The sequence below is a fragment of the Ectothiorhodospira shaposhnikovii genome (genome assembly GCF_022227765.1).
Classification (GTDB): Bacteria; Pseudomonadota; Gammaproteobacteria; order Ectothiorhodospirales; family Ectothiorhodospiraceae; genus Ectothiorhodospira.
The window spans coordinates 1-94771 of the sequence record NZ_JAJMLZ010000011.1 but is presented as its reverse complement, the minus strand read 5'-3'; the positions used below and the strand labels follow the sequence as shown (position 1 = coordinate 94771).

86 protein-coding genes and 1 pseudogene are annotated in these 94771 nt (G+C 64.0%); 25 read left to right on the top strand and 62 right to left on the bottom strand.

All coding sequences use genetic code 11. The annotated features are described in order from the left end of the window. The 18 genes from LQD11_RS14470 to nifH all read right to left on the bottom strand — a co-directional run. A partial coding sequence (locus LQD11_RS14470; RefSeq protein WP_238618179.1) for a PAS domain S-box protein occupies positions 1–2987 on the bottom strand: 2987 nt, incomplete at its 3' end. A 3-nt stretch (positions 2988–2990) separates the two neighbouring features. Then, positions 2991–4202, bottom strand: coding sequence for an ABC transporter substrate-binding protein (locus LQD11_RS14465; RefSeq protein WP_238618178.1), 1212 nt, complete (start codon positions 4200–4202; stop codon positions 2991–2993). Positions 4203–4407: 205 nt separating this feature from the next. Beyond that, positions 4408–5166, bottom strand: a complete 759-nt coding sequence (bluB, locus tag LQD11_RS14460) for a 5,6-dimethylbenzimidazole synthase (protein ID WP_238618177.1) — start codon at positions 5164–5166, stop codon at positions 4408–4410. 182 nt (positions 5167–5348) lie between these two features. Further along, positions 5349–5522, bottom strand: a complete 174-nt coding sequence (pufA, locus tag LQD11_RS14455) for a light-harvesting antenna LH1, alpha subunit (protein ID WP_238618176.1) — start codon at positions 5520–5522, stop codon at positions 5349–5351. A gap of 91 nt (positions 5523–5613) precedes the next feature. Beyond that, positions 5614–5883 (bottom strand): light-harvesting antenna LH1, beta subunit, encoded by a 270-nt coding sequence (pufB, locus tag LQD11_RS15730; protein WP_338081498.1) that lies wholly within the window; start codon positions 5881–5883, stop codon positions 5614–5616. A gap of 70 nt (positions 5884–5953) precedes the next feature. After that, a complete protein-coding gene (locus LQD11_RS14445; protein WP_238618175.1) occupies positions 5954–7513 on the bottom strand; it encodes a glutamate synthase-related protein in 1560 nt (519 codons plus the stop codon). Positions 7514–7655: 142 nt separating this feature from the next. Beyond that, the gene (gene nifS / locus LQD11_RS14440; protein WP_238618174.1) at positions 7656–8864 is read right to left on the bottom strand and encodes a cysteine desulfurase NifS; all 1209 of its coding nucleotides are present in this window, start codon (positions 8862–8864) and stop codon (positions 7656–7658) included. Between the two features lie 2 nt (positions 8865–8866). Then, entirely contained in the window at positions 8867–9550 is a 684-nt protein-coding gene (gene nifU, locus LQD11_RS14435; RefSeq protein ID WP_238618173.1) for a Fe-S cluster assembly protein NifU, read from the bottom strand. Positions 9551–9577: 27 nt separating this feature from the next. Next, positions 9578–9868: a ferredoxin III, nif-specific gene (gene fdxB, locus LQD11_RS14430; RefSeq protein ID WP_238618172.1), complete on the bottom strand. Its 291-nt coding sequence runs from the start codon at positions 9866–9868 to the stop codon at positions 9578–9580. Positions 9869–9949: 81 nt separating this feature from the next. After that, positions 9950–10408, bottom strand: a complete 459-nt coding sequence (locus tag LQD11_RS14425; RefSeq protein WP_238618171.1) for a NifX-associated nitrogen fixation protein — start codon at positions 10406–10408, stop codon at positions 9950–9952. Positions 10409–10442: 34 nt separating this feature from the next. Further along, a complete protein-coding gene (locus tag LQD11_RS14420; RefSeq protein ID WP_008932815.1) occupies positions 10443–10886 on the bottom strand; it encodes a NifB/NifX family molybdenum-iron cluster-binding protein in 444 nt (147 codons plus the stop codon). A gap of 10 nt (positions 10887–10896) precedes the next feature. After that, on the bottom strand, positions 10897–12327 hold the full coding sequence (nifN, locus tag LQD11_RS14415; RefSeq protein ID WP_238618170.1) for a nitrogenase iron-molybdenum cofactor biosynthesis protein NifN: 1431 nt from the start codon (positions 12325–12327) through the stop codon (positions 10897–10899). A gap of 1 nt (position 12328) precedes the next feature. Continuing rightward, the gene (nifE, locus tag LQD11_RS14410; protein ID WP_238618169.1) at positions 12329–13741 is read right to left on the bottom strand and encodes a nitrogenase iron-molybdenum cofactor biosynthesis protein NifE; all 1413 of its coding nucleotides are present in this window, start codon (positions 13739–13741) and stop codon (positions 12329–12331) included. Positions 13742–13968: 227 nt separating this feature from the next. Next, on the bottom strand, positions 13969–14688 hold the full coding sequence (gene nifX / locus LQD11_RS14405) for a nitrogen fixation protein NifX (protein WP_238618168.1): 720 nt from the start codon (positions 14686–14688) through the stop codon (positions 13969–13971). Between the two features lie 53 nt (positions 14689–14741). Further along, positions 14742–14954, bottom strand: coding sequence for a putative nitrogen fixation protein NifT (gene nifT / locus LQD11_RS14400; protein WP_090203323.1), 213 nt, complete (start codon positions 14952–14954; stop codon positions 14742–14744). A gap of 74 nt (positions 14955–15028) precedes the next feature. Further along, the gene (nifK, locus tag LQD11_RS14395; RefSeq protein WP_238618167.1) at positions 15029–16600 is read right to left on the bottom strand and encodes a nitrogenase molybdenum-iron protein subunit beta; all 1572 of its coding nucleotides are present in this window, start codon (positions 16598–16600) and stop codon (positions 15029–15031) included. A 99-nt stretch (positions 16601–16699) separates the two neighbouring features. Next, a complete protein-coding gene (gene nifD / locus LQD11_RS14390; protein WP_238618166.1) occupies positions 16700–18169 on the bottom strand; it encodes a nitrogenase molybdenum-iron protein alpha chain in 1470 nt (489 codons plus the stop codon). Between the two features lie 133 nt (positions 18170–18302). Further along, complete coding sequence (gene nifH, locus LQD11_RS14385) at positions 18303–19184, bottom strand: nitrogenase iron protein (protein ID WP_090203314.1); 882 nt, start codon at positions 19182–19184, stop codon at positions 18303–18305. Positions 19185–19357: 173 nt separating this feature from the next. On the opposite strand from nifH, the gene LQD11_RS14380 reads away from it, so the two are divergent. After that, positions 19358–20191 (top strand): NAD(+)--dinitrogen-reductase ADP-D-ribosyltransferase, encoded by an 834-nt coding sequence (locus LQD11_RS14380; protein WP_238618165.1) that lies wholly within the window; start codon positions 19358–19360, stop codon positions 20189–20191. Between the two features lie 6 nt (positions 20192–20197). Here LQD11_RS14380 and LQD11_RS14375 read toward each other — a convergent pair whose 3' ends face one another. Both LQD11_RS14375 and purL read right to left on the bottom strand, forming a co-directional pair. Further along, the gene (locus tag LQD11_RS14375; RefSeq protein ID WP_238618164.1) at positions 20198–20938 is read right to left on the bottom strand and encodes a glycosyltransferase; all 741 of its coding nucleotides are present in this window, start codon (positions 20936–20938) and stop codon (positions 20198–20200) included. Then, a complete protein-coding gene (purL, locus tag LQD11_RS14370) occupies positions 20938–24828 on the bottom strand; it encodes a phosphoribosylformylglycinamidine synthase (protein ID WP_238618163.1) in 3891 nt (1296 codons plus the stop codon). The genes LQD11_RS14375 and purL overlap by 1 nt, the downstream gene beginning before the upstream one ends. Positions 24829–24999: 171 nt before the next feature. Here purL and LQD11_RS14365 point away from each other — a divergent pair, with 171 nt between their 5' ends. Beyond that, positions 25000–26181, top strand: a complete 1182-nt coding sequence (locus tag LQD11_RS14365) for a pyridoxal-phosphate-dependent aminotransferase family protein (RefSeq protein WP_238618162.1) — start codon at positions 25000–25002, stop codon at positions 26179–26181. On the opposite strand, the gene draG is transcribed toward LQD11_RS14365, so the two are convergent. From draG to leuC, 10 genes are all read right to left on the bottom strand, one after another. After that, a complete protein-coding gene (draG, locus tag LQD11_RS14360; RefSeq protein WP_238618161.1) occupies positions 26178–27071 on the bottom strand; it encodes an ADP-ribosyl-[dinitrogen reductase] hydrolase in 894 nt (297 codons plus the stop codon). The genes LQD11_RS14365 and draG overlap by 4 nt on opposite strands. After that, complete coding sequence (locus LQD11_RS14355) at positions 27072–27776, bottom strand: nitrogen fixation protein NifQ (protein WP_238618160.1); 705 nt, start codon at positions 27774–27776, stop codon at positions 27072–27074. Between the two features lie 52 nt (positions 27777–27828). Then, a complete protein-coding gene (gene nifB / locus LQD11_RS14350) occupies positions 27829–29346 on the bottom strand; it encodes a nitrogenase cofactor biosynthesis protein NifB (protein ID WP_238618159.1) in 1518 nt (505 codons plus the stop codon). Positions 29347–29526: 180 nt separating this feature from the next. Further along, positions 29527–30327 (bottom strand): tRNA pseudouridine(38-40) synthase TruA, encoded by an 801-nt coding sequence (gene truA, locus LQD11_RS14345; RefSeq protein WP_238618158.1) that lies wholly within the window; start codon positions 30325–30327, stop codon positions 29527–29529. A 49-nt stretch (positions 30328–30376) separates the two neighbouring features. Next, the gene (locus LQD11_RS14340) at positions 30377–31060 is read right to left on the bottom strand and encodes a CbiQ family ECF transporter T component (protein ID WP_238618157.1); all 684 of its coding nucleotides are present in this window, start codon (positions 31058–31060) and stop codon (positions 30377–30379) included. Between the two features lie 34 nt (positions 31061–31094). Beyond that, the gene (locus LQD11_RS14335; RefSeq protein ID WP_238618156.1) at positions 31095–33851 is read right to left on the bottom strand and encodes a FimV/HubP family polar landmark protein; all 2757 of its coding nucleotides are present in this window, start codon (positions 33849–33851) and stop codon (positions 31095–31097) included. Between the two features lie 117 nt (positions 33852–33968). Beyond that, positions 33969–34991, bottom strand: coding sequence for an aspartate-semialdehyde dehydrogenase (locus tag LQD11_RS14330; RefSeq protein WP_238618155.1), 1023 nt, complete (start codon positions 34989–34991; stop codon positions 33969–33971). A gap of 118 nt (positions 34992–35109) precedes the next feature. Next, complete coding sequence (gene leuB, locus LQD11_RS14325; RefSeq protein WP_238618154.1) at positions 35110–36189, bottom strand: 3-isopropylmalate dehydrogenase; 1080 nt, start codon at positions 36187–36189, stop codon at positions 35110–35112. A gap of 101 nt (positions 36190–36290) precedes the next feature. Then, complete coding sequence (gene leuD / locus LQD11_RS14320; protein WP_008932795.1) at positions 36291–36926, bottom strand: 3-isopropylmalate dehydratase small subunit; 636 nt, start codon at positions 36924–36926, stop codon at positions 36291–36293. 17 nt (positions 36927–36943) lie between these two features. Beyond that, positions 36944–38350, bottom strand: a complete 1407-nt coding sequence (leuC, locus tag LQD11_RS14315) for a 3-isopropylmalate dehydratase large subunit (RefSeq protein WP_008932794.1) — start codon at positions 38348–38350, stop codon at positions 36944–36946. A gap of 192 nt (positions 38351–38542) precedes the next feature. Between leuC and LQD11_RS14310 the strand changes: the two genes are divergently transcribed. Further along, positions 38543–39445: a LysR family transcriptional regulator gene (locus LQD11_RS14310; RefSeq protein WP_238618153.1), complete on the top strand. Its 903-nt coding sequence runs from the start codon at positions 38543–38545 to the stop codon at positions 39443–39445. 228 nt (positions 39446–39673) lie between these two features. Then, positions 39674–41281, top strand: a complete 1608-nt coding sequence (locus LQD11_RS14305) for an alpha/beta hydrolase (RefSeq protein ID WP_238618152.1) — start codon at positions 39674–39676, stop codon at positions 41279–41281. Between the two features lie 60 nt (positions 41282–41341). On the opposite strand, the gene LQD11_RS14300 is transcribed toward LQD11_RS14305, so the two are convergent. The 3 genes from LQD11_RS14300 to LQD11_RS14290 form a co-directional block, all read right to left on the bottom strand. Next, complete coding sequence (locus tag LQD11_RS14300; RefSeq protein WP_238618151.1) at positions 41342–42787, bottom strand: GntP family permease; 1446 nt, start codon at positions 42785–42787, stop codon at positions 41342–41344. Continuing rightward, positions 42784–43878, bottom strand: coding sequence for a patatin-like phospholipase family protein (locus LQD11_RS14295; RefSeq protein WP_238618150.1), 1095 nt, complete (start codon positions 43876–43878; stop codon positions 42784–42786). The genes LQD11_RS14300 and LQD11_RS14295 overlap by 4 nt, the downstream gene beginning before the upstream one ends. A 169-nt stretch (positions 43879–44047) precedes the next feature. Beyond that, the gene (locus LQD11_RS14290; protein WP_238618149.1) at positions 44048–46111 is read right to left on the bottom strand and encodes an alpha/beta fold hydrolase; all 2064 of its coding nucleotides are present in this window, start codon (positions 46109–46111) and stop codon (positions 44048–44050) included. A 239-nt stretch (positions 46112–46350) separates the two neighbouring features. Between LQD11_RS14290 and LQD11_RS14285 the strand changes: the two genes are divergently transcribed. From LQD11_RS14285 to LQD11_RS14255, 7 genes are read left to right on the top strand one after another with little or no spacing between them, the layout of a single operon-like run. Further along, positions 46351–47316, top strand: coding sequence for an efflux RND transporter periplasmic adaptor subunit (locus LQD11_RS14285; protein ID WP_238618148.1), 966 nt, complete (start codon positions 46351–46353; stop codon positions 47314–47316). Beyond that, on the top strand, positions 47316–50396 hold the full coding sequence (locus LQD11_RS14280; protein ID WP_238618147.1) for an efflux RND transporter permease subunit: 3081 nt from the start codon (positions 47316–47318) through the stop codon (positions 50394–50396). The genes LQD11_RS14285 and LQD11_RS14280 overlap by 1 nt, the downstream gene beginning before the upstream one ends. Positions 50397–50406: 10 nt before the next feature. Beyond that, positions 50407–51480: an efflux RND transporter periplasmic adaptor subunit gene (locus LQD11_RS14275; RefSeq protein WP_238618146.1), complete on the top strand. Its 1074-nt coding sequence runs from the start codon at positions 50407–50409 to the stop codon at positions 51478–51480. Positions 51481–51487: 7 nt separating this feature from the next. Next, complete coding sequence (locus LQD11_RS14270) at positions 51488–51922, top strand: hydrogenase subunit MbhD domain-containing protein (RefSeq protein WP_238618145.1); 435 nt, start codon at positions 51488–51490, stop codon at positions 51920–51922. Beyond that, complete coding sequence (locus LQD11_RS14265; RefSeq protein WP_238618144.1) at positions 51919–52266, top strand: NADH-quinone oxidoreductase subunit K; 348 nt, start codon at positions 51919–51921, stop codon at positions 52264–52266. Before LQD11_RS14270 ends, LQD11_RS14265 begins: the two co-directional genes overlap by 4 nt. Next, on the top strand, positions 52263–53747 hold the full coding sequence (locus LQD11_RS14260; protein ID WP_238618143.1) for a complex I subunit 5 family protein: 1485 nt from the start codon (positions 52263–52265) through the stop codon (positions 53745–53747). The genes LQD11_RS14265 and LQD11_RS14260 overlap by 4 nt, the downstream gene beginning before the upstream one ends. Next, positions 53744–55384, top strand: coding sequence for a complex I subunit 5 family protein (locus LQD11_RS14255; RefSeq protein WP_238618142.1), 1641 nt, complete (start codon positions 53744–53746; stop codon positions 55382–55384). The genes LQD11_RS14260 and LQD11_RS14255 overlap by 4 nt, the downstream gene beginning before the upstream one ends. A 144-nt stretch (positions 55385–55528) precedes the next feature. On the opposite strand, the gene LQD11_RS14250 is transcribed toward LQD11_RS14255, so the two are convergent. The 4 genes from LQD11_RS14250 to prmB all read right to left on the bottom strand — a co-directional run bounded on the left by LQD11_RS14250 (position 55529) and on the right by prmB (position 60274). Continuing rightward, the gene (locus LQD11_RS14250) at positions 55529–56707 is read right to left on the bottom strand and encodes an MFS transporter (RefSeq protein ID WP_238618141.1); all 1179 of its coding nucleotides are present in this window, start codon (positions 56705–56707) and stop codon (positions 55529–55531) included. Between the two features lie 34 nt (positions 56708–56741). Further along, positions 56742–57842 carry a chorismate synthase gene (gene aroC / locus LQD11_RS14245; RefSeq protein ID WP_238618140.1) on the bottom strand — a complete coding sequence of 367 codons (1101 nt, stop codon included), beginning with the start codon at positions 57840–57842 and terminating at the stop codon, positions 56742–56744. A 2-nt stretch (positions 57843–57844) separates the two neighbouring features. Beyond that, positions 57845–59233, bottom strand: coding sequence for an oxygen-independent coproporphyrinogen III oxidase (hemN, locus tag LQD11_RS14240; protein ID WP_238618139.1), 1389 nt, complete (start codon positions 59231–59233; stop codon positions 57845–57847). A gap of 135 nt (positions 59234–59368) precedes the next feature. After that, entirely contained in the window at positions 59369–60274 is a 906-nt protein-coding gene (gene prmB / locus LQD11_RS14235) for a 50S ribosomal protein L3 N(5)-glutamine methyltransferase (RefSeq protein ID WP_238618138.1), read from the bottom strand. Positions 60275–60316: 42 nt separating this feature from the next. Between prmB and asd the strand changes: the two genes are divergently transcribed. The 7 genes from asd (at position 60317) to LQD11_RS14200 (ending at position 65441) form a co-directional block, all read left to right on the top strand. Continuing rightward, entirely contained in the window at positions 60317–61183 is an 867-nt protein-coding gene (asd, locus tag LQD11_RS14230) for an archaetidylserine decarboxylase (RefSeq protein ID WP_008932788.1), read from the top strand. Between the two features lie 174 nt (positions 61184–61357). After that, entirely contained in the window at positions 61358–61534 is a 177-nt protein-coding gene (locus tag LQD11_RS14225; protein ID WP_083838836.1) for a succinate dehydrogenase assembly factor 4, read from the top strand. Positions 61535–61695: 161 nt separating this feature from the next. After that, positions 61696–62073, top strand: coding sequence for a succinate dehydrogenase, cytochrome b556 subunit (gene sdhC / locus LQD11_RS14220; RefSeq protein WP_008932787.1), 378 nt, complete (start codon positions 61696–61698; stop codon positions 62071–62073). Positions 62074–62086: 13 nt separating this feature from the next. After that, positions 62087–62467 (top strand): succinate dehydrogenase, hydrophobic membrane anchor protein, encoded by a 381-nt coding sequence (gene sdhD / locus LQD11_RS14215; protein WP_008932786.1) that lies wholly within the window; start codon positions 62087–62089, stop codon positions 62465–62467. 3 nt (positions 62468–62470) lie between these two features. After that, a complete protein-coding gene (gene sdhA / locus LQD11_RS14210) occupies positions 62471–64261 on the top strand; it encodes a succinate dehydrogenase flavoprotein subunit (protein ID WP_008932785.1) in 1791 nt (596 codons plus the stop codon). A gap of 26 nt (positions 64262–64287) precedes the next feature. Beyond that, positions 64288–65064: a succinate dehydrogenase iron-sulfur subunit gene (locus tag LQD11_RS14205; protein ID WP_238618137.1), complete on the top strand. Its 777-nt coding sequence runs from the start codon at positions 64288–64290 to the stop codon at positions 65062–65064. A 128-nt stretch (positions 65065–65192) separates the two neighbouring features. Next, the gene (locus LQD11_RS14200; protein ID WP_008932783.1) at positions 65193–65441 is read left to right on the top strand and encodes an FAD assembly factor SdhE; all 249 of its coding nucleotides are present in this window, start codon (positions 65193–65195) and stop codon (positions 65439–65441) included. 21 nt (positions 65442–65462) lie between these two features. On the opposite strand, the pseudogene LQD11_RS15785 reads toward LQD11_RS14200, so the two are convergent. Further along, a pseudogene (locus LQD11_RS15785) lies at positions 65463–66268 on the bottom strand (NifU family protein). Positions 66269–66723: 455 nt separating this feature from the next. Between LQD11_RS15785 and LQD11_RS14185 the strand changes: the two are divergent. The 3 genes from LQD11_RS14185 to LQD11_RS14175 all read left to right on the top strand — a co-directional run bounded on the left by LQD11_RS14185 (position 66724) and on the right by LQD11_RS14175 (position 68865). Continuing rightward, the gene (locus LQD11_RS14185; protein ID WP_238618133.1) at positions 66724–67437 is read left to right on the top strand and encodes a Z-ring associated ZapG family protein; all 714 of its coding nucleotides are present in this window, start codon (positions 66724–66726) and stop codon (positions 67435–67437) included. A gap of 180 nt (positions 67438–67617) precedes the next feature. Next, a complete protein-coding gene (ygfZ, locus tag LQD11_RS14180) occupies positions 67618–68676 on the top strand; it encodes a CAF17-like 4Fe-4S cluster assembly/insertion protein YgfZ (RefSeq protein WP_238618132.1) in 1059 nt (352 codons plus the stop codon). Positions 68677–68709: 33 nt separating this feature from the next. After that, on the top strand, positions 68710–68865 hold the full coding sequence (locus tag LQD11_RS14175; protein WP_008932778.1) for a hypothetical protein: 156 nt from the start codon (positions 68710–68712) through the stop codon (positions 68863–68865). 13 nt (positions 68866–68878) lie between these two features. Here the strand turns inward: LQD11_RS14175 and der are convergent, their stop codons facing one another. From der to trmJ, 18 genes are all read right to left on the bottom strand, one after another. Continuing rightward, positions 68879–70279 (bottom strand): ribosome biogenesis GTPase Der, encoded by a 1401-nt coding sequence (gene der, locus LQD11_RS14170; RefSeq protein ID WP_238618130.1) that lies wholly within the window; start codon positions 70277–70279, stop codon positions 68879–68881. 25 nt (positions 70280–70304) lie between these two features. After that, a complete protein-coding gene (gene bamB, locus LQD11_RS14165; protein ID WP_238618183.1) occupies positions 70305–71459 on the bottom strand; it encodes an outer membrane protein assembly factor BamB in 1155 nt (384 codons plus the stop codon). Continuing rightward, positions 71459–72094 carry a YfgM family protein gene (locus LQD11_RS14160; RefSeq protein ID WP_238618129.1) on the bottom strand — a complete coding sequence of 212 codons (636 nt, stop codon included), beginning with the start codon at positions 72092–72094 and terminating at the stop codon, positions 71459–71461. The genes bamB and LQD11_RS14160 overlap by 1 nt, the downstream gene beginning before the upstream one ends. 28 nt (positions 72095–72122) lie before the next feature. Next, the gene (hisS, locus tag LQD11_RS14155; protein ID WP_238618127.1) at positions 72123–73418 is read right to left on the bottom strand and encodes a histidine--tRNA ligase; all 1296 of its coding nucleotides are present in this window, start codon (positions 73416–73418) and stop codon (positions 72123–72125) included. A 66-nt stretch (positions 73419–73484) separates the two neighbouring features. After that, the gene (locus tag LQD11_RS14150) at positions 73485–74447 is read right to left on the bottom strand and encodes a helix-turn-helix domain-containing protein (protein WP_238618126.1); all 963 of its coding nucleotides are present in this window, start codon (positions 74445–74447) and stop codon (positions 73485–73487) included. Between the two features lies 1 nt (position 74448). Next, the gene (gene pilW / locus LQD11_RS14145) at positions 74449–75216 is read right to left on the bottom strand and encodes a type IV pilus biogenesis/stability protein PilW (protein ID WP_238618125.1); all 768 of its coding nucleotides are present in this window, start codon (positions 75214–75216) and stop codon (positions 74449–74451) included. Next, positions 75213–76334 carry a dual-specificity RNA methyltransferase RlmN gene (rlmN, locus tag LQD11_RS14140; protein ID WP_238618124.1) on the bottom strand — a complete coding sequence of 374 codons (1122 nt, stop codon included), beginning with the start codon at positions 76332–76334 and terminating at the stop codon, positions 75213–75215. The genes pilW and rlmN overlap by 4 nt, the downstream gene beginning before the upstream one ends. Positions 76335–76427: 93 nt before the next feature. After that, the gene (ndk, locus tag LQD11_RS14135; RefSeq protein ID WP_008933117.1) at positions 76428–76859 is read right to left on the bottom strand and encodes a nucleoside-diphosphate kinase; all 432 of its coding nucleotides are present in this window, start codon (positions 76857–76859) and stop codon (positions 76428–76430) included. A gap of 204 nt (positions 76860–77063) precedes the next feature. Then, positions 77064–77261: a Fe-S cluster assembly protein IscX gene (iscX, locus tag LQD11_RS14130; RefSeq protein ID WP_238618182.1), complete on the bottom strand. Its 198-nt coding sequence runs from the start codon at positions 77259–77261 to the stop codon at positions 77064–77066. Positions 77262–77278: 17 nt separating this feature from the next. Continuing rightward, positions 77279–77617 carry an ISC system 2Fe-2S type ferredoxin gene (gene fdx, locus LQD11_RS14125; RefSeq protein ID WP_040405983.1) on the bottom strand — a complete coding sequence of 113 codons (339 nt, stop codon included), beginning with the start codon at positions 77615–77617 and terminating at the stop codon, positions 77279–77281. A 24-nt stretch (positions 77618–77641) separates the two neighbouring features. Further along, a complete protein-coding gene (gene hscA / locus LQD11_RS14120; RefSeq protein WP_238618122.1) occupies positions 77642–79513 on the bottom strand; it encodes a Fe-S protein assembly chaperone HscA in 1872 nt (623 codons plus the stop codon). A gap of 44 nt (positions 79514–79557) precedes the next feature. Beyond that, on the bottom strand, positions 79558–80127 hold the full coding sequence (hscB, locus tag LQD11_RS14115; RefSeq protein ID WP_008933113.1) for a Fe-S protein assembly co-chaperone HscB: 570 nt from the start codon (positions 80125–80127) through the stop codon (positions 79558–79560). Then, positions 80120–80443, bottom strand: coding sequence for an iron-sulfur cluster assembly protein IscA (iscA, locus tag LQD11_RS14110; protein ID WP_008933112.1), 324 nt, complete (start codon positions 80441–80443; stop codon positions 80120–80122). Before iscA ends, hscB begins: the two co-directional genes overlap by 8 nt. A 17-nt stretch (positions 80444–80460) precedes the next feature. Continuing rightward, positions 80461–80865 (bottom strand): Fe-S cluster assembly scaffold IscU, encoded by a 405-nt coding sequence (gene iscU / locus LQD11_RS14105; RefSeq protein WP_008933111.1) that lies wholly within the window; start codon positions 80863–80865, stop codon positions 80461–80463. 60 nt (positions 80866–80925) lie between these two features. Next, positions 80926–82173 carry an IscS subfamily cysteine desulfurase gene (locus LQD11_RS14100; protein ID WP_210386930.1) on the bottom strand — a complete coding sequence of 416 codons (1248 nt, stop codon included), beginning with the start codon at positions 82171–82173 and terminating at the stop codon, positions 80926–80928. Beyond that, positions 82170–82673, bottom strand: coding sequence for an Rrf2 family transcriptional regulator (locus tag LQD11_RS14095; RefSeq protein ID WP_238618121.1), 504 nt, complete (start codon positions 82671–82673; stop codon positions 82170–82172). The genes LQD11_RS14100 and LQD11_RS14095 overlap by 4 nt, the downstream gene beginning before the upstream one ends. Before the next feature lie 55 nt (positions 82674–82728). After that, the gene (cysE, locus tag LQD11_RS14090) at positions 82729–83532 is read right to left on the bottom strand and encodes a serine O-acetyltransferase (protein WP_238618120.1); all 804 of its coding nucleotides are present in this window, start codon (positions 83530–83532) and stop codon (positions 82729–82731) included. Between the two features lie 72 nt (positions 83533–83604). Continuing rightward, a complete protein-coding gene (gene trmJ, locus LQD11_RS14085) occupies positions 83605–84354 on the bottom strand; it encodes a tRNA (cytosine(32)/uridine(32)-2'-O)-methyltransferase TrmJ (protein WP_238618119.1) in 750 nt (249 codons plus the stop codon). A 96-nt stretch (positions 84355–84450) separates the two neighbouring features. On the opposite strand from trmJ, the gene LQD11_RS14080 reads away from it, so the two are divergent. Beyond that, on the top strand, positions 84451–85242 hold the full coding sequence (locus tag LQD11_RS14080) for an inositol monophosphatase family protein (RefSeq protein ID WP_238618118.1): 792 nt from the start codon (positions 84451–84453) through the stop codon (positions 85240–85242). A 247-nt stretch (positions 85243–85489) separates the two neighbouring features. Here the strand turns inward: LQD11_RS14080 and LQD11_RS14075 are convergent, their stop codons facing one another. Next, a complete protein-coding gene (locus LQD11_RS14075) occupies positions 85490–86764 on the bottom strand; it encodes an RNA-guided endonuclease InsQ/TnpB family protein (protein WP_238618117.1) in 1275 nt (424 codons plus the stop codon). Between LQD11_RS14075 and tnpA the strand changes: the two genes are divergently transcribed. Together tnpA and vapC are read left to right on the top strand one after the other, a co-directional pair. Next, a complete protein-coding gene (gene tnpA, locus LQD11_RS14070) occupies positions 86763–87203 on the top strand; it encodes an IS200/IS605 family transposase (RefSeq protein ID WP_338081496.1) in 441 nt (146 codons plus the stop codon). The genes LQD11_RS14075 and tnpA overlap by 2 nt on opposite strands. Positions 87204–87493: 290 nt before the next feature. Beyond that, a complete protein-coding gene (gene vapC, locus LQD11_RS14065) occupies positions 87494–87793 on the top strand; it encodes a type II toxin-antitoxin system VapC family toxin (protein ID WP_238618116.1) in 300 nt (99 codons plus the stop codon). A gap of 244 nt (positions 87794–88037) precedes the next feature. Here the strand turns inward: vapC and LQD11_RS14060 are convergent, their stop codons facing one another. The 3 genes from LQD11_RS14060 to LQD11_RS14050 form a co-directional block, all read right to left on the bottom strand. Next, the gene (locus LQD11_RS14060) at positions 88038–88967 is read right to left on the bottom strand and encodes an Rpn family recombination-promoting nuclease/putative transposase (protein ID WP_238618115.1); all 930 of its coding nucleotides are present in this window, start codon (positions 88965–88967) and stop codon (positions 88038–88040) included. A 294-nt stretch (positions 88968–89261) separates the two neighbouring features. Beyond that, the gene (locus LQD11_RS14055) at positions 89262–89558 is read right to left on the bottom strand and encodes a type II toxin-antitoxin system RelE/ParE family toxin (protein ID WP_238618114.1); all 297 of its coding nucleotides are present in this window, start codon (positions 89556–89558) and stop codon (positions 89262–89264) included. Continuing rightward, positions 89558–89779 carry an addiction module protein gene (locus LQD11_RS14050; RefSeq protein WP_238618113.1) on the bottom strand — a complete coding sequence of 74 codons (222 nt, stop codon included), beginning with the start codon at positions 89777–89779 and terminating at the stop codon, positions 89558–89560. The genes LQD11_RS14055 and LQD11_RS14050 overlap by 1 nt, the downstream gene beginning before the upstream one ends. An 804-nt stretch (positions 89780–90583) precedes the next feature. On the opposite strand from LQD11_RS14050, the gene ltrA reads away from it, so the two are divergent. Next, positions 90584–91768: a group II intron reverse transcriptase/maturase gene (ltrA, locus tag LQD11_RS14045; RefSeq protein ID WP_238618180.1), complete on the top strand. Its 1185-nt coding sequence runs from the start codon at positions 90584–90586 to the stop codon at positions 91766–91768. 112 nt (positions 91769–91880) lie between these two features. Here ltrA and LQD11_RS14040 read toward each other — a convergent pair whose 3' ends face one another. Together LQD11_RS14040 and LQD11_RS14035 are read right to left on the bottom strand one after the other, a co-directional pair. After that, positions 91881–93428, bottom strand: coding sequence for a TIR domain-containing protein (locus tag LQD11_RS14040; RefSeq protein WP_238618112.1), 1548 nt, complete (start codon positions 93426–93428; stop codon positions 91881–91883). Positions 93429–93538: 110 nt separating this feature from the next. Further along, positions 93539–94771 (bottom strand): hypothetical protein (locus tag LQD11_RS14035; protein ID WP_238618111.1); only part of this gene is annotated, 1233 nt, incomplete at its 5' end.

The window sequence follows — 94771 nt, the reverse complement described above, 5'->3', positions numbered from 1 at the left end:
AAGTCGGATTGGGTTAGCTGCAGCGCATCCACATTGACGCTGACCGCCAGGGAATGTCCCCGCTCACGCCATTGACTGATCTGCGCCAGCGCCGCATCGATCACCCAGTCGCCCAGGCCCACCATCAACGGGTGGCCCGCCAGCTGCGGCAGGAACTCGCCGGGCGGTAGCAGGCCCCGCTCCGGGTGCTGCCAGCGGATCAGGGCCTCGGCACCCATCAAAACGCCACTCTCCATGGCCACCTTGGGCTGATAGAAGAGCACGAACTCATTGTTATCCAATCCCTGGCGAATCGCTTCCAGCGCCTCGTGCCGATCGCGTTGGTAGCGATCATGTTCCAGATCGAACAGGTGGTAACGATTCCCGCCGGCGAGCTTGGCCTGGTACATGGCCTGATCCGCCTGGCGCAGTAGCTGGTCGGCATCAATCGGTTCGGTCTGGGGATAGAGACTGACCCCCAGGCTGGCACAGACCTGCAGGCTGTGTTCCCCATCACTCACCGGGCAGGAGGCGGCGTCGAGCAAGCGTCGCAGCAGCGGGGTTGCGGACTCGACATCGGGCAGATCCAGCAATACGGCAACGAACTCGCCCCCCCCCAAACGGGCCAGAGTATCTCCATCACGCAGGGAAGCCTTCAGCTTTGCGGCCAAGGCGACGAGCAAACGATCCCCCACATCATGGCCGTAGTCATCATTGACCCTCTTGAAGCGGTCCAGGTCGATATAGACCAGCGCCAGCTGCTGTCGACGCCGTGCCATCAGAGCCATCCCCTGCTGCAGACGGTCCGCCAGCAAGACCCGGTTGGGTAGACCGGTGAGCGCGTCGAAGTGAGCCATGTACTCCAGTTGCCGCTGCTGCTCCTTGAGCTGCGTGATGTCGGAAAACAGCCCGACGTAGCGCTGTATGGTGCCGTCGGCATCGCGCACCGCGCTGATGGTCAGCATCTCGGCATAGGAGTCGCCGTCTTTGTGACGGTTCCAGATCTCGCCGGTCCAACTGCCCTCGTCCTGCAGGGCCCGCCACATCTCGGCGTAGAAGGCTCTACCTTGCTTGCCGGACTTGAGCAAGCGTGGATTCTGTCCCAACACTTCATGCCGCCCGTAACCGGTGATGCGGGTGAAGGCGGCATTGACGTCGATGATGTCGCCCTGTGGGGTCGTGATCAGGATCCCCTCGTTAGCGTAATGGAATACGTTGGCGGCCTGCCTCAACTGTTTCTCCGCCGCGGTACGCTGGATCTCGGAGGCCACACGATCGACGAATAACCCCAGCAAGGGCAGAGCCAGGCCGCGCACTTGCTCCGTCAGCGGCTGCCGGCCCAACGTGAGCAGGACCCCCAGGGTTCGATCCTGCTTGTCGATCAGTTTGTGGCCGACGCACGCCTCGACGCCGATCTCCTTGAGCAGAGGGTCATCGGGGAACAGGGACAGGCTGTCTTCCGGATAGCAGACGGCCCCTTCTTCGATGATATTCGCACAGAGCGTCCCCGCCAGGTCGTCGTGGAAGGGCGTGAGCAAATGGCCATCGCTCCAGCCGGCAAACGCCTCCAACCGGTGCTGTTCCGCCTCCAGTAGGCCCACAAAGGCGATGTCGGTGCCCAGCGCCTCGCACAGCAGGCGGCAGGCGTGGCCGAAAAACTCGTCTCCCCCCAGCCGGGCCAGGTCGCGATTGAGAGTGGAGAGAACCTGTTCGAACTGCTTGCGCCTGGTGATGTCACGCATCACCCCCACTGCGTGCCACCGGCCATCGATCTGTAGCGCCGACGTGGACAGTTCCATCTGCACTTCGTGCCCGTCACCATGCAAGGGCTCAAGCTCCGTGAGGGTCCTGAACATGGGACTGGAATCTGCCAGGACACATGCTGCATCGCCGCGAGCGATTGCTTCACGGTGACGCTCGGGCGCGATGACCTCGTGAACGGTCCGCCCGATCAAGGCCTCCGGCGAGAGCCCAAGAGTGGTTTTGAACGCCGGGTTGCAGTACACCAGCTTGCCTCTGTCGTCGGACATGAAGATAGGGTCCGGCGAGGCTTCGGTGACCGCGCGCAGCATGGCCTCAGACTCCTGTAGTCGTTGCTCCGCCTGGCGCCGTTGCGTCACTTCCTGAAAGGCGCCCGCCACACGGACAATGCACCCATTATCATCATGTATCGGCTGCGCTACCGTACGCACCCAGACGCGCTTCCCGGAGGCGCTCAGGATCTCAAGCTCCTCGTCATATGGCATCCCGTTCCGGGCGCACGCCTCAAACAGTTCGGCAATGCGCTCACGGTACTCGGGGGCGTAATACCTGATGCCTTCCCTGACCGAAACCGTCGAACCGAGCGGCATATCGTGGATACGGCAAACCTCATTCGACCAGTACACCCTATCGGTTTCCAGATCAACCACCCAGCCACCGACTTTCGCAACCGACGCGGCGATGCTCAGAAGTCGCGTATTGTCCTCAAGCTGGCGTTTGATCGAGGCCAGGTAAAAGGCGCGCTTGGTGAGCCACCACACGCATACCGCCATCACCAGGAGAATCAAGAGATTGAACCCGGCCGTACGACTCAGATTTTCCAATACCTGTGCCCGCAGGTGGTGAAGGTCGGAATAGACCGTCAGTTTTCCAATATGACGCTGATCCCCTTCATGGTCATACAACAACACGAAATCAAACGACTCGAGATCGCCAGGGTCTTCCGTCGTCCTCAGAAGCGGCTGGTACTCCCCCAGGACATATTCGTAGACGGATACCGCATCGATGTACGGCAGCCGGACCAATCCCCCGGCAATCAGGTTCAACTGCTGCTGTTCGAAGAAAAAAACTGCGGCGGCCGTGGGGTCGAGATAGCCTTTCTCTACCGACTGCAAGGCCTGATCACGATCCTTTACTCCCTGCTGATAGAAAACGTAGGCCTGAAACAGCAGGATGAGCAATGTTACAACGATGCTCACCAGGACGATGAACCCAAGGTGCCTCGTTCTTGTCCAGGCCGTTGGCATGATCTAACCATCTCCCTTGGTCTCACAAAGGCGGGGTACATCTTTGCCGTGATGGAAACGGGAATATCGACGAAAGTCGATCGAACCGAAACTGCGTATCCAGGCGCGAATGTCCTCCGCCGTGGCGCGGACGGCAACCATCGGCTCAGATAGCAGCGCAGAGCTTGAGTCGCTGACAGGATCAAGCCCCCGCAGGTGGTCGTGCAAATCGATCATCACCTGAGCCCACAGCAAGCTGGTGCAGGCGACGGTTGCCACCAGTTCGCCCTTCAGCACGGCATCAATGCCAGCATGTGATAGATCCAGTCCGCCGGTCAGCACAACCGGACCGTCATCGGCCGGATGATGATCGATTGCTTCAGCAGCACCGATCGCCAACTGGTCACTGGCTGCCCACAGCACAGAAATCTCGGGATAGCGGCGCAGGATCCGGCTGGCCATCCTGCGTCCCTCCTCCGGAGACCATTGGGTGTAGACCATCTGCACCAACCGGACATCCGGATGTTCGTCCACTGCTCGGCGCAGCCCGGCTTCACGCTGAATGGATCCGTACCAGGACCTGGACCCATTGATGCCCGCCACCTGAATCGTGTCAGCCTTCCCTGCATTTGCCTCCCGGGCGGCGGCGATCAGTTCCTGCGCCAGGAGATAGCCTTTCCGCTCTTCGTCTTCATGGAAATAACCAGCCCAGTACGTATAGTCCCGGCCAGGCCTTTTCCCTATTTCTGCCAGTTCTTCAGGAAAAAGCGGGCCGTTCAGGAAAAAGGGGATTCCCATTTTCTCGGCTGCCCTCATCAACCGGCTCGCCTGTCCAAACTCAACCGAGAAGATGGCCGCATCCGGCAGAGGCTCTGTCGTCAGCCGCCTCACTCCAGCCGACACTGTCGCAAAGCGATCCAGAACACTAAACTCATGAATCTCAAGGTCGATCTCAAGATCAGCGGCGACGGCGTGTAGCACCGCATGGATCTCTGGCCAATAGGTATTATCCGCCGTGGTTGGGGTAAAGACCGCAATACGGAGTCTCGAAGACTCAGGGGCATTATTGCCGACGATAACGGCAACCGGGGGAGTCTCCACGCGCGGTGGATCTGCATGACTTGCCAGAACGTACCCCAAGGCAGCATTAAAAATAAAACCGAAAATCAATAAGCACGCTACCGCAAATACAGTGCGCCTGAATGCGAGTCTCTGCAATGCCAGCAGACAAGACATGAGGATGAATCCTCTTTGATGCCGGGTTATGGCACACATTGCGGGTTCCGGAGAAACGCTGGCAACGCGCCAGTGCCGGACTTCACCCGCGCCATCGACCAGACCCCAGGAGCATCACTATAACTTTTTCGCTTTATCCCCTTCTACAAGGATCGTAAATCGAGCACACGAGAATCCCATTATCGAGATGGGTCAGTGTCTCTGCTCAAAGAGGAAGATCCGATTGAGCGGCCTTGCTCTGGCAGGCCTGGACAGCCTTCACCAGTGGGTCGTCATCGGCGGGCGCGTGGCCCCAGCTATTCATGTGGATCAGTTGCTCCAGCGGTAGTCTGGGACGCCAGCCGGCGGTTTCCAGTTCCGGTCGGTCGTGGAACTGATTGACGCGACCAATGCAGAGATAGGCCACGGGGACGATATCCTCGGGTAGATTAAGCACCCGATTGATGTCCTCGGGCCGGAAAATGCTCACCCAGCCCACGCCCAACCCTTCACTGCGAGCGGCCAGCCACAGGTTCTGTACTGCACAGACGACGCTGTAGAGATCCATGCGATGATCGTGGGTACGGCCGATCACGACGGGGCCGGCGCGATCCCGGTCGCAGGTGATGCACAGGTTGACGGGGGCGTCCAGGATGCCTTCCAGTCGCAGGCTGCGGTAGATTTGCCGACGTTCGCCCTCGAACATCTCCGCTGCTTCTTCGTTGGCGAGGCTGAAGGCCTCGTGGACCCTGCGCTTCACGTCCGGATCCTTGACCACCACGAAACTCCAGGGCTGCATGAAACCCACCGAAGGGGCGAAGTGGGCGGCGGTGAGGATGCGTGCCAACATGTCGTCGGGTATCGGGGTGGAGAGGAACTGCCCCCGCACGTCCCTTCGACAGAGGATATTGCGATAGATGGCTATGCGCTCCGCCTCGCTGAAGCGGTGAGTATCGGGTATTGGTGGATCATTCTCGGTCATCATCTAGCCGCTCGACTTTATTCTTTATTTTTTCCGGAACGCAAAAAAAAGCCTTTACCACCGAGTGGTAAAAGCTTTTTTATCGCCGGACGGGCCCTGATGCCGGGCGGGACGCAGATTAACTGCCATCCCGCCCGGGATGCGTGGGCATCAGACGCTTTCAAGCCAAGGCTTGATTTGCCGGCTTACGCCTGCGCCACGACCTGCTCGGTCTTGTCAACCAGAGAGGCGCTGTGCATCCAGTTGAAGCGCTCGGTGCTCAGCAGGATGAAGTGAATCAGAAGAGCCAGCACGGCCAGGAAAGTGAACAGGGCAACCAACGCTCTGCGAGGATCGAACAGCAGCCAAGTACGCCACATATTGAAATCTCCTATATCGGAAAGAAACTGCTACTACTGCTTCACTTAAGGCACGGCTTGAGACTTGATTCGCCCTTGCAGGCGACAAGTCTTACCAAGCCACACCCCAGGGACGCCACATCCAGGCCAGAACGTGGGCAACGGCGGCAACCGCCAGAAAACCCATCATGCTGGTCATGAAGACACCATGAAACTCCATGGCTTCATCTTCGCTGAGCCCCGAGAGCGAACCTTTCGTTTCATCAACCATTTGAATTTCCTCTAAATAAGTCTTACTGGAAATAGCGCGCTGACTCAACGCGGTCACGTATGACGCTGCAAACGTTACACTACGACAAGTGCCGAGTTCCTGATCCAGCACAGGTAAATTCCTAAAAACGGGTTCCGCGGCGCTTTTCACGGAACTTCATCCAACGGGCGCGAGACGCGACTCACCCGTAATCGGGCCCTCCGGCGTAGGGCAAGTTGGCCATCTCTACCAGATCACGATTGAAGGTGGTCAGGTCGTCCTGCCCAAGATCCGCCAAGCGTGCCCTGCCGGCCGCACGCGCCAGCACCTGCATCAGCTGCACGGAGGCCAGCAGGAAGCGGGCAAGCCCGACGCCCCCCTGTTCCGGGTCCAGTCGCTGACGCAACTCCGGATCCTGGGTTGCGATGCCCGTCGGGCATCGGTTGGTGTGGCAGATGCGCGCGCCGACACAGCCCACCGCCTGAATCGCACTGTTGCCCAATGCAATGCCATCGGCACCCAACGCCAGGGCCTTGACGAAGTCCGCCGGCGTGCGCAGCCCTCCAGTGATGATCAGTGTGACTCGTCCGCTCGCACCGCGCGTGTTCAGGTAACGCCGCGCCCGTGCCAGCGCCGGAATGGTCGGCACGCCGATATGATCCCTGAGCAGGGCCGGCGCGGCGCCGGTTCCACCACCACGACCATCCAGGATCACGTAATCGGCACCCGCCTCCAGGGCAAAACCCAGATCCCGCTCGATGTGGTTTGCGGAAAGCTTGAAGCCGACCGGAATTCCGCCGGTTCGCTCGCGGATCGAATCCGCAAAGCGCCTGAAATCGGCGGGTGTTTCAAGGTCCGGGATCACCGGAGGAGATAACGAATCCCGACCAACCTCAATACCTCGCACCTCGGCGATCTCTTTCGAGACCTTGGCACCGGGAAGCACGCCGCCGACACCGGTTTTCGCACCCTGACCACCCTTGAAATGGAACGCCTGCACCTTTTCCAACAATGCCTCGGAGTAGCCGTAGCGGGCCGGTCCCAGTTCAAAGAGGTAGCGCGAGTTCTCGGCCTGCTCTTCCGGCAGCATCCCGCCTTCCCCGGAACAGATGCCGGTGCCGGCCCGTTCGGCGCCCCGCGCCAGCGCGATCTTGGCCTCCCGGGACAACGAACCAAAGCTCATGTCCGTGACCAGCAGGGGCATCTCCAGACGCAGGGGACGACGGGCCTCCGGGCCGATCACCAGTTCGCTGGCCACATCCACGTCGCCGGTCAGCGGCCGACGCGCGAACTGCGCGGTGAGGATCTGGATATCGTCCCAGGATGGTATACGATCGCGCGGCACGCCCATTGCAACCGTGGGACCCATGGCCCCAACCTCTTCCAGTCCACCTCGGGCGAGAGCATGGATGAATTCCACATGGGGTTCGGTCTTGGTGTTGCGCGGCGCGGGAGCAGCGTCATCTTCGGTATCTTCCACCTCACCGCCCACGCCGTCGAATTCCTGTCCAATCGCGCTTTCCGGCACCTTCCCATGGCTGCCGTCGCAGTAGGGAAGATCACCCGACTGCTTGCACATGCACAGCCAATTCTCACCATCATCACGGGGCTGGAACGAGATCGGCTCGATACCGGTACCCTGGTGCGACCCATCGCAGAAGGGTTGATCCCTGGAACGCCCGCAACGACAAAAGTCATACCTCTTGCCCTTTTCAAGGGTGATGCCCACCGGTTCCACGGCCGCCACAATAGGTTTCGTCATCATTTCCCCCTCAAAGTTGCTTCGCGCCAAGCGCGTACTTTTTTCCAATCAGCAACCCGAGTATAGGAAACGAGATGACGACGGCCGCCACCCTCTCCCACGGGGGAGAGGGGCTTTCCGGAGGATGTCAACTCATTCCGGTTCAAGCATACGCGGGGGCAAAGGCCTTTTCCGGATCCGTGACCGGGCCGTCCACGCCCCAGTACGGGGACATCTTGCGCAGTCTGGCCACGATGTCCGGCATGACGTCGATCACCCGGTCGATCTCGGCCCGGGTGTTGTAGCGGGAAAGGGAAAACCGCACCGAACCATGGGCCGCGGTGTAGGGAATCCCCATGGCCCGCATGACGTGGGAGGGTTCCAGGGAACCGGAGGTGCAGGCGGAGCCGCTGGACGCGGCGATCCCCGCCTGATTCAGCAGCAACAGGATGGACTCCCCTTCAATGTACTCAAAGGCCATGTTCAAGGTGTTGGGCAGCCGATTGTCCTGGTCCCCCATCACCAGGGCATGGGGAATGCGTGCCGCCAGGCCCGCCTGCAGATGGTCCCGCAGGGCGCGGACTTCAGTGTTTTCATGCTCCATGTGGGTCATGGCCAGCTCGGCGGCCTTGCCCAGGGCAACGATGCCGGCGCTGTTTTCGGTGCCGGCCCGCCGTCCCCGTTCCTGATGGCCGCCCCTGAGCAAAGGCCGAAAGCGCAGGCCCCGGCGCAGGTAGAGCACGCCGATGCCCTTGGGGGCGTGGAGCTTGTGACCGGACAGGGAAAGCATGTCGATGGCGGAGGACTTCAGGTCGATGGGCAGCTTGCCCACCACCTGCACCGCGTCGGTGTGAAACATTACACCCGCTTCCCGTGCCATCCGGGCCATGGTCTCCACCGGGAACAGGGTGCCGGTCTCGTTGTTGGCCCACATCACCGTCACCAGGGCCACCTGATCCGACAGCAGGGCGGCGTAGTGGTCCAGGTCCAGTCGTCCCCTGCCATCCACCGGCAACCGATGGATGGTGTAACCCTCCTTCTCCAGCTGTTCGCACACGGTGAGGATGGCCGGGTGTTCCACCACGGTGGTGATGATCTCCCGGCGCTGGGGCTGGGCCTTCACCGCCGAGAGGATGGCGGTGGAGTCGGACTCGGTGCCGCAGGAGGTGAACACGATCTCCGAATCGTGCGCCGCCCCCAGCAGGGTCTGCACCTGGCCCCGGGCCTGCTTGATGGCGTGCCCCACCCGGTTGCCGAAGCTGTGGATGGAAGACGGGTTGCCGAACTGCTCGGTGAAGAAGGGCAGCATGGCCTCCACCACCGCAGGGTCCACCCGGGTGGTGGCGTTGTTGTCCAGATAGATGGGTTCCATGATCATTCCTCCATCGCCATGACCCGCACCGACATCCTGGGCATGATGCGAACCGTGTTGCCGCGGCGGGCCTCGGGCTGGGCGGTGACATGGTTTTCCGGGTCGAAAGCCTCGCCCCGTTCTGCCAGCACCCGCACCAGGATCTCCTCAATGCCTTCGTGGCAGGCACTGCAACCGCCGCCGGCCTTGGTGTAGAAGGTCACGTCCTGGACCGTGCGCAGGCCGTTCTCGCGGATGGTCTGCTCCACCTTGACGGCATCCACGGCAAAGCACTTGCAGACCAGGGCACCTTCTTCGTGGTCATCCTTCCAGACCTCGCCGCGATAGTTGGCAACGGCCGCTTCCAGGGCCTCCCGTCCCATGACGGAGCAGTGCATCTTCTCCGGCGGCAGGCCGTCCAGGAAGTCGGCGATGTCCTCGTTGGTCACTTCCAGGGCCTCGTCCAGGGTCATGCCCTTGATGAGTTCGGTCAGGGCGGAGCTGGAGGCGATGGCGGAACCGCAGCCGAAGGTCTGGAAACCGGCATCCAGGATCACCTGGGTCTCAGGGTCCACCTTCAGGGTGAGGCGAAGGGCATCCCCGCAGGACAGGGAACCCACCTCGCCGATGGCATTGGCCCCTTCGACCGCGCCGGCGTTGCGGGGGTTGAAGAAGTGCTCTTTGACCTTTTCGGAATAGTCCCACATGGCTTCTGTCCTCCGGGATTCTAGGGTTCAGCTCGCCAGGGCGGCGGGGGCATGGGTATGGCAGTTCTTGGGACAGACCTTGGCGCAGGCCTGGCAGCCGATGCAGTCCATGGCGTCCAGCAGGCGCATGACCATGGAGGCATCGTCATCGAAATCGTCGTCGTCATCGTCGATTTCCCGTTCCACCAGTTCAAAGCAGTTGCGGGTACAGACCTTGTAGCAGCGGCCGCAGCCGATGCAGTTTTCTTCCTTGAGTTCGGTGATGAAGGCCGGTATCCAGGGGGTCCCGCCCCGGGTGAGGCCGGTGATGTGGGTCATGGGTGTCGCCTCTTCTCTATGTATGTTTTTTGTCTCCCTTCTCCCTCAGGGGGAGAAGGGCCGGGGATGAGGGCTTGCTTGTTACATCCCCGCCACGTCCGGGTGATCGCCGACGATGTTCAGGGCCACCGACAGGAGCTTGTCCGCCTCGGTCTTCATCTTCGACAGGCTGTCGAAACCGAAGCGATGGACGTCACGCAGGGTCTTGTCCACCACCAGCAGCTTGCCCACGGAGATGATCACGCGGCCAAAACCCTCCCCGTTCAGGCTGAGCATGACCGTGGCCATGCGGCCGCATTCCTTCTCAATCAGCACCGCGACGGCGTTGTAGAACGCATTCACCCGTGCCAGGGTGGCCCGGTCCATGTCGGCGACCAGGGGGATCTCCTTGCGCTTTTCCGGGGTGATGACGAATTGGGACAGCAGCGCTTCGTCGGATTGCCCATCCCGGGTTCCGAAGGTGTCCAGGGCCCGCATCTGGCGAACCATCTCCTTCATGAAATCAGTTTCCAGAATGGGATCAGCGGTGGTGTTGCTCATGGATGTCTTCCCCAAATGTCCACAGGTTGATGGATCAGGCTTCTTCTTCCCATGGCTCGGCGGCCATGGCGTCAAACCGGTCCGGGTCCGAACGTCCCTGCTGCATGGCCTTGGCCAGCCAGGGCGGCGGACAACCGTCCCGAATCACGTCCTGAAGCTCGCCCAGCAGCGGACCGATGCGGGTCCCGTGGGCCACCTTCAGGGGTTGTACCCCCAGGGCCAGGAGCTGCTTCACCGCCGAGGCGCCCGCCGCTTCGCAGTACACGGCGGCACAGCCTTGCAAGGCATCGAACTTGGCCATCAGCTTGTCCTCATGGCCGTCCCGGGCCTGCATGCCGAACTGCACGGCCTCCACCAGTGCACTGCCCTCGCTTTCCAGGCGGTAGATGGCCAGGCACTGGGCGGACCCGAAATGCTGGTCCACCCGCTTGAGGTCCGTACTGGCAAAGGCAATCAGAACCGGGGCTGGCGATGACATGACGGCGGTCTCAGTGACAGGCGGCGTAACCACCTGCAGGCGACGCTGAAGTCCCATGGCGAGGACCCTCCGGAAGGTCGGTGTCGGGGGAACGGTCGTAGATGGAGCGGTAGGGGGTCACGCCGTGGTGGGACGCCACCCGCAGGTTGGCCAGATCAAACAGGGCCTGCTGGGCACCCCCATAACCGATCCAGGTCCGCTGGAAGCCGCCCAGCCAGTCGTACTGGGGGAACCCGGCCCGCAGCAGGGGGATGCCCAGCCGCTGGGCCGAGGCCACCCCATGGGCATTGGCAATGAGCAGTTCCGCTCCCTGCTCCCGGGCCATGGCCTCCAGGTCTTCCAGGTCGCCGATCTTGATGGTGCGTACTGAAAGGCGATCCAGTACCGGCGCCTTGACGGGCACGGCGGCGGCCACCACCTCGCTGCCCACTTCCCGCAGCAGGGCCGAAAACCCCGCCAGCAGGTCCGCTTCGCCGGCCACGGCAATGCGTGCCAGCCCCATCATGAAATGGGTGTCGAGCATGGCGTCCTGCAGACGGGCGCGCTGGCGGCGCAGCCGGGCCGGCACCGGCCGGCCACTGAGCCGGGACAGGGTCAGCAGCAGTTCATCCGTGGCATCCATGCCCATCAGGCCGTCAAAACGCAGATCCGGCACGCCGGTACGGGCCTTGAGCAGGTCCGCCGCCGTCGCCATGGAGGCACCCACCACCAGGGTGGCCTGGGCATTCCCCAGCGTAGCCAGTGCGGACAGGGGCGTGCCGCCGGTGGTCAGGGCGGACAGACGGGCCTCGTCCAGATGACCATCCAGGGAGGCGGACAGATCCGGCAGGACCACCGGTTCCAGGTCGAACGCCTCGATGATCTCCTTGAGATGGTCCACGTCGCCCGGGGTCAGGCTTGACCCGACCAGCACGTTGAGCTGCCGGGGCCGACTGCCGGGGACCGTCCCGGCCGCCTTCGCCTCGGGCACCAGGGTATCGATGAGGGCGGTCACCGCCAGGGCAAAGCCGGTCTCCGCCGAGCCGCAATAATCCGGAGTGTTCACCGGCACCACCGCCACCTGGGCAAACTCGGGATGCTGCATCCGGAACTCCCGCACCACCCGATGGATGTCGGCCCCTTCCGTTTCCGACAGTCCGGTGGTGACGATGCCGATCAGGGCCGGCGCGGACTTGTTGCAAATGGTGGCCAGGCCTTCCACCAGGGCCTCGTCGGCGCCCATGACCGCGCTCACCTGATCCATGGCGGTGGTCTGCAGGGGGATGGGTTCCCGGAAGTGGCGCACCAGAAACACCTTGGCAAAGGCGGTACAGCCCTGGGCGCCATGGAACATGGGCATGGTCCGATCCATGCCCAGGAACGCCAGGGCACCCCCCAGGGGCTGGCTGGCCTTGAGGGGGCTGACGGACAGGGCCTTGTTGCGCTTGAGGATTTCGGGCATGTCAGCGGACCTCCGAGGTGGCGGGCATGCCGTCGGCATCCCAGGGGGCGGGTTCGCGGACCCGGGGCCAGATGGGGCTTTCCAGGGTGATGGCCAGCTGACGGGCCAGTTCCAGCATCCCCTCGTAACCGGCGTAGGCGTGTTCCCGTTCCTGGTTGATGTCCAGGAAGGGCATGCGGGCCTTGAGGGCGGTATAGAGGTTGCGGCCGCCGGCGATGAGCATGTCGGCCCGGGTTTCTTCATAGATGCGCAGCAGGTTGGCGGGACTGCCGTCCTCGATCATGACCGCGTCCTCCCCCATCAGCTGGCGGATGCGGGCCTTGTCGGCATCCGTGGACTTGCGGGTGCCGGTGGCCACCACGGTCATGCCCAGATCCTGCAGGGCGGATACCACCGACCAGGACTTGACGCCACCGGTGTAGAGCAGCACCCGCTTGCCCCGCAGGCGGTCCCGCCAGGGTTCCAGGGCGGCATGAATGCGGGATTCTTCTCGGGCGATGAGGTCCTCGGTGCGCCGGGTCAGATCCGGATCATCGATCAGGCAGGCAAAATCCCGCAGGGCCTGGGACATGTCCTGCACGCCGTAGAAGCTGCCCTCGAACCAGGGGGTGCCGTAGCGCTCTTCCAGCTTTCTGGCCACGTTGATCATGGCCTTGGAGCAGACCAGCATGTTGGCCTGGCTGCGGTGCATGGACTGGATCTGGTGGAAGCGGGCGTCCCCGGACAGGGTGCAGAGGATGCGCAGGCCCAGCTCGTCGAACAGGGGCAGCACGTGCCAGAACTCACCGGCGATGTTGTATTCGGCGATGAGGTTGACCTGATGGACCCGGATGCCGGGGCGTGTCGCGGACGCCGGGATGGGGTCCGGCTCCCGGGTACCCACCACCTTCTTCACCATGGTCTCGCCGGCGATGCGATTGCCCAGGTTCTTGGAGCCGTAGAAACCGGCGGCATCCACGTGCACCACCGGTACCCCGAAGCGCTCCTGGGCGGCCTTGCAGACGGCATCCACGTCATCGCCGATGAGGGCGGTGACGCAGGTGTTGTAGACGAACACCGCCGGAGGTTGGTGGGCCTCCACCGCTTGGCGGATGGCGTGGAACAGGCGCTTTTCGGAGCGGCCCATGATCACGTCCTGTTCGGTAAGGTCGGTGGTCATGCCCAGACGGAACAGGTCCGGCCCGCCGGAGGAGCGGGTACCCCGGTTGTCCCAGGTGTTGCCGGCGCAGGCGATGGGGCCGTGGACGATATGGGCCACGTCGGCCACCGGCAGCAGGGCGATCTGGGCGCCGTCGAAGGCGCAGCCGCCGGCGGTGGCGCCGGGCTTGGGCCGGGTGCAGCCGCCCTTGGGCTTGTGGGTGTTGTGGGCACAGGCCGGTTCGTCCAGCAGTGCCTTGATGTCCTGTGCCTTCATGCCTTGCCTCCGCGTTTGGCGCGTTGTTGATGTGATGAAATGCAAGGAGCGGGCCAGGCTGAATAATGGCGTCAAGCCATTGTTTATTTAAGACTTTCAGGAACGGAGGGATTGTTGCGAATGTGACAATGGTGGGAGGATTGGAGCAAGGGTGTCATTGCGGAGGATGGGTCGCCCCTCATCCCCGGCCCTTCTCCCCCGGGGGGAGAAGGGCGTCATCAAATCTTTCAGGCTTCCACCCCGGCACGGAATTTCTCCAGCGTCGGCGGTTGGCGCCCCATGGATTTGGCCAGCCAGGGCGGGGGCGCGCCCTTGAGGACACCCTGCAACTGGGTGATGACCTCCGAGGCCACGCTGCCCCGGGGAAACTTCACCGGATGGACACCGGCGCGGATCACCTTGGCGGCGGCGGGACCACCGATGCCCTGGACATACAGCACCTGGCAGTCATTCACCATGGCGGCGCGGGCGGCGTTGCGGTCGTCGGTCAGGTCGGCGGTTTCCGTCTCGCGGATGTCCACCAGGCGGGATTCAGTGGCGGATACCTGATAGACCAGGAATCGCAGACAGGAGCCGAAATGCCCGTCCAGCTTTTCCCCGGTATTGGAGGCCATGGCGATGCGCACGGAATCCGGCATGTCACCGGGCACGTAGTCCTTGATGGCGGGCAATCCGGGCTCCACGTCCCGTTCCCCACCGAGATAGCGGACGGCCATTTCCAGGGCCTCGTCGCCGGGTCCGCCCTCCTCCCCCGATTCCGACTTGGGACGCTTGAGGGCCTGGCGCAGATCCGCCACGGTGAGCCTGGCCAGGCCGTCCTCCCGGATGGGGGCATCCACCTTCTCGATGATGGCCTCGATCAGGCGCGGTAACTGCACCCCGGGCAGGACCCGGCTCGCCAGAGCGATGCGCAGGGCGCATTCACGGTTGAGGATGTCGGGTGACATGAGGATCTCCTGATGGTGTCGGTATCTGGCGCATTCATTGGCCCGGTTCACCATCACAGGCGCTTGACGCGCAGGGTGATGGGCAGCCGGGGCGCCGCGTCCATGGGCTCCAGGTAGTAGCGGGAACCATCCGCCAGGGTCAGTTCCCCGCCCCAGCGGTCGGGGCCTTCGTGTTCCATGGAGACGATCATCTCCTCCAGATCCTTCTTGGGAACATAGAGGGTCAGGCCCCCGGCTTCGGTCTTGTTGATCATGACGCTGGGCATGATGGTGTACTCTCCGGCGAAGTGAGCCCCTCTCCCCCAGGGGGGAGAGGGGTTGGAGTGGGGGCGCGGGTGGATCAGCGAACCAGATCGTAGTTGTAGTCCGTCTCGCCCATGATGCGGGTCTCTTCGTCCAGACGCTCCAGCACCGCGTTCACCAGGGTGGTGAGGATGTACATACCGCCCTCATAGCCCAGGGTGGTCATGCGGTGCAGGTGGTGGCGGTCGAAGATGGGGAAACCGATCCGCACCAGCGGTACCTCAAACTCCTTGCCCTTGGCCAGCGTGTCGCGCTGGATGAACTTGCCGTAGGAGTTGCCGATCAAAAAGTCCGGCTTGTCGGTGAACACCAGGGAACGCAGGTGCCACAGGTCCCGGTTGATGTGCACTTCGCTGCGGGCGCCGTAGGGGCTCTCGGAGAGGATCTTCTCCATCGCCTTCTTCCAGCGCTTGTTGGCATGGTGCACCAGGATGTGCCTGGGCTCGGCGCCCAGTTCCATCAGGAACTTGGCCATGCCCATGACGAAGTCCGCATCCCCGTACAGGGCGTAGGTCTTGCCGTGCAGCCAGGTGTGGGAGTCGGTGATCATGTCCACCAGACGGCCCCGTTCCTTTTCCAGGGAGGCGGGGATCGGCTGGCCGGTGATCTCCGAAACCTTCATCAGGAACTCGTCGGTCCACTCCACACCCATGGGGATGTTCAGCTTGGGCACTTCATGGTTCCAGGTGCCCTGCACGAACTTCTTGGTCTTTTCCAGTTGCCAGGGCTGCAGCAGGATGGTGTCCCGGGCGTTGGGGGCATCCTTGAGCTCTTCCTGGGTGGTGCCGCCGGCATACATGCGGTACTCACCGTCGGCCGGGGTATCCAGCACCTCTTCCGGGTCGCACAGCAGGGTGGCGTCCACGCCCATTTCCTTCATCATGCGCTTCATCACCCGGTAGTTGCCCAGGTAAGTCTCGAAACCCGGCACCAGGTTGAGCTTGCCGTTCTTGCCGGGCTCCTTGCCTTCCATGTCGTTGACGGTGAAGTAGCGGATGGTGCCCTCGAACATGTTGTCCCAGCCGGTGGTATGGCTGCCCACGAAGGACGGTGTGTGGGCATAGGGCGTGGGGAAGTCCTCGGGGATGTAGCCTTCCTTGCGGGCGTTGCCGATGAAGGCATTGAGGTCGTCACCGATGACCTCGGCCATGCAGGTGGTGGAGATGGAGATCATGGCCGGCTTGTACAGGGCCTTGGCGTTCTGCAGGCCTTCCATGATGTTCTTCTGTCCGCCGAACACGGCGGCATCTTCGGTCATGGAGTCGGAGACGCAGGCGATGGGCTCGCGGAAATGACGGTTGAAGTAGGTGCGGAAATAGGCCACGCAACCCTGGGAACCGTGCACGTAAGGCAGGGTGTTCTCAAAACCCAGGGAGCACAGCACCGAACCCAGGGGCTGGCAGGCCTTGGCCGGGTCCACGGTCAGGGCCTCGCGCTGGAAGTTCAGTTCCTTGTACTCTTCCGTGGTGGTCCACTGAAAGACTTCCTGCACCTTTTCGGGGCTGTGGGCCTCCTCGGCGACGGCCCGCTTGCGGGCCAGGACTTCCTGATACTCCTCGCTCTGGAACAGGGGGTAGCAGGGCTTGATGTTGTCTGCGTTCTGGCTCATGGTGATTTCTCCTGCCGCGCCACCAATCTGTGGACGAACGGTCTGGAATGACATCTGTCGGTGGCCGTGACGCCGGTTGCGGCGGCGCCACGGTCAGTTTCAGGCGGCCTTGGCAGCCGCTGCGGCCTTCTTCCACGGGGCCTGAAGCTTGTCCCAGCAGGGATTGTTCAGGGTCATGTCCATGTCCCGGGCGAAGATGGCAAAGCCGTCATAGCCGTGGTAGGGACCGGAGTAATCCCAGGAGTGCATCTGCCGGAAGGGAATGCCCATCTTCTGGAAGATGTATTTCTCCTTGATCCCGGAACCCACCAGGTCGGGCCGTACCCGCTTGACGAATTCCTCCAGCTCGTAGCCGGTGACGTCGTCGTACAGCAGGGTGCCCTCACCCAGGTCCTTGATGGTGCGGTCGTAGTCGTCGTTGTGGGCGAACTCGTAACCGGCACCCACCACTTCCATGCCCAGGTCCTCGTAGGCGCCCACCACGTGACGGGGGCGCAGGCCACCCACGTAGAGCATCACCTTCTTGCCTTCCAGGCGCGGACGGTACTTCTCGATGATGGCGTTCATCTCGGGGGTGTACTTGGCAATCACCCGCTCCGCCCCTTCCTGGATCTTCTCGTCGAACAGCGCGGCAATCTTGCGCAGGCTCTCGGCGATCTTGGTGGGACCGAAGAAGTTGTATTCCATCCACGGGATCCCGTACTTCTCTTCCATGTGGCGGGCCAGGTAGTTCATGGAGCGATAGCAGTGCAGCAGGTTCACCTTGGCCTTGGGGGCCAGTTCCAGCTCGGAAATGGTGCCGTCGCCGGACCACTGGGCCACCACCCGCAGACCCATTTCCTCCAGCAGGATGCGGGAGGCCCAGGCGTCGCCGCCGATGTTGTAGTCGCCGGTCAGGGCCACGTCGTAGGGGGTGGATTCGAAGCTGGCATCGTCATCGCGGTTGGGCAGCACCCAGTCGCGGATGGCATCGTTGGCGATGTGGTGACCCAGGGACTGGGACACGCCACGGAAACCCTCGCAGCGCAGCGGCACCACCGGCTTGTCCAGTTCCTTGGCCTTCTTCTTGGAGACGGACTCGATGTCGTCACCGATCAGGCCCACCGGACACTCGGACTGGATGCTGATGCCCTTGTGCAGGGGAAACAGGGTCTGGATCTCGTCGATGAGCTTTTCCAACTTCTTGTCGCCGCCGAAGACGATGTCCTTCTCCTGGAAGTCCGAGGTGAAGTTCATGGTGCCGAAGGCGTTGATGCCGGTGTGGCCGGTGTAGTAGTTGCGGCGACCGGCGCGGGAATACTGGCCGCAGCCGACGGGGCCGTGGGAGATATGGACCATGTCCTTGATGGGGCCCCAGACCACGCCCTTGGAACCGGCGTAGGCACAACCGCGGATGGTCATCACCCCGGGCACCGACTTACGGTTGGAGACGATGCACTTCTTGGCCTGTTCGACATTGGGGTCACTGACGGCCAGGTGCTTGGCACGGTCCTTCCGGGCCTTCTCCGGATAGACCTCGAGGACTTCCTGGATCAGGGCCTCGGCTTCTTCGCGTTTCATTGCGCACATTGCGATTTGCTCCTCTTGCGCCGCCACTTATCCGTGGACACGCGCCAGGTGGAATGCTCATGAACACGCCGCGTTGCGGCGCGCCTGCCAGCGGAAGGCCCCCCTCGGGGCACCTCCCTTCCGGCCCAGCCCCTTATGCGGTGGCTTCTTCTTCCGCGGTCTTGCCGACGATGCTCTCGTCTTCCGCGTCGAGGATGCCGAACTCCATCAACAGGTCTTCCAGTTCATCCATGGTGCAGGGGGTGGGGACCACGAACAGCTTGTTGTCGATGACCTTGCGGGCCAGGGCCCGGTATTCGTCGGCCTGCTTGGCCTTGGGGTCGTACTCGATCACGGTCATGCGGCGGATTTCGGCCCGCTGCACCACGTTGTCGCGGGGCACGAAGTGGATCATCTGGGTGCCCAGCTTTTCGGCCAGGGCGATGATCAGCTCGTCTTCGCGGTCGGTGTTGCGGCTGTTGCAGATCAGGCCGGCCAGACGGACGCTGCCGGAGCTGGCATACTTCACGATGCCCTTGGCGATGTTGTTGGCCGCGAACATGGCCATCATCTCGCCGGAGACCACGATGTAGATCTCCTGGGCCTTGTTTTCGCGGATGGGCATGGCGAAACCACCGCAGACCACGTCGCCGAGCACGTCGTAGAAGACGAAATCCAGGTCTTCTTCATAGGCGCCTTCCTCTTCCAGGAAGTTGATGGCGGTGATGACGCCGCGACCGGCGCAACCCACGCCCGGCTCGGGACCGCCGGACTCGACGCACTTGATGCCGGCATAACCGGTCTTGAGCACGTCTTCCAGTTCCAGGTCTTCCACGCTGCCGGCATCGGCGGCCATCTGCATGATGGTTTCCTGGGCCTTGGCGTGCAGGATCAGACGGGTGGAGTCGGCCTTGGGGTCGCAGCCGACGATCATGATCTTCTTGCCGGCCTCGGCCAGGGCCGCGACCAGGTTCTGGGTGGTGGTGGACTTGCCGATACCACCTTTACCGTAGATTGCACATTGACGAAGGGCCATGGCTTTGTTCTCCTCTGCCTGACTGTTGCGATTGGGTGTGCGTGCAACCTGTATTCAGCAATCCCCGTGCCAGACCGAAAATAAATACATAAACCACTGTTTAATAAAATAAAAATAATCATCAGACCGTCCAACACCGGACGTGAGATACACGACAAAGACCCCGGTTCTGTATGGATAACGACACCCCGCCCCCCCCTTCCCTGCCCGCCGCGGCCCGCCTGCCCATCAATCGCTGCAATCTGCCCGCGGTGATCCTGGGCAGTCTCACCTTTCAGGACCACCCCGCCCCGCTGGAGCTGGACGGGGTCCGGGCACTGCACGGGGATTTGTGGCGTCATCTGGACGGGCTGGACGAGCCGGCGGTCCGCATCCATGACTTCATGGCCTACATGCGGGGTCATTTCTGCCTGGATGATCCGGCGGCCTGCGGGCTGGCGGAGGGGGAAGCCGGCGGACGGGGACGGGCGGACTACCTGCGCACCCTCCGGGGCTGGTGGTTCAACCCGGACGGCCGGGAGGCGGCGGTCCTCAAGGGCTGGGCGGAATCCCGTTTCGGACTGATCACCCGTTTTCACCGCGAACCCCTGCCGGATGCGGAGTCACTGGCCTATGGGCGGTTCATGCAGGAACGGGCGGGCGGGGTCTACAACACCAACGCCCTGGAATCACAGCTGGACCTGCTGTACTCCTATACCCAGTACGAGCTGCGACGGCGGGCACCCGAGCGCACCCATCTCACCCTGTACCGGGGCGTGAACCGGCTGGCGGACCACGAGGTGCTGGCCCATCTGCCCGGTGGCGAAGCCCTGGTGCTGTTGAATAACGTGAATGCCTTCAGCGCGGTGCGGGAACGGGCGGACGAGTTCGGGGACTACATCCTGACGGTGAAGGTGCCGACGGCCAAGGTCTGCTGCTTCCAGGACCTGTTGCCGGGGGTACTGCAGGGCGAGGGAGAGCACCTGGTGATCGGCGGGGTGTATCGGGTGAAGGTGAGCCTGATATAAAGCCCCTCAGGGCTTTTGTGTCGGCCTGCGGTACCAGAACCAGGTGAGGCGGCGGGAGCGTAGGGCAAAGGGCACCAGCAGCACCGTCGCCGTCACCAGAAAGTGCTGCCAGGGAGAAAACCACTGGGCCTTGCGCCCCGAGGTCCGCACCGTCGGTTCCGGCAGCACGCGAAACCGCTGCCCGCGGCGGCGCCCCCAGCGCTTGAGGCGGCGGGACAGGAACACCTCCTCCCCCGCATAGACCTTTTCACTGAAGCCGCCCACGGCCTGGAAGGCCTCCCGGGTGCAGAAGACATAGCACCCGGCCACCAGCCCCAGTCTCAGGGACAGCCAGTTCCAGAACCGGCTCCCCAGACGATAGAACCCGTACTCCAGGTGGTCGAACTCCAGCCGGGCGCCCCCGGCGCAGACCTCCCCCGAGGCCAGGGCGTCCAGGCTGGCCCGCAGCAGCGCCCGGGGCGGCCAGGTATCGGCATCCACGAAGATCAGCCAATGCCCCCGCGCCACTTTGGCCCCCGCATTGCGGGCGCGGGCGATACGACGCACCGGCTCATGCACCACGACGGCACCTGCCGCCCGGGCGATGTCGGGGGTGTCGTCGTCGGAATCGTTGTCGACGACGATGATTTCATACGACTCCGGCAGGCCGTCACAGGCCTGCCGGAGGTTGTCCAGGGTGCGCCCCAGCAGCTCGGCCTCGTTCCAGGCGGGAATGACGAGGGAGACCTGGGGGGCGGCCTTCGGCATCAGCCCACCCAGACCCGGGCATTTCTGAACATCCGCAACCACGGGCCGTCCTCGGCCCAGTCACGGGGATGCCAGGAATACTGCACGGTGCGGAACACCCGCTCCGGGTGGGGCATCATGATGGTCACCCGGCCATCCTCCGTGGTCAGCCCGGTGATGCCCAGGGGCGAACCGTTGGGGTTGGCCGGATAGCGCCGGGCCGGCTCGCCCCGATTGTCCACATAGCGCAGGGACACCAGCCCCGAGTCCATCACCCCTTCGGCCGAGTCGCCGCCGAAGTCCGCCCTGCCCTCGCCGTGGGCCACGGCGATGGGCAACCGGGAGCCTTCCATGCCCCTGAGCAGCACCGAGGGGCTGGGCATCACTTCCACCAGGGACAGGCGGGCCTCGAACTGCTCCGAGCGGTTGCGCTCGAAACGGGGCCAGTGTCCGGCACCGGGAATCAGGTCCTTGAGCTGGGACAGCATCTGGCAGCCGTTGCACACCCCCAGGGAGAAGGTGTCCGGCCGGTGGAAGAAGGTCTGGAAGGCCTCCCGCAGGCGGGGGTTGAACAGGATGGAACGGGCCCAGCCGCCACCGGCGCCCAGCACGTCGCCGTAAGAGAAACCGCCGCAGGCCACCAGGCCGCGGAAGTCCGCCAGATCCACCCGACCCTCGATGAGGTCGGTCATGTGCACGTCCACGGCGGCAAAGCCGGACAGGTGGAAGGCCGCGGCCATCTCCACCTGACCGTTCACCCCCTGCTCCCGCAGGATCGCCACCCGGGGACGGGTACCGGTCTGGATGAACGGCAGGGCCGGGTCCTCGGACGGGTCAAAGCCCAGCACCGGGGACAGGCCGGGGTCGCCGTCGTCGGCCAGCGCCTCGAAGGCCTCCCGGGCGCAGTCGGGATCATCCCGCAGGGCCTGCATGCGGTAACTGGTTTCGGCCCAGCACTGGTACAGCTTGCCGCGGGGGGCCTGGAACAGGATGTCGTGGCCCCGACGCAGGACGATGGCCTGGTCGTCGTTGAGGGTGCCGATGACGTGGCTATGATGGCCCAGACCGGCGCCATGGAGTACCGCCAGCACGTCTTCCACGGCGTCATGATGCACCTGCACCACCGCACCCAGCTCCTCGCAGAACAGGGCGGCGTGGTCGTCCTCGCCCAGGTCATCCAGATGGACGGTGACGCCGGTGCGGCCGGCAAAGGCCATCTCGCACAGGGTAGCCAGCAGCCCGCCGTCGGAACGGTCGTGATAGGCCAGCAGGTAGCCCTCCCGATTGAGTTCCTGAATCGCGGCGAAGAAGCGCTTGAGCATGTCCGGATCATCCAGATCCGGGGCATGATGCCCCACCTGGCCGAACACCTGGGCCAGGGCGGAACCGGCCAGACGGCGCTGGCCCTTGCCCAGGTCGATGAGGATCAGGTCGGTATCGCCCTGGTCGGTGACCAGCGCCGGCGTGAGGGTGTTGCGCACGTCGCTCACCGGGGCAAAGGCGGAGATGATCAGGGACAGGGGCGCGGTCATCACCCGCTCCTCGCCGTCCTGTTGCCAGACCGTGCGCATGGACAGGGAGTCCTTGCCCACCGGAATGGCAATGCCCAGGCGGGGGCACAGTTCCTCTCCCACGGCCCTGACGGTGTCGAACAGGGCCGCGTCCTCCCCCGGATGACCCGCCGCGGCCATCCAGTTGGCGGAGAGGCGGATCAGGGACAGGTCGTCCACCGCCGCCGCGGCCATGTTGGTGATGGCCTCGCCGATGGCCATGCGGCCGGAAGCGGCGGGATGCACCAGGGCGATGGGGGTCCGTTCCCCCATGGCCATGGCTTCGCCGGTGTAAGACCAGTAATCGCTGGCGGTGACCGCCACGTCCGCCACCGGTACCTGCCAGGGGCCGACCATCTGATCCCGGGTCACGAGCCCGGTCACGGTGCGGTCGCCAATGGTGATGAGGAAGGACTTGGAGGCCACGGCGGGCAGACGCAGTACTCGGCGCACGGCCTCGCCCAGATCCATGACCGAGGTATCCACCTCCGGTTTCTGGAAACTGCGATGATGCACGTCCCGAAGCATCTTCGGGGGCTTGCCCAGTAGCACTTCCATGGGCAGGTCCACGGGGTGATTGGCGAACAGGGCATCGCCCACCAATAGACGCTGTTCGGCGGTGGCCGTGCCCACCACGGCAAAGGGCGCCCGCTCCCGTTCGCACAGGGCGGTGAAGGCCTCCAGGCGGCGGGCGTCGATGGCCAGGACGTAACGTTCCTGGGCCTCGTTGCACCAGATCTCCATGGGGGACAGGCCCGGCTCGTCGGAGGGCACGGTGCGCAGCTCGATGCTGCCACCGCGGCCGGCGTCATTGAGGATCTCGGGGATGGCATTGGACAGGCCACCGGCCCCCACGTCATGGATGGAGAGGATGGGGTTATCCGCGCCCAGGGCGGTACAGCGGTCGATGACCTCCTGGCAGCGGCGCTCGATCTCCGGATTGCCCCGCTGCACGGAGGCGAAATCCAGTTCCAGGGCGCTCTCGCCACTGGCCATGGAGGAGGCGGCGCCGCCGCCCAGGCCGATGAGCATGGCCGGGCCGCCCAGCACCACCACGGGGGTGCCTTCCGGCAGGGCCAGCTTCTCCACGTGCTCGGCGCGAATGCTGCCGACGCCGCCGGCGATCATGATGGGCTTGTGATAGCCCTTGAGTTCCGGTTCTCCCGCGCCGGGCACCAGGGCCTCGTAGGTGCGGAAATAGCCCGCCAGGGCGGGACGGCCGAATTCATTGTTGAAGGCGGCGGCGCCGATGGGGCCGTCCAGCATGATCTGGCGAGCGGATTCGATGCGCTCGGGCTTGCCGAAGTCCTGTTCCCAGGGCTGCTCGAAACCGGGGATGCGCAGGTTGGACACCGAGAACCCGGTGAGTCCCGCCTTGGGCTTGGACCCCCGGCCGGTAGCGCCCTCGTCGCGGATCTCGCCGCCGGAACCGGTGGCGGCACCGGGGAACGGGGAGATGGCGGTGGGGTGGTTGTGGGTCTCCACCTTCATGATGATGGGCAGGTCCAGCGGTTGATCCCGGTATTCACCGCTCACAGGGTCCGGGGTCAGGCGTCGGGCCTTGTGGCCCTGGATCACCGAAGCGTTGTCCCGGTAGGCGGAGAGGATGCCTTCAGGGGCATGGGCATGGGTGTTGCGGATCATGGCAAACAGGGATTTTTCCTGGGGCTTGCCGTCGATCACCCAGTCCGCGTTGAAGATCTTGTGGCGGCAGTGCTCCGAATTGGCCTGGGCAAACATCATCAGTTCCACGTCGGAGGGATCCCGGCCCAGGGCCTCGTAGGCATCGGCCAGGTAGTCGATCTCGTCCTGGGTCAGGGCCAGGCCCAGTTCCCCGTTCACCCGGGCCAGGACGCCATGGGGGTCGTCCCCCAGGGGGATCGTCCGCAGCGGTGCCGGCGCCGCGTTGGAGAACAGGGCCACCGCCTCGTCCCGTTCATGGAGGACGGTTTCGGTCATGCGGTCATGCAACAGGGGCAGGATGCGTGCCAGGGCATCGGCGTCCAAGGGGGTGTCGCTGTCGATCCACCAGGCGGTGCCCCGCTCGATGCGCCTGACCACGCCGTCCAGGCCGCAGTTGCGGGCGATGTCGGTGGCCTTGCTGGACCAGGGGGAGATGGTGCCGATGCGGGGGACCACCAGGATCAGTCGGCCCCGTCCTGCGTCGGCGGTGCCGCCGCCGTAGGTCAGCAGCTGTTCCAGCACCTGACGATCACGGGCACTCGGTTCCCGCTCCGTCTGCACGAAGTGCTCGAAACGGGCGCTGACGGCGGTAATGGACGGCACCGCTTGGCGCAGGGCCTCCAACAGGCGTTGACGGCGGAAGGTGGAGAGGGAAGGACTACCCGGCAGACACAGCATCGATGACCCCGAACTTACGGTGCGTAAAAGGGGCAATGATACTGCAAAGCGGCAAGGGACGGGGACGGAGTTGCGCCGACTTGCCGCCCTTGGCGCGGGCTTCGTATACTCCGGGCCATTTGCAAAATTCCTACCATAATACACAACCAATTCTGACAGGACGTGCCGACCATGACCATCCAGTCCTTCCACCCCCCCGTTCGCACCCTGATGGGTCCCGGCCCCTCCGATATCAACCCGCGGGTGCTGGCCGCCATGAGCCGCCCCATCATCGGCCACCTGGACCCTGCCTTCGTCGGCATGATGGATCAGATGAAGGGCCTGCTGCAGTATGCCTTCCAGACGCAGAATGCCCTCACCCTGCCCGTCTCCGCCCCCGGTTCCGCCGGCATGGAAACTTGCTTCGTCAACCTGGTGGAACCCGGCGATACCGTGGTGGTGTGCATCAACGGCGTGTTCGGCATGCGCATGAAGGAGAACGTGGAACGCTGCGGCGGCACCCCGGTGGTGGTGGAATGCGAGTGGGGTCGTCCGGTGGACCCCCAGCAGCTGGAAGACACCCTCAAGGCCCACCCCGAAGCCCGTCTGGTGGCCTTTGTCCACGCCGAGACCTCCACCGGGGCCTGCTCCGATGTGAAGACCCTCACCCAGGTGGCCCATGCCCATGACTGTCTGGTGATCGTGGACACCGTCACCGGCCTGGGCGGCTGTGAACTGCGGGTGGACGACTGGGGCGTGGACGCCATCTACTCCGGTACCCAGAAGTGTCTGTCCTGCACCCCGGGCCTGGCACCGGTGAGCTTCAGCGAGGCCGCGGTGGCCCGCATCAAGGGGCGCAAGCATCCGGTGCAGAGCTGGTTCATGGACCTGAACCTGGTCATGGGCTACTGGGGTCCCAATGCCAAGCGGGCCTATCACCACACCGCCCCCATCAATGCCCTCTATGCCCTCCACGAGGCCCTGGTGCTGCTGCGGGAAGAAGGTCTGGAGAATGCCTGGGCACGGCACCGGCATCATCACGAGGCCCTGAAGGCGGGCCTGGAGGCCATGGGTCTGAACCTGCTGGTGGACGAGGCCCACCGCCTGCCCCAACTCAATGCGGTGAAGGTGCCCGACGGCGTGGACGAAGCCCGGGTGCGCGGTCTGCTGCTGGAGCGCTACGGCCTGGAAATCGGCGCCGGACTGGGGCCGCTGGCGGGCAAGATCTGGCGCATCGGCCTGATGGGCTTTGGCTGCAACCGCAAGAACGTGCAACTCTGCCTGCATGCCCTGGAAGCGGTGCTGCTGGAAATGAACGCCCCCATCGAGCGCGGCCACGCCATGCCTGCCGCATTGCGGGTATACGCCGGCTAAGCGGGGAGAAAGGTACCCGCCATCAATGCCCGGGCCTGGGTGGCGACGGCGTCCGCCACCCGGCCATCCAGGGCACTTCGCCACGGGTGAGGAATGGAGGCCTCACCGTACAGGGCACCGGCGATCATCCCGGCGATGGCCCCGGTGGTGTCCGCATCCCCGCCCCGGTTGACCACGTCCACCAGGCAGTCTTCCAGGTTGTCCGTGTCGAACAGGGCCTGGAACACCGCCCGCAGGGTGTGGACGATGAATCCACTGGGATTCTCCTCCCGTTTGCCCCGAAAGCGGAACTCCGGATGGGCCGTCACCAGCGCCTCCACCGGCCCCTGGATCAGATCCGCGGGGCCGTGGCCCTGGACGGCCATCCGCACCATGGTGGCCACACAGGCCGTCCCCGCGTCGGACAGAGAGTGATGGTGGGTGATCCGCCCCTGCAGGCGGCAAGCGGCAAGGAGCGTATCGAGGGGCTGGTCCAGGGTCGCCAGCACCACGGGCAGGACCCGCATGCAGGCACCATTGCCCGCGTCATTGTCGTTGAGCGGCGTCTCGATCTCACCGGTGCGCCGATACCGGATGATGCCGCGACGCACGGTATGGCCGATATCCACCGGACGATCCCGCATCCACTGACTGAAGGCCTCGGCCATGGCCACCCCGTCCAGGTCGCCGGATGCCAGGATCGCCCGGCCCAGGGCCAGGCTCATGGTGGTGTCGTCGGTGACGGCGCCGGCCTTGAGGTTCAGCCAGCCGCCGCCGATGATGCGCCGATGCACCCCATGAACGGCCTGTATCTCCCGAGGCGTCATGAACTCCACCGTGGCCCCCAGGGCATCCCCCACGGCCAGCCCCAGATAGGCCCCCAGTCCCCGTTGCAGTGGTGCTTTCGACAATCAGACCTCCGGCCCGAAACACACCGCATAGTCCTGACAGACCTCACAGGACGGTGACCGGCAGATCAGGATGTCTTCGGCCAGGCAGAGCTGGCGGTAGAGGAATTTCTTCCATTTCATGTCCTGGGCATTGAGTGCCACCAGCCCCGGGAAATTGTCCCGCATCAGCCGGGTGAGCTGATCACGACTGCGCAGCCCCAGATCCTGCCAGAGATGATCCGGCCCCATGCAGGCGGCGGCCACGATGGCGGCCAGCCAGACCTCGGAGGGATCCCGTCCCCGGCGATGGGACAGCAGCAACTGCTGTAGATCCCGCCGTTCGTCCAGGCGCTGCACCTCCACCGGCTCCAGGGCAGGCGGGTTGAGGGTCAGCCCCGGAAAGTGACGACCGAGCATCTGCCGGTAGTCACTGCCGGACAGCCCCAGATGCGCCGGCAGGACGCCGCGACCGCCGATCCAGGCGGACAACAGACACGCCAGCAGATCATCGTTGGGCAACCCCCCGGCATGGGCAAGCAGTCGGTCGTGGAGGCTGTCCATCCTGCCCTCGCCGGCCTCGGCAACCTCATCACAACCACCGACCCGGGGCGGATGGCCGGCGCGGTGCCGGCCATGGGGGCTTTTTTTCCAATGCACGGTACCCGCCGGCACCGGCGTGACGGCGTGTGAGGCTGCCATGTTCGACGCTGACGGATTCAGTGGCATGGGTATGTCCTCATGTTGCCTGTCGTCGACCGCCTGGGGTTTGCAGGCTGCGTCACGCGCACTGCGTAGCCTCTTCCGCGGCCATGTCCAGGCGCCCGGCGGCCATCATCTCTCGGTACACGGCCATCACCGCATCCTCGATGGGGGCCATGGCGTGCTCGCCGTTGGGCATGATCCCGGCCGCCTCAAGTACCGACCAGGGTTCAATGCCGATACGGGCACAGAGCAGCACCTCGCAGTCCTCCAGGGCCCGCACCGTGCTGGCCAGCACCTGGGCCCGGTCATTGCAGGCCTCCGGTCCGGCGCAGTACAGATCCGCCCGCCGGTGCCCCTCGAACCGAACCCCTTCCGGCGTGGCCTTGTAAATCAAAAACTCCCGGGCATAGCCGAAATGCTGATTGACCAGGCCGCCGCCCTTGGTGGCCACCGCCATCAGCACCGGGCGGGCGGGCGGTTGTGCGGCGGATCCGGCCGAAGGTATTGAAGTCACAGTGCCTCCCTGGCGCTTGCGCGCCGCCATGCGTTCCCTGATCGCCGCCTGGACCTGATCCCGACGTTCACGGACCGCGTCGTAGTCCGGCAGGTCCTGATCAATGCGCGCCAGGCTAAATGCCTCGCCCCGATCCTCGCCCAGCATGCCCACTGCGTCGGCACGGCACTGGCGGCAATGGCGCATCATGTTCATGTCGCCCTCGCACGCATCCCGCAGGGCGGACAGTTCCGCCTCGGTGGGTCCGCGCTGACCGTTGAGGCCGAAATAGGTGCCGTGGGCCGGGTCGGAGATCAGGGGCATGACGTTGTGCAGGAAGGCGCCCTTCTCCTTGACCCTGCGGGAGACATCCTTGAGATGGTGATCGTTGATACCCGGAATCATCACCGAGTTGACCTTCACCAGAACGCCCCGCTCCACCAGCATTTCCAGGCCTTTCTGCTGCTGGCTGATCAGAATCCGCGCCCCTTCTCGGCCGAACACCCGGCGACGCTCCCACAGCACCCAGGGATGGATGCGGGCGCCGATCTCCGGGTCGATGCTGTTGATGGTGATGGTGACATGATCCACGCCCAGCGCGACCAGCTCATCCACATGCTGGGGCAGTGCCAGGCCGTTGGTGGACAGGCAAAGCTTGATGCCGGGGTCCTGCTCCCGGATGCCCCGGAAGGTGGCAAAGGTGCGGGTTGGGTTGGCCAGGGCGTCACCGGGTCCGGCGATGCCCACCACGGTCATCTCGGGGATGGAAGCCGCGACGGTCAGGGCCTTGTGGATGGCCTGAGCCGGCTTGAGGACCTCGGACACCACGCCGGGACGGGACTCGTTGGAGCAGTCGTACTTGCGGTTGCAGTAATGACACTGGATGTTGCAGGCCGGAGCCACCGCCAGATGCATGCGGGCAAAGTGGTGATGGGCCTCTTCCGAGTAGCAGGGGTGATCCTGGATCTTGGCCTGGATGTGGGCGGGCAGTCCGGGTTTCCGACCGTGGCTGTCGCCGCAACCGGAACTGGGCTTGGTGCTGGCGCACCCGCCCTGGACGGTGACGGGGATTTGAATGATTCTGTCGGGCTTTGGGTCCATCACAATCCTCCCAGGGTGCCCGCCGCAGCGGGATTGACTTGGTTTTCCTGGAGGCATGCAAGACCTGTGCCCGGCCTTTAATGGGTGGTATTTGTCTGTTTTTAATGGATAAAAAAAAGATCACCCAGGGAGAATGTGGGGCTTGCCACAGGGAAATGTCGGGAAAGTCACAGCCACCGGCTAAACGAAGCCGTAGCGGGGAATGACCGCCTCCGGGCGCAGGTCGAACTGCGCGTCATACCCCACCTGAACCAGATACAGGCCGTCCGGCGGCGCCGTCACCCCGCCCTGGCTGCGATCCCGGGCTTCCCGCAGTTCCGCCAACCAGTCACTGGGCCGCTCGCCTCGACCCACGCACATGAGGGCGCCGGCGATATTGCGCACCATGTGATGCAAAAAGGCATTGGCCCGAATATCCAGATAGATGAAATCCCCATCGCGGGTCACCGACACCGACTGCACCTCCCGGATGGGATGACGGGCCTGACAACCCAGGGCACGGAAACTGCTGAAATCATGTTCGCCCAGCAGATGCTGGGCCGCCTCGTGCATGGGCTCCGCCGCCAGGGGACGGTGATACCAGGTCACCCGCCCACGCAGGACGGCGGGACGGGCCAAACGGTTCAGGAAGACATAGCGATAAAGGCGCCAGCGAGCGGAGAACCGGGCATGGAAATCCGGTGCCACGGGCCTGACCCACTGCAGACTGATCTCCGGCGTGAGATTGCTGTTGCCGCCCAGCAGCCAGGCATGGGGCGGACGGTCGGCGGTGGTATCGAAATGCACGATCTGACAGGTGGCATGCACCCCGGCATCGGTACGGCCGGCACAGGTCACCTGCACGGGATGATCCGCCACCTTGGCCAGCGCCCGTTCCACCAGGGGCTGGATGGTGCGGCCATCCTTCTGCTGCTGCCAGCCCCGGAATCCGGAGCCGTCGTATTCAAGTCCGATCGCCAGTCGACGGGGGGTGTCGTTCATTGGATTCGTGGGGCATGAATGGGAGGCGGGATGATACCAGTTCCCGGCATCAGTGCAGGGCGGCCAGCAGCAGCGGTAGCAGGATCAGGCACAGCAACAGCCACTGACCCGGTCCCGGTGGCGGCACGGGATCCAGGCGAATGGGCTCCAGCGGCGCCTTCTCCGCCTGCTCCAGCACCTCCCGAAACAGACCGGTGGCCCGCTGCCCCAGCCCCTGAAGCCGCGCCTTGGGACCTTGCGGCGCGGTATCCGGACGGCCGGCGGCGGCCAGTATCCGGACTTGGGGCAGTGCCTCCAGGGTCAGCACCAGCCGCACGGCGAAACGTTCCCGGGGCAGGCCCAGCGGCGCCAGGGGACGGGTGAGCCACAACAGCCCCTTGACCAGGGATTCCCGCGAGGTGACATGCAGTAACCAGACCACGGCGGCCACCGCCAGTACCAGCACCAGGGTCCGCTGCAGGCCCATCACCAGACCTTCCCGCCCCGGAGACCAGGCCCCCATCCATTCCAGCAACGGCGTACCGGGGGTGAACCAGCCAAAGATCAGGATGATGGAAAGAAAGAACCACTTGAGGCGGCGGGACATCGCCAGGAACCGCCCCACGCCCTCGGCGCCGGTGGCCGCCAGCGCGACGGCGGCCAGTAGACCGCCCACCGCCAGCACGGCCCAGCCGGCCTGGGCCACGCACAGGATGAACAGGACGACACCCAGAATCTTCAGGGCCGGGTGCATCCGCTCAGACACTCAACATCACGCCGGAGCAGGGTCAGCGGATCTGATCCAGCAGTTCCCGAGCCTCCTGCTGCTGCAGGGCATCACCTTCCGCCAGGACTTCTTCCAGGGTGGCGCGGGCACCTTCCGCGTCGCCCATGTCGATGTAGGCGCGGGCCAGGTCCAGCTTGGTGCTGACTTCATCGCCGAGGCCGAAGGCATCTTCCAGACTCTGGGTGTCGTCCTCCAGATTTCTCAGATCATCTTCGGTAAAGGAGTCCTCCAACAGACGTACCGTATCGTCCGCATCGTCCTTCCTGGAGGACTCGGACACCTTGAGGGTGGCGTCTTCATCCGCCCAGTCCAGATCCTTGAGATCGATTTCCAGCGTTGCCTCGTCCTCAGGGGACGGCGGTTCCGCCGGCCGATCAGGCGTCGAGGCGGGGTGCCGCTCAGGCCGGTCGAGATTGACCGTCTCATCCCCCTGATCCGCCGGCGCCGGAGGTTTGGCGGACTCCGACTCCAACGCGTCAATGTCGAAATCCAGGTCCCCCAGGCTGAACTGGAGGGTGTCCTCCTCCTCGTCCCGAACCCTCCCGGCATCCCGGGTTGGCTCGGTCGGCGCCGCGGCATCCTGCATACGGGTCGGCGCTTCTTCTTCACTCCCTGGCTGCAGTGCCGTCGGTGCTTCCTCATCAATACCGGAGGCATCGGAACGGTCCTTCACCAGGGTATCCAGGTCATCGTGGATATCAAAATCCACATCGCCCAGGGATACATCCAGATCCTGCGTACTCAGGAGATCGCTGTCGTCGCTGCCCGCCGAAGACACTGGGGAAGATGCCTTGCCCATGCCCTGATAGAGGCTGTTACCCGGGCTCAGTTCCTGTCCCATGGTCACCAGTCGATCCCACAGGGCGGAAGCACGGTCTCCCTTGAGTTCGGACATCCGTGCCGCCGTCTCGTCGAAGGCGCCCTGGTTGCCGGTGGCAAAGTAGGTTTCCGCCAGCTTGAACTGGTAATCGGGACGCTCGGGCTCACGGACCAGGGCCTCCTTGAGCAAATCCTCGGCCTGCTGGTAGAGGCCGTAGGCCAGATAGACATCGGCTTCGGCGATGGTGTCGTCATTGATCACTTCATCCCAGCTGCCCGCCTCGGAAGGTGTACCGTCAGCAGCGGACACGGAGATCTGGGGCAATGGGGTCTCCACGGTATCCATCATGGCCGTGGAAGTCAGGTCAACCTGCGCGGTTTCACTGCCCGTCATGGTCCCGGACGAAGCGGGTCTGGTCGCCGTCGCGGCCAGACCGGCACCCGCCGCCGCGGCCCCGGTGGTCAGGGTGGCGGTACCGGTACCGACTGCGGAAGCCGGCGTCTCCTGCTCACGGAACGAACGCATCGGCGGGGCGGTCGCCTCCCCGGCCTCATCGGACTGACCACGCAGACGCCGCAGGGTCAGCAGGATCAGGGCAAGGATGAGAAGGATACCGAAGCCCCCGCCGATCAGCAGGGACGGGCTGCGCAACAGCTCGGCCAGGAAGCCGGTCGTCTGGGGCTGAGGTGCCGGTACGGTGACGGGAGGCTGGGGAGCGGCAGGCGCAGCCGGTGCCGGGGCCTCCGGTGGGACCTCAGGCACCGCGGGCGGCAGGGGTTCGGGGATCATCGGTGCCGAGGGCGGCACCGGCGCGGGCATGGCATCCATGTCCTCGCCCTGGGCAAGGGCCAGTTGCCGTTGCAACTGTGCCAGTTGCTGATTGTTCAGTGCCAGCAGGCGACCCTGACGTTCCAGCAGGTCTTCCAGTTCGCGGATGCGGTCCCGCAGTTCGAGACTTTCCTGGCGCCGAGTTTCACTGGTCTCCCGCAGCAGGGTCAGTTCCTGTTCCAGGCGTGCCGCCCGATCGGCCGTCCGGGCATCGGGTTCGGCCACGATCTCCAGGCGTCCCTCCTCCGCCGTCCTCGGCGCCGGATCCGGCAGTGCCACGGCGGGGGGCGCGGGCGGTGCATCCGGCGCGGCCGGAACCTGGGGCCTGGGCGGCTGTTCGGCGGCACGGGCCCGATACTCCCGCCACAGACGGTGCTGAGCGGCCACCTCGCGACGGGCCTCCGCCGCGCTCAGGGCCATGATCTCGTCACGCCCGGGCACCCGCAGCACGCTACCGCTGCGGACATTGTTGATGTTGTCGTCGGGGAACGCCTCGGGATTGGCGCGCAACAGGGCCATCATCATCTGTTCGACCGAGATACCGGCATCCGGACGCAGTCGCGTGCCCAGGTCCCACATGGTGTCCCCTCCCCTGACCCGGTAGGTGGACGGGGGGGGGGTCGCGGCATCCGGGCGGGGCGTACCAGGCGGCGGCGGACGGCGGTCGACCGGAGCGGGAGCGGTCACGGCGGGGGCCGGCGGCTGTGCCCGTTCGAACATGGTGGGCGGATCCAGGAGCACGGTGTACTCACGGACCAGTCGACCACCGGGCCAGCTGGCTTCAATCAGGAAATTCAGGAAGGGTTCGCGGATGGGGTTACGGGAGGTGACCCGAATCACATGACGTCCATCCGACGTGGTGACCGGCTCGAACTGAAGATCGGAGAGCAGGTGGGCGCGATCAATGCCCAGACGCTGAAACAGGGCATCGGGGGCCAGCCTGACCACCAGGTCTTCCATCTCCCCGGGGCGCACGGACAAGAGGTGGATCTCCGCCCGCAGGGGCTGATTCAGTGCCGAACGGGTATCGATCTCCCCCAAGCCAAGGGCCACGGACGCCCCCGGCGCCATGAGTGCCCACAAGGCGGTTCCCAAAGCCAGTCTGCGCACGGCATGTCCCCTTTCTGAAACGGTCCGGCCAAGTCCCCTGCCGATGTGACGCGCCCTGCATCCGGACCGGCGGAACTGCATTGCCGGTCAGGTGCAGGGACAGGTCAGGACCTATGCTTAAAGAAAATCTTTTATCAAAACTTCCGCGATTTGAATACTGTTCAAGGCCGCGCCCTTGCGGACATTGTCCGCCACCACCCACAGGTTCAGGCCGCGGGGATGGGAGATGTCTTCCCGGATGCGCCCGACAAACACCGGATCCTGGGAGGCACTTTCCGTAACCGCCGTGGGATAACCGCCGTCACGGCGTTCGTCCATGACCACCACGCCGGGCGCCCTGGACAGCAGTTCACGGGCCTGTTCGGCGGTGAGCTTGTCGCGGGTCTCGATGTGCACCGCTTCGGAATGACCGTAGAACACGGGCACGCGCACCGTGGTGGGGTTCACCTGGATCCGGTCATCCTCCATGATCTTACGGGTCTCCCAGACCATCTTCATTTCTTCCTTGGTGTAGCCATTCTCCATGAAGACGTCGATGTGCGGCAGTACGTTGAAGGCGATCTGCTTGGGATAGACCTTGCATTCCACCGGCTTGCCGTTGAGCAACTGAGCGGTCTGGGTAGCCAGTTCCTCGATGGCCTCCTTGCCGGTGCCGGACACGGCCTGGTAGGTGGCCACGTTGATGCGCTCGATGCCGGCGGCATCGTGCAGGGGCTTGAGGGCCACCAGCATCTGAATGGTGGAGCAGTTGGGGTTGGCGATGATGCCGCGGTTCTTGTACCCGGCCACCGCATGGGGGTTGACCTCCGGTACCACCAGCGGGATGTCGTCGTCGTAACGGAACTGGGAGGTGTTGTCGATCACCACGCAACCGGCGGCAGCGGCCTTGGGTGCATACTCCTTGGACACGGAGGCACCGGGTGAAAACAGGCCGATCTGCACCTTGGAGAAATCGAAGGTGGCCAGGTCTTCCACCACCAGTTGCTTGTTACCGAAGGCCACCCGGCTGCCGGCGGAGCGGCTGCTGGCCACGGCATGGACATTGCCTACCGGGAACTTGCGTTCCGCCAGGATGGACAACATGGTCTCGCCCACGGCGCCGGTGGCGCCGACCACGGCCACATCATAGGTTTTGCTCATCGCTCAATAATTCCTTGGATTCGGTATCTGTCGTTCGAACTGCGTTGTGTATCAGTCTAACAGGTACGCCGGTATCCGCACGAAAATCCCGGATACCGGCCATCGTCTGCCTTGCCCGTCAGTCCGCCAGCGCGGCCACCACGGCCTCGCCCATCTCTCGGGTTCCCACCTTGCGGCAGCCTTCGGTCCAGATGTCGGCGGTGCGCAGCCCCTGATCCAGCACCCGGCCCACCGCGGCTTCCACGCGGGCGGCCTGGGCCTCTTCGTTCAGGGTGTAGCGCAGCATCATGGCCACCGACAGCAAGGTGGCCAGCGGATTGGCCACGCCCTGGCCGGCGATGTCCGGGGCGGAGCCGTGAATGGGCTCGTACATGCCCTTGCCTCCGGCGTCCAGGGAGGCGGAAGGCAGCATACCGATGGAACCGGTGAGCATGGCGGCGGCATCGGAGAGGATATCGCCGAACATGTTTTCCGTCACGATCACGTCGAACTGCTTGGGTGCCCGCACCAGCTGCATGGCCGCATTGTCCACGTACATGTGGGACAGGGCCACCTCCGGGTACTCCTTGGCCACCCGCTCGGCCACCTCGCGCCAGAGCTGGGAGACTTCCAGCACATTGGCCTTGTCCACCGAACACAGGCGGCGATCACGTTTCATGGCGATCTCGAAACCACTGCGTACGATGCGTTCGATTTCCGGCTCGGAATAGATGATGGTGTTGAAGCCTTCCCGCACCCCGTCCTCGCGGGTCTGGATGCCGCGGGGCTTGCCGAAGTAGGCACCGCCGGTCAGCTCGCGCAGGATCATGATGTCCAGGCCGCCAACGATCTCCGGCTTCAGGGCCGAGGCGGATGCCAGCTGCGGATAGAGGATGGCCGGGCGCAGGTTGGAGAACAGGGCCAGCTCGGAGCGGATGGCCAGCAGCCCCCGTTCGGGGCGCAGTTCCCAGGCCAGCTGGTCATAGCGGGGGCCGCCCACAGCACCCAGCAGGATCGCATCGGCAGCCCGGGCCAGGGCTAGGGTCTCGTCGGGCAGCGGCTTGCCGGCGGCATCATAGCCCGCGCCGCCGATGGGGGCCTCTTCCAGTTCCACGGCCAGGCCGAAACGGTCCTTGAGCGCGTTGAGAAGACGAGTGGCCTCGGCAACGATTTCCGGGCCGATGCCGTCACCGGGCAGGATGAGAATGTTCTGGGTCATGAATGTCGATTCTCCGCGATGAATGGAATTGGAGAGAGGGGCTTTGCATGGGGCTCCCTTCTCCCCCTTGGGGGAGAAGGGCCGGGGATGAGGGGAAAGGCTCAGAACAGCCAGGGCGCCTCGGTCCGACGACGGGCCTCGTAGGCCCGGATATCCTCCCCGTGCTGCAAGGTCAGGCCGATGTCATCCAGACCATTGAGCAGGCAGTGGCGGCGGAAGGGGTCCACCTGGAACGGGAAGGATGCCCCGGATGGCGTCACCACGGTCTGGGCCTGAAGGTCCACGGTCAGCCTGTAGCCCGGCGAGGCCTCGGCCTCGCGGAACAGTTGATCGACAATGGCCTCGTCCAGAATCAGGGGCAGCAGGCCGTTCTTGAAGCTGTTGTTGAAGAAGATGTCCGCAAAGCTCGGCGCGATGACCACGCGAAAACCGTAGTTGGTCAGGGCCCATACCGCGTGTTCGCGAGAGGAACCGCAACCGAAGTTCTTGCGCGCCAGCAGGATCCGCGCCCCCTCGTAGCGAGGCTGGTTGAGTACGAAGTCGGGGTTCACCCGACGCCGGCTGTGGTCCATGCCCGGCTCACCCGGGTCCAGGTAGCGCCAGTCATCGAACAGGTTGGGGCCGAAACCGGTGCGTTTCACGGACTTGAGGTACTGCTTGGGGATGATGGCGTCCGTATCCACGTTGGAGCGGTCCAGCGGACAGACCAGGGCGTTGAGTGTCTCGAATTTTTCCATCACTGCGGTACCTTTTGTCAGTTGAGCTCACGCACGTCCACGAATCGGCCCGTCACCGCCGCCGCCGCGGCCATGGCCGGACTCACCAGATGGGTGCGGCCACCCAAGCCCTGACGACTCTCGAAATTACGGTTGGAGGTGGAGGCGCAACGCTCGCCGGGCTCAAGCCGGTCCGCATTCATGGCCAGGCACATGGAACAGCCCGGTTCACGCCATTCGAACCCGGCATCCAGGAAGATGCGATCCAGCCCCTCCTGTTCCGCCTGCTGCTTCACCAACCCGGAACCGGGCACCACCAGGGCCAGCTTCACGTTCCCGGCCACGCGACGTCCCTTGACCACCTCGGCGGCGGCGCGGATATCCTCCAGGCGGGCATTGGTACAGGAACCGATGAAAATCTTGTCCACGGTGATGTCGGACACCGGCATGCCGGCGGTCAGGCCCATGTACTCCAGAGCCCGGCGCATGCCGTTGGCCTTCACCTCGTCGGCCACCGCGTCCGGGTTGGGGACCTTGCCGGAGACCGGCAACACCATTTCGGGAGAGGTGCCCCAGGTCACCTGGGGTTCGATGCCGGCGGCGTCGATATGCACCACCCGGTCGAACCGGGCATCGGGATCGGAATGGAGTTCGCGCCAGGCCGCCACCGCCTGGTGCCAGTAGGCCCCCTTGGGTGCAAAGGGACGACCCTTGACGTAATCGATGGTGGTGTCGTCCACCGCCACCATGCCGGCACGGGCACCGGCCTCGATGGCCATGTTGCAGACGGTCATGCGTCCTTCCATGGACAGGGCGCGGATAGCGTCTCCCCCGAACTCAATGGCATAGCCGGTACCACCGGCGGTGCCGATCTCGCCGATGATGGCCAGCACGATGTCCTTGGCGGTGACACCGGGACCCACCTGCCCGTCCACGGAGATGAGCATGCTCTTCATTTTCTTCTGCAACAGGCACTGGGTGGCCAGCACATGCTCCACCTCGGAGGTGCCGATGCCCATGGCCAGGGCACCGAAGGCGCCGTGGGTGGAGGTGTGGGAATCGCCACAGACCACGGTCATGCCCGGCAGGGTGGCCCCCTGCTCCGGTCCAATCACATGGACGATGCCCTGGCGGATGTCCCCCATGGGGAAAAAGGTGAGCCCGAAATGCCGCACGTTCTGCTGCAGGGTCTCCACCTGGGTGCGGGAGACCGGATCGGCGATGCCCTGATCCCGATCACGGGTGGGTACGTTGTGGTCGGGGACCGCCACCACGGAGTGGCTGCGCCAGGGCTTGCGGCCAGCCAGTCGCAGGCCCTCGAAGGCCTGGGGCGAGGTCACCTCGTGGACCAGATGCCGGTCGATATACAGGAGCGCGGTGCCGTCCTCTTCGGTACGGACCACGTGGGCATCCCAGAGCTTGTCGTAAAGGGTCTTTGCAGTCATCACGCTTACCTCGGTGTACGCTGGGAATGAGGATAGGCCGATCTGTTTGATAACACAAATTCATGTTATTCATGAATGAGATTCCCATAAAGAATGCATATCCCGATCATGAGGCCCTTCATCCCCGGCCCTTCTCCCAGGCGGGGAGAAGGATCAAGATCAGTCTCAGCCACTCTGCCATGATGATTCTCCATGCTGATCGATAACCTGAAAGCCTTCACCGCCGTTGCCACCGCCGGCTCCTTTTCCCGGGCCGCGGAAATGCTGCACCTGACCCAACCAGCGGTGAGCAAGCGGGTGGCCGCCCTGGAGGAAGAACTGGGACGCCGGCTGTTCGACCGCATCGGCCGCCAGGTCAGCCTGACCGAGGCGGGTCGCGTATTGCTGCCCCAGGCCCGGCGCATCCTGCTGGACCTGGAAGAGACCCGTCGGCTCCTGGACAGTCTGTCGGACCGGGTGGAAGGCCCCCTGGTGCTGGCCACCTCCCATCACATCGGCCTGCGGCGTCTGCCGCCGGTGCTCAAGGCCTTCGCCCGGCAATATCCCGCCGTGGAGCTGGACATCCGCTTCATGGATTCCGAGGATGCCTGCCGGTTTGCGGAACAGGGGCTGGTGGATCTGGCGGTGGTGACGCTGCCGGAGAGGCCCTCTCCCCTGCTGAGCTGCCGGGTGATCTGGGATGACCCGCTGGTGCCCATGGCCGCGCCGGATCATGATCTGACCCGGGGGGATGTCACCCCGCAACGGCTCAATGCCCATGCCGCCATCCTGCCGCCGGCGGGTACCTTCACCCGGGGTCTGGTGGAGCGGGCCTTCCTGCCCCTGGGTATCGCCCCCGCCCGGATTCTTGAGACCAATTATCTGGAGACCATTCAGATGATGGTCGGGATCGGGCTGGGCTGGGGGGTATTACCCCTGTCCATGGGGGAATCCCTGCAACGGCTGGCGCTGGAGGGGTTGACCATGGGACGGTCACTGGGCTGGGTCACCCACCGGGAACGCACCCGTTCCAACGCCGCCACCGCCCTGATCCGACTGCTGGAAGCTCAGCGGGCAATGTCCGGCAGACTGTCGGAGTTTCCGCCCATGGGATGAGAGCATTCCCGCAATGCAATGTTCCTGTACCGACCATGAGCCACTTTCGCCCGATTGATCGTCATACTGCTTGCATCATCGAGCATGCTGTAAAGCAGCGCCCCCCAGACCCGCCATTGAGTAGGTTGAGTGCCATGGAGTCGGCGTTGGCTTGCCTGCGTTCCGACAGCATACTACCGCTGTCGAAGCAGCTTGCCCCCTTTCCCTGCCTATTCAGCGAGACCGCAAATGTACCTAAGCGTCGTGGGTCTACTCGTCGGAACCGTCTTCTTTGCCTTTTCGCTGACGCCCTCCCTGCTACCACGCCCGTTCCTGATCCAGGGCGTGATCTCCGGACTTTCTTTCGCCGCGGGTTATGGTCTGGGTGTCGCCGGCGTATGGTTCTGGAAGTACCTGGAATTGCCAACCCCGAGCAAGCGGACGGTCCGATTCACCCAGGTCGTTGCGGGCCTGCTCTGCGTGCTGATCACGTTCAGCTTCATTTGGCAGGCATCGGAATGGCAGAACTCCCTCCGCGCACTGATGGGAATCGAAGAACTCGCGGGTGTTCAGCCGGTGCTGTTGGGCGTCATCGCCGCGCTGGTGTTTGTACTGATGCTTTCTTTGGCTCGTCTGTTCAAGTGGGTCTTTCGTACACTGTCCATCAGGCTCCACCGGTACGTCCCGCGCCGCATATCCCAGATCTTCAGCATCACCGCCGCCGTGTTTCTGTTCTGGACGGTGATCAACGGCGTGCTGGTCAGTTCAACGCTGCGTGTCTTGGATCGTTCCTTCCAGCAACTGGATGCACTGATCGACGCCGACCTGCCACATCCCGTGCATGCCTGGCAGACGGGCAGTCAAGAGTCGCTGATCAACTGGAAGGATCTGGGCCGACAGGGGCGCAGTTTTGTTGCCGGCGGCCCCACCGCCGAGGAACTCAGCGATTTCTTCGACACACCGGTACCGCCCCCGATTCGGGTTTACGTGGGCCTCAATTCAGCGGATACCCCGGAGCAACGGGCCCGCCTGGCACTGGAAGAACTGAAACGGGCGGGGGGCTTCGATCGCTCCATACTGTTGCTGGTGACACCCACCGGCACGGGCTGGGTGGATCCCTCATCACAGAACACGGTGGAGTACCTGCACCGAGGGGATATCGCCACGGTCGTGGCACAGTACTCCTATTTAAACAGCCCGCTCACCTTGCTGACCGACCAGGGTTATGGGGCGGAGAATGCCCGTGCCCTGTTTACGGAGATCTATCATCACTGGCGCACCCTGCCCCCGGAATCCCGGCCGCGGCTGTTCCTGCGTGGCCTGAGCCTGGGTTCGCTCAACTCCGATCTCTCCTTCGACCTCTTCGACATCATCAATGATCCCTTCGACGGTGCCCTGTGGAGCGGACCACCGTTTCGCAACGAGACATGGCGCAGGGTAACGGCTGAGCGCGATCCAGGCTCCCCGGCCTGGCTGCCCGAGTTCCGAGGCGGGTCGGTCGTCCGGTTCATGAATCAGGAACAGAGGCTCAATCACGGCAAAGAAGAATGGGGAACATTCCGAATCGTCTTTCTGCAGTATGCCAGCGATCCGATCACCTTCTTCAGCCCCGAGTCCGCCTGGAAGGAGCCGGAGTGGATGCGCGAGCCACGCGGCCCGGATGTCTCCCCGGATCTGCGCTGGTTTCCCATCGTGACCATGCTGCAACTGGCCGCCGACATGATGGTGGGCACCGCACCCAAGGGATTCGGGCACGAGTACGCCCCGACCGACTACATCCACGCCTGGCTGGCGCTAACCGAACCCGAGGGCTGGAGCGAGTCCGAACTGCAACGCCTGCTCGCACTGTTTGACTAAAAGACAGTCTCCGGAAGCCTGTGACAGGCTTCCGGAGACTGGGAGAGAGGTCTTTGGGGTTCAGAAACTCCCGAACAACGTCCCCAAGGTGATCAGCACAATCAGCGAGAGGAAGGGCGCCACCATCGCGGCCATCGCCAGATCGAAATAGGCCTGGCGGTGTGTGAGGCCGCAGATGGCCAGCAGGGTGATGACCGCGCCGTTGTGCGGTAGCGTATCCAGTCCACCCGTAGCCACTGCAGTAACGCGGTGCAGCAATTCCGGACTGATCCCTTGGGCGTAAGCCATCTCCAGATAGGTATCACCGAGGGTCGAGAGCGCGATACTCATCCCGCCCGAGGCCGAGCCGGTCATTCCCGCCAGCACGTTCACGGCGATCGCGAGCGAGATCAGCGGGTTATCGCCCCCAAGGCCGACGACCGCATCACGAATCAGCACGAAGGCACCCAGCGAGGCGATCACGGCCCCAAAGCCCACCAGACTGGCGGTGTTAAAGATCGGCAGGAGTGAGGCGTTGGCACCATTGTCGACGGACTGCGTGAGCTTGGGCAGCCGCTTCCAGTTCAGGGCGATCACCGCCAACAGGGAAAGCACCAGGGCCGCGGTCACCGACCAGATCCCGCGCACCTCATCAATGCTGGTCTCGCCGTACAGCGGCAGGGCCAGGAAGTCCGTGTCCATGTTCGGGATGATCACAAAAGTGAACAACAGGTTGATCGCGATCACCAGCACCAGCGGCAGAACGGCGACGAATACCGGTGGCCGACTCACAGGACGCTCCTCCACCGGAAGTTCCATCAGGTCGAAACCCTCACCCGCCGCGCGCTCCCGCAACGCCTTGTTCGGGACGAATTCCGCGTCCGGGTGGTTGCCGTAGCCTTCCGCGGCCAGCTTGCGCGCGCGGTAATTGAGCCAGAGCATGCCGAGGCTGAACATCACCAGCGCCGTGATGATTCCAAGCCCCGGTGCCGCGAAGGGAGAGGTCCCGAAGAACGGCATCGGGATGGCGTTCTGGATGGCGGGCGTACCCGGCAGCGCCGTCATGGTAAAGGTGAAGGCGCCCAGGGCGATGGTTGCGGGAATCAATCGCTTGGGGATATCGGCCTGCCGGAACAGGGCCGCCGCAATCGGGTAGACCGCAAAGGCCACCACGAACAGGGACACCCCGCCGTAGGTCATGACGGCACAGGACAGGACCACGGCCAGGATCGCCTGGCCGCTGCCCAGTTTGGCGATGATGGCGTCGGCAAGCACCCGGGCGCTGCCGGAATCCTCCATCAACTTGCCGAACACGGCGCCGAGCAGGAATACGGGGAAATACAGTGTGATGAAGCCGCCCGCCGAGCCCATGAAAATCTGCGTGTAACTCGCAAGCACCGGGCCATCCATCGTTGCCACCACCGCGAAGGTGGCCAGCGCCGGCGCAAGGATCAGGAGGCTGACGCCTCGATAGGCCAAATACATCAGCAGGCCCAGTGCGATGACGATAACCAGGATCCCCATCATGGCTTCGGCTCCGTTGGCTGGTCGGATGAGGTGGATGTGTCGAGGCTCGGTGGCCTGAAGCTGTCGGTAAAAAGGCTCTTCAGATCGAAGGTGGAACGCTTGCCCAGATCATCGAAATGACGTTCCAGGAAGCTCCCGGCCCAGGCCTGGCCGCGTTCCTTGAGATGGGTCAGATAGCCCCATTCGGCGTTCATCTTGCTTGAGGCATCCAGATTCTTGAGTTCTTCGTGGGCATGGATCAGATGCACGTAGATGTCGCGGTAACGCTCGGATTCGAGTTGCTCGACCTCGATCAACTGGTGCAGGAGTTCGATGGAGCGAAGTTCCTTGATGAGGCTGGCGTTGAAGGTAATCTCGTTGAGTCGATTGATGATCTCGCGGCCGGTGCGCGGTAGTTCTTCCCTTACCAGTGGATTGATCTGAACCACGATCAGATCGCGCGTGGCGCGATCCTCGACCAGCGGGTAGAGCGCGGGGTTCCCGATATAGCCGCCGTCCCAATACGCCTCACCGTCGATCTCCACGGCCTGATACATGAAGGGCAGGCAGGCGGAAGCCATCACCGAGTCCACCGTGAGATCCGGCTGGGTGAAGGTGCGGCCGCGGCCGGTGCGCACATTGGTGGCGGTCACGAAGACCTTGAGATCCTTGCAGTGGTTGACCCGTTCGAAATCCACCCGCGAAGCGACGAGGTCACGCAACGGATTGATGTTCAGGGGATTCAGTTCGTAGGGCGAGAACTGCCGGGTGAGATGTTCGAAAAAGAGGTAACCGGGCGAGTGATCCAGGCTGTAGCGGTTGGTCATTCGGTCCCAAAGCGACCGCTGTATCGGGGAGAGCCGCGCCGCGTCGCTGACCGCCTTCCAGAATCCGGCAAGCGCTTCCCTCGCTCCCTCGCGCCCCCCCTGATCCAGGCCATCGGCCATGACCACCGCGTTCATGGCACCCGCGCTGGTGCCGCTGATGGTGGCGATCTCGATTCGCTCATCCGTCAAGAGCCGGTCCAGCACCCCCCAGGTGAGTGCGCCGTGAGCGCCGCCCCCCTGCAAGGCGAGATCCACCGTTTTTATATCCTTCCCGGCCCTTCTCATCCGAAGTCTCCCTTGACCCCCGAAGCTCTGGCTAATACCGCAACATGGGCACCGTGTCCAGCGTCGGATACAGAAAACCGGACCGGATCGACACTTGCCTCTGGTGAATGCCCCGGAAGCATTGCGGAGCGATTCCCGCCCGGGGGCGAGAGAACGGCTTCGCAAGGAGTTATCGCACCGGGATACCGGTATCCGGATCCCGTGTCGGCCGTGGGCCCCGTTCCGGTCCCTCCAGGTGGAGATGTCGTACTTCCGGGGGCTTGATGAGACCGTGCTCCACAAGATGGAGATGGAGAATGCGGCGGATCTCGACGATGGCCTCGGGGGTCTGCTGCACACTGTGCCCCGCATTCACGAGCAGCGTGCTGGCCGCGCCGGGAAGATAGGCGCTGGCGAACGGGACCACGCCGTCGCTGGAATTCTCGGGCGGGTCCGAGGGATCGTTGCGGGCGATGATGGAGTGGTAGTCGATGCCGGGGGCGATGCCGAGCCGTGACGTCGCTTGCAGGAAGGGATTTGCGGCATCGAGTTGATGGATCGAGGTTGGCGTGCCCCTCAACCTCTCGGCGCTCTCCGGCAGATCCTGTGCAATCGCCTCCGCAACCGCCGCGATACGGAGGATCACATCGGCCGGCAGGCGCACCAGCCTGGTGACGAATCGGCTGAGCCAATTGCCGGCGAACGGCGTGCCGGCATGCGGGCTGGCGAGGAAGACGGAACGGCTGACGCCTTCCAGCGGCTCGAAGCGAATGTAGGGTTCCAGGGGCGCCAGCGCCGCGCGCCTGTCGGAATCCTCGGGGACCCCCAGCGTCTCCATCCAGATATCCTCGCTGCCCTCCAGGATCAATAAACGCGCAATCACCCCACCCATGCTGTGTCCGATCAGGATCATGTCCCGACCGGCCCTGGCCTGCCCCCGGGCATCGACCGCCGCCAGGGTCCGTTCCAGGGCGTACCGGATCTCGAGATGGTTGATCGCGATGGGCAGATTGGTCGGGTAATGCACCTGCCAGATCTGGAAATGGTCGCGCAGGGTCGCGTCACCAAGCACTTCGTTCGCAAGATTGGCCCAGGCCTCCGGACTGCTCGCCAACCCATGCAGCATGATCACGGTAAACCGATCGGGGTCATAGGGCTGCATGAGATGGATACGCGGGTGCATCAGAGACGTATCGCGACCGAGCGTGCTGAGCAGGCCCTGGCGACGGAAACCCGCACGGGACAGCCACAGGGCATAAGAGGCGCTGAAATTCGCGGCCACCGGCACATGCTGACCACGGACCCACGTGGTCCTGCTCCGGTTGGGGTCCAGGATGAGAAGTCGTGCCTCCCGTCGGGACAGCACCTGATCCAGTCCTTCGCCCTCGAACTCCAGCAGGACCGTGGCGGGAGAAAAGCCGATATCCCTCATCGGGAGATCATGCTGGCCGGAGATGTCCGGGGTCCACACGGCGACCAGTTCGCCGCCCAGGCCATCTCTCCGGTAGGTGTTCTGGAGGCCGCGGATCTGCAGGCGCGTGGGCGAGACGATGGATGCGAGACGTTCCGTGCCTCTCTGCAACCGCGGCTCGACCCGCCCGATCGTGAGGCTCCACTGACCGATATCCCGGACCGTACCCTCCACCGGCATCACGGGTGCATCCGCCCTTCGCGTGCGCTGAAATACCAATGTAGCGACACGTTCGACGCTGAAATTATAGTAGTCACGCACCCGCGTCTGGCGGTTTTCCAGCGCGCGCTCCTCCGGTGGACGGGCGTCGAGAAACAGGAAGGCGTACGCGAAACGTGCTGCATCCAGGTAGTCCGCGATGACCTCGTCGGAATCTGCGCCCCTGGCCGCCTGTTCGGTCCGCAGGGCCTTCGCGAGGGACAACTCGGACAGCACCGCCAGAATGCTCTCCGTGTCCTGGTCACCCACCTGGTAGAGCAGTGAGATGCAATCGGACGGCGAGCGCTCGCAGCGTGGTGCTTCGCTCCCCAACAAGAACAGGACGCTGCGCGTTTCCACACTGAAGACGCCGGTCGTCAGGTAGTCGCCGCGCCGCTCCGCGAAGGCGGCCCGCGGATCGGCGTCATCGATGCGGACCGTGGCGCATCCCGCCAATGCGAACAGCGTTATGTACACGACCATCAGCCGGATCAGAGTCACGTCGGTCTCGCGCCGGAACGGGATGTGGGCTGGACGGATTTCACGTTCAAATGCCCGCCCTTTTCTGAAGCGGGAGACTATCATTGCGGCATCGGTTGTGCGACATTCCGGGAAGGGGAAAACCGCTCGGCGGGCCGAGGGAGGGTGCTGTGCGCTTGCGTTCAGTATGGTGGCGGATCGTCAGGTTCACTCCGACCCTTGGTCAGGTACCGGAGTCTTCCGCAAGGATCGGATGGGCTCTGGTTCCGGCGCTTGCGGCACTGGTCCTGCTTACCGCCTGCGGAGGTCCCCCCGAGGACCTGACGGGGGCGCCTCCGCGATTGGTGGATTCGGTACTGCTGGGGCCTCCCGAACTGCCGGCGCGCCGACAGTTTCCCGGTGAGGTGCGCGCGGATCAGCGTGCCGAACTCGCCTTCATCGTCTCCGGACCGCTGATCGATCTCCCCATCCAGGAGGGACAGTTCGTCGAGGCGGGAACGCTGCTGGCCCGGATCGACCCCCGCGATTTCGTGAACGAGCGCGACGGGCGACGGGCGGACCGGAACGAGGCCCGATCCCGGTTGGACCGCATCGAAAGAGCCTTCGTATCCGGGGTAGTGACGGCGGCGGAGCGGGACCAGGCCCGCGCGCGCTTCCAGGTGGCCGACGCCGAACTGGCGCTGGCGCAAAAGCGCCTGGAGGATACCGAACTCCTGGCCCCGTTCCCGGGCCGCGTCGCCCGCCGCCTCATCGACAATTTTCAGACCGTGCAAGCCGGCGAACCCATCCTGCTGCTCGAAGACATCAGCCGGCTTGAGGTTCGCATCCAGCTACCCGAACTCGACGTGGTGCGGTTGCCGCCGGCCGGCCGATCCCTGCTCGGCACCGAGGTCGGAACGGTCAGCTTCGAAGTACTGCCGGGGAGACAGTTCCCGGTCTCGGTGAAAGAGCTGGAAACGCGCGCGGATCCCCGCACCAACACCTACCGCGTGGTCCTCGGCCTGCCCGCTCCGGAAGGGGCCAACATCCTCCCCGGCATGAGTGCGAGCTTCGTGCCCCATGACGAGATCGTGGATATCCGTTCCATGCACTTTCTCCCGGTGGAGGCACTCCAGGCCACATCCGATCGCAGATCCTTCGTCTGGCTGCTGGACCCTGAGCAGTCCACGGTGCAGCGAAGGTTCGTGCGGATCGGGAGCCTGAGCGGCCGTACCGTTCAGGTGCTGGAGGGCCTGTCGGAGGGTGATCGGGTGGTCACCGCCGGTGCCGCCTATCTCGCCGACGGCGAACGAGTCCGGACGAGGGACTGATGATGAACATCGCCGAGTTGTCGATTCACAAGAAAGTCATCGTCCTGTTCATCACCTTCCTGACCATCGGCGGCGGCATCTTCGCCTACGAGAACATGGGGCGGCTGGAGGACCCCGAGTTCACGATCAAGGTGGCCAAGGTCGTGACCCATTATCCGGGTGCCAGCGCCGAGGAGGTCCAACGCGAGGTGACGGACGTGCTGGAGACCGCAATCCAGCAGATGCCGCAGCTATGGCGGATTACCTCCCAGTCCACGGACGGGCTGTCCATCATCACACCGGAGATCCAGCAGGCCTATACGGCCGCGGAAATGCCGCAGATCTGGGACGAACTCCGACGCCAGGTCGGCGACGCTCAATCCCGCCTGCCACCCGGGGTGCTCCCCTCCGTCGTGAACGACAATTTCGGGGATGTCTTTGGTGTGTACCTGGCCATCACCGGAGAGGGCTTCACGTACTCGGCGCTGAAGGATTACGCCGACCTGTTGCGCCGCGAACTCCTGCAAGTCCCCGGTGTTGCGAGCGTCGCGCTGAACGGCGTTCAGCGCGAGCACATCTTCCTGGAGGTTTCACGCGCCCGAATGGCCCAACTGGGCATCCCGCTGGAACTCGTGTACCGGACCATCGGCGAACAGAACACGGTGACCGATGCCGGACGGGTCAGCGTCGGGGGTAGCCGGATCGTCGTGCGGCCCACCGGCGAGTTCGATTCCGTGGAGGCCATCTCCAATGTACTGATTCCGGATCCCACCGGCCAGGGGCGGCTGATCCGGGTACGTGACCTGGCGACCGTCACCCGCGGCTACCAGGACCCGCCCACGGCCCTGATGCGCTTCAACGGCAAGCCGGCGATCGGACTGGGCATCTCCACCGTCTCGGGCGGGAACGTGGTGGTGATGGGTGAACTGGTGGAACAGCGACTGGCGGAGCTTGCGCCGCTCACACCCGTCGGCATGGAGATCGACGTGATCGCCTTCCAGGCCCGCGCGGTGACCGAGGCCATCAACAACTTCATCGTCAGCCTCGCCCAGGCCGTGGCCATCGTCATCGTCGTGTTGCTGGTATTCATGGGGCTGCGCTCCGGCCTCATCATCGGCGTCGTGCTCCTGGTGACCATCCTTGGCACGCTGATCGTGATGTATGCGCTGGACATCACCCTGCAACGCATCTCGCTGGGTGCACTGATCATCGCGCTGGGCATGCTGGTGGACAATGCCATCGTCGTCACGGACGGGATCCTGGTGCGCATTACCCGGGGCATGGACCGGATCAAGGCCGCAAAGGAGATCGTCGCGCAGACGGCCATGCCCCTGCTCGGCGCGACCGGCATCGCGGTGCTCGCCTTCGTCCCCATCGGCTTCTCCGCCGACAACACCGGTGAGTACACCCGTTCCCTGTTCGTGGTGATGCTGGTTTCGCTGCTGCTGAGCTGGATCACGGCCCTGACCCTGACCCCGCTGCTCTGCCACCTGTTCCTGAAGCCGGAAAAGGCGTCCTCCGGCGGTGAAAGCCGGTTCTACCAAACCTATCGCAGATTCCTGGTGCTCTGCATCCGGGTCCGTTACCTGACCCTGGCCGCGACGGTCGGCCTCCTCGTCCTGGCCATCATCGGCTTCGGCATGCTTCGGGAAGGGTTCTTCCCGCCATCGACCCAGCCCCAGTTCATGGTCAACTACTACCTGCCGCAGGGGGCCGACATCCACGCCACCTCGGCGGACATGAAGGTCATCGAGGACTACCTGCTCTCCCGGGAAGAGGTGGTCGCCGTCTCCAGCTTCGTCGGCAGCGGCGCCCAGCGCTTCCAGCTGACCTACACCCCGGAAGACCCCAACCGCAGCTACGGTCAGCTGATTGTCGAGGTGGATGACCGGCGCAGGATCGGTGACCTCACACTCGATGTCTACGACTTCATCCGGGACACGCTTCCAAACGGCGAGCCGGTCGTGAACCTGTTCCAGCTGGGACCCGGCGGCACATTCAAGGTCCGCGCGCGGTTCAGTGGTCCGGACCCGGAGGTCTTGCGTGACCTGGCGGCGCAGGCCGAACGGATCATCGCTGATTCCGGACTGGCACAGATCGCAACCACGGACTGGCGTCAGCAGACGATGGTGCTCGCGCCGCAGTTCTCCGAGGCGCAGGCACGGCTTACCGGCATCGATCGGCCCCAGCTGGCGCGTGCCCTGCAGCGCGCGACCGAGGGCAACATGATCGGTCTCTATCGCGAGGGTGACGACCTGATTCCCATCATCTCCCGGGCGCCGGAGGATGAACGTCGAGACGTCGCCAGTCTCGGCGACGTGCAGATCTGGAGTCCGGCAGCCGAACAGGCGATCCCGCTACGGCAGGTCGTCAGTGGTTTCGAGGTGGAGTGGGACAACCCGATCATCATGCGGCGCGATCGCGTGCGCACCATTGAAGTGCGAGCCGACGCCTTTCCCGGCGAGTTGGCCAGTACCCTGCTGGCCGCGGTCAAGCCCCGGATCGACGCGCTGGAACTTCCGCCGGACTACCGCCTGGAGTGGGGCGGCGAGTTCGAGGACTCGGCCCGTGCCCAACGTTACATTGCCGCCGGCATCCCGGTGCCGCTACTGCTGATGGTCCTGATCCTGGTGCTGCTGTTCAATAACCTGCGCCAGCCGCTGGCGATCATGCTCACGGTGCCGCTCGCCGTGATCGGTGTCACCGTCGGGCTTCTCCTGGCCAACGAGCCGTTCGGCTTCATGGCGCTGCTGGGCTTCCTCGCACTGTCCGGCATGTTGATCAAGAACGCCATCGTGTTGATGGATGAGATCAACCTGGAACTGCGCGAAGGAAGGATGCCCCTGGATGCGGTGCTCAACGCCGGTGTCAGCCGTATCCGACCGGTGGTGATGGCCGCGGGTACCACGGTGCTGGGCATGCTGCCCCTGTTCCAGGATCCCTTCTTCGTCGGCATGGCCGTGACCATCATCGGCGGACTCAGCTTTGCCACGGTACTCACGCTGGTCGTGGTGCCGGTGCTGTACGCAACCCTGTACCGGGTGCCGTCGCGATCCAAGGACGAGCCCGTCGACCCCGGTCCCGCGGTGCCGGCGTCCTGAGGAGAGGAACATGAGAATGATCCTGCTGGTGTTGGTATTGCTGCACGCCGGGGCGGCCCAGGCGCAGACCGCCGCCCGGACCCTCCTGGATGAGACCGGGCGGGCGCCCCTGGTGCAGACGCTTGTGGTAGGGGTTGACGCGGAAATCCTGGAACTGCCGGGACGGGTACAGGCGACCCGGCGTTCGGCGCTGGCCTTCCCCGTGTCCGGGCTGCTGAGCGAACGGCCGGTAGTCGCCGGGCAACGGGTCGCCACCGGCGAACTGCTGGCTCAGCTCGATCCGCGCGACCTGCAAAACCGCGTTGCCCTGGAGGAAGCCCGGCTGGCGCTTGCGGAAGCGGATTTCCTGCGCTTCTCCAGACTGGCCGGCTCGCCCGTGTCGCCGGTGACCCCGGCCGAAGTGGACCGGAAGCGGGCCGAATTCGAGATCGCGACGCTGCGCACCGCGCAGGCGCGCAAGATCCTTGAGGACGCAACGCTCACAGCCCCCTTCGACGGCATCGTCGCCGCCACACTGATCGAAAACCACCAGAGGGTTCGGGCCGATCAACCGGTACTGCTGCTGGAAGCATCCGAGGCACTGGAGGTCGTCGTCGATCTCCCTGAACGGGTGTTGGGACGTTTGAGCGAACTGCCGCGCGATAGGCCTGTCGCCGAGGCCGTCTTCGCCGCGGCCCCCGACCGGGCATTTCCCGCCCGGGTCACCGAGATCGCCACCCGGGCCGACGCCGTCACCCAGAGCTTCCGGGTGACCCTGGCAATCGACCGGCCCGAGGACATCAATCTGCTGCCCGGCATGACCGCGACCGTCCACGCGCGCCCCACCGTCTACCTTCGGTCCGTATTACGTGTTCCCCTGAGCGCGGTGGGCGAAACCGAGGCGGGGGATGCTTTCGTCTGGGCGGTCGATCCGGAGACCTACGTCATCGAGCGCCAAGTGGTGACCCTGGGCGAGGCCGACCGCGACACGGTGATCGTGCTGGAGGGGCTGCACGGTGGCCAGAGGATCGTCTCCGCGGGTGTCGGCCGGCTACAGGCCGGCATGGTGATCAGCCCCTATCGCACCGGGATGTTGAGTCAATGACACGTCAGTGGTCCTGCGCCGCATGACCGGTCCGGGGTTCATCGAGCTCGGACTGATCATGTGGGTGCTGGTTGCCGCCATCTGGATCCATGTCGCGCGGGCCACTTTTGCGGCGGCGGTGGGCTTTATCGCCTTCGGCCTGTTGCTGGGGCTGGTCTGGGTGCGCCTGGGCGCAGTGGGGGTGGCCCTGACCCAGGCAGCGGTGGCCGTCGTGACCGGCGTGTTGCTGCTATCTGTCGCCGCCCGCATGCGTGCCGGTGAGGAAGCCGCCGTTCTGGAGCGTCCCGGACCGGCCATGCGCAGTCTGATCGCAGTGCTTTGCATCGCGGTTTCGATGACGGTCGCGCTCGCCATGCTGCTGGAGGGTCCGCCGAGGCAGTCGCCCTCTCCGCTCCCGGCCGGCATGTCCGCGGCGCAAGACGCGAAGCGTGCCGAACGGTGACGCCGACCATCACCACGCTGTATGGGTTGCTCGCCGCCGCGCTGGTGGGCGTGGGCCTCTACGGGCTTGTGGTGCAGCCCCATCCACTACGCAAGATCCTCGCATTCAACGTGCTGGGCGGTGGCCTGTTTCTCGTGTTCGGCGTGGTCACCCAACGAGGAGCGACAGCCGGGTTCCCCGCGGACCCGGTGGCCCAGGCCTTCGTGATCATCGCCATCGTCGTGGCACTCGCCGGCACCGCACTCGCCGTGGCGATCATGCTTCGGCTGTTCGCCGAGACCGGCCGGGTGACACTACGCCCCGAGCCAAAAGACTCCGGCAAGGGCAAGGACGCTGATTCGTGAGTCCCGTGACCGCGACACCCGAGGGTTTCCTGCTGGTCCTTGCGATCTTCGGGCCGGTACTCGGCATCCCGCTGCTGCTGGTACTGGGGGGGCGGCATGCGGAACGGATCGGGCTCGTGCTGCTGGCGCTCGAACTCGGCATTGTCGTCGCCATCGCCGCCACCGTGATCCGTCGCGGCGATGCACTGGAATATGTGCTGGGCGGCTGGGCGCCCCCCCTGGGTGTGCTGCTACGTGCCGACGGGCTCTCCATCGTGATGCTGGCCACCACCGCGGTCGTGATCGGCGCGGCCGGACTCTATGCCCGTTCCGATTTCGGCATGCCACGTGGAATACCCGAGACCAGGGCACCGCGGGTGTTCTGGACCCTGTTGCTGACGATCTGGGCCGCACTCAACGCGGTCTTTCTCGCTTCGGATTTGTTCACCCTGTTCGTGGCACTGGAACTGCTCACCCTCGGTGCCGTCCCGCTGGTCGGTCTGAGCGGACGCGCGGAGGCCCTGACCGCCGCCCTGCGTTATCTCCTCTTCTCGCTGCTGGGCTCCGCCCTGTTCCTGCTGGGCGTGGCGCTGCTCTACGGGTCCTACGGCACGCTCGATATCGCCCTGCTCGCCGAGCGCGTCCGTGTCGAACCCACGACCCAGCTGGCAGCCGCACTGATGACGGTGGGGCTACTCACGAAGACCGCCCTGTTCCCCCTGCACATCTGGCTGCCCGCCGCCCATGCCGGTGCCCCGGCGGCCGCCAGCGCGTTGATCTCGGGACTGGTGGTGAAGGGCTCCTTCGTGCTCATCATCCGGGTGTGGGTGGATGCGCTACCCGGCGTGGCGACGCCGATGGCGGCTCAACTGCTCGGGGCCCTGGGGGCGGCCGCGATCCTGGTGGGAAGTGTGCTTGCCCTCAGGCAGGTGCGACTGAAGATGCTGATCGCCTACTCGACGGTGGCGCAGATCGGCTATCTGTTTCTGGCCTTCCCGCTGGCAAGTGCCACCCAACTCGGTACCGCGGCCTGGACGGGCGGGATCCTGCAAGCGGTGTCGCATGCGCTGGCCAAGGCCTCGATGTGTCTGGCGGCGGGTCTGATCACGAAGACGATCGGACATGACCGCATCCTGGACATGGAGGGCATCGGACGCGTACTGCCCATCCCCCTGTTTGCGTTCGGGCTGGCCGGCCTTTCGCTGATGGGTCTGCCGCCAAGCGGCGGCTTCATGGCCAAGTGGCTGCTGCTGCGAGCCGCCATCGAGGGTGCGCAGTGGTGGTGGGTCCTGATCATCGTCTCGGGGGGGCTGCTGACCGGTGGTTACCTGTTCCGCGTACTTTCCCGTGCCCTGGCCCAGACGGATAGGGCGCTGCCCCTGCGCGCCCCGGTGGACCGGCGCGGGGAAGTTCTAGTGCTCGGCCTCGCGCTGCTCTCGATCGGCGTCGGCCTGGTGCCGCTGGCCTCCCTGTCCATCGTCCACATCGGACGCGCCCTGTGAATAGCCTGCTGCTGATCGCCACCTGGGCCGTCCCGCTCGCGATGCTGGCGGCCTGCCTGTCCCCGCGCGTTCGCGCCCGCATGCCGGCGCTGCTCGGACTGGCTCCGCTGCCCGGCCTGGCCGCGGCCCTGCTGGCCCACGACGCCACACCGCTGGTGCTGGACGATTCCCGCCTCAATCTGACCTTTTCACTCGATCCCATTGCAGCCGTGCTGCTCGGCGCAGCCTCGCTGCTCTGGATGATCGCGGGGATCTATACACGAAGCTACATGGGCAAGGGTCCAAACGCCGCGCGTTTTGCCCAGTGGTGGCTGCTGACGCAGGTGGGCAGCCTCGGGGTATTCGTTGCGGGCGATCTGCTGACCTTCTACATCGCCTTTGCCATCGTGAGCCTGGCCGCCTGGGGCCTGGTCGCCCACGACGATACCCCCCCGGCTCGCAGGGCCGGCGTGCTCTATATCGGCCTCGCGGTATTCGGGGAGGTTTGCCTGTTGCTTGCCTTCGCGCTGCTCGCCGCGTATGCGCCGGGTTCCAGCATCGCGATTCAGGACGTCGTCGCGGCACTGCCCGAAAATCCCGCCCGACATTACATCGTCGGGCTGCTGATCACGGGCTTCGGTTTGAAGGCAGGCCTGCTGCCTCTACACGTCTGGTTGCCGATCGCACACCCCGCGGCCCCCATGCCGGCCTCGGCGGTTCTCAGTGGTGCGATCATCAAGGCGGGCGTGATCGGGTTGATTCTGTTCCTGCCTCTCGACCCGGGCCTGACCGGCTGGGGCACGGCGCTGACCGTGATCGGGCTGCTGACCGCCTTCTACGCCGTGCTCGTCGGCATCACCCAACAGAACCCGAAGACGGTGCTGGCTTACTCCAGCGTGAGCCAGATGGGCGGCGTGGCGACGGTGCTCGGCATGGGTCTGGCGACGGGCAATGCCTCGGCTACCATGGCGGCCGCCTTCCTCGCCGCGCATCACGTGCTGGTCAAGGGGGCGTTGTTTCTTTCCGTCGGCGTTGCCGCCCATTCGGGGGGGCGACGCGCCTGGACACTGGTGCTTCCCGCGGGGCTATTGGCGCTCGCGCTGGGCGGTCTGCCGCTCACGGGAGGGGCCCTGGCCAAACTCGCCGCCAAGACGCCGCTGGGGGACGGGCTCGTTGCGACCCTCGTCACCGTGGCGGCGGCGGGCAGTACCCTGTTGATGCTGCATTTCCTGTTCCGGCTCGCCGACACCCGCGCCGGGTCCCCGGTGGCCCGGGCCAAGGCTGGTCTGCTGATCCCCTGGCTACTGATGGCTTTCCTGGCCGTGGCCCTGCCCTGGGCGCTGGCCCCCACACTCGTGGGTGTTACCGCCGCGCAGAGCCTCGTCCCCAAGGCGCTCTGGGCCGCCGCCTGGCCGGTATTGCTTGGTAGCGTCCTTGTACTCGCCCTGCGCCGTTTCGGCGCGGCCCTGCCGCGCGTGCCGGAAGGGGATATCCTGGTGCTCGGGAGCGTAACCGCACGCGCCGGCCGCGTCATCGCAAACGTGATCGAACGCGTGGAACGTCGCCTGTGCGACTGGCCTACCGCGGGCGTGTCGCTGCTGGTGCTGACCCTTCTTATCGGGGCGGCGCTCTTTGCGGGCCCCACGTTGTTTCGATGAGTCCAAGGTTGAGAGGACCCGCCGCAACGCCAGCAAGCCGCCATCCATGCTGAGACGGAAAGATCCAGCCTTGCATCATTCACCCTGTGATGGCTTATACATCAATCACAGACACTGCGGTTTTATTCAGTTGCGGCTCTAGTGCTAATGATTACTTCGGGAAGATGGGGCACGCCCCCAGGCGGCCTTCCAGGCCCGGCTGCCGGCCATGGCGGCCAGCCAGCCCAGACCCGCCATCACCGAGGCCATCACATAGACCCAGGCCGGCCCCAGGCCATCCCAGACATAGCCGCTGATCAGGGCACCGATGGCCCCGCCCATGCCGAAGCTCAGGGAGGAATACAAGGCCTGCCCCCGGCCCTGCTGGCGCCCCACGAAGAACTGGTGCACCAGAGAGATGGCGGCCGCGTGATAGAGCCCATAACTGGCCGCGTGCATGAGCTGCACCAGGATGATGATGGGCAGGCTGTCCACGAACAGCGGCAGCAGAGCCCAGCGCACCATGGTGACGAACATGGCCACCGCCAGCAACGGCCAGGCACCGAAACGGGGCAGCCACCGGTGCATCATGAGGAACACGCCCACCTCCGCCAGCACCCCCAGGGCCCAGAGATAACCGGCCATGGTCCGGGTGTAGCCGTGGAGTTCCAGATACAGGGTGAAGAAGGCGTAATAGGGGCCATGACTGGCCTGCATCAGGAAACAGGCCACCAGCAGCAGGATCACCGCCGGACTGGACAGGGTGGACCAGATAGAGACGGGGGCAGACTCGTGCACCGGCGCCTGACCGTCACGGACCTGCAGGGTGCTCAGCCACATGAAGCCCAGCAGCGCCAGCACGATCCAGGGCAGGACAGCCACATCCACCCGCTCGAACACCGCCCCCAGGGAACCCACGGAGAGCACGAAACCGATGGACCCCCAGAGCCGGATGCGGCTGTAGGCATGGGTGCTCTTGCCCAGGTGGTTCATGGTGGTGGCCTCGAACTGGGGCAAGGCCGCGTTCCAGAAGAAGCTGAACAAGGCCATCACCACGGCAATCCACCAGTAGCCGCTGTAGAACAGCAGCCCGGAAAAGCACAGCATGGCCAGGGCGGCGGCGATGCGGATGACTAGGGTGCGACGCCCCGTATGATCCGCCACCCAGCCCCAGACATTGGGGGCGATGATCTTGGTGGCCAGCACGATGGCCATCAGCTCACCGATCTGTCCGGCGGAGAACCCCTGCTCGTTCAGATACAGCCCCCAGTAGGGCATGAAGGCGCCGATACTGGCGAAATAGAAAAAATAGAAGCTGGAAAGTTTCCAGTAGGCGGCAGGCATGGGGTTTTACATGATGGCGCGGCGGGATGGCCGCTCAGGGCTGTCCCGCGGGAATGTCCGCCATGGTCACCGACACATCGCCGTTCTGTCCCCGATGCCGCAGGGCATGGTCCATCAGGACGATGGCCAGCATGGCCTCGGCAATGGGGGTGGCGCGAATGCCCACGCAGGGGTCATGACGTCCGGTGGTGATCACCTCGATCGGCTGTCCGTCCACGTCCAGGGAGCGCCCCGGGATGCGCAGGCTGGACGTCGGTTTCAGGGCGATGCTGACGCGAATGTCCTGGCCGCTGGAGATACCTCCCAGCACGCCTCCGGCATGGTTGGAGGCAAAGCCCTCGGGCAGCATCTCGTCCCGGTGCTCAGTGCCCTTCTGCTCCACGCAGGCGAAGCCGTCACCGATCTCCACCGCCTTGACCGCGTTGATGCCCATCATGGCATGGGCAATGTCCGCGTCCAGGCGATCGAAGATGGGCTCGCCCCAGCCGGGGGGCAGCCCGGTGGCCACCACGTTGATGCGGGCGCCGATGGAGTCGCCGGACTTGCGCAGCTCATCCATGTAGGCCTCCATCTCCGGCACCCGGTCCGGGTCCGGGCAGAAGAAGGGATTGGTCTCCACCACGGACCAGTCCACCTGCCGGGCGCGGATGGGGCCGAGCTGGGCCAGATAGCCCCGCACCTGGACACCGAAACGTTCCCGGAGGTATTTCTTGGCAATGGCACCGGCCGCCACCCGCATGGCGGTCTCCCGGGCGGAACTGCGGCCGCCGCCCCGGTAATCCCGCAGGCCGTATTTCTTGTGGTAGGTATAGTCCGCATGGCCCGGCCGGAACTGCCGGGCGATGTCGGCATAGTCCTTGGAGCGCTGATCGGTATTCTCGATCATCAGGGCGATGGGCGTGCCGGTGGTGCGCCCATCGAACACCCCGGAGAGGATCTTCACCTGGTCCGGTTCCCGACGCTGGGTGGTGTGCCGGGTCTTGCCCGGCCGCCGCCGCTCCAGGTCCTGCTGCAGGTCGGCCTCGCACAGGGCCAGTCCGGGCGGACAGCCATCGACGATGCAGCCGATGGCCGGCCCGTGGCTCTCACCGAAGCCGGTGACCGTGAACAGCTTGCCGATGGTGTTGCCCGACACGTTCAGATCACCTTGGAATAGCGCTGTTCGGTGGCCTGGCGCAGGTAACGGTCAAACACCATGCAGATGTTCCGGATCAGCAGGCGGCCGGCGGGCTGCACGGTGATGGCGTTGCTGGTGACCTTGAGCAGGCCATCGGCCTCCATGGGCTTGAGTCCTTCCAGTTCCTGGGCGAAATAGTCACCGAAAACGATGCCGTGGGCCCGCTCCACGTCTGCGAACGCCAGTTCGAAGTGGCAGATCAGACGGGTGATGACATCCCGGCGCAGCAGGTCGTCCGTATCCAGTTCCACGCCCCGGAACACGGCCAGGCGGTTCTCATCCAGGCACTGGTAATACTTCTCCAGGTCGTGGTGGTTCTGGCTGTAGCTGTTGCCCACCACGCCCACGCTGGTGGAACCCAGGCCGATCAGATCGCAGTTGGAGTGGGTGGAATACCCCTGGAAGTTGCGGTACAGGGTGTGGTCACGCTGGGCCACGGCCAGTTCGTCGTCGGGACGGGCGAAGTGGTCCATGCCGATGTAGACATACCCGGCCTCGGTGAGCTGCTGGATGGTCTGCTGCAGGATGGTGAGCTTGTCGGCGGGATTGGGCAGGGCATCCTCGTCGATGCGGCGCTGGGGCTTGAAGCGGTCCGGCAGGTGGGCGTAGTTGAATACGGATATCCGAGCCGGGTTCACTTCGATGATCCTGCGCACGGTGTCGCCGAAAGTGTCCGGAGTCTGATGCGGCAGACCGTAGATCAGGTCCACGCTGGTGGAGCGGAAGCCCAGACGCCGGGCCTCGTCCAGCACGCTCATCACCTGGGCTTCGGTCTGGACCCGGTTGACGGCCTTCTGCACGGTCTCGTCAAAGTCCTGCACCCCGAGGCTGATGCGGTTGAAACCCAGCTTGCGCAACAGCGCGAGGGTGTCGTCATGCACCTCGCGGGGGTCGATCTCGATGGAATACTCGCCGGTATCGTCATCCAGCAGCCTGAAGTGCTCACGGGTCTTGTCCATCAACTCGATCATCTCGTCATGGGAGATGAAGGTGGGGGTGCCACCCCCCCAGTGCAACTGGGTCACCGGGCGGCTGCGGTCGAACAGTTCGCCCTGCAGGGCCATTTCCTTGTAGAGCCGATCCAGGTAGGGGCGGGCCTTCGCGCGGTCCTTGGTCACCACCTTGTTGCAGGCACAGTAGAAACACACGGTGTCGCAGAAGGGGATGTGGAAATACAGGGACAGGGGACGGCCGCTGGCGTTGGTGCCCCGGGCGATCTCCGCATAGCGATCGGCATCCAGACCTTCGTGGAACTGCACGGCGGTGGGATAGGAGGTGTAGCGGGGACCCGCCGTGTTGTAACGGTTGATCAGGTCCAGATCGAAATCGATGGTCTGCGACAAGCTCATGACGGCATTGGTACCCGGTCTAGGAATGTAACTGTCTATTGTAACCGCTCGGGACGGATGTGCCGAACGTATTGGGGGATTTTGGTGACTTGTGCCAAGTCGACGGCCATCCCGGGACGGTTTTACGGTTCACCCCTACAGATCCAGCGCCTGCAATTGCTCGGCGGTCAGCAGGAATACCCCCTCCCCGCCCGACTCGAATTCCAGCCAGGTGAACGGCACGTCGGGCAGGCGCGCTTCCAGGGCCGGGGCGCTGTTGCCCACCTCCACCACCAGGATGCCGCCGGGGTTGAGGTGATCCGCCGCGCCCCGCAGGATCTCCAGGGCCGCATCCAGGCCGTCCGGCCCCGAGGCCAGTCCCAGCACCGGCTCATGACGGAACTCCGGAGTCAGGGCCGCCATGTCCCGGGCGTCCACATAGGGAGGATTGCTGACGATGATGTCATAGCGGCGCCCGCCCAGACCCTTGAAAAGATCGGACTGCACCGCTTCCACCCGCCCTTCCAGGCCGTGACGACGGATATTCTCCCGCGCCACCACCAGGGCATCGGGGGAAATGTCGCCCAGATCCACCTTCGCCTCGTCAAACACATGGGCGCAGGCAATGCCGATGCAGCCGCTGCCGGTGCACAGGTCCAGTACCCGATGCACCGCCCCGGCCTCGATCCAGGGCGCAAAACCCTGCTGGATCAGTTCCGCCAAGGGGGAGCGGGGCACCAACACCCGCTCGTCGACGAAGAATTCCAGCCCCATGAACCAGGCCTGACCGGTCAGGTAGGCGGCGGGCTTGCGGGTCTGCACCCGTTGCTCCAGCAGTTCCGTCACCCGCGCCCGTTCGTCCCGGGTGAGACGGCATTCCAGCCAGGGACCGGTCATGTCATGGGGCATGTGCAGGGCGTGAAGCACCAGCCAGGCGGCCTCGTCCAGGGCATTGTCGGTGCCATGGCCGAAACTCAGGCCCGCGGCGGTGAAACGACTCATGCCGTAGCGAATGAAGTCACGGACGGTCAGCAGCCCGTCGGTAGCGGTGGAATCGGTCATGGAAATCAGCCAGTGCGGTTCAGGGTGTGGAATAATACGCCCATGAACGATCAAGTGGCCAACTGGCAGGACTGGCTCAAGGCCCTGCCCCTGTATCTGCTGCCCCATCATGGGATCTCGCGGCTGGTCTACCGTCTGTCGCGCTGGGAAACCCGGCACAAGGACCCGGTGGCACGGTGGTTCATTCGCCGCTATGGCCTGGACATGTCCGAGGCCGTCGAATCGGATCCGAGCCGCTACGCCAGCTTCAACGACCTGTTCACCCGCGCCCTCAAGCCCGGCGCCCGGCCGCTGGACCCCGCCCCGGACACCCTGATCAGCCCGGCGGACAGCCGCGTCAGCCAGCTCGGCCGCATTCGCGACGGGCAGTTGATCCAGGCCAAGGGACACGCCTACTCGGCCACTGCCCTGCTGGGCGGGGACGCAGACCTGGCGGCGCCCTTTGCCGACGGACACTTCATCACCCTCTACCTGTCCCCTCGGGACTATCACCGCATCCACATGCCCTGGAACGGCTCCCTGCGGGAATCGGTATACGTGCCCGGTCGCCTGTTCTCGGTGGCGCCCTTCACGGTCAAGACCGTACCCGGCCTGTTCGCCCGCAACGAGCGCCTGGCCTGCCTGTTCGAGACGGATTTCGGCCCCATGGCCATGGTGCTGGTGGGTGCCATCAACGTGGCTTCCATCGAGACGGTCTGGGCCGGCGAGGTCACGCCGCGCAGCCCCCGGACACCGTGCCGATGGGACCACCGGGACAACCCGCCGACCCTGGCGCGGGGTGAGGAAATGGGGCGATTCAACCTAGGCTCCACCGTCATCCTGCTACTCCCCGAACAGGTCTCCGGCTGGCTGCCGGCACTGGCGCCTGGGCAGGCGGTGCGCATGGGCCAGGCCCTGGCGCGACGCTGAGGCGAGGCCGGACCCTTGCGGGTCCGGCGCAGAACTGCTATTTATACTCGGATTTGATGCGCCGCGTCATGCGCGGCAGCCATATCACGGGGGGCGCAGCCGGTGTCTTCACATCACCATCGGCCGCCGCAAGCACCCGGACGCCCCTATCGTGGCGAATAATAGAGAACATCCATGAGCGAGAAAGATCACACATCGACGCCCGATGATGACCGGGCGTCGAAGGCGGACGATACAGATACCCCTTCATCCGTCACAGCCGAGTCCACCCGCGAGATCGGGGGCTACCAGGGTCCCGAGCCCACCCGCTACGGTGACTGGGAACAGCGCGGACGTTGCACCGACTTCTGAAAGCAGCCCGGACCACCGGGCACTCTTGCACCCGCTATCCTCGAGTATTGCACGACTGAACGACCTGCCCCGCCCCGGAGCGTCATGCGTATCACGGGTTCGGGGCCGCAGACCGTCAACACCCGCACACTGCGGATTCTTCAAGCGGAGCCTTCCAAGCCATGCCAAACGACAACCGGCCGCTGTCACCCCATCTGCAGGTCTATCGGCCGCAGATGACCTCGGTACTCTCGATCCTGCACCGGATCACCGGCGTGATCCTGAGCGTCGCCAGCCTGATCCTGGTCTACTGGCTGGCCGCCCTGGCCGCCGGCCCCGAGGCGTTCGCTCGGGCCGAGGCCCTGCTGCATGGCTGGATCGGGATCGCGATCCTGATCCCCGTCACCTTGGCGCTGTTCTATCACCTGTGCGCCGGCATTCGCCATCTCGTCTGGGACGCGGGTGTCGCACTGACCATCAAGGGCGTCTACGTCACCGGCTGGACCGCCCTGGCCACCACACTGCTTCTGACCCTGATCTTCTGGGTCGTCGTGATCTGACGGGGATATCCACATGAGCCTTCGTACACCACTCGGCCGGGCCCGCGGCCTCGGTTCCGCCAAGGACGGCACCCACCACTGGTGGGTGATGCGTCTGTCCTCCATCGCCCTGGTACCGCTGATGCTGTGGCTGATCTTCAGCCTGGCCACCCTGGCCGGCGCGGGCTACGAGGCCACCCTGGCCTGGGCCGCCAAACCCCTGAACACGGTCCTGTTGATCCTCGGCGTCGGGGTGATGTTCCACCACATCCAGATGGGCCTGCACACCGTGATCGAAGATTACGTGCACAGTGAAGGCAAGAAATTCACCGTGCTCATTGCCATGACGTTTCTCGCGTGGCTGCTGGCGATCATCGGGATCGTCGCCATTTTGCGCATTGCTTTCGGGAGCTGATTGATGAAGGGCGACTACAAGATTGTCGACCATGCCTATGACGTGGTGGTGGTGGGCGCCGGTGGCGCCGGCCTGAGAGCCACCTTCGGCATGGCGGAAAAGGGTCTCAAGACGGCCTGCGTGACCAAGGTATTCCCCACCCGCAGCCACACCGTGGCCGCCCAGGGCGGCATCTCCGCGGCGCTGGGCAACATGGGCGAAGATGACTGGCGCTGGCACATGTACGACACCGTCAAGGGCTCCGACTGGCTCGGCGACCAGGATGCCATCGAATACATGTGCCGCGAGGCCGTGCCCGCCATCATCGAGCTGGAACACTACGGCGTGCCCTTCTCCCGTACCGAAGACGGCAAGATCTATCAGCGGCCCTTCGGCGGCATGACCACCCGCTTCGGTGAAGGCCGCGCCCAGCGCACCTGTGCCGCCGCCGACCGTACCGGCCACGCCATCCTGCACACCTTGTACCAGCAGGCCCTCAAGCACCAGGCGGAATTCTTCATCGAATACTTCGCCACCGACCTGATCATGGACGGCGAGACCTGCCGCGGCGTGATGGCCCTGAACCTGGTAGACGGCACCCTGCACCGCTTCCGCGCCCATCTGGTGGTCCTGGCCACCGGCGGCTACGGCCGCAGTTACTTCTCCTGCACCTCCGCCCACACCTGTACCGGCGATGGCATGGGCATGGCGCTGCGCGCCGGCCTGCCCCTGCAGGACATGGAGTTCGTCCAGTTCCACCCCACCGGCATCTACGGTGCCGGCTGCCTGATCACCGAAGGGGTGCGCGGCGAAGGCGGCTACCTGACCAATTCCAAGGGCGAGCGCTTCATGGAACGCTATGCCCCCAACGCCAAGGACCTGGCCTCCCGCGACGTGGTCTCCCGCTCCATGACCATCGAGATCAACGAAGGTCGCGGCGTGGGTCCGAAACAGGACCACATCCACCTGCATCTGGAGCACCTGGGTCCGGAAGTGATCAACGAGCGCCTGCCGGGGATCGCCGAAACCGCCAAGATCTTCGCCGGCGTGGATGTCACCAAGGAACCCATCCCCGTGCTGCCCACGGTGCACTACAACATGGGCGGCGTCCCCACCAACTACCGTGGCGAAGTGGTCACCCTCAAGGACGGCAATCCGGACCACATCGTGCCGGGCCTGATGGCCATCGGCGAGGCGGCCTGCGTGTCCGTCCATGGCGCCAACCGTCTGGGCTCCAACTCCCTGCTGGACCTGGTGGTGTTCGGTCGTTCCGCCGCCATCCGCGCCGCCGAGATCGTCAAGGACATCGGCGCCTCCGTGCCCGACCTGCCGGCCGGCGCCAGTGACGCTGCTCTTGAGCGTCTGGACCGCCTGCGCTACGCCAACGGCGGCCGCTCCACCGCCTCCATCCGCGGCGACATGCAGGAATGCATGCAGCGCTATGCCGCCGTGTTCCGTACCGGCGAGACCCTGCAGAAGGGCTGCGAGCGCATGGATGAGGTGTTCCAGTCCTTCGGCGACGTGCGGGTCACTGACCGCTCCCTGGTCTGGAACTCGGATCTGGTGGAAACCCTGGAACTGGAAAACCTGCTGGGCAGCGCCGTGGCCACCATCCGCTCGGCGGTGAATCGTCAGGAAAGCCGCGGCGCCCACGCCCGCGAGGACTTCCCGGAGCGCGACGACGAGAACTGGATGAAGCACACCCTGTCCTGGGTCGACGCACAGGGCAAGGTCAGGCTCGACTACCGCCCGGTGCACATGTACACCCTCAGCGATGACGTGGAAGTCGTGCCGCCCAAGGCACGGGTCTACTGAGCGCAGATTCAGGAGAACGCAAGACCATGGCCCAGTTTGTATTGCCAATCAATTCCCGGATCAAGAAGGGCAAGACCTTCAAGGCCGAGGGTGCCACCCACGTCAAGCGCTTCAACATCTATCGCTGGGACCCGGACAGCGGTGAAAACCCGCGCATCGACACCTACGAGGTGGACCTGGACACCTGCGGGCCGATGGTGCTGGACGCCGTCATCAAGATCAAGGACGAGATGGACTCCACCCTCTCCTTCCGGCGCTCCTGCCGGGAGGGGATCTGCGGGTCCTGCGCCATGAACATCGACGGCACCAATACCCTGGCGTGCACCAAGGCCATCGACGAGATCAAGGGAGATGTGAACATCTACCCGCTGCCGCACATGAAGGTGGTCAAGGACCTGATTCCGGAAATGACCCACTTCTATGCCCAGTATGCGTCCATCAAGCCCTGGATCCAGACCCAGACCCCGCCGCCGCCGGATTCCGAGCGGCTGCAGTCCAAGGAAGAGCGCGCCAAGCTGGACGGCCTGTACGAGTGCATCCTCTGCGCCTGCTGCTCCACCAGCTGCCCCAGTTACTGGTGGAACGGCGACCGCTATCTGGGTCCGGCCATCCTGCTGCAGGCCTACCGCTGGATCGCGGACAGCCGTGACGAGGCCACCGGTGAGCGTCTGGACGCCCTGGAGGACCCGTTCAAGCTGTACCGCTGCCACACCATCATGAACTGCACCCGCACCTGCCCCAAGGGCCTGAACCCGGCCAAGGCGATTGCGGAGATCAAGAAGCTGATGGTGATCCGGCGCTGAGTCCGCTGGATATCCCCGTCCCAGGAAATACCCCCGGCCGCGATGGCATCCGGCCGGGGATTTCCGCGCCGCCGTTCGCAGGCGGACCTGCCCCACGGACTTCGTTCCTGCCTGTCCATGAGTCCTGAATGATGAGCGATATCGCCCGATTACGCTGGCACTGCCGACGCGGCACCAAGGAGCTGGATCTCATGCTGGAGGGGTTCCTGCTCGCCCAGGGTGAACACCTGGATGCCGCGGAACTGCAGACCTTCGAGCAAATCCTCAAGCAGGAAGATGACGACCTCCAGCGCTGGCTCCTCTACGGCGAGCCGGTGGAAAAGGCCGAACTGGCCACGATGATCGACCGCGTCAGGCGTCACTTCATCGAGCGCTGAGCCCGCCTTTGTTGCGCAACATCAAAAACGGTTGACTACCGCCTCCACCCCGGGGCAACGGGCCTTGACCAAGCGCTCGACGATGTTGCGCAGATCCAGCGCCGAGCGGGGACACCCCACGCAGGCCCCTTTGAGACGGACGATCACCGTCCGTCCCTCCAGGTGCAGATACTCGATATCGCCGCCATCCTGCATCAGCACCCGACGCGCCTCCTCCACCGCGGCCCGCACGGCCGCCTCGTCGATGTCACCCCGGGCCGGTGCGTCCTCCCGCATCCGGGCGGCCAGGGTCTGGGCGCGATCCAACCTCAATGCCAACTCGGGGTCCACGGCCTCGATGGCATCCAGTTCCGCCTCGGAATAAACATGGTGGGCATCAGGACTCAGCAGCGAGTCCAGGTCGGTTCTGGTTTCGGTCATGACGGTCATGCTCCTGCCCGTGATCACGGCTCCGGCCCCGCAGTCTGCCTGTCCCTGGCTGCCCGGCGCAAGCGCAGACGCAGCGGCCGCAGATCCCCGCCGACCACCGCATCCCGGATCAGCGGCAGTTGCAGGCGGCGCCCCGTCTCATCCCGCAGCAACAACAGGATCAACCCCGGCAATACCACCGACTCGGGCAGGATCCGCGCCATCACCCGCCGACCGTCCCGTGACTCCAGCCAGCATGTCCCATCGGCATCCCAACCCACGGCACGCCACTGTCCGGGAAATGGCCCCACACCCACCCGGCGCACCATCAGCACCAGACTGCACAGGCCGCCCAGGGTGGCCGATACCTGCCCCCAGAACGGCAGGCCGCTGCTCCAGACGGATGCCAGCGCGGCCATATGAACCAGAAACAGCCCTCCCAGGACCTTCGCGGAGGACTTCAAGCGCACAAAATACCCACGACTGTTCGTCACCATGACCACGGTCAAAGCTCCCTGCAAAATATCCCTGTCATCCTTAGGCCTTCAAAACCATCATTCAGCATCATGTGACATGACCCGGACACGCCCTCCGGGTTTACCGCCCATAACCGACTATTAAAGTGGGAAAACAACGACTTAATCCCGAATTCATGGCAGCATACCTTGCTGTTATTGTGCATAATGTTCGGGCTGGATAGCATCAACGGAATTTTCGACTCACCGGAGTCATCAACATGCGGTCGTCACCTAAAGACACCGCGGGCTAACCGCCGCCACAAAGACCCGTATGGTCGCGGGGGCCAACGGCGGCAAACTTGCAGGAGATAGGTATGTCATCGACAGAAATAGCCGCGAATATGCGGGAGTTCTTGATGGTTGGGGACAGCATGCTCACGGTCCTGGGTTTTGTGGGCGCGGGCTTGCTGGGCTTCTGGTTCGGTCGGCAGCAAGGGGACGCCGGTCGGGTACGGGACCTGGAAAAGGAACTGGACAACCAGCAGCGCAAGATCAACAACTATCGATCCCAGGTCAACCGTCACTTCGAGAAGACCGCCACCCTGTTCACGGGCATGGCCCACTCCTACCGTGAACTCTATGATCACCTGGTAGACAGCTACGATCGCCTGGGTGACGGCCCCTCCAACCGCTTCCTGCCCCGCCGCGCCTCCGCGCTGCTGGAACTGTCCAAGGAAGAACAGAGACGCGCCATCCCCGCCGCCGCCAAGCCGGCTCAGGCTGCCGCTCCCGCCGCCAAGGCTCCCGCCGCCGCCAAGCCTGAAGCACCCAAGGCCGCCCCCGCGGCTCCCAAGGCTGCCCCTGCTCCGGCTGCCGCTCCCAAGGCCGCTGCTCCCGCACCGGCACCCAAGGCTGCTCCGGCCCCGCAGAAGCCCGCCGCTGCCGCCGCACCTCAGCCCAAGCCCCAGAGCCGCCCCGATCCCCGTGGCGCCACGGCGCTGAAGCGCGACATCAAGCCCAAGGCTGCCGAGTCCGCCAAGACCATGCCCGGCGCCACTTCCGTCAAGGCCCCCGGCCAGCCTGATCGCATCCGCCTGGCCGCCAAGGACCTGGAAGCCACCAAGAAGTAAGCGCTTCAGACCCAGGACGAGCACCGGGGTTCTCTCCCCGAGGGACAGGCAGGTCCCGCATGCACATCCCGGCCTCGTGCCGGGATGTGCGTTTATGGCGCCTTGCCCTTTCTCCCCTTGTATCGAACTTTGGTCTAAGATGGCGTTCGGATATCGAGACATCCCCAAAGGTGCGAACTGATGAAACCCGAGTGGAAAGCCTTCCTGCTCGACGCCGGTGCCGAGATGGACAACGACCGGGTATCCCACTACGGCAACCCGGAGCGTGAACGCAGCGTGGCCGTCACCGGCGACGTGATCTGCGATCTGTCACACCTGGGATTGATCAGTGCCCACGGCGAGGAGGCCTCCGCCTTCCTGCAGGGGCAGTTCACCTGCGATGTGGGCGAGGTCGGTCCCGGGCGAAGCCTTCCGGGTGCCTGGTGCACCGCCAAGGGCCGCATGATCTGTACATTCCGCCTGTTCAACCGCGGTGATGCCTTCTACCTGCGCCTGCCCAGGGAACAGGTGGAAGCGGTGCTCAAGCGTCTTTCCCTGTACGTGTTGCGGGCCAAGGTGAGCCTGGAAGACGCCGGTGGCGCCTTCATCCCCCTGGGGCTGTCCGGCCCACATGCGGAGACCCTGCTCAGGGACGCCGTGGGTGGCGACATCCCCGCCGAAGCGAACGCCTGTACCCGTCATGACGGCATCACGATCATTCGCATCCCCGGTCGCCATCCCCGCTTCGAGCTGTACGGCGACCTGGAATCCATGCAGCGACTCTGGCAGGCCCTCAATGTCCATTGCGCCCCGGTGGGCGCGGCGCAATGGGCCTTGATGGACATCCTGGCGGGGATACCCAATCTCTATCCGGCCACGGCCGAGGCCTTCGTGCCGCAGATGACCAACCTGCATCTGCTGGACGGCGTGAGCTTCAAGAAGGGCTGTTATCCGGGACAGGAAGTGGTGGCCCGGATGCAGTACCTGGGCAAGCTCAAACGCCGCATGTATCTGATCCACCTGCCGGTGGAAACACCACCACGGCCCGGAGACATCCTCGTCGATCCGGCCCAGCCATCCGATCAGCCCGCCGGCACCATCGTCGATGCCCAGCTCCATCCCGATGGCGGCGCCGCCGCCCTGGCAGTGATGCAGGTCGTCAGCGCGGAAGCCGGGGAACCCCGCCTGGAGGGGCCGGAAGGTACCCCGACCCGGGTGGAGGCCCTCCCCTACGCCTTTGACCTGGCGGCAGCCCCCTGATGATGGAGCGATGACCTTTCGGGAGCCATCACCGTGCGTTTTCTGTTCTTTCTGTTCGTCGTGATCCTGCTCATGCTGTGGGCGGCCTACTTCAGCCGCCCCGGCAACAGGAAACTCTCCAACGCCCTGTACATCACCGCCGGGATCATGGGGGTGCTGTTCGTGGCCGGCTACCTGCGGCTCGTCTGATCCGACCGGGCCTTCATCGTCCCTTCTTTTTGATGTGCCGCATCAGGCGCTTGCGCTTGTGGATCTGGCGGGGTGTGAGGGTATTGCGCTTGCCCTCGTAAGGGTTCTCGCCGCTCTTGAACTCCAGCCGGATGGGAGTACCCACCAGTTGCAGGTGTTCGCGGAAGTGGTTGGTGAGGTAACGCTTGTAGGCCCCCGGCAGCTCGTCGGTCTGGTTGCCGTGGATGACGATCACCGGTGGATTGCGCCCCCCCTGATGGGCATAGCGCAGCTTGATCCGCCGTCCCCGCACCAAGGGCGGCTGATGCGCCACCACGGCGCTTTCCAGCAGACGGGTCAGGACACTGGTACCCATGTCCCGGAAGGCGGACTCATGGGCCCGCTGAACGGCGCCGAACAGGTCGCCGACCCCGGTGCCGTGAAGGGCGGAAATGAACCGCCGTTCGGCAAAGTCCAGGAAGGGCAGCTTGAGCAGCAGGTCGGTCTTCACCCGATCCCGCTGATCCGGGGTCAGGCCGTCCCACTTGTTGATGGCCACCACCAGCGCCCGACCGGCGTCCATCACCATTCCCAGCAGATGGGCATCCTGTTCGGCAATGCCCTCCCGGGCATCCAGCAGGAAGATCACCACATGGGCGGCGTCGATGGCCTGGATGGTCTTCACCACGCTGAACTTTTCCACCGTCTCCTTGACCCTGGAACGACGCCGCACACCGGCGGTATCGATCAGGGTATAGACCTGGCCATCCCGTTCAAAGGGCACGAAAACGCTGTCACGGGTGGTGCCGGGGATGTCCGTGGCCACCATCCGCTCCTCGCCGAGGATGCGGTTGATGAGGGTGGACTTGCCCGCGTTGGGACGCCCGACAAAGGCAATGCGAATGCCCGGCCAGCGCTCACCCTCGTCCTCGTCATCCATGGCTTCGGGCAGCAGGGATCGGACCGAAGCCATCAGAGCCTGGATACCACGACCATGAGAAGCGGCAATGGAACGAGGTTCGCCCAAACCCAGGCGGTGAAATTCGACGGTGACCGCCTGCGGGTCCACGCCGTCGGTCTTGTTGACCACCAGCACGATCGGCTTGTTGAAGCCTCTCAACTCCTGGGCAATGGTCTCGTCCGCGCCGCACAGGCCGGCGCGGCCATCCACCAGAAACATCACCAGATCCGCTTCACGGATGGCCTGGCGAGTCTGCTGAGCCATCAGTGTATCCAGGGTATCGCTCTCGCCGCTGAGACCGCCGGTATCCACCACCATGTAGCCGTAGCCGCCGACGCGACCGGTGCCGTACTGACGGTCACGGGTGAGTCCGGGCAGGTCCGCCACCAGGGCGTCGCGGGAACGGGTGAGCTGATTGAAAAGGGTGGATTTTCCCACATTGGGGCGCCCTACCAGGGCAATGACGGGCTTCATTGGGACATACCGATGTTATGAAAAATTAAGAATCATCCCGGGAACGCAGGGTGACGGCACTCAGGTTGCCCCCCCGCCCCAGGACGTAGACGACACCGGCACGCACCTGGGGTACCCCCATGATGCCGTTACGGTCGGTACGGATGCGGCCCTCCAGGGTACCGTCCTCGGGGGCCAGCCAGTGCAGGTAGCCCTCGTAATCACCCACCACCACATGGCTGTCCACCGGCACCGGCAGGGTCACCCCCCGCAGCCGCAGAAGATCCTGCTGCCAGAGGGTGGCGCCGTTGCGGCGGTCCAGGGCCCAGACATGGCCAAAGGCATCGGTGAGCAGCAACAGGTCGCCCGCCACCGTGACACCGCGATAGGAGGACAGATCCCGCTGCCAAAGGGTACGTCCATCGGCCACGCTGAAGGCGGCCACCCGGCCCTGATAGGCCGCGCCGTAAACCACCCCGCCGGCCAGGTCCAGCTCGCCGTCCACATCCACCATGCGTTCCAGTTCGGAACGACCGCTGGGGATGGCCAGGGCCGTTTCCCAGATCACGTTACCGCGGGCCAGACCGAACATGGCGAGCCGACCATTGTCGAATCCCGCCAGGACACGCCCGGACAGCATCAAGGGGGTACCGGCTCCCCGCAGGCTCAAGGCCGGGGTACTGCGTCCCGCCAGCCAGCGCGGTTCGCCGGTCAGGACATCCAGAGCATGGAGGCGGCCGTCGTTGGTCCGCACGACCACCAGCCCCTGTTCCACCTCGGACACGGCCATGACCTCGCTGGAAAGCATCCGGCGCCACAGTTCCTGGCCATCCTCCGGGCTCAGGGCGATGGCCTCCCCGCGCCCGGTGCCCACCACCACCACCTGGCTGCCGCCGTTGACCCCGCCGGTGACGGGTACCCGCAGGTTCGTCCGCCACAGGCTGGCGCCGTCTTCCAGATTCCAGGCGGAAACCCGCCCGTCGGCATCGGCAACGATAATGCGATCCCGGCCCAGGTAGGGGGAAAGCTGGAGATAGGACTTGCCCGCGCCGGAGCCGGTATTGCGGCTCCACAACACCCGGGGCGTCACCTCCGCTTCGATCCGGGGCAATGGCGCGGGCGGTTCCGCGGTATCCCGGCTCCACAGCCCGCAGCCGCTGACCAAGGTGGTGACGAGCAGTACGGCCAGCAGTCGCGGCATCATGAACCAGTCACCTCGACCGGGGTGTTGAGCGCATCCCGCTTCATCTGCAGATAGTCGGAAAGTCCACCCGAAATCAGCATGGCGCGGTCATAGGCGGCCCGGGCCCGGGCATGATCCCCAAGGGCGCGATGGGCATCCCCCCGCAGCTCTTCCACCAGGGCCAGGAAACCTTCGGGCACCGGATCCTCCAGCAGTTTCAGGGCATCCTGGGCACGGCCGTCGACAATCAGGACCCGAGCCAGACGGGTCCGTGCCACCTGAACCATTTCCGGAGTGCGGGCCTGGGCCATGGCCCAGCGCAGACGCCCTTCCGCCAGCACCAGGTCATCCCGCTCCACCGCCAGCCGTGCCAGCTCCAGGGCCGCCAGGGCCGCATAGGGTGTCTTGCGATAGCCTTCCATCAGGGTCGTGCCATGGTCGTGGGCGATCTCGCTGCCCTGCCGGGCGGCGGACACCATGGCCATGTAGATCTCCGAGGCATCCACGGCGCGAGACTCCACATGGCCCGTCCACAGACGCCAGCCCACGACACCGCCGAGGCCCACCACCAGACCCAGGATCACGGCGGTACCGTTCTCCTTCCACCATCGCTTGATGGCCTCGACGCGTTCCTCGTCGGTCGCGTAGGACATGGATCATTCTCCTTAAGATTGTGCGGATTCAGAAATCGATGTGGCCCGACAGCCCCAGCAGTTCGGGGAGACGTTCACTCAGGTCGGTCATGGAGACCGTGACCTGGGGACGCTCCGGGTCGCGCAACGGTTTGACGGACACCTGTCCGGCCGCCAGTTCCGCCTCACCCAGGATCAGCGCCACCGCCGCGCCGCTGCGATCGGCACGCTTGAGCTGGGCCTTGATACTGCCGCCGCCGCAATTGACCAGCAACCGAAGCTCCGGAACGGCCGAGCGCAAGGCCTCGGCCAGGGCCATGCCCGCCGTCACGGTCTCCTCCCCCGCCAGGACCAGATACGCCTGGGGCGGCGCGGCCCGAGGCAGGCCGCCATCGTCTTCCAGCAGGCTGAGCAGACGTTCCACGCCCATGGCAAAGCCGGCCGCCGGCGTGGCCCGACCGCCGAGCTGGGACACCAGACCATCATAGCGGCCACCGGCGCAGACCGTACCCTGGGCGCCCAGGGCATCGGTGATCCACTCGAACACGGTCCGGCCGTAGTAGTCCAGACCGCGAACCAGACGGGGATTGATGGTGAATTCGACGCCGGCCCGGGTCAGGATGGCCTGCAGGGTCTCGAAGTGGGTTCTTGAAGCCTCGTCCAGATGGTCCAGCAGGCTCGGGGCCGCCTGGATCAGCGGCCGCAGGTCCGGATTCTTGCTGTCCAGAATGCGCAGGGGGTTGGTGTGTAGCCGCTGGCGGGATTCCTCGTCCAACTGGTCCTGATGGGCCTGGAAATAGGCCACCAGGTGCTCGCGATAGGCGGCGCGGGCCTCCGCGGATCCCAGGCTGTTCAGCTCCAGGCGCACCTGCCGAAGCCCGAGGGATTGCCACATGCGCGCGGTCATAAGGATCAGTTCGGCATCGATGTCGGGGCCTTCCATGCCGAAGGCTTCAACACCGATCTGATGAAACTGGCGGTAGCGGCCCTTCTGGGGCCGCTCGTGACGGAACATGGGACCCATGTACCAGAGTCGCTGCTGCTGATTGTGCAACAGCCCATGCTCCACTCCGGCCCGGACACAACCCGCCGTACCCTCGGGACGCAGGGTCAGGCTGTCGCCGTTGCGATCCTCGAAGGTGTACATCTCCTTGGAGACGATATCCGTCACCTCGCCGATGGAACGGGCGAACAGGTCCGTGCTCTCCACGATGGGAAGGCGGATCTCCTGATAGCCGTAACTGCTCAAGGTATCCCGAATGCGGGATTCCAGCCACTGCCAGGCGCCTGTGTACTCGGGCAGGATGTCGTGCATCCCCCGGATGGATCTAATCTGCCTGCTCATCAATCTCGGATCTGTGTCAAACGGTCGGAACGGCGGCGCGGATGACGCCGACGGCGGACGACGCTATCAGCGCCGCCCCACGGTGAAACGGGCGGTGTTGTCGGCCCGGGTATCTCCGGACATGTCCATGGACTGACCATTGAAGGTCAGACGAACCCCCGGGGCGTTACCCAGGAATACCCGGATGGGCACGGCCCCCTCGATGCGACGCTCGGACCCCTTGCGCATCAGACCCACCAGAAGCCGATTCCCTCCCGCATCGGTGATCTCCACCCAGGAGTCTTCCTCGAAGCGCAATACCAGGCGCCCCTGCCCCGCCGGTGGCGGCGGCTCGGTGGCGACGGGCGCAGTCACGGCTTCGGGCGCAGGCGCTGCCGGCGCCGCCTGGGTTGCGGCGGGCGGCGCCAGAGGCGGTTCCGGGGTTGCCGGGGCGGGGGCGCCGGACTCGACGACCGGGGACTCCGAATCCGGCGCTTCCAGGGTCGGTACGATCCGGGCGGGAAGCGACGGAACCGAGGGCTCGGCGCTTACCGGCGCGGTTGCCTCGCCACCGGCCTCCGGTTGCGCCGGATCACGGAACAGGTCGCCGGAGAACAGGAACAGGCCGAGGATCAATGCCGCCAGCAGCACCACCCCGATGATGATGACCCAGGGGCCCGCGCCACCCGAAGCGGCGGGAGCCGCGGCCGCCGTGGTGCGCGCCGTGCTCCTGTCGTCGCCGGAGGCGAGCGAGGGCGCGATCTCCAGTCGCTCCCGAAGGGCGCCGGTGGCCTGCTCCAGGGCGCTGATCATGGGCTCCGCATCCACTTCCAGGATCTTGGCGCAGCCGCGCAGATAGCCCCGCACATAAGGCGGTTCGGGCAGTTGTTCGAAACGATCCTCTTCCAGGGCTTCCAGGGTTCGCAGCGGCAGATGCAGGCGCGCCGCCAGATCCTCCCGAGCCATGCGGGCCTGCTCGCGGGCGGCCCGCAGCAACGTACCCGGCGAAGCCGCCGCGGGCGAGTGCGTACCCCAGTCTTCTTGTTGCATTCTATCTTCTGCCACGGGATTCGGTTTCCAGCAATCGTGTGGTCTGTTCTGAGTCCGGGAAATCGTTCTTCAAGCGCAGGGCGCAGACCCCGGAGGCATCCCGGTTGCCCAATTCCAGTTCGGCCCGATAGCAGATCCAGAGGGTCTCCGGGGTGTGGGGCATCTGTTCCGTCAGGCGCTGCAGATAGGCACGGGTCTGAAGATAGCGTCCGCGCTCGAAAGTCAGGCGCATCATCTCATACAAGGCGGGGACATGGCGCGGATTGCTTTCCAGCGCCCGCCGGAAATAGCGCTCCGCCTGCTCCTCGTCCGGCTTTTTCAGGATGCAGATGCCCGCGTTGGTCCAGGCCACCTCGGGCGTGGCGTAAAGAGGATTGTCCGCCGCGGCGCGAAACGCCCGATCGGCCTCGTCCAGGCGATCCTGCCGGCACAGGAAGGTCCCGTAGTTGTTCTGTACCAAGGCATTCCCCGGTTCAAGATCCAGGGCGCGCCGGAAGTGACGATCCGCCAGCCGGGGATCACGCAGCCGCTCCTGCAGCAGGGCGTAGGCGGCGTGAACCTGGGCGGACCCGGGATCCTGGGACAGGGCACGATCCAGATTGCCCTTGGCCTGCTCCAGTTGATTGTTGCGCATGTAGTGCAGACCCAGTTCCATGTTCACCTGGGCGGCACGCTGTTCACGCTCCTGGACCTGGGGCGTGACGGCGCAACCGGCCAGCAACAGGCCGGTACAGAGCATCAGACCGGGCAGAACAAGGGTCGGCTTCATGGTGGCGCGGCTCCCGGCGGGTTCTCCAACGCGGCAAAGCGCATCACACGGCGACTCCGGTCTTCCACCCATCCCACCAGCTGACCGCAGGCGGCGTCGATGTCGTCGCCGCGGGGACGGCGCGTGATGGTGGTGTAACCGGCCTGCACCAGGATGTCCCGGAACCGGTCGATGGCGGCACCGCTGGAGCGGCGGTAACGGCTTTCCGGAAAGGGATTGAAAGGGATCAGATTGACCTTGCAGGGCACGTCCCGCAACAGGGCCGCCAGTTCCCGGGCCTGGGCCTGGCTGTCGTTGATCCCGTCGAGCAGGACATATTCCACCGTGACCCGGCTGTGATGACCCCCGTTGCCCACATAACGACGGCAGGCCGCCAGCACGTCGGCGATGGGGTACTTGCGGTTCAGGGGCACCAATTGGTCGCGCAGGGCGTCATTGGGCGCATGCAGGCTCAGGGCCAGGGCCACCTGCAGACCGGTCTCGCGCAGCCGGTCCAGGGCCGGCACCACGCCGGCGGTGCTGAGGGTGACACGGCGCTTGCTCAGGCCGTAGGCGTTGTCCTCCAGCATCAGGGACATGGCCGCCACCACGGGTTCGAAATTGAGCAGGGGTTCGCCCATGCCCATAAGCACCACGTTGCTCACCACCCGGCTCTGCCCCTCTTCCGGTTGCAGATGGCCGCGGGCGGCATGGAGCTGGCCGATGATCTCGGCGGCGGTCAGGTTGCGGTTGAAACCCTGACGGGCGGTGGAACAGAAGCTGCAGTCCAGGGCGCAGCCCACCTGGGAGGACACGCACAGGGTGCCGCGACCTTCCTCGGGAATGAACACGGTCTCGATGCAATTGCCGTCGTCCAGCCGCAGCAACCACTTGTGGGTGCCGTCGCGGGCGGCCTGGGTCATGACGATTTCGGGGGCACGGACCTCGGCATGTTCGGACAGCCAGGCCCGCAGACCCTTGGTCAGGTCCGTCATGGCGGCGAAATCAGTGATGCCCCGCTGGTGGATCCACTTGAGCACCTGCACGGCACGGAAGGGCTTTTCGCCGTGAGCGACGAAGAACCCGGCCAGTTCCTCCCGCGTCATGCCCATCAGATTGGTCTTGGTACTTTCATTCATGGATCTGTCCACCGGCGGTGGCCGGAAAAGCTGTGGGGCAAGCCCCTGCCGGGGGCGGGCAAACCCGCCCCCGGTTCGGCGTGACGCCGTCCGTCAGCGGGTGCGCTGGCAGAGTTCTTCGGGCTTGAAGAAGAAAGCGATTTCCTGGGCGGCGGTGTCGGCGCCATCGGAGCCGTGCACGGCGTTCTCGTCGATGCTGTCGGCGAAATCGGCGCGGATGGTGCCGGGGGCGGCATCCTTGGGATTGGTGGCACCCATCAGTTCACGGTTCTTGGCAACGGCGTCTTCGCCTTCCAGAACCTGCACCATCACCGGACCGCTGATCATGAAGCTCACCAGATCATTGAAGAAGGGGCGCTCCTTGTGCACGGCATAGAAGCCTTCCGCCTGTTCGCGGCTGAGCTGGATCATGCGGGCGGCAACGATGCGCAGGCCGGCCTTCTCGAAGCGGCTGTAGATCTCGCCGATCACGTTCTTGGCGACGGCATCGGGCTTGATGATGGAAATGGTGCGTTCAACAGCCATGGAATGGAACTCCGATATGGGATATGGAAGTGCAAGATTGCAACGCAGGCCGTCATGACCTGCGTCAAGGGAAGAAGATTGCATCGTGATGCAGAGGGGGAATGTTACCTTGCGGGGCGGGTGACAGACAATGACCCGGCACCGAAGGCGGCATGGACAAGCCCGGCTCCGGAAGGAAAAACCGATCGCGGGAGAACGGCGACCCTAGCCGTCGTACTCCTCCATCCAGGCCAGTTGCACGGCCTCCAGGATGCGCTCGCCGCAACGCTCCGGATCATCCTCGAAATCCGGCAGGGCCATGATCCAGTTGCGCAGGTCGACGAAATTCACCTGGGTCGGATTCACGTCCGGATGGGCCTCCTGCAGGGCCAGGGCGATGTCCAGACTATCGGTCCATTTCAAGCTCATGGGGCAGCCTCCTAGTGATGCTCGGACACCTGATTGATGGTGTAACGGGGAATCTCCACCACCAGATCCCGATCCCCCACGCGGGCCTGACAGGAGAGGCGCGAATCCGGCTCCAGGCCCCAGGCCCGGTCCAGCAGGTCTTCCTCGTCCTCGGTGGCCTCATCGAGGCTGTCCAGTCCCTCCCGCACATAGACATGGCAGGTGGTGCAGGCACAGGACTTCTCGCAGGCATGCTCGATCTCAATGCCGTTGGCCAGGGCGGCATCGCAGATGGAGGTCCCGGACTCCACCTCGACGGCAGCCCCCTCGGGACAGATCTCCTCGTGGGGAAGAAAGATGATTTGCGGCATGTGGTCGTTCACTCCCAGCTGGGTTTATTCGAATTCCTCGACACGATGGCCGGACATGGCCTTGCGGACGCTCTCGTTCATGCGCCGGGCGACGAAGGATTCGCCGGCCTTCTCCACCTCGGCAATGGCCCGGCGGATGGCCTCGTGATCCTCTCCCCGGCGCGCCTCCAGCAATGTGCGACTGGCCGCGCGGATGCCCTCCAGCTCGTCCGGATCCAGCAGATGCCCATCGGCGGCCAGGGCCGATTCCAGGGCTTCCAGGACCCGGTCCGCCTCCACCTGTTGTTCCCGCAGGCGACGGGCCTGCATGTCCTCGGCGGCATGGCTGCGGGAATCGGTGAGCATGGACTCGATCTCGCCGTCGGTGAGACCGTAGGACGGCTTCACCTCGATGCCGGCCTGTACCCCGCTGACCATTTCCCGGGCCGTCACGTTGAGCAGGCCATCCGCATCCACCTGGTAGGTCACTCGCACCCGGGCGGCCCCCGCCACCATGGGCGGAATCCCGGACAGGGTGAAACGGGCCAGGGAACGGTTGTGGTCCACCAGATCCCGCTCGCCCTGAACCACATGCAGGGCCATGGCCGTCTGACCATCCTTGAAGGTGGTGAATTCCTGGGCGCGGGCCACGGGGATGGTGGTATTGCGGGGGATCAGATGCTCCACCAGGCCGCCCATGGTCTCGATGCCCAGGGACAGGGGAATCACGTCCAGCAGCAGCATCTCGTCGCCGGGCTTGTTACCGGCCAGGATGTCCGCCTGCAGGGCGGCCCCCACGGCCACCACCTTGTCCGGATCGATGTCCACCCGGGGTTCGCGGCCGAAGAACTCCCCGACCCGCTCCCGCACCCTCGGCACCCGGGTGGAACCGCCCACCATGACCACGTCGGTGATCTCCTCGCGGCTCACCCCGGCATCCCGCATCGCCCGCCGACAGGCGGACAGGGCCTTGCTGATCAGGGGGTCGATGAGACAGTTCATCTGGTGGCAGGTCATGCAGCCGGTCCAGTATTCGGAGTCCGAGCGGGCCACCCGCAGCTGGGCCTCGTCACGATCGGTGAGGGCTTCCTTGACGGCGCAGGCGTCCAGGATGAGCTGGCGCATGCGGTGATGCCCCGCGTCGCCCTCGATGCCCGCCTCCTGCATCATCCAGGCGGCGATGGCGCGGTCAAAATCGTCCCCTCCCAGAGCACTGTCGCCGCCGGTGGCCAGGACCTCGAACACTCCTTTGTGCAGGCGCAGGATGGAGATGTCGAACGTCCCCCCACCCAGATCGAACACGGCGATCAGGCCTTCATGGCCCTGATCCAGGCCATAGGCGATGGCGGCGGCGGTGGGCTCGTTCAACAGACGATACACGTTCAGGCCGGCCAGGCGGGCGGCATCCTTGGTGGCCTGGCGCTGGGCATCGTCGAAATAGGCGGGCACGGTGATCACGGCCCCGTCCAGATCCCCACCCAGGGAGGCTTCTGCCCGCCCACGCAGGGCCTTGAGGATCTCGGCGGAGACCTCCACCGGGGTCACCTCCCCGGCCTGGGTACGGATGCGGGGCACGCCGCCCTCGCCCGGCGCGAAATCGTAGGGAACATGCCCGGCCAGGGTCTTGAGATCGGCCACGCCGCGCCCCATCAGGCGCTTGACCGAAGACAGGGTGTTGAGGGGGTCCAGGGCGGCCAGGCGCCGGGCCTCATGCCCCACCAGCACCCGGCCCTCGGTACCGTAATGCACCACCGAAGGCAGCAGGTGAAGGCCGGCCTCGTCGGGCAGGGTTTCGGCCACCCCGTTGCGCACGGTCGCCACCAGGGAATTGGTGGTCCCCAGGTCGATCCCCACCGCGAGACGTCGCTGATGGGGGTCCGGCGACATGCCGGGTTCGGAGATCTGCAATAGCGCCATGGCAAGTTGAATCCGTCTTGATGGTTTCTGGGGGATACCCCGGTTCAGGGCAGGTCGTCTTCCAGACGCTCGCGGATACGCTCCAGCTCCTCACGCAGACGATTGAAGAACCGCAGCTTGAGGACCTGCTCCCGGGCCTGTTCCAGGTCATCGGCGGCCCAGGCGGCCTCGAAGGCCCTGATCAGGGCATCGTGACGATCATCGATGTCCGCCGCCGCCCGATCCAGGGCGGCAAAGGGATCGGCGGCATCCGGCACCGCTTCCAGGGTCTCGCGGAGCGCCATCTGGTCCATGAGAAAGTCGGGATCGGTGGCGGTGGCCCGGTCGTCATCCACCGCCACGCCCCGCAGACCGAGCAGGTAGCGTGCCCGCCGGGTGTCGTCCCGAAGGGTGGCATAAGCCTCGTTCACATGGGACGCCCCCTGCACCGCCAGACGGCGCTGTGCCTCCGGCGCCTTGGCAAAGCGGTCAGGGTGCAGTTCGGTCTGCAAGGTGCGATAGGCCCGGGACAAGGCCTCCCGATCGATGCGAAACTGCCTCGGCAGGCCCAGCAGGGCAAAGTAATCCCGCCCGAAATCCAGCAACGGACCGCTGGACGCCCCCGGCTCAGACATTGAAGCTCTCTCCGCAACCGCAGCGGGAGTTCTCGTTGGGGTTCTTGAACCGGAACCCTTCGTTAAGGCCTTCACGGGTGTAATCCAGCTCGGTGCCGTCCAGATAGACCAGGCTGCGGGGGTTGATCACCACCTTCACGCCCTTGTCTTCGAAGACGGTATCACCCTCGTCCAGTTCGTCCACGAACTCCATGATGTAAGCCATGCCGGAGCACCCGGTGGTCTTCACGCCCAGGCGCAGGCCGATGCCCTTGCCCCGCTTTTCCATGAAGTTGCGCACCCGGTCGGCGGCGGTGTCGGTCAATGTGATGGCCATGACTCTTGCTCTCCTTATCAGGCGGTTTCAGCGTCGATCGCGCCGCCGGATTTCTTGCGATAGTCGGCAATGGCGGCCTTGATGGCATCCTCGGCCAGCACCGAGCAATGGATCTTCACCGGCGGCAGGGCCAGTTCCTCGGCGATCTCGGTGTTCTTGATGGCCGCGGCCTCCTCCAGGGTCTTGCCCTTGACCCACTCGGTCAACAGGCTGGAACTGGCAATGGCGGAACCGCAGCCATAGGTCTTGAACATGGCCTCCTCGATGACCCCGGCGTCGTTGACGCGGATCTGCAGCTTCATCACATCCCCGCAGGCCGGGGCGCCCACCATGCCGGTCCCCACCTGGGGGTCCGCCTTGTCCAGGGAACCCACGTTGCGGGGATTTTCATAGTGGTCAATGACTTTGTCGCTGTAGGCCATTTCCGGTTACCTCTCCAAATAAAATGTCTTCACGCCCCGCGGGGCAGGCACTGCGCGGGATCAATGGGCGACCCACGCCACCGATTTCAGATCCACGCCTTCCTGATACATCTCCCAGAGCGGCGAGAGTTCGCGCAACTTCTGTACCGCCCCGCGGACCAGGGCGATGGTGCGATCAATGTCTTCCTGGGTGGTATAGCGCCCGACGGAGAAACGAATGGAACTGTGGGCCAGTTCGTCGTCGCGGCCCAGGGCACGCAACACATAGGAAGGTTCCAGGCTGGCACTGGTGCAGGCGGAGCCGGAGGACACGGCGATATCCTTGAGCGCCATGATCAGGCTCTCGCCCTCGACGAAATTGAAGGAGACATTGAGGCTGCCCGCCACCCGGCGCTCGGCATCGCCGTTGAGATAGACTTCCTCCATGTCCGACAGGCCGGCCCAGAGACGGTCGCGCAACAGGCGCAGACGCTGGTTTTCCTGGGCCATCTCCTCCCGAGCGATACGAAAAGCCTCGCCCATGCCGACGATCTGGTGGGGCGCAAGGGTACCGGAGCGCATGCCCCGCTCATGGCCGCCGCCGTGCATCTGGGCCTCGATCCGCACCCGGGGCTTGCGACGCACATAAAGGGCGCCCACGCCCTTGGGGCCGTAGCTCTTGTGGGCGGAGAAGCTCATGAGGTCAACGGGGAGCCTGGCCAGATCGATGTCCACCTTGCCGGTGGACTGGGCCGCATCCACGTGATAGAGGATGCCGCGGGCACGGGTGAGATTGCCGATGGCCTCGATGTCCTGGATCACGCCGATCTCGTTGTTCACGTGCATCACGGACACCAGCACGGTGTCGTCACGCAGGGCGGCCTCCAGCCGGCCCAGGTCGAGCAGGCCATTGGGCTCCGGGTCCAGGTAGGTCACCTCAAAGCCTTCCCGCTCCAACTGGCGACAGGTGTCCAGGACGGCCTTGTGCTCCGTCTTCATGGTGACGATATGGCGTCCCTTCTTCTGGTAGAAATGGGCCGCGCCCTTGATGGCCAGGTTGTCCGCCTCGGTGGCGCCGCTGGTCCAGACGATCTCCCGGGGGTCGGCGCCCACCAGGGCAGCCACCTGCTCGCGGGCTTCCTCCACCGCCTTTTCCGCCTCCCAGCCGAAGGGATGGGAACGGGAGGCAGGGTTGCCGAACAGGCCGTCGATGGTGAGATGGCGGGCCATCTTTTCCGCCACCCGTTCATCCACCGGGGTGGTGGCGGCATAGTCCAGATAGATGGGTCGGTTGTTCTCGCTCACGGCTTCACTCCTGGGCCTGTTCATTCCACGGACTGGGACGCAAGCCCGGCGCCGGCGCCACTGCGGCTACCGGAAGGCTGGCGTGACATGATGCTGTCCTGACGGGCGGCCACTTCCTGAACGCCGTTGCGGCGCATGACATCGGCCAGGGTGATGTTGGCCAGGAAATTGTGGATCTGGGCGCTCAGATCGGACCACAGATCATGGGTGAGACAGCGATGGCTGTCCTGGCAGTCCACGGTGCCGCCGCAGCGGGTGGTATCCACTTTCTCGTCCACCGCCGAAATGACATCGGCAATGGCCAGTTCATTCGCCGGTCTGCTCAGGGTATAGCCCCCGCCGGGACCGCGGGTACTGACCACGAGACCGCGCTTTCTCAGGCGCGCAAAAAGTTGTTCCAGATAGGATAGTGAGATACCCTGTCGGCCCGAGATATCCGCCAGGGAGATCGGTCCCTGGTCGTTGTGGATCGCCAGATCCAGCATTGCCGTCACGGCATAGCGCCCCTTCGTTGTCAGTCTCATTGCCTCTCTCCCGTATGATCCGTCCGGGTATGCTAACAATACCTTATCTTTTTGGTCAAGTATTAACGCCCCGCCGTGACTCGGCACTGTCCTGCCCCTGAGCGGACGGGCCGGCCAAATCCCCCAGTTCATCCGCCTGGATCTCCTGAATGTGGGAGTCATCCACCTGCGCCCCCAGGGCCTTGAGGGCATGGCAGTTCTCGTCCATGCGCTGATCCAGGGTATGCAGATGATCCAGGATGCGGGTAATGGCCGTGGCCACCGGGTCCGGCATGTCCTGGGTGGTGCCGTAGGCATCGAACCCCATCTTCAGGGCCATGTCCTCCCGGCGTCGGTCCTCGTCACTTCTGGGCGTGATGATGCGCCCGGGAATACCGACCACCGTGGCCCCGGGGGGCACGTCCCGCAGCACCACCGCGTTGGAACCGACCCGGGCCCCCTCGCCGATGCGGATGGGGCCGAGGATCTTGGCCCCCGCCCCCACCACCACGTTGTTCTCCAGGGTGGGATGACGCTTGCCCTTGCCCCACGAGGTGCCGCCGAGGGTCACGCCGTGGTAGAGGGTGCAGTCGTCACCGATCTCGGCGGTCTCGCCGATCACCACCCCCATGCCGTGGTCAATGAAGAAACGTCGGCCGATGGTGGCCCCCGGGTGAATCTCGATTCCGGTCAGCCAGCGCCCCAAAAAGGCCAGATAGCGGGCCAGCCAGCACAGGCGCAGGCGCCACAGCCCATGGCTCAGGCGGTGCAGCAGCAGGGCATGCAGCCCCGGATAGGTGGTGAGCACTTCGAAGGTATGCCGGGCGGCCGGGTCCCGGTCGAAGACACAGCGAATATCGTCGCGCAGGCGTTGGAACATGAAGGGTCCTGATGGCCGGCCCGCGGAAACACGGCCGGCATGGGTCTTTTTGGGGCCATTGTACCCCGATCTTCAGGGCTTGCCAGAGTGTTTCGGTGGGCCTTTGGCCGCCTGGGTCAGGATGCCCCGCAGGATGTTCACCTCGTTGATGGTGGGATCGGCCTTGGCAAACAGGCGCCGCAACCGCCGCATCAGGTGCCTGGGGTTGTCCGGATCCAGAAACTCCAGCAACAACAGCGTCTCCTCCAGATGGGCATAAAGCCGCTCCAGCTCTTCATGACTGGCGGGCAGTTCCCCACCGGTGGGCGCCGGTGCCGATGCGGGGGCATGGGCCAGGGCGGCCATGCGCAGCTCGTAACTGAGCACCTGCACGGCGGCCGCCAGATTCAGGGAGCTGTATTCCGGGTTGGAAGGGATATGGATCAGGGCCTGGCAGCGATCCAGTTCCTCATTGGTCAGCCCCGTCCGCTCTCGCCCGAACAGCACGGCCACCGGCCCCGTCGGGACGGCTTCGAGCAGTCTGGCCGCCGCCTGTCTGGGGTCCAGTTCGGGCCAGCGCAGGGTGCGCTGGCGGGCACTGGTACCCAGCACCAGGCGACAACCCGCCAGCGCCTCGTCCAGATCATCCACCACCTGGGCACCGGCCAGCAGGTCATCGGCCCCGGAAGCCCGGGCCGTGGCCTCGGCACTGGGATAATCCTGGGGGGCCACCAGCCGAAGGTCCGACAGGCCCATGTTCTTCATGGCCCGGGCCACCCCGCCCACATTGCCCGGATGGGAGGTATTGACGAGCACGATCCGGACCGGATTCAGTAATTCCATGGGTTCAGTTATCATCTATGGCTACGTATCTTCTTTGATCTCCCCGCGGCCTGCACGGTCGCGGTCCTGTTTCCCAGCCCATCCCGGAAGTCTTCCATGCATCCCTTGCTCAATATCGCCGTCAAGGCGGCCCGCGCCGCGGGACAGGTCATCGTACGCCATGCGGATCGGCTCGATACCGTCACCATCCAGGACAAGCAACCCAACGACTTCGTGACCGAAGTGGATCGCATGGCGGAACGGGAGATTATACGCGTGATCCACCGGGCCTACCCCGGTCACGCCATCCTGGCGGAAGAAAGCGGCACCCAGGGCAGCCACGAGGAATTCCAGTGGGTGATCGACCCCCTGGACGGCACCACCAACTACCTCCACGGCATCCCCCAATACGCGGTCTCCATCGCCCTCAAGCAGAAGGGACGCCTGGAACACGGGGTGGTCTACGATCCGGTCAAGGAAGAACTGTTCGCCGCCAGCCGCGGCGCCGGTGCCACCCTCAACAATCGACGCATTCGCGTGACCCAGCCCCGGGACATGACCGGCGTCCTGCTGGGCACCGGCATCCCCTTCCGGGAAGACCAGAACCTGGACTACTACCTGCGCACCCTGAGCGCCCTGCTGCCGGGCACCGCCGGCGTGCGTCGCGCCGGGGCGGCTTCACTGGATCTGGCCTATGTGGCCGCCGGTCGACTGGATGGTTTCTGGGAAATCGGCCTGCACGAGTGGGACATGGCGGCCGGCGTACTGATGGTACAGGAGGCCGGCGGCCTGGTGAGCGACCTCAAGGGCGGCCCCGACTATCTGGCCACCGGCAACGTGGTGGCCGCCGGCCCCAAGGTGTTCAAGGGCATGCTGCAGCGGCTCAATCCGGTAGTGAACCGGGCGTGAAATTGCACGGGTTTATCGGCCGAGAAGCCCGTTCCTCGAATACCCCCCGATCTTCCTGATCCTCGGTCAATTCCATACCAGGACTTCCAAATGGCTCGATACGCCGCGCTTTGCGCGGCGTGCTATCGCTGTCACTCTCGCGCCCGGCTTTCATCACCCGAAAAACCGATCCAGTGCAGGAAGGATTGATGCTGCGCAGGATGATAGCGGCGTTCGAACTCGCTATGAACTACTCCCGCCAAGCCTTTCAGGCTATGGCGTGAGTTTCGCGCTTCACGGGGCGTGCCGGATCATCCGGGGATGATTCGGTCTTACCGCCCTCCACGCATCGGCCAGGTTCCCGACCGGATAACTGCTGCTTGGCCCAGTTCATCAAGACCCGAGCGGCGTTTTCGTCCCGCGAGCAGGACGCGCCACAGGGGCACTCATGACGCCGCTGACCGAGCGACTTCTTCTCCTGCCGCCCGCAGGCGTGGCAGGTCTGCGAGGGCTTGAGATGCCGCGTCGGAGCCTCCATCGCCCAGGTCCCAGCCTCTTCCGCTTTGTACCCGAGCAATTGATGGAAGGCCCCGCCAGCGGCATCGAGGATGCTGCGGTTCAAGCCCTTTTTGTACTGACCGCCCGAAGCGGTCATGGTGCGGATGTTCAGTGCCTCCAGGCCCAGGACAGCGAATTGCCCAACAAGCCGCGCTGTCGTCTGATGCTGAAAATCGTGGCGCTGGTTCGCCACCTTGCGGTGGAGGCGACGCAAATGCTCGTATGCCCTCTGGAGACGGTTGGAAACGGGAAACCGGCGCGTCTTCCCGGACGCTTTCCTGGCCTCCTCCTCCTTGCGGGAAATATCGCGCTGGACCCGGCGGATTTCGTCCAGTGTCCTGGCCAGGTAGCGCGGGTTATCGATGGTCTCGGTCCCTGCTGGCGTGGCCACGGTGGCGAAGGTTTCCAGCCCCCAATCCAGACCGCCCAGTGTGTCGCCGCGTTGACGCGCAGGCTCGCAGTTCAGCGTCACCGATGCGTACCAGCGCCCGTTGCGACAAAACAGCTCGCAGGTCTTCGGCGTGCCTGGGGTGCGGGGTTTGCCCCGGATGGCAACCTTGCCGATTCCACTGAGCCTCAGCGTCCCGTGCTTCATCCGCTCGTTGGTCATCAGACGCCAGCCGTCACCGTGGGTCTTATAGCCCCAACCCTTGAAACGGTGCAGCGGCTTGAAGCGGGGAAAACCGGGCGTTTCGCCGTTTTTGATACGGCGAAAGAAGTGCTGGAACGCCAGATCCAGACGCTTGAGGGTGACCTGTTCGGACTGGGCGTTGATATCGCGCAGGAGCTTCGATTGGGTGCGCCACTCGGTCAGCCGCTTGCACTGGGCCGAGAAGCCCAACGACTCCTGCCGCTCGCTCCAAGCCTGGCGTCGTTCGGCCAGCGCCTCGTTCCACAACAGGCAGTGGACCCAGCGTTGGTGCTCCAAGGCGGCAAGCTGGGCCGCCGTGGGGTAAAGCCGATATGTGACTTTGCGCTGGACCATGCTGAAAGTATACTTGGTTATTATGGACTCGCAACCGCCAAAACGGCTCTACCATTGCACATATCGGCTCCAGTATCATTTGGTTATCGTCACCAAGTACCGGCGCAAGTGCATCACGAGACCAATGCTTTTTCGCCTGGAAGAAATCGTCCGTGCTACCACCAAAAGGTGGGAAGGCGAGGTTCTGGAGTTCAACGGCGAACCGGATCATGTGCATCTGCTCCTGGAGCTGACGCCGCGCACCGCGCCATCTGCGTTCGTGAATAATCTCAAGACCGTCACCTCGCGACTGATCCGCAAGGAGTACGGGGAACACATACGGCGCTACTACTGGCACAAGCCGGTGTTCTGGTCTCGCAGCTACTGCATCATCAGCGTCGGCGGTGCGCCGCTCTCGGTCCTGAAGCAATACATCGAACAGCAGGAAGCACCGGAGTGATGGCGCTACGCGCCATGCGCCGCTTCACCACCCCCTAAGCCGCTGAGCGGCTATAGGCGGAGCACTGCGGCGCTATTTGGTAGAACAAGGGCTTAAGCTTCTGGTGCGACGTAGCCAGCAGCAGGAAATTCGCAAGCTCCGGGGTCGAATCAAGTGGGAAGGCGACCTCGACGAAATGCGAGGCGGCAAATAATATTGGTCGATACCAGTGTCTGGATCGACTACCTTAACGGCGCTCAGAGCCGGCATACCGATGCTCTTTAGCTGCTATTGTTGAGGGCGTCGTTGCCATGGGGGATTTGATATTTCTGGAAATTCTTCAGGGAATCCGGGACGACCGGGAATACCGCACGACCAAACAAAGCCTAATGACGCTGGACCCGCTTGAAATGTTTGGAAAAGACATGCCCGAGAAGTGCGCAGAGAATTACCGAGCACTGCGCAAAAAAGGAATAACTATCCGAAAAACTACGGACGTGATTATTGCGACCTACTGCATTAAGCAGAAGTTGCCCTTGCTTTTCACTGACCGCGATTTCATTCCTTTTGCTGATCATCTCGGCTTGGTCTCAGCGCTGCCGGAAACGTAACGCCTCAATAACCGAGGCTACAACGGAGCGGAGCGTAGTGTAAGCCGTCCAGCGCCGCAGACGCGAAGTTGACTGACAGTTGACATCCTCCCCTCCCTCTCGCTGACGCTCGCCGGGACCGAAAGCGGCGGCAAAGCGCCTGAACGAACTGCAGACCCGTCATGGGGACCGCTTCGAGACGGCACCCGGGCTAGAGAAGGTGCCGGAGGAGGATGGCAGTGCTTCACCAGCACGGCCATTTCCTTCAGTGGGATCGGTCTGACCTCAGCACTTTCACCTCGTCCAGGGGCAGGCCCGTGGTCTGGGCGATCTGCTCGTCTGTGAGCAGATCCAGCTTGAGCAGGTTGATGGCCGCCAGACGCTGGCCTTCCTGACGCCCCTTCTGTCGCTCCTTCTCCGCCCACGTCTGAAGATTTTCCGCCAGCATCGCATTGTCCTCCACCAAACTGTTGATCTGTTCCAGCGCCTGCTCCGCCTCGGCACCCAGCCGCCTGAGGTGACGCTTGAGCCAACGGGTGATCACCTCGTCCAGCCGGGCCTTCTCCGGGTGTGCCCGGATGCGCGCCGCCAGCCGTTTCACCGCGCCCTGCAGGGCCTCCACGTCCTTCGACGCCTTCTCCACCTCGAAAATCCCGCTCAGCGGCGTATCCCGCTCCGCCAGCTCGTCCTCGGTGAAGGCCGATTCGTTCACCAGATAGTAGCGCAGGTGAGGCTGATAGACCCGCAGGAAAACCGGCGGTTCCGGCCGGATCATCCGGTAAATGTCCGCCTTCGCCGTCCAGCGCTTCGAGCCGTTGTACAGTACCACCGGAAAGATCGGCGGCATCCCCTTGCGGGCCGTCGTGACCTTCGTCTTGATCAGGTGGTCGTAGAAGCAGGCCACGTAATGCAACATCCGGATCGGCAGGCGATGATCCACCGTGGACTGGAATTCCAGCAGCAGGTACACGAATACCCGCTGCCTGATGCCCTCCCAGTTCACTTCCACCGACCAGACCTTGTCTTCGAATTTTTCATTGAACAGCGGCGTGATGTAGTTGCCACTGTGGTCCGTCAGGGTGGAGAAATCCATCATCCCCGACACTTCCGGCGGGGCAAACCCCTCGATCAGCTGGCGAACCAGCTCCGGGTAGCTGAACAGTTCCTTGTAGCCCGTGTCGTGGTGGTTGACCATGCGGCGTCCTGGGTGGAGATCAGTCCGTAGTGTGCCATAGCCCCGGCTTGGCCGGTCCTCCGCCGAGGGATAACCTGTCGCGGAGGACAAGGCGATCCTGGTACGCCGTCATCAACAATTCCAAAGAGCCCGACAGCTTCGCCCGGAGCGCTGGAGTGGAAAGACTCGTAACTGGTCGCATGTCGATACCGTCACCATGAATCCTGAGCGCGTTGCTCAAGATCAGCCACTGAAAATGGCTGCATAACTGATGTGCTCTCAGGCGACAACTTCATTGACAGCCGCCGTTCGGCATTACTTTCGATGGGCCCAGTAGTACGGCTCGCGATGGAGGTGCATTACCGCCAGGATCACCAATTCGTTGCCGCTTACGTCGTGATGGTAAATGACTCCATACGGGAATCGGCGGACAAGACACCGGCGAATGCCTTCTTCAATAAAAGGCCACATATTGGGATGTTCTGAGGTTCGCTCTATCGCCGCATATACCTCGGCCGCGAATTGGTACCCAAGTGTCGTTTCTCGCTCCTCGTAATAATCAATTGCGAGTCGAAACTCCTCCCGAGCTTCTGGATGGAACGAGAACCTCATCACGAGAACCGCTTCCAGATCTCTTCAAAGACCTCCTCTCCAGGTACCGGCTTGATCGTACCTGAACGGATCTCATCCAACCGTCGCTTGGCTACTTCCGCCCACTTCTTGTCGATTTCCGACTCCGGTGGATTCAGGCTCTTGAGCACCGAGTCGGCTACCCGCGCACGCTCCTCCACAGGTAGTGATTCGATTTCTCGCAACAAGTCTTCTGTTTTCATGGCACCTACTCCACAGAGAACTCTAATAAGTTTACTGCTTTTCTGGCTTTGCACCTGACCGCCCTTCTACTTGCCGAACGCCCGAGCACAGCGGCACGAACGAAGTGAGTGTCCGGTGCCGCAGGCACGAACTGCTACGACTTGTGTACGCCCGGCATGGGCATGAACTGATGGGGTGAAAGTCCCCTGTAGGAGTACCTGTGATGTCCACACTGTGGACCAACGTAACTACTAGCCGACGGCAAGGGCGGCCCCGTGAGGGTCTGTCTGGAGGAAGCCCGAGCGCAAAAGTGCGAGCCGACGGACAGAAACCGCATAGAAGGCTCAGTCCCCGGGCGAGTCAGCACAAGGTGACAAAGCCCATCAGGTGCAGGGGATAGGGTAAATGCGGCGGTTGTGCACTGAAAGTTCATGTCCTTATCCGGGGAGATCTGTTCCGCATGCGGCCCGTGCCGCCATGGGAGTCGAACTGAGGCCCAGTCCGAAAGGACTGGATACGCCATCGAACCCTACCATGGCTGTGGTCGCCATGGGAGCCGGACTGAGGGCCAGCCCGAAAGGACTGGGCATCCCACCGGACCCTACCGCGACCCGGGCAGCGCGTCCAACGGCAACGTTCGACGTGACGGAGCAGAGGTCAGCCGAGGCCATAGTCATCGCACGCCCGTGGACGGGCCTCGCGGTGAAGGGCCGAACATGAGAAGACAAGGCGGAGCCGTGGATTGCTCGCACGCGTCGTCGAACCCGTCCGGGGGAGACGCGTCGCGGCGTGATACCACGCAGCCAGCCTTGCACGACGACCTGATGGAGCGGGTGCTGGCAAGCGAGAACATGCGACAGGCATGGAAGCGGGTGAAAGCCAACAGGGGCGCCCCCGGTGTCGATGGGATGCACATCGAGGACTTCCCTGAGTTCGCGCGTTCGAACCTTCCGGTCATCCGCCAAGCCTTGCGTGATGGCACCTACCGGCCACAACCGGTGCGACGAGTGACCCTTCCCAAACCCGATGGGGGCGAGCGACTGCTTGGCATCCCGACGGTGACGGATCGGGTCATTCAACAGGCCATGGCGCAAGCTCTGGGGCCGATCTTCGATCCAGGATTCTCGGATTCGAGTTTCGGCTTCCGACCCGGACGCTCCGCCCATGGAGCACTGAGACGGATACAAACCCATATCACTGATGGCTACCGCATCGCCGTCGACCTTGACCTGGCGAAGTTCTTCGACACGGTCCAGCACGACATCCTGATGGCCCGAGTGGGCCGCAAGGTGCGCGATAAACGGCTGCTGGCGTTGATCGGCGAGTATCTGCGGGCGGGTGTGCGGGTCGGGGATACTCTTGAGGCAACGGTGATCGGGACACCCCAGGGTGGTCCCCTGTCGCCCTTGCTGGCCAATATCCTTCTGGATGACCTGGACAAGGAACTGGAAGCGCGAGGGCATCGGTTCGTCCGGTATGCGGACGACCTGCTGATCCTCGTGCGGAGCCACCGCGCCGGGGAACGAGTCATGGCGAGCGTGTCTCGCTTCCTGACCGGCACCCTCAAGCTGGTGGTCAATCCGCACAAGAGCCGCGTGGTCAGGACCAACGACTGCCAATTCCTGGGATTCACCTTCCGGGGAACCAAGCTGCGATGGTCCGAGCGCGCCTATCAGGACTTCCGTCACCGGCTGCGAAAGCTCACCGGCCGGAGCTGGGGCGTGTCCATGGATCACCGGCTCAAGACGCTGACGGAATATGTCCGTGGTTGGATGGGCTACTTCGGCATCTCGGACTACTATCGGCCCATTCCCGAGCTGGACCACTGGCTGCGACGACGTATCCGCATGTGCTACTGGAAACAGTGGCGCGGGGTGCGAAACCGTATCCGCCACCTGCTGGCCCTGGGAACGCCAAAACGCGCCGCCATCTGGACAGGCATGAGCTCCAAAAGCTACTGGCACCTGTCCCGATCCCTCGGCACCCAGACCGGGATGACCAATGACTAGCTGCAATGCCAAGGCTTGATCAGCATCCGCGATCAATGGATGAAGGCGCATGGTTATACCTGAAATCGTCGTGTGCTCCCTTCTTATGAACCGCCTAGTGCGGACCCGCATGCTAGGTGGTGTGGGGAGGGCGGGCTAAACACCTGCCCTTACCCGATTCGGCATCATTTGCGTGCCGCGCTCGAATCTCCCGACACTTGCCAACTAACAACTCAGCAAGCTCCTGTACCTGTTCCCCGAAGTCTCTTTCTCGATTCCACCCATAGTGTCCCACCTTTGCCGCGTCATCAAACACCCCGACGGGTGCTGTGTTTAGAACGATTGGGATAACTTCACCCGAGCTGAAACGGCTCTTGAACTGATTAGACTCAAATTTAGTCCATATTCTCTTTGGATAGTCTGGCCCCAATATACAGATTACGAGTGCTGCATCAGAGGCGTAGATCGGCCCGAGGTACTCTTCGACGTCCTCTGCCAATATCCGATGCTGCTCATTTTTATCATAAAATACTTCAAGTTCACGCTCCGATAGCTCGTTAAAGATCGCTTCTGCGATATCCCGGTCGGAGCCTGCGAACGACAATGCGAAATCGTATTGCGATGGAAATTCTATAGATATATATCCAATCTCCTGGGCAAATCTGGACCACGAGAGATTTCTAATGTAGAAAACGAACTGGGGATCCTGCACTACTAAGGTCGCATTAGTTGAATCATAATGAATAACGCTCTGAATATCCTTGGACGCGGCGACCAACTCTTGCAAGAATCCCTTAGTTGCCACTTGAGAAACGCTGCCCCTTTGCTGTGGGTGGCGATCGGCCTCGCGGTGAACGTTAATTGACCAAGAGTTGCTCAGGCTTACCCAGTAGAGCAGGTGAAGATAGGGCGCACGCCCTTCACGGCGCAGTTTGGAACCACGGGCGAATGCCATCGCAGTATCGTGAAAGGTCCGCGACAAAGCTTCCATTACATGATTCTTCACCGCCTCATAGCTTTCGGCAGTAGTGGACCTTTCGGCCTGCTCCTCGAAAATATTGCTCCTTAAACAAGTGTGATATGCAAGCATCTGCGCAATGTAGAAACTTCCCTGCGCAGCTTTGGAGATCTCGTCAACGATGTTGATATCCACATTCAACGCTGCCTCTCCTTGGCGAAGCAACTGTTCGATCTTAAACTGAGGATTGGCTTCAAAGGGGATAACTTCAATCCGATTCGCTAAATCCTTGCCAAAGGCAAGCAATGATTGGCCAGCATTCGTTATTCCTAGCACTACTAACTTGCTATGCGCCGCACTTTCGTCAGCCAGAGTCTTCATCAGATCGGCAATCGATCTTTTTGCACCGTCAGATAAGCGGTGAAAGTCATCAATCAGAACGGTGCCGAGTGGTAGCTGATTTGGCAGATCCTTGATGAACGCGACGTCATCGGACTTCCGACCGGACAATAAAATTATCTTTTCATCCAGTCCGGCTTCTGAAATGGCTTTCATCACTGCCGTAGTCTTACCAATGCCGGAAGGACCCTCGACGACGATGCTTCGGCCAGCCGTTCGCAGCGCAACCAACAGGCGCGGATACTCGACAGGCTGGACAAACGTATGCTCCGGAACGCCCGAAAGGACGAAGACCTCTTGGAGCTGATTGGGTTGCGTTTCCATTTACATTTCCTATGACGCCGAACGCAAAGCTTTGCGGCAATTTTGGAGCCGCTGTGCGGCGGAAAAGTTGTCCGACAACAGCGTTTTGTTGGGCGGCAACAGCACAGGGCTTATCTCCCTGGCAGGGGGAGGTGTTTACCACAGTGTCCTATGACCACACGTTTTGAGCCCTGGTCGACCTCAAAATGCACACGTATCGTCGCTGTTGGGTCGTCGGCCACGCCAACCTTCAGATGTTTCAGCATTTCGATTTCTTGCCCATCAAAGTCGAATTTTCGGTAGGCAGAATATTGTTTGTTATTAGTAACTGTCTCGGATTCTCTTGCGGAAAATTCATTATTAGTGAATGTCGAGCGTGCTGCTGTGTCGCCTCCTTGCATGTAGGCAGGCAGATACTCAGTCACGAGCCTGTTAAGCATGTCCAAGAGTCGCCGGTTCTGTGCAAACGAGCTAACCTCCGCTGCACTTTCAATCGCAGTCGGCAGGACTACCAGGCGCCGCGGATATACCTTAGCTAACAGGTTTAAGCTTTCCTCCGGCGTTGGCCCTTTGGAATCTGCAGCAAGGCCGATTAGTTCGTTGACGACTTCCTCGTCTTCTTCCAAATCCACGGGAGCATCGCTTCTCTGGCTATTAATATACGCGGTTTGCTTAATATGCTTTTCCAAATCTTGAATTTTTTCTTCACTTTCTAGCAGAGTAAACTCTAAGCTCTCTTTTTGCTGTTGTTCTTGATCTAGCTCAGCACTGAGCCGGGACAGCTCTTCATATACCATCCCTAACTCATCTCGCAGCGCATCATCAGGCTTTTCTGCCAGCTCAGCGATACGCCTTTCCAGCCTAAGTTTGGCCGAAAGGTTTCTTACACCCTCTGGCCTGATTCGATTTCGCTGTCTTGGAATATTGGTATTGTGACTAACTCGCCCTAAAATCAGGCACTCTTTCTTGTGTGACGTGTCCAAATCGACGGGAATATCCCGAGGCAGAATTCGGTGAGTAAAAACTCTGCCGTCTCGGTGCGGCACGCGAATAATATTAATTGCGCCAGCCCATGCAGAATATTCACGCCCAAGGATATCCGCCATGTCATAGCTGTTAAATCTCTGGGCAACACCTACAACCTGCGCCAACCCAAACAACATGTTTTGCAGTCGCTGGGGCTCTACCGTGTACTTTCCCTCGTTATCGGGACTAACTAGCACAAGAGGATAGTTTCGAGAGGAATTATTAATGTCGGCTAAAAGGCCGCGGTAAGAATCAATGTCGTCGCCGACCCACTTTACGGCCGAGCCAATGCTGCCAGGTGAAAACTGAACATTCGGTTCATCTTGTACATTCGAGAA

What these genes read in the sequence shown, in the direction of transcription:
- LQD11_RS14465 (WP_238618178.1), bottom strand. Translation starts at nt 4,202, where the DNA reads ATGTCTTGTCTGCTGGCATTGCAGAGACTCGCATTCAGGCGCACTGTA.
- bluB (WP_238618177.1), bottom strand. Translation starts at nt 5,166, where the DNA reads ATGATGACCGAGAATGATCCACCAATACCCGATACTCACCGCTTCAGC.
- pufA (WP_238618176.1), bottom strand. Translation starts at nt 5,522, where the DNA reads ATGTGGCGTACTTGGCTGCTGTTCGATCCTCGCAGAGCGTTGGTTGCC.
- LQD11_RS14445 (WP_238618175.1), bottom strand. Translation starts at nt 7,513, where the DNA reads ATGACGAAACCTATTGTGGCGGCCGTGGAACCGGTGGGCATCACCCTT.
- nifS (WP_238618174.1), bottom strand. Translation starts at nt 8,864, where the DNA reads ATGGAACCCATCTATCTGGACAACAACGCCACCACCCGGGTGGACCCT.
- nifU (WP_238618173.1), bottom strand. Translation starts at nt 9,550, where the DNA reads ATGTGGGACTATTCCGAAAAGGTCAAAGAGCACTTCTTCAACCCCCGC.
- fdxB (WP_238618172.1), bottom strand. Translation starts at nt 9,868, where the DNA reads ATGACCCACATCACCGGCCTCACCCGGGGCGGGACCCCCTGGATACCG.
- LQD11_RS14425 (WP_238618171.1), bottom strand. Translation starts at nt 10,408, where the DNA reads ATGAGCAACACCACCGCTGATCCCATTCTGGAAACTGATTTCATGAAG.
- LQD11_RS14420 (WP_008932815.1), bottom strand. Translation starts at nt 10,886, where the DNA reads ATGTCATCGCCAGCCCCGGTTCTGATTGCCTTTGCCAGTACGGACCTC.
- nifN (WP_238618170.1), bottom strand. Translation starts at nt 12,327, where the DNA reads ATGCCCGAAATCCTCAAGCGCAACAAGGCCCTGTCCGTCAGCCCCCTC.
- nifE (WP_238618169.1), bottom strand. Translation starts at nt 13,741, where the DNA reads ATGAAGGCACAGGACATCAAGGCACTGCTGGACGAACCGGCCTGTGCC.
- nifX (WP_238618168.1), bottom strand. Translation starts at nt 14,688, where the DNA reads ATGTCACCCGACATCCTCAACCGTGAATGCGCCCTGCGCATCGCTCTG.
- nifT (WP_090203323.1), bottom strand. Translation starts at nt 14,954, where the DNA reads ATGCCCAGCGTCATGATCAACAAGACCGAAGCCGGGGGCCTGACCCTC.
- nifK (WP_238618167.1), bottom strand. Translation starts at nt 16,600, where the DNA reads ATGAGCCAGAACGCAGACAACATCAAGCCCTGCTACCCCCTGTTCCAG.
- nifD (WP_238618166.1), bottom strand. Translation starts at nt 18,169, where the DNA reads ATGTGCGCAATGAAACGCGAAGAAGCCGAGGCCCTGATCCAGGAAGTC.
- nifH (WP_090203314.1), bottom strand. Translation starts at nt 19,184, where the DNA reads ATGGCCCTTCGTCAATGTGCAATCTACGGTAAAGGTGGTATCGGCAAG.
- LQD11_RS14380 (WP_238618165.1), top strand. Translation starts at nt 19,358, where the DNA reads ATGGATAACGACACCCCGCCCCCCCCTTCCCTGCCCGCCGCGGCCCGC.
- LQD11_RS14375 (WP_238618164.1), bottom strand. Translation starts at nt 20,938, where the DNA reads ATGCCGAAGGCCGCCCCCCAGGTCTCCCTCGTCATTCCCGCCTGGAAC.
- purL (WP_238618163.1), bottom strand. Translation starts at nt 24,828, where the DNA reads ATGCTGTGTCTGCCGGGTAGTCCTTCCCTCTCCACCTTCCGCCGTCAA.
- LQD11_RS14365 (WP_238618162.1), top strand. Translation starts at nt 25,000, where the DNA reads ATGACCATCCAGTCCTTCCACCCCCCCGTTCGCACCCTGATGGGTCCC.
- LQD11_RS14355 (WP_238618160.1), bottom strand. Translation starts at nt 27,776, where the DNA reads ATGCCACTGAATCCGTCAGCGTCGAACATGGCAGCCTCACACGCCGTC.
- nifB (WP_238618159.1), bottom strand. Translation starts at nt 29,346, where the DNA reads ATGGACCCAAAGCCCGACAGAATCATTCAAATCCCCGTCACCGTCCAG.
- truA (WP_238618158.1), bottom strand. Translation starts at nt 30,327, where the DNA reads ATGAACGACACCCCCCGTCGACTGGCGATCGGACTTGAATACGACGGC.
- LQD11_RS14340 (WP_238618157.1), bottom strand. Translation starts at nt 31,060, where the DNA reads ATGCACCCGGCCCTGAAGATTCTGGGTGTCGTCCTGTTCATCCTGTGC.
- LQD11_RS14330 (WP_238618155.1), bottom strand. Translation starts at nt 34,991, where the DNA reads ATGAGCAAAACCTATGATGTGGCCGTGGTCGGCGCCACCGGCGCCGTG.
- leuB (WP_238618154.1), bottom strand. Translation starts at nt 36,189, where the DNA reads ATGACCCAGAACATTCTCATCCTGCCCGGTGACGGCATCGGCCCGGAA.
- leuD (WP_008932795.1), bottom strand. Translation starts at nt 36,926, where the DNA reads ATGGAAAAATTCGAGACACTCAACGCCCTGGTCTGTCCGCTGGACCGC.
- leuC (WP_008932794.1), bottom strand. Translation starts at nt 38,350, where the DNA reads ATGACTGCAAAGACCCTTTACGACAAGCTCTGGGATGCCCACGTGGTC.
- LQD11_RS14310 (WP_238618153.1), top strand. Translation starts at nt 38,543, where the DNA reads ATGCTGATCGATAACCTGAAAGCCTTCACCGCCGTTGCCACCGCCGGC.
- LQD11_RS14305 (WP_238618152.1), top strand. Translation starts at nt 39,674, where the DNA reads ATGTACCTAAGCGTCGTGGGTCTACTCGTCGGAACCGTCTTCTTTGCC.
- LQD11_RS14300 (WP_238618151.1), bottom strand. Translation starts at nt 42,787, where the DNA reads ATGATGGGGATCCTGGTTATCGTCATCGCACTGGGCCTGCTGATGTAT.
- LQD11_RS14295 (WP_238618150.1), bottom strand. Translation starts at nt 43,878, where the DNA reads ATGAGAAGGGCCGGGAAGGATATAAAAACGGTGGATCTCGCCTTGCAG.
- LQD11_RS14290 (WP_238618149.1), bottom strand. Translation starts at nt 46,111, where the DNA reads ATGATAGTCTCCCGCTTCAGAAAAGGGCGGGCATTTGAACGTGAAATC.
- LQD11_RS14280 (WP_238618147.1), top strand. Translation starts at nt 47,316, where the DNA reads ATGATGAACATCGCCGAGTTGTCGATTCACAAGAAAGTCATCGTCCTG.
- LQD11_RS14275 (WP_238618146.1), top strand. Translation starts at nt 50,407, where the DNA reads ATGAGAATGATCCTGCTGGTGTTGGTATTGCTGCACGCCGGGGCGGCC.
- LQD11_RS14250 (WP_238618141.1), bottom strand. Translation starts at nt 56,707, where the DNA reads ATGCCTGCCGCCTACTGGAAACTTTCCAGCTTCTATTTTTTCTATTTC.
- hemN (WP_238618139.1), bottom strand. Translation starts at nt 59,233, where the DNA reads ATGAGCTTGTCGCAGACCATCGATTTCGATCTGGACCTGATCAACCGT.
- prmB (WP_238618138.1), bottom strand. Translation starts at nt 60,274, where the DNA reads ATGACCGATTCCACCGCTACCGACGGGCTGCTGACCGTCCGTGACTTC.
- asd (WP_008932788.1), top strand. Translation starts at nt 60,317, where the DNA reads ATGAACGATCAAGTGGCCAACTGGCAGGACTGGCTCAAGGCCCTGCCC.
- LQD11_RS14225 (WP_083838836.1), top strand. Translation starts at nt 61,358, where the DNA reads ATGAGCGAGAAAGATCACACATCGACGCCCGATGATGACCGGGCGTCG.
- sdhC (WP_008932787.1), top strand. Translation starts at nt 61,696, where the DNA reads ATGCCAAACGACAACCGGCCGCTGTCACCCCATCTGCAGGTCTATCGG.
- sdhD (WP_008932786.1), top strand. Translation starts at nt 62,087, where the DNA reads ATGAGCCTTCGTACACCACTCGGCCGGGCCCGCGGCCTCGGTTCCGCC.
- sdhA (WP_008932785.1), top strand. Translation starts at nt 62,471, where the DNA reads ATGAAGGGCGACTACAAGATTGTCGACCATGCCTATGACGTGGTGGTG.
- LQD11_RS14205 (WP_238618137.1), top strand. Translation starts at nt 64,288, where the DNA reads ATGGCCCAGTTTGTATTGCCAATCAATTCCCGGATCAAGAAGGGCAAG.
- LQD11_RS14200 (WP_008932783.1), top strand. Translation starts at nt 65,193, where the DNA reads ATGATGAGCGATATCGCCCGATTACGCTGGCACTGCCGACGCGGCACC.
- LQD11_RS14185 (WP_238618133.1), top strand. Translation starts at nt 66,724, where the DNA reads ATGGTTGGGGACAGCATGCTCACGGTCCTGGGTTTTGTGGGCGCGGGC.
- ygfZ (WP_238618132.1), top strand. Translation starts at nt 67,618, where the DNA reads ATGAAACCCGAGTGGAAAGCCTTCCTGCTCGACGCCGGTGCCGAGATG.
- der (WP_238618130.1), bottom strand. Translation starts at nt 70,279, where the DNA reads ATGAAGCCCGTCATTGCCCTGGTAGGGCGCCCCAATGTGGGAAAATCC.
- bamB (WP_238618183.1), bottom strand. Translation starts at nt 71,459, where the DNA reads ATGCCGCGACTGCTGGCCGTACTGCTCGTCACCACCTTGGTCAGCGGC.
- LQD11_RS14160 (WP_238618129.1), bottom strand. Translation starts at nt 72,094, where the DNA reads ATGTCCTACGCGACCGACGAGGAACGCGTCGAGGCCATCAAGCGATGG.
- hisS (WP_238618127.1), bottom strand. Translation starts at nt 73,418, where the DNA reads ATGAGCAGGCAGATTAGATCCATCCGGGGGATGCACGACATCCTGCCC.
- LQD11_RS14150 (WP_238618126.1), bottom strand. Translation starts at nt 74,447, where the DNA reads ATGCAACAAGAAGACTGGGGTACGCACTCGCCCGCGGCGGCTTCGCCG.
- pilW (WP_238618125.1), bottom strand. Translation starts at nt 75,216, where the DNA reads ATGAAGCCGACCCTTGTTCTGCCCGGTCTGATGCTCTGTACCGGCCTG.
- rlmN (WP_238618124.1), bottom strand. Translation starts at nt 76,334, where the DNA reads ATGAATGAAAGTACCAAGACCAATCTGATGGGCATGACGCGGGAGGAA.
- ndk (WP_008933117.1), bottom strand. Translation starts at nt 76,859, where the DNA reads ATGGCTGTTGAACGCACCATTTCCATCATCAAGCCCGATGCCGTCGCC.
- fdx (WP_040405983.1), bottom strand. Translation starts at nt 77,617, where the DNA reads ATGCCGCAAATCATCTTTCTTCCCCACGAGGAGATCTGTCCCGAGGGG.
- hscA (WP_238618122.1), bottom strand. Translation starts at nt 79,513, where the DNA reads ATGGCGCTATTGCAGATCTCCGAACCCGGCATGTCGCCGGACCCCCAT.
- hscB (WP_008933113.1), bottom strand. Translation starts at nt 80,127, where the DNA reads ATGTCTGAGCCGGGGGCGTCCAGCGGTCCGTTGCTGGATTTCGGGCGG.
- iscA (WP_008933112.1), bottom strand. Translation starts at nt 80,443, where the DNA reads ATGGCCATCACATTGACCGACACCGCCGCCGACCGGGTGCGCAACTTC.
- iscU (WP_008933111.1), bottom strand. Translation starts at nt 80,865, where the DNA reads ATGGCCTACAGCGACAAAGTCATTGACCACTATGAAAATCCCCGCAAC.
- LQD11_RS14100 (WP_210386930.1), bottom strand. Translation starts at nt 82,173, where the DNA reads ATGAACAGGCCCAGGAGTGAAGCCGTGAGCGAGAACAACCGACCCATC.
- LQD11_RS14095 (WP_238618121.1), bottom strand. Translation starts at nt 82,673, where the DNA reads ATGAGACTGACAACGAAGGGGCGCTATGCCGTGACGGCAATGCTGGAT.
- cysE (WP_238618120.1), bottom strand. Translation starts at nt 83,532, where the DNA reads ATGTTCCAACGCCTGCGCGACGATATTCGCTGTGTCTTCGACCGGGAC.
- trmJ (WP_238618119.1), bottom strand. Translation starts at nt 84,354, where the DNA reads ATGGAATTACTGAATCCGGTCCGGATCGTGCTCGTCAATACCTCCCAT.
- LQD11_RS14080 (WP_238618118.1), top strand. Translation starts at nt 84,451, where the DNA reads ATGCATCCCTTGCTCAATATCGCCGTCAAGGCGGCCCGCGCCGCGGGA.
- tnpA (WP_338081496.1), top strand. Translation starts at nt 86,763, where the DNA reads ATGCTGAAAGTATACTTGGTTATTATGGACTCGCAACCGCCAAAACGG.
- LQD11_RS14075 (WP_238618117.1), bottom strand. Translation starts at nt 86,764, where the DNA reads ATGGTCCAGCGCAAAGTCACATATCGGCTTTACCCCACGGCGGCCCAG.
- vapC (WP_238618116.1), top strand. Translation starts at nt 87,494, where the DNA reads ATGGGGGATTTGATATTTCTGGAAATTCTTCAGGGAATCCGGGACGAC.
- LQD11_RS14060 (WP_238618115.1), bottom strand. Translation starts at nt 88,967, where the DNA reads ATGGTCAACCACCACGACACGGGCTACAAGGAACTGTTCAGCTACCCG.
- LQD11_RS14055 (WP_238618114.1), bottom strand. Translation starts at nt 89,558, where the DNA reads ATGAGGTTCTCGTTCCATCCAGAAGCTCGGGAGGAGTTTCGACTCGCA.
- LQD11_RS14050 (WP_238618113.1), bottom strand. Translation starts at nt 89,779, where the DNA reads ATGAAAACAGAAGACTTGTTGCGAGAAATCGAATCACTACCTGTGGAG.
- ltrA (WP_238618180.1), top strand. Translation starts at nt 90,584, where the DNA reads ATGGAGCGGGTGCTGGCAAGCGAGAACATGCGACAGGCATGGAAGCGG.
- LQD11_RS14040 (WP_238618112.1), bottom strand. Translation starts at nt 93,428, where the DNA reads ATGGAAACGCAACCCAATCAGCTCCAAGAGGTCTTCGTCCTTTCGGGC.